Annotated in this window: 96 protein-coding genes, 6 pseudogenes and 2 riboswitches (1 of these 104 running past the window's edge); of the genes and pseudogenes, 50 read left to right on the forward strand and 52 right to left on the reverse strand. The window is 71.5% G+C overall.

Going from position 1 to position 113,528, the window contains the following annotated elements:
- From ABZ078_RS18920 to ABZ078_RS18935, 4 genes and pseudogenes are all read right to left on the reverse strand, one after another.
- A pseudogene (locus ABZ078_RS18920) lies at positions 1-393 on the reverse strand (hypothetical protein); the annotation flags it as partial.
- Positions 386-1,126: a hypothetical protein gene (locus ABZ078_RS18925; protein WP_356576633.1), complete on the reverse strand. Its 741-nt coding sequence runs from the start codon at positions 1,124-1,126 to the stop codon at positions 386-388. The pseudogene ABZ078_RS18920 and the gene ABZ078_RS18925, both read right to left, overlap by 8 nt.
- Positions 1,127-1,158: 32 nt before the next feature.
- The gene (locus ABZ078_RS18930; protein WP_086173538.1) at positions 1,159-1,683 is read right to left on the reverse strand and encodes a phage tail protein; all 525 of its coding nucleotides are present in this window, start codon (positions 1,681-1,683) and stop codon (positions 1,159-1,161) included.
- Between the two features lie 33 nt (positions 1,684-1,716).
- Positions 1,717-3,582 carry a phage tail sheath subtilisin-like domain-containing protein gene (locus ABZ078_RS18935; protein ID WP_356576635.1) on the reverse strand — a complete coding sequence of 622 codons (1,866 nt, stop codon included), beginning with the start codon at positions 3,580-3,582 and terminating at the stop codon, positions 1,717-1,719.
- Positions 3,583-4,171: 589 nt separating this feature from the next.
- Here ABZ078_RS18935 and ABZ078_RS18940 point away from each other — a divergent pair.
- From ABZ078_RS18940 to ABZ078_RS18955, 4 genes and pseudogenes are all read left to right on the forward strand, one after another.
- Positions 4,172-4,342: pseudogene (locus tag ABZ078_RS18940) on the forward strand (glucarate dehydratase); the annotation flags it as partial.
- A 142-nt stretch (positions 4,343-4,484) separates the two neighbouring features.
- Positions 4,485-5,549 (forward strand): NAD-dependent epimerase/dehydratase family protein, encoded by a 1,065-nt coding sequence (locus ABZ078_RS18945; RefSeq protein ID WP_356576637.1) that lies wholly within the window; start codon positions 4,485-4,487, stop codon positions 5,547-5,549.
- 142 nt (positions 5,550-5,691) lie between these two features.
- Positions 5,692-5,866, forward strand: a riboswitch (cyclic di-AMP (ydaO/yuaA leader).
- A 56-nt stretch (positions 5,867-5,922) separates the two neighbouring features.
- Complete coding sequence (locus tag ABZ078_RS18950; RefSeq protein WP_356576639.1) at positions 5,923-7,797, forward strand: NlpC/P60 family protein; 1,875 nt, start codon at positions 5,923-5,925, stop codon at positions 7,795-7,797.
- A 327-nt stretch (positions 7,798-8,124) separates the two neighbouring features.
- Positions 8,125-9,129 (forward strand): sugar ABC transporter substrate-binding protein, encoded by a 1,005-nt coding sequence (locus ABZ078_RS18955; RefSeq protein WP_356576640.1) that lies wholly within the window; start codon positions 8,125-8,127, stop codon positions 9,127-9,129.
- A 65-nt stretch (positions 9,130-9,194) separates the two neighbouring features.
- Here ABZ078_RS18955 and ABZ078_RS18960 read toward each other — a convergent pair whose 3' ends face one another.
- Positions 9,195-10,196 (reverse strand): LacI family DNA-binding transcriptional regulator, encoded by a 1,002-nt coding sequence (locus ABZ078_RS18960; RefSeq protein ID WP_356576825.1) that lies wholly within the window; start codon positions 10,194-10,196, stop codon positions 9,195-9,197.
- A 203-nt stretch (positions 10,197-10,399) separates the two neighbouring features.
- On the opposite strand from ABZ078_RS18960, the gene ABZ078_RS18965 reads away from it, so the two are divergent.
- The 4 genes from ABZ078_RS18965 to ABZ078_RS18980 are packed head-to-tail and all read left to right on the forward strand — an operon-like array spanning position 10,400 to position 14,703.
- Entirely contained in the window at positions 10,400-11,359 is a 960-nt protein-coding gene (locus ABZ078_RS18965; protein ID WP_356576642.1) for a TIM barrel protein, read from the forward strand.
- 11 nt (positions 11,360-11,370) lie between these two features.
- Positions 11,371-12,795, forward strand: a complete 1,425-nt coding sequence (locus ABZ078_RS18970) for a sugar porter family MFS transporter (protein ID WP_356576644.1) — start codon at positions 11,371-11,373, stop codon at positions 12,793-12,795.
- Between the two features lie 25 nt (positions 12,796-12,820).
- Positions 12,821-13,837, forward strand: coding sequence for a Gfo/Idh/MocA family oxidoreductase (locus ABZ078_RS18975; protein ID WP_356576645.1), 1,017 nt, complete (start codon positions 12,821-12,823; stop codon positions 13,835-13,837).
- Positions 13,834-14,703: a sugar phosphate isomerase/epimerase gene (locus ABZ078_RS18980; protein WP_356576647.1), complete on the forward strand. Its 870-nt coding sequence runs from the start codon at positions 13,834-13,836 to the stop codon at positions 14,701-14,703. Before ABZ078_RS18975 ends, ABZ078_RS18980 begins: the two co-directional genes overlap by 4 nt.
- A 6-nt stretch (positions 14,704-14,709) precedes the next feature.
- Here ABZ078_RS18980 and ABZ078_RS18985 read toward each other — a convergent pair whose 3' ends face one another.
- The 3 genes from ABZ078_RS18985 to tgmA all read right to left on the reverse strand — a co-directional run bounded on the left by ABZ078_RS18985 (position 14,710) and on the right by tgmA (position 17,217).
- Entirely contained in the window at positions 14,710-15,936 is a 1,227-nt protein-coding gene (locus ABZ078_RS18985) for a cytochrome P450 (RefSeq protein ID WP_356576649.1), read from the reverse strand.
- 119 nt (positions 15,937-16,055) lie between these two features.
- On the reverse strand, positions 16,056-17,012 hold the full coding sequence (gene tgmB / locus ABZ078_RS18990; protein WP_356576650.1) for an ATP-grasp ribosomal peptide maturase: 957 nt from the start codon (positions 17,010-17,012) through the stop codon (positions 16,056-16,058).
- Between the two features lie 13 nt (positions 17,013-17,025).
- Entirely contained in the window at positions 17,026-17,217 is a 192-nt protein-coding gene (gene tgmA / locus ABZ078_RS18995; RefSeq protein ID WP_356576652.1) for a putative ATP-grasp-modified RiPP, read from the reverse strand.
- A 219-nt stretch (positions 17,218-17,436) separates the two neighbouring features.
- Here tgmA and ABZ078_RS19000 point away from each other — a divergent pair, with 219 nt between their 5' ends.
- Entirely contained in the window at positions 17,437-19,431 is a 1,995-nt protein-coding gene (locus ABZ078_RS19000; RefSeq protein WP_356576654.1) for a GDSL-type esterase/lipase family protein, read from the forward strand.
- A 9-nt stretch (positions 19,432-19,440) separates the two neighbouring features.
- Here ABZ078_RS19000 and ABZ078_RS19005 read toward each other — a convergent pair whose 3' ends face one another.
- The 4 genes from ABZ078_RS19005 to ABZ078_RS19020 form a co-directional block, all read right to left on the reverse strand.
- The gene (locus ABZ078_RS19005; protein WP_356576827.1) at positions 19,441-20,919 is read right to left on the reverse strand and encodes an MFS transporter; all 1,479 of its coding nucleotides are present in this window, start codon (positions 20,917-20,919) and stop codon (positions 19,441-19,443) included.
- A 189-nt stretch (positions 20,920-21,108) separates the two neighbouring features.
- Positions 21,109-22,557 carry a cytochrome P450 gene (locus tag ABZ078_RS19010; RefSeq protein WP_356576656.1) on the reverse strand — a complete coding sequence of 483 codons (1,449 nt, stop codon included), beginning with the start codon at positions 22,555-22,557 and terminating at the stop codon, positions 21,109-21,111.
- Between the two features lie 112 nt (positions 22,558-22,669).
- Entirely contained in the window at positions 22,670-24,067 is a 1,398-nt protein-coding gene (locus ABZ078_RS19015) for an FAD-binding oxidoreductase (protein WP_356576658.1), read from the reverse strand.
- 207 nt (positions 24,068-24,274) lie between these two features.
- Positions 24,275-25,000, reverse strand: a complete 726-nt coding sequence (locus ABZ078_RS19020) for an ankyrin repeat domain-containing protein (protein ID WP_356576659.1) — start codon at positions 24,998-25,000, stop codon at positions 24,275-24,277.
- Positions 25,001-25,137: 137 nt separating this feature from the next.
- Positions 25,138-25,220: riboswitch (cobalamin riboswitch) on the forward strand.
- 177 nt (positions 25,221-25,397) lie between these two features.
- Between ABZ078_RS19020 and ABZ078_RS19025 the strand changes: the two genes are divergently transcribed.
- The 3 genes from ABZ078_RS19025 to ABZ078_RS19035 are packed head-to-tail and all read left to right on the forward strand — an operon-like array spanning position 25,398 to position 28,206.
- The gene (locus ABZ078_RS19025) at positions 25,398-26,426 is read left to right on the forward strand and encodes an iron ABC transporter permease (RefSeq protein WP_356576661.1); all 1,029 of its coding nucleotides are present in this window, start codon (positions 25,398-25,400) and stop codon (positions 26,424-26,426) included.
- A gap of 2 nt (positions 26,427-26,428) precedes the next feature.
- Positions 26,429-27,211, forward strand: coding sequence for an ABC transporter ATP-binding protein (locus ABZ078_RS19030; protein WP_356576663.1), 783 nt, complete (start codon positions 26,429-26,431; stop codon positions 27,209-27,211).
- Positions 27,196-28,206, forward strand: coding sequence for an ABC transporter substrate-binding protein (locus ABZ078_RS19035; protein WP_356576665.1), 1,011 nt, complete (start codon positions 27,196-27,198; stop codon positions 28,204-28,206). The genes ABZ078_RS19030 and ABZ078_RS19035 overlap by 16 nt, the downstream gene beginning before the upstream one ends.
- Positions 28,207-28,269: 63 nt before the next feature.
- On the opposite strand, the pseudogene ABZ078_RS19040 reads toward ABZ078_RS19035, so the two are convergent.
- The 4 genes and pseudogenes from ABZ078_RS19040 to ABZ078_RS19055 form a co-directional block, all read right to left on the reverse strand.
- A pseudogene (locus ABZ078_RS19040) lies at positions 28,270-28,493 on the reverse strand (hypothetical protein).
- Positions 28,494-28,612: 119 nt separating this feature from the next.
- Entirely contained in the window at positions 28,613-29,224 is a 612-nt protein-coding gene (locus ABZ078_RS19045) for a sigma-70 family RNA polymerase sigma factor (RefSeq protein WP_356576666.1), read from the reverse strand.
- A gap of 273 nt (positions 29,225-29,497) precedes the next feature.
- Positions 29,498-30,247 (reverse strand): hypothetical protein, encoded by a 750-nt coding sequence (locus ABZ078_RS19050; RefSeq protein ID WP_356576668.1) that lies wholly within the window; start codon positions 30,245-30,247, stop codon positions 29,498-29,500.
- A 149-nt stretch (positions 30,248-30,396) separates the two neighbouring features.
- Positions 30,397-30,999, reverse strand: coding sequence for a DUF998 domain-containing protein (locus ABZ078_RS19055; protein WP_356576670.1), 603 nt, complete (start codon positions 30,997-30,999; stop codon positions 30,397-30,399).
- A 244-nt stretch (positions 31,000-31,243) separates the two neighbouring features.
- Between ABZ078_RS19055 and ABZ078_RS19060 the strand changes: the two genes are divergently transcribed.
- Positions 31,244-31,702, forward strand: a complete 459-nt coding sequence (locus ABZ078_RS19060; RefSeq protein WP_356576672.1) for a hypothetical protein — start codon at positions 31,244-31,246, stop codon at positions 31,700-31,702.
- Here the strand turns inward: ABZ078_RS19060 and ABZ078_RS19065 are convergent.
- Positions 31,689-32,036: a hypothetical protein gene (locus ABZ078_RS19065; RefSeq protein ID WP_356576674.1), complete on the reverse strand. Its 348-nt coding sequence runs from the start codon at positions 32,034-32,036 to the stop codon at positions 31,689-31,691. The two genes, ABZ078_RS19060 and ABZ078_RS19065, sit on opposite strands and share 14 nt — an antisense overlap.
- Before the next feature lie 228 nt (positions 32,037-32,264).
- Between ABZ078_RS19065 and ABZ078_RS19070 the strand changes: the two genes are divergently transcribed.
- Both ABZ078_RS19070 and ABZ078_RS19075 read left to right on the forward strand, forming a co-directional pair.
- Positions 32,265-32,411: a hypothetical protein gene (locus tag ABZ078_RS19070; RefSeq protein WP_356576676.1), complete on the forward strand. Its 147-nt coding sequence runs from the start codon at positions 32,265-32,267 to the stop codon at positions 32,409-32,411.
- A 231-nt stretch (positions 32,412-32,642) separates the two neighbouring features.
- A complete protein-coding gene (locus ABZ078_RS19075) occupies positions 32,643-33,227 on the forward strand; it encodes a hypothetical protein (protein WP_356576678.1) in 585 nt (194 codons plus the stop codon).
- Between the two features lie 39 nt (positions 33,228-33,266).
- On the opposite strand, the gene ABZ078_RS19080 is transcribed toward ABZ078_RS19075, so the two are convergent.
- Complete coding sequence (locus ABZ078_RS19080) at positions 33,267-33,689, reverse strand: YjbQ family protein (protein ID WP_356576679.1); 423 nt, start codon at positions 33,687-33,689, stop codon at positions 33,267-33,269.
- A gap of 134 nt (positions 33,690-33,823) precedes the next feature.
- Here ABZ078_RS19080 and ABZ078_RS19085 point away from each other — a divergent pair, with 134 nt between their 5' ends.
- The 6 genes from ABZ078_RS19085 (at position 33,824) to ABZ078_RS19110 (ending at position 38,949) form a co-directional block, all read left to right on the forward strand.
- Positions 33,824-33,907: a putative leader peptide gene (locus tag ABZ078_RS19085; RefSeq protein ID WP_356576829.1), complete on the forward strand. Its 84-nt coding sequence runs from the start codon at positions 33,824-33,826 to the stop codon at positions 33,905-33,907.
- A gap of 113 nt (positions 33,908-34,020) precedes the next feature.
- Positions 34,021-34,902: an ABC transporter permease gene (locus ABZ078_RS19090; RefSeq protein WP_356576681.1), complete on the forward strand. Its 882-nt coding sequence runs from the start codon at positions 34,021-34,023 to the stop codon at positions 34,900-34,902.
- Entirely contained in the window at positions 34,875-35,630 is a 756-nt protein-coding gene (locus ABZ078_RS19095; RefSeq protein WP_356576682.1) for an ABC transporter ATP-binding protein, read from the forward strand. The genes ABZ078_RS19090 and ABZ078_RS19095 overlap by 28 nt, the downstream gene beginning before the upstream one ends.
- A 24-nt stretch (positions 35,631-35,654) precedes the next feature.
- Positions 35,655-36,680: an ABC transporter substrate-binding protein gene (locus ABZ078_RS19100; RefSeq protein WP_356576684.1), complete on the forward strand. Its 1,026-nt coding sequence runs from the start codon at positions 35,655-35,657 to the stop codon at positions 36,678-36,680.
- A gap of 1 nt (position 36,681) precedes the next feature.
- Entirely contained in the window at positions 36,682-37,827 is a 1,146-nt protein-coding gene (locus ABZ078_RS19105; RefSeq protein ID WP_356576686.1) for an LLM class flavin-dependent oxidoreductase, read from the forward strand.
- Positions 37,828-37,881: 54 nt separating this feature from the next.
- Entirely contained in the window at positions 37,882-38,949 is a 1,068-nt protein-coding gene (locus tag ABZ078_RS19110) for an NAD(P)-binding domain-containing protein (protein ID WP_356576688.1), read from the forward strand.
- A gap of 56 nt (positions 38,950-39,005) precedes the next feature.
- Here ABZ078_RS19110 and mltG read toward each other — a convergent pair whose 3' ends face one another.
- Entirely contained in the window at positions 39,006-39,854 is an 849-nt protein-coding gene (gene mltG, locus ABZ078_RS19115; RefSeq protein WP_356576689.1) for an endolytic transglycosylase MltG, read from the reverse strand.
- A gap of 43 nt (positions 39,855-39,897) precedes the next feature.
- A complete protein-coding gene (locus ABZ078_RS19120; protein ID WP_356576690.1) occupies positions 39,898-41,727 on the reverse strand; it encodes an ABC transporter ATP-binding protein in 1,830 nt (609 codons plus the stop codon).
- Positions 41,728-41,821: 94 nt separating this feature from the next.
- On the opposite strand from ABZ078_RS19120, the gene ABZ078_RS19125 reads away from it, so the two are divergent.
- Positions 41,822-42,271, forward strand: coding sequence for a MarR family transcriptional regulator (locus tag ABZ078_RS19125; protein WP_356576692.1), 450 nt, complete (start codon positions 41,822-41,824; stop codon positions 42,269-42,271).
- A gap of 79 nt (positions 42,272-42,350) precedes the next feature.
- Here the strand turns inward: ABZ078_RS19125 and ABZ078_RS19130 are convergent, their stop codons facing one another.
- From ABZ078_RS19130 to ABZ078_RS19140, 3 genes and pseudogenes are all read right to left on the reverse strand, one after another.
- The gene (locus ABZ078_RS19130) at positions 42,351-43,829 is read right to left on the reverse strand and encodes a cation:dicarboxylase symporter family transporter (RefSeq protein WP_356576694.1); all 1,479 of its coding nucleotides are present in this window, start codon (positions 43,827-43,829) and stop codon (positions 42,351-42,353) included.
- Between the two features lie 174 nt (positions 43,830-44,003).
- Positions 44,004-45,631, reverse strand: a pseudogene (locus tag ABZ078_RS19135) (peptide-N4-asparagine amidase).
- 60 nt (positions 45,632-45,691) lie between these two features.
- Positions 45,692-46,438 (reverse strand): L,D-transpeptidase family protein, encoded by a 747-nt coding sequence (locus tag ABZ078_RS19140; protein WP_356576696.1) that lies wholly within the window; start codon positions 46,436-46,438, stop codon positions 45,692-45,694.
- 198 nt (positions 46,439-46,636) lie between these two features.
- Between ABZ078_RS19140 and ABZ078_RS19145 the strand changes: the two genes are divergently transcribed.
- The 4 genes from ABZ078_RS19145 (at position 46,637) to ABZ078_RS19160 (ending at position 51,314) form a co-directional block, all read left to right on the forward strand.
- Positions 46,637-48,478 (forward strand): ABC transporter ATP-binding protein, encoded by a 1,842-nt coding sequence (locus tag ABZ078_RS19145; protein WP_356576698.1) that lies wholly within the window; start codon positions 46,637-46,639, stop codon positions 48,476-48,478.
- Complete coding sequence (locus ABZ078_RS19150; protein WP_356576700.1) at positions 48,475-50,268, forward strand: ABC transporter ATP-binding protein; 1,794 nt, start codon at positions 48,475-48,477, stop codon at positions 50,266-50,268. Before ABZ078_RS19145 ends, ABZ078_RS19150 begins: the two co-directional genes overlap by 4 nt.
- 225 nt (positions 50,269-50,493) lie before the next feature.
- Positions 50,494-50,964, forward strand: coding sequence for a DUF5709 domain-containing protein (locus ABZ078_RS19155; protein WP_356576702.1), 471 nt, complete (start codon positions 50,494-50,496; stop codon positions 50,962-50,964).
- An 89-nt stretch (positions 50,965-51,053) separates the two neighbouring features.
- A complete protein-coding gene (locus tag ABZ078_RS19160) occupies positions 51,054-51,314 on the forward strand; it encodes a type B 50S ribosomal protein L31 (RefSeq protein ID WP_356576704.1) in 261 nt (86 codons plus the stop codon).
- Between the two features lie 9 nt (positions 51,315-51,323).
- Here the strand turns inward: ABZ078_RS19160 and ABZ078_RS19165 are convergent, their stop codons facing one another.
- Positions 51,324-52,118: a metal-dependent hydrolase gene (locus tag ABZ078_RS19165; protein ID WP_356576706.1), complete on the reverse strand. Its 795-nt coding sequence runs from the start codon at positions 52,116-52,118 to the stop codon at positions 51,324-51,326.
- A gap of 145 nt (positions 52,119-52,263) precedes the next feature.
- Between ABZ078_RS19165 and ABZ078_RS19170 the strand changes: the two genes are divergently transcribed.
- The 6 genes from ABZ078_RS19170 (at position 52,264) to ABZ078_RS19195 (ending at position 63,957) form a co-directional block, all read left to right on the forward strand.
- Positions 52,264-54,777: a DUF3516 domain-containing protein gene (locus tag ABZ078_RS19170; protein ID WP_356576708.1), complete on the forward strand. Its 2,514-nt coding sequence runs from the start codon at positions 52,264-52,266 to the stop codon at positions 54,775-54,777.
- 19 nt (positions 54,778-54,796) lie between these two features.
- Complete coding sequence (locus ABZ078_RS19175; protein WP_356576710.1) at positions 54,797-55,669, forward strand: acyl-CoA thioesterase II; 873 nt, start codon at positions 54,797-54,799, stop codon at positions 55,667-55,669.
- 632 nt (positions 55,670-56,301) lie between these two features.
- Positions 56,302-58,656 carry a glycosyltransferase gene (locus ABZ078_RS19180; RefSeq protein WP_356576712.1) on the forward strand — a complete coding sequence of 785 codons (2,355 nt, stop codon included), beginning with the start codon at positions 56,302-56,304 and terminating at the stop codon, positions 58,654-58,656.
- Positions 58,653-59,894 carry an acyltransferase gene (locus ABZ078_RS19185; protein WP_356576714.1) on the forward strand — a complete coding sequence of 414 codons (1,242 nt, stop codon included), beginning with the start codon at positions 58,653-58,655 and terminating at the stop codon, positions 59,892-59,894. Before ABZ078_RS19180 ends, ABZ078_RS19185 begins: the two co-directional genes overlap by 4 nt.
- A 284-nt stretch (positions 59,895-60,178) precedes the next feature.
- Complete coding sequence (locus ABZ078_RS19190; protein ID WP_356576716.1) at positions 60,179-62,455, forward strand: DPP IV N-terminal domain-containing protein; 2,277 nt, start codon at positions 60,179-60,181, stop codon at positions 62,453-62,455.
- Between the two features lie 161 nt (positions 62,456-62,616).
- Positions 62,617-63,957: an erythromycin esterase family protein gene (locus ABZ078_RS19195; RefSeq protein ID WP_356576831.1), complete on the forward strand. Its 1,341-nt coding sequence runs from the start codon at positions 62,617-62,619 to the stop codon at positions 63,955-63,957.
- Positions 63,958-64,523: 566 nt separating this feature from the next.
- On the opposite strand, the gene grpE is transcribed toward ABZ078_RS19195, so the two are convergent.
- The 3 genes from grpE to ABZ078_RS19210 all read right to left on the reverse strand — a co-directional run bounded on the left by grpE (position 64,524) and on the right by ABZ078_RS19210 (position 67,631).
- A complete protein-coding gene (gene grpE, locus ABZ078_RS19200; RefSeq protein WP_356576718.1) occupies positions 64,524-65,108 on the reverse strand; it encodes a nucleotide exchange factor GrpE in 585 nt (194 codons plus the stop codon).
- Entirely contained in the window at positions 65,105-66,991 is a 1,887-nt protein-coding gene (gene dnaK / locus ABZ078_RS19205) for a molecular chaperone DnaK (protein WP_356576720.1), read from the reverse strand. The genes grpE and dnaK overlap by 4 nt, the downstream gene beginning before the upstream one ends.
- A 178-nt stretch (positions 66,992-67,169) precedes the next feature.
- Complete coding sequence (locus ABZ078_RS19210) at positions 67,170-67,631, reverse strand: J domain-containing protein (protein ID WP_356576722.1); 462 nt, start codon at positions 67,629-67,631, stop codon at positions 67,170-67,172.
- A 153-nt stretch (positions 67,632-67,784) separates the two neighbouring features.
- On the opposite strand from ABZ078_RS19210, the gene ABZ078_RS19215 reads away from it, so the two are divergent.
- Positions 67,785-68,237: an Hsp20/alpha crystallin family protein gene (locus tag ABZ078_RS19215; RefSeq protein ID WP_356576724.1), complete on the forward strand. Its 453-nt coding sequence runs from the start codon at positions 67,785-67,787 to the stop codon at positions 68,235-68,237.
- Between the two features lie 618 nt (positions 68,238-68,855).
- A complete protein-coding gene (locus ABZ078_RS19220; RefSeq protein ID WP_356576726.1) occupies positions 68,856-68,993 on the forward strand; it encodes a hypothetical protein in 138 nt (45 codons plus the stop codon).
- Positions 68,994-69,066: 73 nt separating this feature from the next.
- Here the strand turns inward: ABZ078_RS19220 and ABZ078_RS19225 are convergent.
- Both ABZ078_RS19225 and ABZ078_RS19230 read right to left on the reverse strand, forming a co-directional pair.
- Positions 69,067-69,929: pseudogene (locus ABZ078_RS19225) on the reverse strand (ABC transporter permease).
- A gap of 11 nt (positions 69,930-69,940) precedes the next feature.
- Positions 69,941-70,204, reverse strand: a pseudogene (locus ABZ078_RS19230) (ABC transporter ATP-binding protein); the annotation flags it as partial.
- 121 nt (positions 70,205-70,325) lie between these two features.
- Between ABZ078_RS19230 and ABZ078_RS19235 the strand changes: the two are divergent.
- Together ABZ078_RS19235 and ABZ078_RS19240 are read left to right on the forward strand one after the other, a co-directional pair.
- Positions 70,326-70,622 (forward strand): hypothetical protein, encoded by a 297-nt coding sequence (locus ABZ078_RS19235; RefSeq protein WP_356576728.1) that lies wholly within the window; start codon positions 70,326-70,328, stop codon positions 70,620-70,622.
- Positions 70,623-70,821: 199 nt separating this feature from the next.
- Positions 70,822-71,391: a YceI family protein gene (locus ABZ078_RS19240; protein ID WP_356576730.1), complete on the forward strand. Its 570-nt coding sequence runs from the start codon at positions 70,822-70,824 to the stop codon at positions 71,389-71,391.
- Positions 71,392-71,433: 42 nt separating this feature from the next.
- Here ABZ078_RS19240 and ABZ078_RS19245 read toward each other — a convergent pair whose 3' ends face one another.
- The 4 genes from ABZ078_RS19245 to ABZ078_RS19260 form a co-directional block, all read right to left on the reverse strand.
- Positions 71,434-72,615, reverse strand: coding sequence for a cation:proton antiporter (locus ABZ078_RS19245; RefSeq protein WP_356576732.1), 1,182 nt, complete (start codon positions 72,613-72,615; stop codon positions 71,434-71,436).
- A 2-nt stretch (positions 72,616-72,617) separates the two neighbouring features.
- Positions 72,618-73,097 (reverse strand): cation:proton antiporter regulatory subunit, encoded by a 480-nt coding sequence (locus tag ABZ078_RS19250; RefSeq protein WP_356576733.1) that lies wholly within the window; start codon positions 73,095-73,097, stop codon positions 72,618-72,620.
- 75 nt (positions 73,098-73,172) lie between these two features.
- Entirely contained in the window at positions 73,173-74,084 is a 912-nt protein-coding gene (locus tag ABZ078_RS19255) for a DUF6397 family protein (protein ID WP_356576735.1), read from the reverse strand.
- 127 nt (positions 74,085-74,211) lie between these two features.
- Positions 74,212-74,625 carry a roadblock/LC7 domain-containing protein gene (locus ABZ078_RS19260; protein ID WP_356576737.1) on the reverse strand — a complete coding sequence of 138 codons (414 nt, stop codon included), beginning with the start codon at positions 74,623-74,625 and terminating at the stop codon, positions 74,212-74,214.
- Between the two features lie 97 nt (positions 74,626-74,722).
- Between ABZ078_RS19260 and ABZ078_RS19265 the strand changes: the two genes are divergently transcribed.
- Positions 74,723-75,151 carry a PPOX class F420-dependent oxidoreductase gene (locus ABZ078_RS19265; protein ID WP_356576739.1) on the forward strand — a complete coding sequence of 143 codons (429 nt, stop codon included), beginning with the start codon at positions 74,723-74,725 and terminating at the stop codon, positions 75,149-75,151.
- 52 nt (positions 75,152-75,203) lie between these two features.
- Here ABZ078_RS19265 and ABZ078_RS19270 read toward each other — a convergent pair whose 3' ends face one another.
- The 5 genes from ABZ078_RS19270 to ABZ078_RS19290 form a co-directional block, all read right to left on the reverse strand.
- Positions 75,204-75,809: an ATP/GTP-binding protein gene (locus ABZ078_RS19270; RefSeq protein ID WP_356576741.1), complete on the reverse strand. Its 606-nt coding sequence runs from the start codon at positions 75,807-75,809 to the stop codon at positions 75,204-75,206.
- A 193-nt stretch (positions 75,810-76,002) separates the two neighbouring features.
- Positions 76,003-76,416, reverse strand: a complete 414-nt coding sequence (locus ABZ078_RS19275) for a DUF742 domain-containing protein (protein WP_356576743.1) — start codon at positions 76,414-76,416, stop codon at positions 76,003-76,005.
- Between the two features lie 22 nt (positions 76,417-76,438).
- A complete protein-coding gene (locus ABZ078_RS19280) occupies positions 76,439-76,876 on the reverse strand; it encodes a roadblock/LC7 domain-containing protein (protein WP_356576745.1) in 438 nt (145 codons plus the stop codon).
- Complete coding sequence (locus ABZ078_RS19285) at positions 76,873-79,395, reverse strand: nitrate- and nitrite sensing domain-containing protein (protein ID WP_356576747.1); 2,523 nt, start codon at positions 79,393-79,395, stop codon at positions 76,873-76,875. The genes ABZ078_RS19280 and ABZ078_RS19285 overlap by 4 nt, the downstream gene beginning before the upstream one ends.
- A 65-nt stretch (positions 79,396-79,460) precedes the next feature.
- Positions 79,461-80,234, reverse strand: a complete 774-nt coding sequence (locus ABZ078_RS19290; protein ID WP_356576749.1) for an MHYT domain-containing protein — start codon at positions 80,232-80,234, stop codon at positions 79,461-79,463.
- A 152-nt stretch (positions 80,235-80,386) separates the two neighbouring features.
- Between ABZ078_RS19290 and ABZ078_RS19295 the strand changes: the two genes are divergently transcribed.
- A complete protein-coding gene (locus tag ABZ078_RS19295; protein WP_356576751.1) occupies positions 80,387-80,986 on the forward strand; it encodes a class I SAM-dependent methyltransferase in 600 nt (199 codons plus the stop codon).
- Positions 80,987-80,990: 4 nt separating this feature from the next.
- Here ABZ078_RS19295 and ABZ078_RS19300 read toward each other — a convergent pair whose 3' ends face one another.
- Positions 80,991-81,746, reverse strand: a complete 756-nt coding sequence (locus ABZ078_RS19300; RefSeq protein WP_356576753.1) for an alpha/beta hydrolase — start codon at positions 81,744-81,746, stop codon at positions 80,991-80,993.
- Positions 81,747-81,861: 115 nt separating this feature from the next.
- Between ABZ078_RS19300 and ABZ078_RS19305 the strand changes: the two genes are divergently transcribed.
- Positions 81,862-82,386, forward strand: a complete 525-nt coding sequence (locus ABZ078_RS19305) for a PadR family transcriptional regulator (protein ID WP_356576755.1) — start codon at positions 81,862-81,864, stop codon at positions 82,384-82,386.
- Here ABZ078_RS19305 and ABZ078_RS19310 read toward each other — a convergent pair.
- A complete protein-coding gene (locus ABZ078_RS19310; RefSeq protein ID WP_356576757.1) occupies positions 82,372-83,268 on the reverse strand; it encodes an oxygenase MpaB family protein in 897 nt (298 codons plus the stop codon). The two genes, ABZ078_RS19305 and ABZ078_RS19310, sit on opposite strands and share 15 nt — an antisense overlap.
- A 111-nt stretch (positions 83,269-83,379) precedes the next feature.
- On the opposite strand from ABZ078_RS19310, the gene ABZ078_RS19315 reads away from it, so the two are divergent.
- The 3 genes from ABZ078_RS19315 (at position 83,380) to ABZ078_RS19325 (ending at position 86,463) form a co-directional block, all read left to right on the forward strand.
- Positions 83,380-83,676 (forward strand): hypothetical protein, encoded by a 297-nt coding sequence (locus ABZ078_RS19315; RefSeq protein WP_356576759.1) that lies wholly within the window; start codon positions 83,380-83,382, stop codon positions 83,674-83,676.
- A gap of 134 nt (positions 83,677-83,810) precedes the next feature.
- The gene (locus ABZ078_RS19320) at positions 83,811-84,689 is read left to right on the forward strand and encodes a hypothetical protein (RefSeq protein ID WP_356576761.1); all 879 of its coding nucleotides are present in this window, start codon (positions 83,811-83,813) and stop codon (positions 84,687-84,689) included.
- Between the two features lie 379 nt (positions 84,690-85,068).
- A complete protein-coding gene (locus ABZ078_RS19325) occupies positions 85,069-86,463 on the forward strand; it encodes a tannase/feruloyl esterase family alpha/beta hydrolase (RefSeq protein WP_356576763.1) in 1,395 nt (464 codons plus the stop codon).
- Positions 86,464-86,466: 3 nt separating this feature from the next.
- Here ABZ078_RS19325 and ABZ078_RS19330 read toward each other — a convergent pair whose 3' ends face one another.
- On the reverse strand, positions 86,467-86,649 hold the full coding sequence (locus ABZ078_RS19330) for a hypothetical protein (protein WP_356576764.1): 183 nt from the start codon (positions 86,647-86,649) through the stop codon (positions 86,467-86,469).
- 294 nt (positions 86,650-86,943) lie between these two features.
- Here ABZ078_RS19330 and ABZ078_RS19335 point away from each other — a divergent pair, with 294 nt between their 5' ends.
- Positions 86,944-89,796 carry a DEAD/DEAH box helicase gene (locus tag ABZ078_RS19335; RefSeq protein ID WP_356576766.1) on the forward strand — a complete coding sequence of 951 codons (2,853 nt, stop codon included), beginning with the start codon at positions 86,944-86,946 and terminating at the stop codon, positions 89,794-89,796.
- Positions 89,793-91,070 carry an SWF or SNF family helicase gene (locus tag ABZ078_RS19340; protein WP_356576768.1) on the forward strand — a complete coding sequence of 426 codons (1,278 nt, stop codon included), beginning with the start codon at positions 89,793-89,795 and terminating at the stop codon, positions 91,068-91,070. Before ABZ078_RS19335 ends, ABZ078_RS19340 begins: the two co-directional genes overlap by 4 nt.
- Positions 91,071-91,138: 68 nt before the next feature.
- Here the strand turns inward: ABZ078_RS19340 and ABZ078_RS19345 are convergent, their stop codons facing one another.
- Positions 91,139-91,633, reverse strand: coding sequence for a hypothetical protein (locus ABZ078_RS19345; RefSeq protein WP_356576770.1), 495 nt, complete (start codon positions 91,631-91,633; stop codon positions 91,139-91,141).
- A gap of 252 nt (positions 91,634-91,885) precedes the next feature.
- The gene (xylA, locus tag ABZ078_RS19350) at positions 91,886-93,052 is read right to left on the reverse strand and encodes a xylose isomerase (RefSeq protein ID WP_356576772.1); all 1,167 of its coding nucleotides are present in this window, start codon (positions 93,050-93,052) and stop codon (positions 91,886-91,888) included.
- Between the two features lie 191 nt (positions 93,053-93,243).
- Here xylA and xylB point away from each other — a divergent pair, with 191 nt between their 5' ends.
- The 6 genes from xylB to ABZ078_RS19380 all read left to right on the forward strand — a co-directional run bounded on the left by xylB (position 93,244) and on the right by ABZ078_RS19380 (position 100,937).
- Positions 93,244-94,689 (forward strand): xylulokinase, encoded by a 1,446-nt coding sequence (gene xylB, locus ABZ078_RS19355; RefSeq protein ID WP_356576774.1) that lies wholly within the window; start codon positions 93,244-93,246, stop codon positions 94,687-94,689.
- Between the two features lie 15 nt (positions 94,690-94,704).
- Positions 94,705-95,913 (forward strand): ROK family transcriptional regulator, encoded by a 1,209-nt coding sequence (locus ABZ078_RS19360; RefSeq protein WP_356576776.1) that lies wholly within the window; start codon positions 94,705-94,707, stop codon positions 95,911-95,913.
- A gap of 325 nt (positions 95,914-96,238) precedes the next feature.
- On the forward strand, positions 96,239-97,249 hold the full coding sequence (locus tag ABZ078_RS19365; RefSeq protein WP_356576778.1) for an acetamidase/formamidase family protein: 1,011 nt from the start codon (positions 96,239-96,241) through the stop codon (positions 97,247-97,249).
- A gap of 40 nt (positions 97,250-97,289) precedes the next feature.
- Positions 97,290-97,889: an N-acetylmuramoyl-L-alanine amidase gene (locus tag ABZ078_RS19370; RefSeq protein ID WP_356576780.1), complete on the forward strand. Its 600-nt coding sequence runs from the start codon at positions 97,290-97,292 to the stop codon at positions 97,887-97,889.
- Positions 97,890-98,009: 120 nt separating this feature from the next.
- Positions 98,010-99,293, forward strand: a complete 1,284-nt coding sequence (locus ABZ078_RS19375) for a GAF domain-containing protein (protein ID WP_356576782.1) — start codon at positions 98,010-98,012, stop codon at positions 99,291-99,293.
- A gap of 120 nt (positions 99,294-99,413) precedes the next feature.
- Complete coding sequence (locus ABZ078_RS19380; protein ID WP_356576784.1) at positions 99,414-100,937, forward strand: aldehyde dehydrogenase family protein; 1,524 nt, start codon at positions 99,414-99,416, stop codon at positions 100,935-100,937.
- Positions 100,938-101,174: 237 nt separating this feature from the next.
- Here ABZ078_RS19380 and ABZ078_RS19385 read toward each other — a convergent pair whose 3' ends face one another.
- The 9 genes in view from ABZ078_RS19385 to ABZ078_RS19425 are tightly spaced (at most 13 nt apart) and all read right to left on the reverse strand, a layout consistent with a single transcriptional unit that may run on beyond the window.
- A complete protein-coding gene (locus ABZ078_RS19385; protein WP_356576786.1) occupies positions 101,175-102,098 on the reverse strand; it encodes a sugar nucleotide-binding protein in 924 nt (307 codons plus the stop codon).
- Entirely contained in the window at positions 102,095-103,150 is a 1,056-nt protein-coding gene (locus tag ABZ078_RS19390) for an ROK family protein (RefSeq protein WP_356576787.1), read from the reverse strand. Before ABZ078_RS19390 ends, ABZ078_RS19385 begins: the two co-directional genes overlap by 4 nt.
- Entirely contained in the window at positions 103,131-103,505 is a 375-nt protein-coding gene (locus ABZ078_RS19395) for a cupin domain-containing protein (protein ID WP_356576789.1), read from the reverse strand. Before ABZ078_RS19395 ends, ABZ078_RS19390 begins: the two co-directional genes overlap by 20 nt.
- On the reverse strand, positions 103,502-104,668 hold the full coding sequence (locus ABZ078_RS19400; RefSeq protein WP_356576792.1) for a sedoheptulose 7-phosphate cyclase: 1,167 nt from the start codon (positions 104,666-104,668) through the stop codon (positions 103,502-103,504). The genes ABZ078_RS19395 and ABZ078_RS19400 overlap by 4 nt, the downstream gene beginning before the upstream one ends.
- The gene (malQ, locus tag ABZ078_RS19405; protein ID WP_356576794.1) at positions 104,640-106,745 is read right to left on the reverse strand and encodes a 4-alpha-glucanotransferase; all 2,106 of its coding nucleotides are present in this window, start codon (positions 106,743-106,745) and stop codon (positions 104,640-104,642) included. Before malQ ends, ABZ078_RS19400 begins: the two co-directional genes overlap by 29 nt.
- Positions 106,742-109,825 carry an HAD-IIB family hydrolase gene (locus tag ABZ078_RS19410; protein WP_356576796.1) on the reverse strand — a complete coding sequence of 1,028 codons (3,084 nt, stop codon included), beginning with the start codon at positions 109,823-109,825 and terminating at the stop codon, positions 106,742-106,744. Before ABZ078_RS19410 ends, malQ begins: the two co-directional genes overlap by 4 nt.
- Positions 109,826-109,838: 13 nt before the next feature.
- On the reverse strand, positions 109,839-110,759 hold the full coding sequence (locus tag ABZ078_RS19415; protein ID WP_356576798.1) for a PfkB family carbohydrate kinase: 921 nt from the start codon (positions 110,757-110,759) through the stop codon (positions 109,839-109,841).
- Entirely contained in the window at positions 110,756-111,889 is a 1,134-nt protein-coding gene (locus tag ABZ078_RS19420; protein ID WP_356576800.1) for a sugar phosphate nucleotidyltransferase, read from the reverse strand. The genes ABZ078_RS19415 and ABZ078_RS19420 overlap by 4 nt, the downstream gene beginning before the upstream one ends.
- Positions 111,882-113,528, reverse strand: the 3' portion of a protein-coding gene (locus tag ABZ078_RS19425) for a glycosyltransferase (protein ID WP_356576802.1). Its footprint extends 450 nt past the window's final position; the window shows 1,647 of its 2,097 coding nt (coding positions 451-2,097); its start codon lies off the right edge, out of view; its stop codon occupies positions 111,882-111,884. Before ABZ078_RS19425 ends, ABZ078_RS19420 begins: the two co-directional genes overlap by 8 nt.

Consider the following 113,528-nt stretch of genomic DNA (forward strand, 5'->3'; position numbering starts at 1 on the left):
CCGTCCGGATTCGTACGGCATCAAGCCTGAGGTGCTCGGGAGCACCGCGCGCTTCACATTGGACCGGCCCCGCAACATCGTCGTCCAGGTCGACGCCGGGGTGCGTTCGGTGCGTACGGCCATCCGCTCGCGTTCGGTGTGGCGGGGCGCGGGCGTGGCCGGGCGCGGTGCGGCGGCCTGCGGTACCGCGGATGGGGTGGTGGCGGGCCACAGCAGGTCGGTGCCGTCGTCCGGTTCCGCGGTCGTGGCCCGGACCGCCTCCACCCGTTCGAACGGCCCGGGCAGCCGGGGACGTACCCGCACCACACCCGGGCGCGGGCCGGCGGCCGGGGCGTGCCGGGCGATCAGCCGGTCGAGGAAGTCGGGAACCGGCGCCCCTTCGGCGTCAGACATCCGCACACAGCTCCAGGTAGTAACGGCGCCGCAGCGGGCTGAGCGCCAGGATCTCCGGCTCGCTCCAGCCGTACGAGGTGGCGAGCAGATGGACGTCGAGCAGCAGGTCCCGTGCCCAGGCGTCCAGTTCGGTCCACAGGTAGGAGGCGATGTCCAGCTCGGCGCGGGTCGCCTCGTCGCACTCGGGGCAGGCGATGTTGAGCGTCACGTCGGCCCCCGGATCGGCGGCCTCGACCGCCTCGGCGATCCGGCGCTGGACCGGGGCGGGCAGGTCACCGGCGGGCACCGCCGCCCCGTCGCGCACCGCCGAGACGAGGCACCGGGTGAGGAGGGCGGCGCGTGGGTCCGCCGACCGGGCCGCCGCCGTGAGGTCGGCGGCACCGGGGAGCCGGAACCGCACGTCCCAGCCGTCCCGTTCGACGCGCACCACACGGGAGTCACTCGGTGTCCCGGGCTTGCCCAGCGACCGCGCGAACTGCCCGGCGTCCAGCTCGAACTCCATGTCCGCCCCGCACGCCGCGCACTCCAGCCGCACCTGCATCCGTTCCCCGAACAGGGCGCGGCGCAGCGCGAACAGGTCGGCCTCGCGCTCGCCCACCGGCAGTACCGGCAGGCTCGCGGCGTCGACGTCCGGGCGGGCCGTGCGGTGCAGCAGCAGAGCCCGCCCCGTCGGTGCCTCGGCGAGGCCAGCCTCCCAGGTGGCCAGCAGGTCGGCCGCCCCGGTGATCGCCATGTTCTCCCCCCGCTTCCTCAACTGTCCTCAGGTCAGGCGGGGTTGAGGAACGACGGCTCCTGCGGCTCGGGCACCTCGTAGTCCCGCTCCCAGCCCTCGCACTCGAGCTTCAGCGACTGGATGGCGACCGCGTTGGCGTTGGCGTCGAGCTCGCCGAGGACCTGGTACTCGCTGGGCCAGGTCCGGTACAGCTTGTGCGAGACGGCGACCTGGCCGGCCTCGTTGAGGACCTGGATCACTATGTCCTTGCGGAAGTCGGCGAGGGACACCTCGGAGCCGAGGCCCGCGCCGACCTGCCAGACCTTGTTGGCCCAGCGGTCGAACTCGGGGTCGTGGGTGACGCCGCGCTCCAGGGTGATGCCCTCGAACTCGGAGCGGCCCGGCGACTTGCGGGGCGACGACGGATCGCCGCCGTGGCGGTGCTTGACGACCTCCGTCGTCCGCTTCAGCGGACTGATCTTGCTGATGCCGGCGACCGTGCGACCGTCCCACAGGACCAGGAACTTGAAGTTCTTGTAGGGGTCGAAGCGATGCGCGTTGACCGTGAACTCAGCCATCGGATTCCTTCAGTTCTCCACGATTCCCCGCGCCTAGAGCGCGAACTGCCCGGACGTCTGCTGGATTTTGACGATCACGAACTCGGCCGGACGGACCGGTGCGATGCCGACGAGGACGTTGACGATGCCGTTCTCGATGTCCTCGGCGGTCGTCGTGTCGCTGTCGCACTTGACGAAGTACGCCTCGCGCGGGGTGCCGCCCTTGAAGGCGCCCTGGCGGAAGAGGGTGTGCAGGTACGAGGAGGCGGCGAGCCGGATCTGCTGCCACAGGTTCTCGTCGTTGGGTTCGAAGACGACCCACTGCAGACCGCGCTGCAGGCTCTCCTCCACGTGCAGCGCGAGCCGCCGCACGGGCACGTACTTCCACTCGCTGTCGAGCGCGTCCGAGCCTTCCAGCGTGCGCGCGCCCCAGACGACGGGGCCGGTCAGCGGGAAGGTGCGCAGGCAGTTGACGCCGAGCGGGTTGAGCAGTCCGGTCTCGCGGTCGGTCAGGTTGACGGTGAGCGAGTGCACGCCCGCGAGCCGCGCCTCGGTGCCGGCTGGGGCCTTCCACACGCCGCGCTCGGAGTCGGTGCGGGCGATGACGCCGGCGACCGCGCCGGACGGCGGGAAGGAGCGCAGTCGGCCGGTGAGCGGGTCGGTGAGCTGGAGGTGCGGGAAGTACAGACCCGCGTGGTTGCCGCGTACGGCGTCGAAGGCGGCGAGCCCGGCGCGGGCGGTGTCGACGCTGACCCAGGTGCTCGGCGAGTCCACCAGCAGGAAGATCCGCCGCTCGGCGCACAGCCGCTGGGCGGCCGAGATGACGGTGAGCGCGTCCTCGGTCTTCTCGTACGCGGCGAGTTCGGGCAGTGCCAGCAGGTTGACGTCGGCGATGCCGCGCAGCGCCTGGATGCCGGACTTGTCGGCCTCGGAGCCGATGAGGTCGCGCGGGCCGGGTGCCGCGCCGTCCTCACCGCCCTCCAGCGGGAAGACCGGCGGGTTGACGGACGCCTCCAGGCCGAGGTCGTTGGCGCATTCGCCGAGGAAGCGGACGACGTCCTCGGGGTCGGTGGAGCCGGCGACGACCTGGATACGGCGGCCGAAGGCGGTGACCTCGGCGCCCGCGAAGGCGTGCTTGCCGGGCGCGTCGGGCAGGGCGCGCAGCTTGCGCTCCAGGAGCAGCGCCAACTCGGCCACGCTGCACGGGGCTTCGCCGTCGCAGTCGGGGTCGTAGAGGGTGAACTCGCGCTCCACCTCGCCGATCTTGACGGTCAGGTCGACGGCGAGGTTCGGCAGTTCGTCGCCGAAGGGCTTGGAGACGGTGCCGGAGGGGTCGGGGCGGCCCTCGCCGACGACCTCGACGCGGATCAGCCTGGAGCCCGTGTTGATCACGGTCTGCGCGAAGCGGCCGTGGGAGGGGTCCATGGACAGGCCGGTGAAGCTCTCGCGGGCGTCGCCCTTGGCGTCGTAGACGCGCAGGTTGAAGGTTTCGTCGGGGCACGGCGTGTCGTGGTCGACGGCGACCCGCAGGCCGTTGCCCCAGACGCCGGGCTCCTTGGCGTGCACTTCGAGGACCGGGCCCTCGCTGTGACCCTCGGTGGACTTGAGGGTGACGCAGGCGGCCTTGCCGCTGCCGGCCTTGGCGACGCGGACGATCACCGCGACGGTGCCGCCGTTGCCGAAGAACTGGTGGACCGCGTAGCCGACGGCGCTCTGCGCGCTCAGACCTCCGAAGCGGCGCTCGAACTCCGCGAAGCTGGTGACGCGAACCGGCTCGTTGAGCGGACCCCGCCGGGTGTGGCCCACAAAGGCGGTCACGGACGTGGTCAGGGTCGAGATGGTGCGGGTACTGCTGGGAAGTTCCTCTACGTAGACGCCGGGATACGTCGGCTTGGCGGCGCTGACCGCGCTCATCGGCATTCCCCCTCCTATCCCTGTCTCGGGTACCGGACAAAGGCACCAAGAGATGGCAGAGGAGGCATTCCCGACCGGAGCACGAAAACGCCACCCACACGAGCGACGCCGTCACGTGCACCGCACCAGTTCCCCCGTCATCACCCCGCGGGCGGTCGGCCGCGCGGGTCAAGCAACTCGCTTGTGACTCCTGATGCTCAAGTGCTCAACCCACCTTGCTGCGCGGGAAGTTGACGGAGCAAGGCGCCTTCTGGCCACCGCGGGAGGGGGTTTGGTGAAGAGGCCCTCGCGGCATCCGCACATCACGCCTGCGCGCCCCGGCCAGGTGGTTCACAGATCCCGCACAGAGGTGTCGCTCCGGGAGGCCGAGCGGGCCCCGACCCCGGCACGAGACCCCTCACCCGCGCCGTTCGACCGGTCGCACGACCGTGCGGTCTCCTTGAGTCGCACACAACACACAGTGGCTGGTTTTCCGGGGGTGACACGAACACACCTCCGGGAGCGCATGCCCCTGTGGAGCCGATGAAATCCCATCGCCATGTCTTGACATGCGACCGAGGCGATTCGCAGCTTGACTGGTCATTTGGCACTGCGCGACGGCGCGGTACAGGTCCCCACCGGCCCGGGACCCGTCGTGGAGCTCGACCACGACGCCCTGGACCGGCTGCACCGCCTGTACCTCGACTCGGGCCCGCGCTCCCGTGACGACACCGGCTCCATGCGGCGGATCGACCCGGAGTACGAGCTTCGGCTCCGCCACTGGTGACATGGCCGGCGCGAGGCGCGGCCCCGTGCGCGACGCCGGTCGCCTCGGCCGGCCGGCGTCGGCTCCACGAACCGCCGGACACATGGCACCGCGCCGCGAACGCCGCTAGCGTGATCGCCCGACTTCCGTGGGGACAAGGGGTGTGAGCGTGGGCGCACACGGGTCGACGGCCGTGCTGGTGACCGGTGGCAGCGGTTTCGTCGGCAGTCATCTGGTCAGGCGGCTCCTGGAGCGGGGGTACGAGGTCCACACCACCGTGCGCAGCAGCGCCGACGCGGCGAAGGCGCGCCCGTTGCGGGAGATGCAGGAGGCGTTTCCCGGCCGACTGTCCCTCTTCGAGGCGGACTTGCTGACCGAGGGCTCCTTCGACGCGGCGATGAGCGGCTGCCGGGTCGTGTTCCATGTGGCGTCACCGTTCCTCATGCCGGAGCGGATCAAGGACGGCCGGCGGGACATGGTGGACCCGGCCCTGCTCGGCACGCGCAACGTACTGGCGAGCATCGAGCGGTCGCCCACGGTCGAGAGGCTGGTGTTCACCTCCACCGTCGGCGCGATCTTCGGCGACTACGCCGATGTCCTGCACATGACCGACGCAGTGCTGTCGGAGCGGTACTTCAACACCACCAGCACGGTCGAGAACAACCCGTACCACTACGCGAAGACCGTCGCGGAACGCGCGGCCTGGCAGGCGGAGGCCGCCCAGGACCGCTGGCGCATGGTCTCCGTCAACCCCGGCCTGATCCTGGGCCCTTCACTCACCCCCACCTCCCGGTCCGGCAGCCTGTTCCTGCTGGAGGAGCTGTTCAAGGGCTACTTCTTCTACGGCGCACCGGACTTCAGTTTCACCACGGCGGACGTGCGCGAGGTGGCCGAAGCGCACGTGGCGGCGGCGGAGAACCCGGACGCGAAAGGGCGTTACATCGTCGCCGATCGCACCATGACGTCCTTCCACGAGATGTCCCGCATCATCCGGACCCGGTACCCCCGCGACCTCCGCCTCCCGCGCACCGCGCTCCCGCACTGGCCGGTAAGGATCCTGGGCCCCGCCTTCGGACTGACCCAGGACTACATCCGCAAGCACCTCGGCATCCGGTTCCGGGTGGACAACAGCCGCAGCGTGACCGAACTGGGCATCACCTACCGTCCGATCGAGCAGACCCTGCTGGACCACTACGAGGCGTGGCGGAATCAACGCGGTGCGAAGTGAATTCGGTGGTCTCCGCGCCGCGAGCGTCGAAGGTCACAGAAACGTATCGGACATTTCACACGTCAATCTTCACGCGGGGCACACAAGTTCGTTAGGTTACGGCTCAGGCCGCACGACGATCTCTGGCGAACCCCGTCGGGACGTGCGCCCTCCGCCGAGTCCGGTGCGCCCGCAGGGGTCACGGGAGCCGGGGACCCAACCGAACTTGGGGTGAATCGGCCCAACTGCCCTTCGGGGCAAGGGCCGTAGGGCACACCTTCCGGAAACGACCGCCCGAACCCGTCAGCTAACCCGGTAGGCGGAGCACGGAAGGAGTACGTCGCCCATGGCGCCGGAACGCACGGCGCGTCCGGGGGCTCTCAGCCTGCCCGGCATGCGCAATTCCGCACTCGCGTCGGCGGCCCTCACCTCTGTGGCCCTGCTCGCCCAGACGGCCAACGCCGCCCCCTCCCTCGGGGACGAGACACCGAGCCGCGAGGAGGTCAGCCGAAAGGTCAGCTCCCTCTACGACCAGGCCGAGTCCGACACGGGCACCTTCAACGCCACCCGCGCGGCGTCGGCGGGATCACGAGGGCGTGCCGACCGGCCGACCGACGCCGGACGCGGGCCGGACGCGCCTGCCGGGAACGACGACACCAGGCGCGGCGACACCAGGCGCGGCGACTCCGCGCTCGACAGGGTCGCCCGGCAGTGGTTCGACGCCGCCCGCTCGAAGCTGGGTCCGACGGTTCCGGCGACGCTGCCGAGCGACAAGCCGGAGCGGCCCGGCGGGACACGGTCCGCGCGCCCCGCCGAGCGTGCGGTGGCGGACCTCACCGACCTCGGGCGGGCCTCGTCCGGCCGCCCCGCCCTGGAGCCGCCCGCCGCGCCGGCAGCCGAGCTGACGTCCGCTCCGGCCACCGGATCGGCTGCCGTCGCGGAACTGACGGCCGGCCCCATCGCCGCCCTGCCGGCCCCTCCGGAGACATCGCACACTCCGGCTGACCAGGCCACGCAGACCGCCCTTGCCCTGCCCGCCCCGGCCGCGCCGCCCGCCGAACCGGCGGCCGAGATGACGGCCGAGTCGCGGCAGCGGTCCGCGCTGAAGGCGACCAAGGAGCAGAACCAGCGCAAGATCGACCGGGCCCGCGCACTGCTGTCGGCGTACATCGAGCAGCAGAACACACCACCAACGGCGATCGCGCCCCAGCCGGCGACGCCGCCGGCCACGGACACCTGGAGCACCCCACCGGCCTTGCCGGCCGACACCGGGACCACGACACAAACCCCGGCCACCGCCACCTGGAGCACCACACCGGCCCCGACCACCGACACCTGGGGCACCACACCGGCCTTACCCGCCGACACCTGGGGCACTACACCCACCCCGGCCACCGACACGTGGAACCCCACACCAGCCCGGCCCGTCGCCGACACCGGGACCACGACACAAACCCCGGCCACCGACACCTGGAGCACCACACCGGCCCTACCCGCCGACTCCTGGGGCACCACACCCACCCCGGCCACCGACACGTGGAGCACCACACCCACCCCGGGCACCGACACCCGGAGCACCACACCGGCCCTACCCGCCGACACCTGGAGCACCACGCCCACCCCAGCCGCAGACACCCGGAGCACCACACAAACCCCGGCCGCCCCCGCCCCCTGGCCCGCCACCCCAGCCCCACCCCAGTCCGCGACCGGCACACAGTGGCAGGTCCTCCAGGACCTGCGGTCGGCCGACGGCCTCGCCGCGGCCCCCGCCGACACGACGGCGTGGTCCAGCACGGCGAGCCTGCCCCTCGGAGCCCCCGCCCCCGCTCCCACCCCCACCCCCGCCCCCGCTGTCACCACTCCCAGCCCGCCCGCCCTGGCCCCGAGCAGCCCCGCCCCAGCGGCCGCACCCCAGGACACGCGAGCCGTGCGGGCCCTGGACTTCGCCCGCGCCCAGCTCGGCAAGCCCTGTGTCTGGGGCACGACCGGCCCGGACGCGTACGACGGCGCCGGCCTCACCCAGGCCGCTTGGAAGGCCGCCGGGATCACGCTCCCCCGCACCCCGCAGGAGCAGGCGACCGCCGGCCGCGGAATTGCCGTCACCTCCGCCGAACCCGGCGACCTGGTCCTCTTCCACGCCGGTCACGTCGGCATCTGCTCCGGAAACGGCATGATGATCCACGCCCCCGGCCCCGGAGCGGTCATACGCGAGGAGTCGATGCACTACGCAGGTGAGTCGGCGATCCACAGCGTGATACGACCCGCCTGATCCGGCCGCCCTCGGCCGCTCCTACTCCGTCCCCACCCCGCCCTCACAGGGCGGGGTGGTCCTGTTTCGCGCCCGGTGACTCCTCGCCCGCCCGCCCGGCGCTCCCCGAGCCGCACGGCCCAGCGGCGCCGCGCCGCGCGCACTCTCCCACCTTGGATTTGTCGATACGTCCTGACAAGCCCATTGACATCGCCTCCGGACCGCCGCATAGTACCTGCCACTAGAGCGCGCTAGTGAAGCGCTCCAGCCGTATCCAGCGGGCGGTAGACCCGTGACCTCCCCCCACCTGAGAACCCGCCCTGATCAGCACAGTGAGGTGCATGGGACATGCGCAGTCATCACAGAGCCGCCGCCGTGGCCGCCGCCGTCGTGGCGGGCGCCCTGCTCGCCACCGGATGCTCCAGCGGCTCCGGCGGCAAGAAGTCCGAGGAAGGCGCTGCCGAGGCCTCGGCGGGCAAGGCCACCACGCCCCGGATGACCGTGGCCATGATCACCCACGCCGCCCCCGGCGACACCTTCTGGGACCTGATCCGCAAGGGTGCCGAGGCCGCCGCCGCCAAGGACAACATCAAGCTCGTCTACTCCAGCGACCCCAGCGCCGGGACGCAGGCCAACCTCGTCCAGAACGCGATCGACCAGAAGGTCGACGGCATCGCCCTCACCGCCGCCAAGCCCAGCGCCATGAAGGCCGTCGTGGCCAAGGCGACGTCCGCCGGCATCCCCGTGGTCGGCTTCAACTCCGGCCTGGACAACTGGAAAGAGCTCGGCATGCTCGAGTACTTCGGGCAGGACGAGAACATCGCCGGTCAGGCCTTCGGTGAACGCCTCAACGAGAGCGGCGCCAAGCACGCCCTGTGCGTCATCCAGGAGCAGGGACAGGTCGCCCTGGAGTCCCGCTGCGCCGGCCTGAAGAAGGGCTTCAAGGGCAAGACCGACATCGTCTACGTCAACGGCACCGACATGCCGTCCGTGAAGTCGACGATCACGGCCAAGCTCCAGCAGGACTCCAGCATCGACCAGGTCGTCACCCTCGGCGCCCCCTTCGCCCTGACGGCCGTGCAGTCGGTGGCCGACGCCGGCGCCAAGGCCAAGGTCGCCACCTTCGACCTCAACAAGGAACTGGTCACCGCCGTCCAGGACGGCAAGGTCGAGTTCGCCGTCGACCAGCAGCCCTACCTCCAGGGCTACCTGGCCGTCGACTCGCTGTGGCTGTACAAGACCAACGGCAACTTCAGCGGCGGCGGCACCGCCCCGGTCCTCACCGGACCCGCCTTCATCACCAAGGAGAACGTCGACGCGGTCGCCGAGTTCGCCGCGAAGGGAACGCGGTAACCCCAAGGACAGGCGAGGCCGGCCGTGACCGCGACGGGGCACGGCCGGCCTCGCCACCGCGACTCTCAGGCCGGCTCCCGCGGGGCCGGCCCGCTCGTGCCCCGGACGACGAGCTTCGGGTCCAGTACCGCCTCGCGCGGCTCCAGTTGCCGGTCCTCCAGCCGCTCCACGGCGAACCGCACCGCGTTCTCGGCCATCAGCACGGAGTCCTGACGGACCGTCGTCAGACCGATCGGCATCAGGTGGGACAGGTGGCTGTCGTCGTAGCCGATGACGGACATGTCCCGCGGGACCTCGATCCGCGCACGCGTCAGGGTCATCAGCAGGCCCATCGCGCAACGGTCGTTGCCCGCGAGGACCGCGGTGGGCAGCGGCAGCCCCCGGTCGCGCTCCGCCACGAGCAGATGGCCCGTCTCGATGCCGGACTCCTCGGTGTGGGCGCCGGGGATCACTCGCGCCTCGGACTCCAGACCGTGCCTGCGCATGGCGGCCCGGTAGGCGCGGCGCCGCTCGGCGGAGCCGGGGCCGCGCCCGCCGTCGATGTGCACGATCCGGCGGTGGCCCAGTTCCACGAGGTGGTCCATGGCCTGCCGTACGCCCTTGCCCTCGGCGCTGTGCACGAAGTCCACGCGCGCGTGCGGCACACGGCGGCTGACCGAGACGGTGACGGTGCGGTGTCCGAGTTCGTCGAGGTAGGCGGGTTCGGCGTCGGGGCCGAGCAGGATGACCGCCTCGCAGCGGTGGCCGAGCAGCGCCTCTATCGCCTTCTCCTCGCTGCGGCCGTGGGCGGCGGCGGAGAGCAGGACGTCGTAGCCGAGCCGCTCGGCCTCGGGGTAGATGGCGGCGATCAGGTCCGTGTGGAAGGTCTGGTGGACGGTGAACATCACGCCGAGCGTGCGGCTGCGGCCGCGTGCGAGCAGCCGGGCCGCGCTGTCGGGCCGGTAGCCGATCTCGTCGGCGACCCGCAGGATCCGCTCGCGGGTCTCCTGGCCCGCTCCTGGCTGGTTGCGGAAGACGATCGAGACGAGCGCCCGGGAGACGCCCGCCTTCGCGGCGACATCCGCCATCGTGGGCCGCTGCCTGCTCGGTTCGTCCACCTGTGCACCCACCCTTCGACGCCGCTCACCTTGACGGCGCCTCGAAATCTCCCGGCAACAAGCTATTGACATGACATTTGGACCAGGGTCATCGTACTCGGACTAGAGCGCTCTAGTAGAGCGCGGAAGAACATTCGTCCACTGACTTCCGTCCCCTCCCCGAAGGACACGTCATGGCAACGGCGCCAACCTCGCTCCGCACCACCGCGGGCAACCTGTGCCTGGGCTCGGCCCCCGACTCCTGGGGCGTCTGGTTCCCCGAGGACGAGCACCAGGTCCCGCACACCCGCTTCCTCGACGAACTCGCCGCGGCGGGATACGAGTGGCTGGAGCTGGGCCCGTACGGCTACCTCCCCACCGACCCGGCCGTCCTCGCCGAGGAGCTCGCCGTACGCGGCCTCAAGGTCTCCGGCGGCACCGCCTTCGGCGCGCTGCACCGTCCCGATGCCTGGGACGAGATGCTCGCCCACGTCCGGCAGGTCGCCACGCTGACCGCCGCGGCGGGCGCCCACCACCTCGTCCTCATCCCGCCCATGTACCGGGACGAGAAGACCGGCGCGTTCACCGAGGCGCCCGAGCTGACCGCCGAGCAGTGGGCGGGCTTCGGCAAGGCCGCCGACCGGCTGGGCAAGCTGCTGCTCGACGAGTACGACGTACGCCTGGTCATCCACCCGCACGCCGACAGCCACATCCAGACCCAGCCGGAGATCGAGCGGCTGCTCAACGAGTCCGACGCGCGCTACACCAACCTCTGCCTGGACACCGGGCACGTCGCCTACGGCGGCGGCGACAACCTCGACCTGATCCGCCGCTTCGGCGAGCGCGTCGGTTACGTCCACATCAAGCAGATGGACCCCGAGATCCTCGCCCAGGTCCACACCGAGAACCTCTCCTTCGGCGAGGCCGTCAAGCGCGGCGTGTGCGTCTCGCCGCCCGCCGGTGTGCCCAAGCCCGCCGACGTGGTCGCCGAACTCGCGAAGCTCGACGCCGAGTTGTTCGTCATCGTCGAGCAGGACCTGTACCCGTGCGCCCCCGAGGTGCCGCTCCCGATCGCCGTCAGCACCCGTGAGCACCTGGCCGGCTGCGGCCTGACGGGCACCCGGCGCCCGAAGCTCACGGTTCTCGACCGATAAGGAGGCGGCCCATGGACGTCAGGGACAACACGGCGCAGCCCCCCGCCACCGTCACGGACGACGCCCCGCCGGCGGTGACCCGCAGGCTGCGGCTGATCACGGTCATCGCCACCTTCGGCGGACTGCTGTTCGGCTACGACACCGGCGTGATCAACGGCGCCCTGCCCTACATGACGGAGGACCTGGGGCTCACCCCGGTCACCGAGGGCATGGTCACCAGTTCGCTCCTGCTCGGTGCCGCGCTGGGCGCGGTGGCCGGCGGCCGGATGTCGGACGCGCGCGGACGGCGCCGTACGATCCTCATCCTCGCGGTGCTGTTCTTCGTCGGCGCGCTCGGCTGCACGCTCGCGCCGACCACCGCCGTCATGGTGGTGGCGCGGTTCGTGCTCGGCCTCGCGGTGGGCGGCGCCTCGGTGACGGTGCCGGTCTACCTCGCGGAGGTCTCGCCCGCCGAGCGGCGCGGCGCACTGGTCACCCGTAACGAACTCATGATCGTCAGCGGTCAGTTGCTGGCGTTCACCTCCAACGCGATCATCGCCCGGGTGGGCGGGGAGTCCGGCGGGGTGTGGCGCTGGATGCTGGTGATCGCCACCCTCCCGGCCGTGGTGCTGTGGTTCGGCATGCTGGTCATGCCGGAGAGTCCGCGCTGGCTCGCCTCCAAGACGCGTTTCAGCGAGGCCCTGGAGGTGCTCCGGCAGGTGCGCTCGCGGCAGCGCGCCGAGGCCGAGCTCGCGGAGGTCTCCGCGCTCGCCGTCAAGGAGGACCAGGAGCGGCTCGGCGGCTGGCAGGACATGAAGGCCACGCCCTGGCTGCGCAAGCTCATGTTCGTCGGCTTCGGCATCGCCATCGTGCAGCAGATCACCGGCGTCAACACGATCATGTACTACGGCACCGAGATCCTCACGGACGCCGGCTTCGCCTCCGACAGCGCGCTCACGGCCAACATCGCCAACGGTGTCATCTCCGTGCTGGCCACCTTCGTCGGCATCTGGCTGCTCGGCCGTGTCGCCCGCCGACCCATGCTGATGGTCGGTCAGATGGGCACGACCGCGGCCCTGCTGCTGATCGGCGTCTTCTCGCTGGCGCTGCCGGCCGGTGACGGCCGTGCCTACGCCGTGCTCGCCATGACCGTCACCTTCCTCGCCTTCCAGCAGGGCGCGATCTCGCCGGTGACCTGGCTGATGCTGTCGGAGATCTTCCCGACGCGGATGCGCGGTTTCGGCATGGGCGTCGCGGCCGTGGTGCTGTGGCTGACCAACTTCGTGATCGGGCTGGTCTTCCCGTCGCTGGTCTCCGGCATCGGGATCTCCAACACGTTCTTCCTGTTCGTGGTGGCGGGCATCTTCTCGCTCACCTTCGTCAAGCTCTACGTCCCCGAGACGAAGGGCCGCTCGCTCGAAACCCTCGAAGCCGAACTCCGGGCTCGCTTCTCCTGACCCACCGTCCGAAGGAAAAGGAACAATGACCGTACGTGTAGGCGTCATCGGCGCCGGCTGGATCGGCAAGGAACACATCCGGCGCCTCACCGAGACCGTCACGGGTGCCCGTGTGACCGCGGTGACCGACATCGACGCCGCCCGCGCCGAGGAGGCCGCGGCACCGGTCGGCGCGCGTGTGCTGCCCGACGGCGCGGCCGTGGTCGCGGCGGACGACGTCGACGCCGTCCTCGTGACGTCCTGGGGCCCCACCCACGCCGAACACGTGCTGAACGCGATAGCCGCGGGTAAGCCGGTGTTCTGCGAGAAGCCCCTGGCCACCACCGCCGAGGACTGCCTGAAGATCGTCGAGGCCGAGACGGCGCACGGCCGCCGCCTGGTCCAGGTCGGCTTCATGCGCCGCTACGACGCCGGATACCGGCAGATGAAGCAGGTCATCGACTCCGGCCGGATCGGCGAGCCGCTGATCGTGCACTGCGCCCACCGCAACCCCACCGTCCCGGAGTCGTACGTCTCCGGCATGGCCGCCCTGGACACGGCCGTGCACGAGGTGGACGTGCTGCGCTGGCTGCTCGACGACGAGATCGTCTCCACCCAGGTGGTCACCCCGCGCGCCACGAGCAAGCGGTTCGCGCACCTGAAGGACCCCCAGATCATGCTGTTCGAGACCGCCAAGGGGGTCCGGATCGACCTGGAGGTCTTCGTCAACTGCCAGTACGGCTACGACATCCAGTGCGAGGCGGTCGGCGAGGAGGGCCTCGTCCGGCTGCCCGACCCCGCCGCGGTCGGCGTCCGCACCGCCGGACAGCACAGCACGGAGGTCCTCACGGACTGGGTGGGCCGCTTCCGGGACGCCTTCGACACCGAGTTCCGCGAGTGGATCGCGGGCCTCGCCGCCGGCAGCGAGCCGACCGGGCCCTCGGCCTGGGACGGCTACGCCGCCACCGTCATCACCGCAGCGACCGTCGAGGCCCTGGAGTCGGGCCGCGTCGTCGCCACCGACCTCAAGCCCCGCCCCGCCTTCTACGGAGGTGCCGCGTGAAGATCGCGCTCGACCCCTACATGCTCCGCTCGCTGCCCATCGACGAGATGGTGCGCACGGTCGCCGAACTCGGCTACGAGTACATCGAGTTGTCGCCCCGCGACGACTTCATGCCGTTCTTCCTGCACCCGCGTGCCGACGACGAGCGGATCGCGGAGCTGAAGAACGCCCTGCGCACGCACGGCGTCCAGCTCTCCTCGGTGCTGCCGCTGTACAAGTGGTCCTCCCCCGACGAGACCGAGCGGCAGGCCGCCGTCCGCTACTGGAAGCGGATGATCGAGATCACCGTCGACCTCGAATGCACGCTGATGAACTCGGAGTTCAACGGCCGCCCCGAGCGCGCCGCCGAGAGCGAGGCGGCGTTCTGGCGCTCGATGGAGGAACTGCTTCCGGTGTTCGAGCGCGAAGGCATCGCTCTGAACCTGGAGGCGCACCCGGACGACTTCTGCGAGGAGAACACCCCCGCGGTCGACCTGGTCCGTGCGATCAACAAGCCCTGGGTGAACTACCTCTACTGCGCTCCGCACACCTTCCACCTGTCCGGCCCCGCGCAGGTCGGCGCGGACATCGCGGCGATGATGCGCTACGCCGGTGACAAGCTCCAGCACGTGCACATCGCGGACTCCTTCAACCACAAGGGTTCGTCCGGCCTGCGCTACATCCTCAACCCGCCCGGCACCCCGGCCCGGATCCACCAGCACCTGGACATCGGGCAGGGCGAGGTCGACTGGGACGTGTTCTTCGGCACCCTGCGCGAGCTGAACTTCGACGGCGTCGCCACGTCCTGTGTCTTCGCCTGGGAGGAGCGGGCCAAGGAGTCCTCCGCGTTCATGCTCGACCGCATCCGCAAGGAACTGGCGGCGTAAGGGGGTTCACGCGGCCTTCAGGGCGAGCGGCAGCGCGCCGAGACCGCTGAGGAAGTTGGAGTAGACGGGCTTCGCGGGGCCCGTCTGCTCCATGTCCGCCACGAGGTCGCGCAGTCCGGCCAGCACGGCACGGATCTCCGCCCGGGCCAGGTAGGCACCGAGGCAGAAGTGCGGGCCGTAGGCGAAGGTGACGTGCTTGTTGGGGGTGCGATCCAGGCGCAGCGCGCCGGGCGCGTCGAAGATCCGCTCGTCGCGGTTGGCGGAGGCGTTCCAGACGGTGACGATCTCGCCCGCCGCGATCGGCCGGCCGTCGATCTCGGTGTCCGTCGTCGCGGTGCGTCCGGCGTGCAGGGCGGGGGTCGTCCAGCGCAGGATCTCCTCGACCGCGGTGTCGATGCCGGCGTCGCCCCGCTTGAGGGCCCGCCACTGGTCGGGGTGTTCCAGGAGGGCGAGGGCGGCGCCGACCATGGACAGGCGGGCGGTCTCGTCGCCGCCGAGGATCAGGCTGTAGCAGTTGAGCATGATCTCGTCGTCGTCCAGCGGCAGCCCGTTCACCTCGCTGCCCGCGAGCAGTGCGATGACGTCCGCGTGGGGGCTGTCGCGCCGGTCGCGGGCGAGGCCCGCGAAGTAGAGCAGGATCTCGTTCTTGGCGACCCACGCGTCCAGCGGCGTGCTGTCCGCGTCGTGCGAGCCCAGCGCCGAGGACGTCAGGCTCAGCACGTGGGCCCGGTCGCCGTCGGGTACGCCGAGCAGGTCGCAGACGGCGCCGAGGGGTATGGGGGCCGCCACGTCGGCGGCGAAGTCGCAGGTGCCCTTGTCCAGGGCGTCCCGCAGCAGCCGGGTGACCGTGCGGCGCACACTGTCCACGACCGGCTCCAGGGCCCTCGGCGAGAACGCGGACATCAGCAGGCGGCGCAGCCCCGCGTGCTTGTCCCCGTCGGTGATGGGCAGCATCCGGCCGGCCGCGGAGTCGCCGCCCGCGAGCAGGGTCTCCAGGATGTTGCCGCCCTCGGAGGTGAAGCGCGCGCTGTCGCGGTAGACGGAGGTGACGTCGGCGTGCCGGGTCACCACCCAGAACCCGGGGGCCGTGTCGGTGGCGGGGTTCCAGTGGACCGGCTGACGCTCCCTCAGGTGGCGCCACACTGCGGACAGATCGCTCTCGGCGTGCAGCCGTGGATCGGCCAGGTTCAGCGTGTCGAGTTCGTCCGGCGCGATCGTCCGCCGCGTGGTCATCACGTCTTCCTCCCGTATGCGCTGGTCCCGGCACGCCGCGCCCTCATGAGGCTCGTCGAACACGTGTCGGTCCAGTGCTCCTCAACGTAGTCCAGGCGACACCGCCGACGTGACACCATTCAGCGGCGGCTGTCGGCGCCGCGACGGTCCGGCCTGCGCTGTGCGAGCCACAGGGCGACCGCCTGCGAGATCGGCTGTCCGGTCTCCAGTTCGACGAAGCCGAACTGGCCGCCCTGGTTGCACTCCAGGAACCACCAGATGCCGTCCTCGTCCTCGGCGAAGTCGAACGCGGCGTACGCCAGTCCGGCGAGGGTGACGTACTCGTGCACCGACTTGGCGATGCGCTCGGGCGCCGGGACCGGCTCCCAGGCGTGCCCCGTGTCGCCGTAGCGTCCGTCGACCTGGCCGGGTTCGGCGGTCTTGCGCGCGGCGAACAGGCGTGTGCCGACGCAGGTCAGCCGGATGTCGGCCCGCTTGGGCACGTACCGCTGGAGCAGCGCCGGGCCGGCCGCGACGGCGGTGAAGTCCGCGTCGGGGCCGATGAGGGTGGTGGGCAGCGTCAGCGCGGGCTCGTCCGGCGGCGGTCCCGAGGCGGACTTCACCACCACCTCCCCGTACTCCTCGGCGAACTCCCGTGCCAGCCGGGGCGCCGTGGTGAAGACCGTCGGCGGTACGGCGAAGCCGCTGAGGTGGGCGACCCTCAGCTGCCAGGGCTTGAGTCGGGCCTGGTCGGCGTGGCGCGGATGGTTCATCCACCGTGCGGCGGCGGAGTGGAGCATCCCGTACAGCGCCTGCCGGGTCTCGGCGGTCAGCCACGGTGAGGGGTGGGCGGCGTGCGCGGCCGGTTCGCCGGGCCTGCGCACCCAGACGGAGCGCAGCCCTCCCATGCTGAGCACATGGCCGTTGACCGACAGGTGGCCGTCGAAGTCCCCGCGGGCGTAGTCGGCGGACAGCACGGCCTTGCCCGGCAGGTCGGCGGGGTCCAGCCGCATCACGGGCGTCCCCGCCCCGTGCAGTGCGGCCACCACCAGGTCGGCGGTCACGTCCTCCTCGGACGTCAGGATCAGTACGGTCATTCGCGGCCGTTCGTCAGTCGTCGAAGTGGGTCGCGGATCCCGCGGTGGACGTCGTCGTACCGACCGCGAGCAGGAGGTCCGGGTCACTGATCGCCGGGCGGCCGTCGGGCAGCACGTTCAGTTGGCGGGCCGGGTCGAAGTGATAGGGCGTCACCGCGTTGCAAAGCCCTTTGGGAAAGGCGTAGGTGAGGGTGAACGGTCGCAAGGTGAACCTCCGATGCAGGGTGTGTGAATTACCGTCACTTACGCACTGCTTGTGTAAGGAATTCATCACTTTCCGCCACATCGACGTGAAGGCCGTCACACCGTTCACCGGATTCCCTGAGTCCGCACGGGAGTCCTTGACGCTGAACCGTTTCATTGCTTCTCTCGAAACGCAGTTCTACATGGGAGCGCTCCCAACCCCCACGTGAAAGGGATCCCCGTGCAGACACCCCCACACCTCGGACGCACCCTCTCGACCCTCCTCACCGCAGCACTCGTCGCCTGTCTCCTCTCGCTGTCCTGGGCGGGCGGCTCTCCAGCCCGGGCGGCGGCGGGCGACGGCTCGGTGTCCGACCCCAACATCGTCTACGTGGGTCGCTGGGACACCGGTTCGGGCACCTCCGCCGTGCCCCACTGGTCCGGCGCGTATCTGCGGACGGCCTTCACCGGCACCACGGTGAAGGTCAGGGCCCGGGACGCGGTCAACTTCTACGCGAGCATCGACGGCGGACCCGACGTCTTCCACGCGGGCGTGCGCGGGACGGTGAACCTCACTCCCCGGCCCCTCTCCCCCGGCACCCACACCCTGCGGATCTCCTACCGGTCGGGCGACACCGTGTTCCAGGGCCTGGTGCTGGACTCCGGGGCGCGCACGGTCAGTCCGACCATGCCGTCCGGGCTGGTCGAGTTCGTCGGCGACTCCATAACCGCCGGCGCCCTCACCGAGCGGCAGGCGCTCGACTCGTACGCCTGGAAGACCGGCGAGCGGCTGGGCATGCGGCACACCCGGATCGCCCGCGCCGGCTACTGCCTGGTCGCGCAGTCCGGTTGTACGGGACTGAGCATCCAGTACTTCAGGACCGGCAGCACCGGCGACCAGAACTGGGACTTCTCCCGCTACCGGACGAGCGCGGTCGTCATCAACCTCGGCACCAACGACATCGGACACGGGGTGTCCGGCTCCGCCTTCCAGGCGGCGTACACCAGGTTCCTGAGCGACCTGCGGGCCAAGCACCCCGAAGCCCATCTCTTCGCCGTCCAGACACTCAAGAAGCGCTACGTCACCGAGACCAGGGCAGCCGTCAGCGCCCGCAACGGCTCCGGCGACAGCCGGGTGCACTACGTAGACACCACGGGCTGGCTCACCGACGGCACCGACTACGAGGACGGCAACGGCCATCCCGACGAGGCCGGTCACACCAAGTTCGCGGACCGCCTGGCGCCCGTCATCGCAGCCCGGCTGGGCGGCGCCGCCGACGTGTCCACCAGGGCAGCCGCTCCCGGTCAGCCCGGCGACCCCCACATCAAGTTCGTCGGCCGCTGGGACACCCGCAGCTCCAGCACCCTCTACACACCGTACTGGGCCGGCGCGTACTACCGGGCCGGCTTCACCGGCCGCACGGTCAAGCTCAAGCAGCGCAACACCATCGACTTCTGGGCGCGCATCGACAACGGGCCGGTGAAGTTCTACGACGACGTCAAGGGCACCGTGAACCTGACGCCGTCGCCCTTGCCCCCCGGCAACCACACCCTCCAGGTCAACTACCAGGTGGTCGCCGGCTCGTACCGCGGCGACGCCGTCTTCCAGGGGCTGGTCCTCGACAGCGGAGCGACCACCTTCGCGCCGCCTGCCCCGGCCAAGCTGATCGAGTTCGTCGGCGACTCGATCACGGTGGGCACCACCACCTCGCAGAACGCCCGTACCGCGTACGGCTGGCTGATCGGCGAACGGCTCGGTGCCGAGCACACGCAGATCGCCCAGGGAGGTGCCTGTCTGGTCGCCACGGCCGACGGATGCGTGGGCCTGGAACAGCAGTTCAGCAGGCTCAGCCCCAACGCCGCCACGCCCGACTGGGACTTCTCCCGGTACCAGGCGGACGCCGTCGTGATCAACCTGGGCACCAACGACGTGGGCCACGGAGTCAGCTCCACGCAGTTCCAGTCGGCGTACTCCAGCCTGCTGCGCAAGGTCCGCGCCGCCTACCCGCGGGCCTGGATCTTCGCGTTGGAGACCTTCCGCGGCCGCTACGTCCCGCAGACCGAGGCAGCCGTCAAGGCGGCCGTCGCCGGCGGTGACGCCCGGGTCTCCTTCGTCGACACCACGGGCTGGCTGGGCTCCGGCGACCTGACGGACTCCGTCCACCCCAACGACCAGGGCCACCGCGCCATCGCCGATCGGCTGGCGCCCGTCATCGCGGCCAGAATCGGCGGCTGACCGCGCCGGTCAGGCCGTCGGCATCCCTCCGCCCCGGAGGCGTTCCAGGTCGGAGGGGCGGACCTGGATGACCAGGAGGGCGATCACCGCGGCGATCGCGGTGAAGATCGCGGCCACGATGAAGGCGGCGGAGACTCCCGCGGTGAGGATCTCGTCGGCATAGGGCGGCGGGAGCTGGTCGGTGCGTTCGAAGCGCAGCCGCTCCGCGGGGGTCGCGCGGGCCAGGAAGGCGGGGATCTGCTTGTCGGCCTCGTTGTTGCTGGCCGTGCCGAACATGGTGACCAGGATGGACAGCCCGAGGGAACCGCCGACCTGCTGGGTGGCGTTGAGAAGCCCGGAGGCGGCGCCCGTCTCGTGGACGGCCACGTTGGACAGCGCCATCAGGGTCAGGGACACGAACTCCATGCCCATGCCGAGGCTGAAGACGAGCATCGGCCCGAGGATGCTGCCCGCGTAGGTGGAGTGGACGTCGGTCAGGGTCAGCCAGGCGAGGCCCGTGGCGGCCAGGATCGCGCCCGTGACCATGAACGGTTTGGGCCCGTACTTCGGCAGGAGTTGGGACGCCAGCCCCGCGCCGACCGCGATGACGGCGCTCACCGGGAGGAAGGCCAGCCCGGCCTGGAGCGGGCTGAAGTCGAGCACGTTCTGCACGAAAAGCGTGAGGAAGAAGAACATGCCGAAGATCGCGGCGGCGAGGCTCAGCATCATGCCGTACGTGCCCGCGCGGTTGCGGTCCGCGAACATGTGCAGGGGCGTGATCGGCTGGCGGGAGCGCTGCTCGACCAGGATGAACAACAGCAGGAAGACGACGGCCGCACCGAACGCGACCAGCGTGAGCGCGTCCCGCCAGCCGTCCTGCGCGGCCCGGATGAACCCGTACACCAGCAACACCATGCCGATGGTGGAGGTCAGCGCGCCCGCCACGTCGAAGTGGCCGGGTCGGCGCTCGGACTCCCGGATCCAGCGCGGGGTGGCGAGCACGATGAGCAGCCCGATGGGCACGTTGACGAACAGCACCCAACGCCAGTTGAGCCATTCGACCAGCATGCCGCCCGCCAGCAGTCCGATCGCGCCGCCGCCCGCCGACACCGCGGCGAAGACGCCGAACGCCCGGTTGCGTGCGGGCCCTTCACGGAACGTCGTACTGATCAGGGCGAGGGAGGTCGGGGAGGCGATGGCTCCGCCGACGCCCTGCAGGGCGCGGGCGGCGAGGAGTTGCCAGGAGTTCTGCGAGAGTCCGCCGAGCAACGAGGCGAGGACGAACAGCAGCACACCGAAGACGAAGACGCGGCGTCTGCCGAGGATGTCGCCCATCCTGCCGCCGAGGAGCAGCAGTCCGCCGAAGGTGAGCGTGTAGGCGTTGACCACCCAGGACAGGCTCTCCGTGGAGAAGTCGAGCGAGCGCTGGATGTGCGGCAGGGCGATGTTCACGATGGTGATGTCGAGCACCACCATCAGCTGGCAGGACGCGATGACGAACAGCGCCATACCACTGCCACGGCCATCGCTCCGGTCCGTCTCCTGCGGGGTGGTGGCCTGTGCTTCGGGTGTCGGCTCGGGATTGCTCATGGCATCGCGCCATCGGCGGGGGGTCGGGCTGGTCCCGCCACCATTCGACCGTACGCCGCCGCCGTACGGCCCTCCAGTCGATCACGGAGGCGGCCGCGGCGCTCCTGGTCAGCGGCGGATCAGGCCCGTGAGGTAGCGCCACAGGGAGGAGCGCTGCCAGGCGGACCGGTCCGGCAGCACCGGTCCGGTCCCCTCCGGTGCGTCCGTGTCCGGTGCCGTCCGCGGTGCGGCCGCGCGCGTCGCCGACGCCGGCTCGGGGGCCGGGGTGCGCCCGGGCCGGGAGGCGAGTTCGTACCGTACGGGCAGGGAGCGCAGGCCCCGCATGAACGGCGAGGAGCGCCACGGCAGTTGGTCGGCCGGGAGGGCGAGCTCCAGGTGGGAGAAGCGCTCGAAGAGGCGGCCCACGCCGACCGCCGCGACCGTCGAGGCGAGCTCGCGCGCCGGGCACTGACGACGGCCCGCGCCCCAGGACAGATGCGCCCGGGTGCTGATCGTGCTGCTCGTCGCCACGTGCTCCGCGAAGAGCGGGTCGGCGTGCGCGGCGGCCGAGGAGACCCACACCGGGTCGCCCGCCCGGATCGTGTAGTTGCCGAGCGGGGTGTCCTCGGCGGCGAACCGCGGCACGAAGTTCACCAGCGGCGGCTTGCGCATGACCACCCGGTTCATGGTCTCCCGGATCATCCCCGCGGACAGGCTGGCGCGCACGCCGCCGTCACCGTCACCGGAGATGACCTCCACCACGGTGTTGGACATGAGGATGCCGACGTGGTCGGAGGTCATGCCGAGCAGCATGAACAGCTCACGGGCCAACTCGTCGAGCGAGAGACCGGGATGCGCGGCCAGCAGGTGGGAGGGGAAGTCGTCGCCCGGCTCCTTGAGCTTCATCTCCGCCAGTGCCACCAGTGTCGCCAGCAGCCGCTCCAGGGCGGGCTCCGCGTCCGGACCCGCGTCCAGCACCCGCCACATGTCCATCAGCGCGTCGTCGCCCTGGGAACCGGGGAAGCCGAGCAGATGACTGGCCACCATCAGCGGCAGCGGTCGGGAGAACTGCGCGGACAGGTCGGCCACGCCGGTGCCGCCGCCCTGCCCCACCAGGGTGATCAGTTCGTCGGCGTAGGCGGTGACGGCCGCCTTGAGCCGCTTGGCCTGGGGGTGACCGGGGTCCTGGAAGGGCTTGAGCGCGGCGTCCCACGCCGTGCGCAGTTGCCCGTAGCCGGGGCCGCCCTGGATCAGCACATGGTTGACCTCCAGCGACGGCCCGAGCGGCCAGTCTGCGGGCACTTCGCCCGCCGAGCGGGCCCGCCAGTTCTCCAGCCCCTTCGGCCAGCCGTCGTCGTCCTGGAGCACCTGGAGCGACTCGCGGTAGCCGAGGACCAGCCAGGCGGGCACACCGAGCAGGTCGACCGGTGCGACGGGGCCGTGCTGCTGCCTGAGCCGCTCGTACACGAGTGAGGGGCGCGTCTCGTAGTCGCGGGTCAGCAGTGGCTGGGGAGCCAGGTCCTCCAACCGGGTGCCGTCGACGCCCACGGATCCGCTGCCGCCCACCTGGGACTCCATCTGCTCGCCACCCTTCGACACTCCGCGCACCGGCGCACTACCAGTCAGTAGCGGACAACGCCCGCGACCCTACCCCAGGCGGTTCGCGGATGGACGACGGGGGCGGCGATGGTCAGCCGGTCGCCGGCGGGATGTTCTGGTTGGCGTGGAAGAAGTTGTCCGGGTCATAGGTGTGCTTTGTCGCCGCCAGCCGGTCGTAGTGGCCGCGGTAGGTGGCACGGACGCGGTCCGTGCTCTCCGCCTCTCCGAGGAAGTTGACGTAGGAGCCGCCCATGGAGTGCGGGTGCAGTTCGCTCCAGTACTCGACGGACCACTGCCGGATCAGGTCGGCGTTGGCCGGATCCGGGTCGACTCCGGCGATCACTGCGGACCAGACGGCGTCCCGGTACGCCCAGGCCGTGTCGTCGGCGCCGACCTGGTGGGCGGCGCCGTCCACGGGGTACAGGTGCATCAGCGACAGCGCGGTGGGGATGTTCTCGCCGTACTTGTGGTGCACGTCGATCGCGGCGTCGGAGATCGTGTCGAAGAAGTCGCCGCGCCAGTACCACTGGTAGCCCTTGGGGATCAGCGTGTCGAACATGCCCTGGAGGCCGGGGTAGGGCATGGGCGTGGTGAAGTGGAAGGCGGACGGCGCGGGTTCGTTCACCGCGGCCAGCGTCCGCTCCAGGCGGTCGCCCTCCAGGTCGCCGGTGTAGCACCAGACGACGCCGCACATCTTCTGCCCGTGGATCGGCTCGGGGAACGGCGGTCCGGGCGGGATGACGAGCACGGCGAAGAAGCCGTAGAGGTCCTGCGGTGCGGCGGGCAGGAACTCCCGGTACCAGCGCAGCACTTGCGGTGTGCGGTCGACCGGCCACACCGTCACCGCGACACCGACGGTGTCCACCGGGTGCAGCCGGAAGGTGAACGACGTGACGACGCCGAAGTTCCCGCCGCCGCCCCGCAGCGCCCAGAAGAGGTCCGGGTGCTCGTCCTCGGACGCGGTGACGAACGTTCCGTCGGCGAGGACGACGTCGGCGGACTGCAGGCTGTCGATGGTCAGGCCGTACTTGCGGGTGAGGTAGCCGTGGCCGCCGCCGAGGGTGAGGCCGCCGACGCCCGTCATCGAGATGATGCCGGCCGGCACGCCCAGGCCGAACGTGTGGGCCGCGTGGTCCAGGTCGCCGAGCTGGGCGCCGCCGGCGACCTGTGCGGTCATCGCGCCGGGGTCGACGCGCACGCCGCGCATGGTCGACAGGTCGAGGACGAGGCCGTCGTCGACCAGGCACAGTCCGGGTCCGCTGTGGCCGCCCCCGCGCACCGCGAGCTCCACTCCGGTGTCCCGGGCGAAGGAGAGCACGGCCCGCACGTCCGCCACGTCCGCGCACTGCGCGATGGCCGCCGGGCGTCGGTCGATCATGGCGTTGTAGATGCTGCGGGCCTCGTCGTAGCCCGGGTCCCGCGGCGTGATGACAGGCCCCCTCAGCGCCTCGCGCAGACCTTCAATTGCCGTTCCGTCGATGCCGCCCATGGTCGGCCCCTTTGTGTGAAGACGGTGAACCGCGGACGGATCGCGGCGCATGACGTCCGGGCGGGCTGCGGGGGCGTGGTGCGCGGTTCCGTTCGCACCTCGTGTCGATGTCAGCAGGGCGCGTCGGCCCCACCGCGTCCCAGTCTTCCCCCCTGGGTCCGTGGGCGCACGTCGGCCGAGGGCGTGGCCCGCCTCGTCCGTCGGGCCTCAGGCCAACTCCTCGGCGGACTTCGCCCCCTGATCACGCAGCCACGCGACCAGCGCGGGGTGGCCCGAGCGGTGCGCGGCGTCGAGCGCGGTCAACCCGTCGTGACCGATCCAGTTGATGTCACCACCGCGTCGCAGCAGGTAGTCGGCCATCTCCTGCTGTCCGCCGTGGCAGGCGCACCACAGGGCGGCGGTGACGGTCCGCGCGGTGGGCGGGTCGGGCTCGGACGTGAAGCAGGCGGCGACCCGGTCGGCCTCGCCGAGGGCCGCGGCCTGCCACAGCGTGGTGCGGGCACCGCGCTCGACCAGTCGCCGCGCGCTGTTCCACTGCCCGAAGGCCACCGCGTCCGCCAGCGGCGTGCCGTCCGCGATGACCGCGCCGTCGGCCTCGATGTCCGCGCCCAGGTCGAGCAGGGCGTCCAGGACGGGCACGTCGTCGCAGCTGGCCGCCCAGTGCAGCGGGGTCTCACGGTGGGCGCCGGTGAACCGCGCGTCCACGTCCGCGCCGGCGGCGACCAGTGCGGCCACCGTCCGAGGCCCGTTGGGCGGGTGGCCGGGCCAGTCGGTGGCGACGTGCAGCAGTGTGCGCGTGGTCTTCATGTTGCCCAGCCGTGCCGTGGCCAGCGCCGGGTGCGCGGTGAGCAGGTCCCGCAACGCGTCCACGTCGCCGGTCCGGATCGCCTCGACGGCGGCTCGGGCCAGTGGAGCGGTCGTGTCGATCAGCATCGGGCCACCTCCGGTTCTCCCTTCCTGGACGACCTCCTGGATAACACGGCCCACTGACAACGCCTTTTCGCACAGCGCGACCGCCCTCGCCCCCGGTCCCCGAAGCCCCGTCTGCTACGCTCCCGGGGCCTCCCGCGGGGGAAGTCCGGTGAGAGTCCGGCGCTGACCCGCAACGGTGTGCGCGGGGACCTGGTGGTCCGTCGCGCGAGCCCGATCGCCCGTGGTGGCCGCGACCCGTTGACTGCTCGCCGTGGACTGCGAGAGGGGGCCACGCGACCGGCGCGGTCGTGCGGGCGTCTCCCCGCTTGACGCCCACAGGCGGCCCCAGGCGAAGGACCGCCCGCTCGTGCACCGAAGTCCGACACGCGCACCGACGTCGAGTCCCGGTGCGTCACGCGTGCCCGTCGTGCCGCTCGTCCTCGGGCTGGGGCTGCTCCTGCTCGTCTCCCTCGTGTGCGGTGTCGGGCTCGGGGCCGCCGGGATCGGATGGCCGGACGTCTTCCGGCTGCTCGGGGCGGGGCTGACCGGCGGGACCCTCGACGCCCGGGACGCCGCCGCGTACGCGATCGTCTGGGAGATCCGGCTGCCGCGCGTCGTGCTCGGCGCCGTCGTCGGGGCCGGGCTCGCCGCCGTCGGGGTCGCCGTGCAGGCGATGGTGCGCAACGCGCTCGCCGATCCGTTCGTGCTGGGCATCTCCTCGGGCGCCGCGGTGGGCGCCAACGCCGTGATCCTGCTGGGAGCGTTGGCGGGACTGGGGGTCTGGGCGCTGTCCCTGTCGGCCTTCGGGTCGGCGCTCGCGGCGACGGCGCTGGTGTACGCCGTGGCCCGCTCGCCGCACGGCCTCACCCCGCTGCGGCTGATCCTGACCGGGACGGCGCTGGCGTACGGCTTCCAGGCCGTCACCACCGTCATGGTGTTCGGAGCGGCCCGGGGCGAGGCCGCCCGGTCGGCGATGATGTGGCTGCTGGGCAGTCTGGGCGGCGCGACCTGGGCCCAGGTGCCGCTCGTCGCGGTGACCGTGGGGGCCGGGTGGGCGTGGCTGCGGGGGCGGGCCGAGGCGCTCAACGCCCTCGCGATGGGCGACGAGACGTCCGCCGCGCTCGGTGTCCGACCGGCGCGGCTGCGCAGGGAGTTGTTCCTGGTGACCGCCGCCGTGACCGGGACGGTGGTCGCGGTCAGCGGGGCCATCGGGTTCGTCGGGCTGATGGTGCCGCATGTCGTACGGATGCTGGTCGGCGCCGACCACCGGCGGGTGCTGGCCGTGGCTCCGCTCGCCGGGGCGGTGTTGCTGGTGTGGGCGGACCTGCTCTCCCGGCTCCTGCTCGCCCCCGCCGAACTGCCCGTCGGGGTGATCACGGCCGTCGTCGGGGTGCCCGTGTTCCTGCTGCTGATGCGGCGCGGCGGCTACGCGTTCGGAGGTCGGTGAGCGTGCGGCTCGACATCGAGGGTGTCACGGTCGAGGCCGCCGGGGCACGACTGGTCGACGACATTCGACTCGCTGTGGACAGCGGGACGTTCGTGGGGCTGATCGGCCCGAACGGCAGCGGCAAGTCCACGCTGCTGCGCTGCGTGTACCGGGCGCTGCGTCCGTCCGGGGGCGTGGTGCGGCTCGACGGGGACGACGTGCACGCCATGGCGCCGCGGGCCGCCGCCCGGGCGCTGGCCGCGCTGCCACAGGAGTCGTCGGCCGAGTTCGATTTCACGGTGGCCGAGGTGGTGGCCATGGGACGGCTGCCGCACCGGGACCGTACGGCCGCCTCCGACCGGGAGATCTGCGCCGCGGCCATGGACCGCACCGGCGTCGCCCATCTCGCCGACCGCGGGTTCCTGGCCCTGTCCGGCGGCGAGAAGCAGCGCGTGCTCATCGCCCGCGCGCTAGCCCAGCAGCCGAGGGTGCTCGTCCTGGACGAGCCCACCAACCACCTCGACATCGCCCACCAGTTGGACGTGCTGTCGCTGGTGCGGACCAGCGGCCTGACCGTGCTGGCCGCCCTGCACGACCTCAACCTGGCCGCCGCGCACTGCGACGTCCTGTACGTCGTCGAGGGCGGCCTGGTCGTCGCCTCCGGCGCCCCGCACGACGTCCTTCGACCCGCCCTGCTCGCCGACGTGTTCGGGGTCCGTGCCCATCCAGTACGGCACCCGGAGACCGGCGTGGTCCAGCTCCTGTTCGACCTCCTGCCCCAAGGACCCACATGCGCAAGCTCCTAGCCTCGGCCCTCTGCCTCGCCGCGACCGTCACCGCGACCGGCTGCGGCGCCACCGTCGAGCCGTCGGCCAAGGCCGACGACAAGAAGTCCGCGGTCACCCTCACCAACTGCGGCCGCCAGGTCACGTACGACAAGGTCCCCGAGCGCGTGGTCACCAACGACATCGGTATCACCGAGCTGATGTTCGCGCTCGGTCTGGAGGACCGCATGGCCGGGTTCGCCATGCCCGACGACAAGGGCGATCTGAGCGGTGTGCCGTGGAAGGACGGCTATGACAAGGTGAAGTGGCTGTCGAAGGACCAGCTCACCAAGGAGGACGTCCTCGACGCCCGCGCCGACCTGGTCTTCGCCGGCTGGAACTACGGCTTCCGCGAGGAGGGCGGCTTCACCCCCGAGGCTTTGAGGAAGCTCGGCATCCCGTCGTATGTCCTCACCGAGTCCTGCCGCAACGGCCGTACGGACGCCTCCCGCGGCATTATGCCGCCCCTGGACGCCCTGTACGCCGATCTCACCAACCTCGGGAAGCTGTTCGGCGTGGAGAAGCGGGCCGCCACGCTGATCGCCGACTTCAAGAAGCAGATCGCCGACGTGCGCGCGATGGCCCCCACCGGCGCCGACCGGCCGAAGGTCTTCCTGTACGACAGCGGACAGGACCAGCCGTTCACCTCCGGCCGTTACGCCGCCCCCGAGCAGATCATCAGCGAGGCCGGCGGCGTCAACGTCATGCACGACGTGCCCGACTCCTGGACCACCACGGGCTGGGAGAGCGTCGTGCGGCGGGACCCGGACGTCATCGTGATCTGCGACTACGGCGATGTGAGCGCCGAGCAGAAGAGGCGGTTCCTGCTCTCCTACGCGCCGCTGCGGAACGTCTCCGCCGTCAAACACAAGCGGATCTTCGTCCTGGACTACGCCGACCTGGTCGAGAGCCCCCGCAACCCGTCGGCCGTCGCCCGGCTGGGCACCTACCTGCGGACGGTGGCCGAGGAACGGTGACCTGCGGCGTGCGACCGCCCGAGCGATCAGCACGCCCCAGGCGCGGCCGCGCAGGGCCGGAACTCAGGAGGTGACGATGCCGTCCAGCTTGCCGGACTTGGCGTCCGCGACCAGCGACGAGAACTGGTCGGCGCTCATCTGCACGCGCTGCCCGAAGTCGTCCGTGAGGACCACCCGGCGCTCGGCCGGAGCGGCGGGGTGACGAACAGTTGCGGACAGCCGCAGTCGCAGTTGCCGCAGAAGGTCGCCACCGGGTCCAGGCCCGCGATTCCCGCGATGTCGTTCATGGTTCACACCTTTCGTGATCGTGGGGGGGGGCGGATCCCGCCACCCGATCCAGTAGTCGGGGCGAACGCGGCGTCAGTTCCCGGCGGGACCCGCAGGGAGACTGACACCGCGTTCCTCGTCAGGCGGCCACGGCGTCGGCCGGAACCACAGCCTCGGCGTCGGCCAGCAGTTCGGTGAGGGTCGCCCGGGCGCGGGCCACACGCGAGCGGACCGTCCCGACGGGGCAGTCGCTCATCTCGGCCGCCTCCGCGTACGGCAGGCCCACCAGCTGGGTCAGGACGAACGCCTCGCGGCGCTCGGCCGGCAGCGTGTCCAGCAGGTCGAGCAGGGCGATGCCGTCGTCGAAGCCGGGCAGGCCGGTCGGCTGGGCACGTTCCACCAGCAGCGTCCAGTCGTCGGTGTCGCACAGCCGTGGCCGGGCGGCGGCGTACCGGTGGCTGTCGATCACCGCACGGCGCGCGATGGACAGCAGCCACGCGCGTGCCGAGCAGCGGCCCTCGAACCGGTGCAGGCTGCCGAGCGCCCGCAGGAACGTGTCCTGCGCCAGGTCGTCGGCGGCCTGCGGATCGGCGGAGAGATACGCCACGTACCGCACGACGTCACGGTGCAGGGAGCGCACGAAACGGTCGGCGGCGTCCGGGTCGCCGCCGCGGGCGGCCAGCGCCCACGCGGTCGTCGACTCGTCGCAGGAGGCCGATGGGGAGGTCTTGTCCGCCTTCGCTTGTCTCACGCGTGCCACGCGTGAGGAGGGCAGGGCAGGAGTGATCACCTGAGTCCTTCTCGGGTAGACCGGGCTCCGGCACGGCGGGCCACGACAGCGGGCGCGACGGGCACGACGGCGTCGCCGCCGGGGCACCAGGGCACGCGAGACGTGCGGCACGCCGTACGGAGGAGTCCGGGGTCGCGGGATACGGCCGTACGGCAGGTACGGCCGTGGCCCGAGGCACGGTCGGCGTCGACGCGTCGACGTCCGTGTCCGTACGGCCTCGGGGAACCGGCTGTCTCAGACGACAGCGGTTCCCGCAGGAGGCCCCCGAGAGGTGATCGTGTGGACGAGCGGTAGCAGCCGCGGCGCCCGGTCGGAACGACCGCGACGGGGCCGCAGGCGCGGGCGGTGCGGCGGTACGGGCAGGGCGAGCGCCAGCCGCAGCGGGGCGGCCAGCCATCCGGCGACGGTCCGCAGGATGCGGAACGCGGCACGTTCACCGTGGCCCAACCACAGGCCGCACAGCAGCGCGGCGAGAGTGTGGGCGGCGAGCATGCCGAGCGATGACGTGCCGGTCATGTCGTGGCCCACGCCCATGTGGCCCACGCCCATGTGGCCCGCACCCATGTGCCCTGCGTCCATGTGGCCCATGCTCATGTGGCTCAGGCCCATGTGCCCCATGTCCATGGAGCTCATGGAACCCATGTCCGCGGAGCCCATGTGCTCGGAACCCATGGAGTGCGGGGAGGCCGTATGTGTGGACAGGCCCACCATGTCCCGCCCGGAGACGGTGGAGGACTGCGCGAACTCGAAGGCCGCGTGCAGCCCGCCCTGGGCGACGACCACGACGGACACGACCAGGGGGAGGCCGCGCTCACGGCCCGCCAGGCACCAGCCCGCGCCCCCCGTCAGGAGGGCACCGGCCACCAACGTCCACCACGGGACGCTCGCGCCCGACATCAGTACGTGACCGAGGGCGGCGAGCAGCACACAGACGGCCGCGAACACCGCGGCCCGTATCGTGCGCACACCCCACCCAGCAGTCATGACGGCCCTCATCCTCGCATCCTGGGCCCACTCGTCACGGATGGGTACGCACCACACCCCCGCCCCTCACTCAAGCCCAGAAGAGTGATACAGGACACACCGACACAAGGGAACCTGACGCGCGCGCCGGCCGACTGCCAGCGGCACGGTTACGTCGGCCGCCCCGACTCCTGTCGAGGCGGGCGGAGGCAGGAGGCGACGACCACGAAGGGCCACAGGGACTGGATGGCTGTCACCAGGCGTTCGGCGGCGCCGACGGCACCGCCCTGATGCATCTCGAGCATGAACCAGGCCGCGCCGGACACCATCAGGCCGGTCGCCGCGAAGGAGGGTGCGGGCCGCAGGCCCCAGGGTGCGGCACCACTGCGATCAGCGGCCAGAACCGGCCACACCGCGAGGAGGGCGAAGCCGACCGCGGCGACCGAACCATGACGCAGGGATCCCCCGCTGCTGGGAGGCGGGATCAGAGCGACCGCGCAGGCGGCCACCCCGCCGGCACCCAGCGCCACACGCCCGGGGAGCGCGGCCGGGCGCAGCCCCCAGGCGGTGACCACATGACAGACGCCCAGGGCGGCCAGCGCCCCGGTCATCACCCAGGACCCCGCGGCGCCGTAGGCCGCCAGGACGCTGATCGTCTGTGTGGCGGGGTCGTAGGCGGGCCCTTCGAGCAGCGCCGCGATCGTCCAGCCCGCGATCAGCGCGACAGGCGCGCATCCCGACGAAAGCAGGGCCCAGCTGGGCACGAGTCTCATCAAGCCACCGTAGATCGCCTGAATCTGTCAGCCCGTCAGGTACACGCAGGCGACTGGTGTCCCAGCCGCCTCTCCCCGAACAGCGACGACGAACTGTCGTGCGCGCCTCGAACACGCCGAACGGAATCGCCAGCCTGCGCCAGGCCGCGCCACCCCTTCCGGCGCATAGAAATATCCACCAGCATGAAGGGCTCCGACCTGGTCGGCAGGCCGAGAGTGCTGGGGGTGGAACATGCAACGCACCATGGGGAAGCAGGCCGTCGAATGGCTCGCCGCGGCTGCCACGGATCCTCGGACGTGCAAGGAGCAGTGGGATCAGGGGGCGGACGCGGTGCTGCTGGAGGCCGGGCGGCTGTGGGACGTGCTCAGTGTTCCCGAGCAACTCGGCCTGAGCGCCCTGGACCTCCTCAGACGTGCGCAGGTCCGGGCGTCCGGCCCGGTCCTGGTGAACTGCGGGGCGCGCAGAGTCGGCTTCTTCCTCCCGCCCGACCCGGCCACCGAGTGGGTCGGGCCCGGCGTACGGCATGTCGGCCGGGGCTCCTGGGTCGCCGCGCCGCCGCCCCACCGGTCCACGGGCTGGCGCCTGGAGTGGCTGCTGCCACCCGACGGCACCGGCGCCCTGTACAACCCCGACGTCGTGGAACTGGCGCTGCGCGAGGCCGGCGGCGCTCCCGCCGCACCGGTGCGCGTCAGTCGGCCGTAGGCGGCGAGGAGGCCCTGACGCGTCCGCTGCTGCTGCTCCACTCCCACAGGCCCGCCGGTCCGGGAAGGCCGCGGGGGACGACCACGGCCGGCACACGCTCGGTCGCCCCGGGGTGCCGCTCGTCCGCCGGTTCGGCGTCGAAGGCCCGGGCCAGTCCACTCCACAGGCCCACCGCCCAGGAAGTGACGGCCTGGCCGTCGGTGGTGGTCACGGAATCCCGCCATCCGTCCCGGCGCCCGGGCACGGCACGGCCCTTGGCGTGCCATTCCGCGACCAGCGCCGCATAGATCGACGGCCGGCCCCGAACGCCGGTGGCCGGTACGACGTACGACATGGGTGCGGCATCGCCTCCGAGCACACGCCGCGCCGTCTCACTACTGTCCATGCCCGGGCAACGCCGAGGCGCGCGCCGGTGGTACGCCGACCGACCCTGCCACCACCCGGTCGGGTGAGACCGTCCCCCGGATGGAGCAGGGGTGGGCTCGGCCCGCACCGTCCGCCCACGAACGAGACAGGAGCCGTTTCCATCGACGGACGAGAGCACGTTCTCGCCATTTCCCGCATGCGCGACGACAGCGACGACACCGACGACTGTCCGTGGTGCGCCGCACTGCGTGAGGCGAGCCTGCCGCCGGCACAGCCGTCGCCGTCGCGACGACGCTATGACCCGTATGTCTCAGGAGCCCTGTACGACGTCGACGACTGGTGAGGCGCATAGGCACGTCGTCCTCGGCGTGCCGGGTGTCAGCTGTGAGCCAGGGCGGCTCGGGGGCGCACGCCGTGCATATATCTGCCGGTTTGGCGCGCGGGCGCTCGCCCCATACGGGGAATTGAGCTCCGGGCGGATGGCCGCGGCACGTGGCACCCGGTGCACTGAGGACGCCAACGAACCGTGAACCGGCCCGCACCTCGTCCGGCGGCGCACACAAGGAGGCTCCTCATGGCACTCACGGAGTGGACGAAGTCAGTGGAGTGGCTGGCCGCCGCGTCGGAGGACCCGGGCGCCTGCAAGCACGAGTGGCAGAACGGCAGCAGCGGAGTCACGCTCCTGGCGGCCGGGCGGTTCTGGGACGTGCTGATCGTGCCGGAACAGCTCGGGCTGCGCGTCGCCGACCTGCTGGAGGAGGTGCCGGTGCTCGACCCGGGGCCCTGCCTGCTGGACACCCGGCGTCGCCATGTGGGCTTCCTGCTGCCTCCCGAGCCGCAGACCGTGTGGATCGGCACGGGCGTGCGCCTGCTCGGTGCGGGGACGTGGATCACCGCTCCCGCCCCGCACTGCCGCTGGGGCGCGCTGCGCTGGCTGGTCCCACCGGACGGCACGGGCACCCTGACCATGCCCGACGTCCTGGAAGTGGCCCTGCAGCGCTGTGCGGGCGAGCTGTCCCGCCTCCAGGGCCGACCCGCACCCGCCGCGCACAGCCCGGCGACGCCGGACGGCGGGCGGGGCGGCGGGCGGGCCGACCTGCGGGCCGACAGCCCGCGGGTGGTGCGCCAGCGTGTGGCGCGGGGATGCGTGGGACCCTGACCGGCCCGGGCTCCCGACGCTCAGCCGGACTCCCGGCGCTCAGCCCAGGAAGCTCAACCGCACCTGCCGGTTCGGGTTGTCGCGGTTCGTGTCCACGAGGCACACCGACTGCCAGGTCCCCAGCTCCAGTTGCCCGCCCAGCACCGGAAGCGTCGCATGAGGCGGGACGAACGCCGGGAGGACGTGGTCGCGGCCGTGGCCGGGGCTGCCATGGCGGTGCTGCCAGCGGTCGTCGGCGGGGAGAAGGGTGTGGAGGGCGGCCAGGAGGTCGTCGTCGCTGCCGGCGCCCGTTTCGATGATCGCGATGCCGGCCGTCGCGTGCGGCACGAAGACGTTCAGGAGGCCGTCGCGGTCCGCGGCGACGTCCCGCAGGAAGGCCTCGCAGTCGCGGGTGAGGTCCACGACCCGCTCCGAGGAGCCGGAGGCGACGTTCAGAACTCGGGTGGTGAAGGCGTCTGACATGTCCTCCATCCTCACCCATGCCCCGGAGTTCACACGTCAGGAGACGGCCGGGGACAAGCCGAGCCGTGACACGCGAGGTCCATTCCGCGAGACGCCGTTGACCATGGAAGCGCCATGTGGCTATTTTCGGCGGCATGTTGCGTCCAGCCCTGCTCACCACGCGCGGTCACATCGACCTGCTGCGGGTGGCCTCCGCCGCGTGTCGCCGCGGCTGCTGACGCCCACCTCCGATCTTCACCCCACGCTTCTCGCGCGCACCCGCCCGGTCCTGACCTGACCCGGCGGCGCTGACACGCGTCTCCATCGAACGCTCGTCGCCCCTGGAGCAGTCATGAGCATCAGCCATGCCCCACCCAGCTCTCCCGAGAGGGATATTCCCCTTAAATCCAGCTTTCCGGCATCGTCCTCCGTCGATGTCGTCCCCCTCCTCCCCGCCTCCTCCCGCCGCACCCGCGTCCCGCGCTGGCTGCGCCGCACCACCGGACCCGTCCTGCTCCTCGTCCTGTGGCAACTGCTCAGCAGCACAGGCGTGTTGACCGCCGATGTCCTCGCCTCACCCGGCCGCATCGCCCAGGTCGCCGGCGATCTGATCGCCGACGGCTCGCTGCCCTCGGCGATGGGCGCCTCCCTCCAGCGCGTCGCCGCCGGGCTGGCGCTCGGCGCCGTCGTCGGGACGGGGCTCGCCCTCCTCTCGGGCCTGTTCCGGATCGGTGAGGACCTCGTGGACGCGCCCGTGCAGATGTTGCGGACCGTGCCGTTCGTCGGGCTCATCCCGCTGTTCATCATCTGGTTCGGGATCGGCGAGGCACCCAAGGTCGCCATCATCACGCTCGGCGTGACCTTTCCGCTGTACCTCAATGTCTACGCCGGTATCCGCGGGGTGGACGCCCAACTGATCGAAGCCGGTGAGTCCCTCGGGCTGTCCAGGTGGGGGCTCGTGCGGCACGTCGTGCTGCCCGGCGCGCTGCCGGGCGCCCTGACCGGCCTGCGCTACTCGCTCGGCATCGCCTGGCTCGCCCTCGTCTTCGCCGAGCAGGTCAACGCCGACTCCGGCATCGGGTTCCTCATGGTGCAGGCGCGGGACTTCCTGCGGACCGACGTGATCGTGGTCTGCCTGATCGTCTACGCCTTCCTCGGCCTCCTCGCCGACTTCGTCGTCCGCTCCCTCGAAAGGCTGCTGCTGCAATGGCGACCGACGTTCACCGGCCGGTGAGTGCCAAGGCTACCCAGGCCACACAGGCCGTGCACGTCGAGGGGCTGACCCGCTCCTTCGACGGACGTGCCGTCATCGACCGGCTCCAACTCGACGTACGGCCCGGCGAGTTCGTCGCCCTCCTCGGGCGCAGCGGCTGCGGCAAGTCCACCCTGCTGCGCATCCTGGCCGGCCTCGATCGCGACATCGAGGGCACCGTCCTGGTACCGCGTCGCAAGGCCGTCGCCTTCCAGGCGCCGAGGCTGATGCCGTGGAAGAAGGTATGGCGCAACGTGCTGCTGGGCCTGCCGGGCAAGCCCGATCGTGCCGTGGCCGAGCAGGCGCTCAAGGAGGTCGGCCTGGATCACCGTACGAACGCCTGGCCCAAGACGCTCTCCGGCGGCGAGGCGCAACGCGCGTCCCTGGCACGGGCGTTGGTGCGCGAGCCCGATCTGCTGCTGCTCGACGAGCCGTTCGGCGCGCTCGACGCGCTCACCCGGATCAGGGCCCAGCGCCTGGTCGGCGAGGTGTGGCAGCGGCGCGGCTGCGCGGTCCTGCTCGTCACGCACGACGTCGAGGAGGCCGTCCTGCTCGCCGACCGCGTCCTCGTGATGGACGACGGAGTCATCGCACACGAGCAGCGCATCGACCTCGACCGCCCCCGCGACATCACCGACCCCCGGTTCGCCGAACTGCGCGCCGGTCTCCTGGAGCGCCTCGGCGTCGACACCGCCGCCGAAGCCGCCTGATCACCCACCCGGAACGGAATCACCATGCGACGACGACTCGTCCCCGCCGCGCTCCTCCTGCCCTTCGCGCTCCTGGTCACCGCCTGCGGCGGGAACTCGGCGGCCGAGACCTCCACGGACACCGACGGCCAGGGCTCCCTGACCCTCGACGTCGGTGACCAGAAGGGCGGTTCGGAGGCCGTCCTGCGCGCCGCCGGAGAGCTGAAGAACCTCGACTACAAGATCAAGTGGTCCACCTTCTCCTCCGGTCCCCCACTCCTGGAGGCCGTCAACGCCGGGGCCGTCGACATCGGCGGCGTCGGCAACACCCCGCCGGTCTTCGCGGCGGGCGCCGGCTCGAAGATCACGGTGGTGGCCGCCTGGCACGGCACGTCCAAGGGCGACACCATCCTCGTACCGAACGACTCGAAGCTGACCGGGACCGCGCAGCTCAAGGGCAGGTCGGTCGCCGTGGCCCAGGGCTCCTCCGCCCACTACCAGTTGGTCGCCTCCCTCAAGAAGGCCGGGCTGAGCCTGGCCGACGTCAAGGTCAGGTACCTCCAGCCGGCCGACGCGCTGGCCGCGTTCACCTCCGGCAGGGTCGACGCGTGGGCGGTGTGGGACCCGTACACCTCGCAGGTCCTCAAGGCGCGGCAGGGCCGCGTGCTGACCACCGGCGACGGCATCACCAACGGGCTGACCTTCCAGGTGGCGGCGCCGAGCGCACTGAAGGACCGGAAGAAGGCCGCCGCGATCAAGGACTACCTGGAGCGGCTGCGGCGGGCCTACGCGTGGGTGTACTCCCACGAGGAGGAGTGGGCGAGGGTCTGGGCGAAGGACACCGGGCTGCCCGAGGACGTGGCGCTGGCCGCGGTCAGGCGGACGTACACCACCCGGATCGCGGTGGCCGTCGACAAGCCGCTCATCGCCTCCGAACAGCGGATCGTCGACACCTTCGCCGAACTGAAGCTCATCCCGGGCAAGGTCGACTTCGCCGACTTCACCGACACCCGGTTCAACGGCGGCCTCCCGCCGTCCACCACCACGCCTCGTCCCTCGGAAGGTTCGTGACATGACGGTCCGTCTCCATTGGTTCCTGCCGACGGGCGGCGACGGCCGCACCCTCGTCGACCGGCACGCTTACGCGCCCAACCGGACCGGGACGGTGAGCGGCGTACGCTCCCCGGACATCGACTATCTCGCGCAGATCGCCAAGGCCGCCGAGCGGTTGGGCTTCGAGGCGGTCCTCACCCCGACCGGCACCTGGTGCGAGGACGCCTGGCTGACCACGGTGGCCCTGGCCCAGCACACCGAACGCCTGAAGTTCCTGGTCGCGTTCCGGCCGGGCCTCATCTCGCCGACGCTCGCCGCGCAGATGGCGGCGACCTACCAACGCGTCACGCGCGGGCGGCTGCTGCTCAACGTCGTCACCGGCGGCGACTCGGACGAGCAGCGCCGCTTCGGCGACCGTCTCGACCACGATCAGCGGTACGCCCGGACGGACGAGTTCCTGTCCGTCGTACGCGGGGTGTGGCGCGGTGAGCCGTACGACTTCCACGGCGACCACTACCAGGTCGACGGCGGGCTGACCGCGCTGCCACCGGACCCGGTGCCGCAGCTGTTCTTCGGCGGCTCCTCCCCGGCGGCCGGACCGGTCGCGGCGCGGCATGCCGACGTCTACCTGACCTGGGGAGAACCGCCGGCCCAGGTCAAGGAGAAGATCGACTGGATCCGCGCGCTGGCCGAGCGGGAGGGCCGTACGGTCCGCTTCGGGATCCGGCTGCACACCATCTCCCGCGACTCGTCGGCCGAGGCCTGGTCGACCGCCCACCGGCTGCTCGACGACCTCGACCCGGACACGGTCGCGGCGGCGCAGGCGGCGCTCGGGCGCAGCGAGTCGGTGGGGCAGCGGCGCATGCTCGCCCTGCACGGCGGCTCTCGTGCCGATCTGGAGATCCACCCCAACCTCTGGGCGGGCGTCGGGCTCGTCCGGGGTGGGGCGGGGACCGCGCTGGTCGGCAGCCATGCCGAGGTGGCCGAACGGATCGAGGAGTACCACGCGCTGGGTGTCGAGCACTTCGTGCTGTCCGGGTATCCGCATCTGGAGGAGGCGTACTGGTTCGGGGAGGGGGTGATTCCCGAGTTGGCGACGCGCGGTCTGCTCGGCGGTACGGCGGCGGAGGCCGACGTTCCGTCGCTGGTCGCGGGTGGGCGCTGATCTCCGGCGGGGCCTCGGGGGAAGATCCGCGCCCCCGAGGCTGTTCGTAGACATGTGAACAACATCGACGTAGTCGTCATAGGCGCCGGCCAGGCCGGACTGGCCGGCGCCTATCACCTGCGGCGCACCGGTTTCGAGCCGGACCGCGACTTCGTGGTGCTCGACCACTCCCCCGCCCCGGGCGGCGCCTGGCAGTTCCGGTGGCCGTCGCTGACGTACGGCAAGGTGCACGGGATGCACGCGCTGCCCGGCATGGAGCTGACCGGCGCCGCTCCCGGGCGGCCGTCGTCCGAGGTCGTCGCCGAGTACTTCGACCGCTACGAGCGGACCTTCGACCTGCGGGTGCGGCGGCCGGTGGACGTGCGAGCCGTACGGGAGGGGCCGGACGGGCGGCTGCTCGTGGAGAGTTCGGCCGGGACCTGGTCGACGCGGGCGCTGATCAACGCGACCGGCACCTGGGACCGGCCGTTCTGGCCGCGCTATCGCGGCCAGGAGACGTTCGGGGGGCGGCAGTTGCACACCGCCCAGTACTCCGGGCCCGAGGAGTTCGCCGGGCAGCGGGTGGTCGTGGTGGGCGGCGGCGCCTCCGGCACGCAGCATCTGCTGGAGATCGCCCCGTACGCGGCCGCCACGACGTGGGTCACACGGCGTCCGCCCGTCTTCCGCGAAGGGCCCTTCGACGAGGGCGCCGGCCGGGCGGCGGTCGCGCTGGTCGAGGAGCGGGTCCGGCAGGGACTGCCCCCGAAGAGCGTGGTGTCCGTCACGGGGCTGCCCCTGAACGACGCCGTCCGCCAGGGGCTGGCGGACGGGGTTCTGGACCGGCAGCCCATGTTCGACCGGATCACGCCGACCGGGGTGGCGTGGCAGGACGGCCGGCACGTGGCGGCCGACGTCATCCTGTGGGCGACCGGATTCCGGGCCGCCATCGGCCATCTGGCACCGCTGCGGCTGCGGGAGCCGGGCGGCGGAATCCGGGTCGAGGGCACGCGCGCGGTCGCCGATCCCCGTGTCCACCTGGTCGGCTACGGCCCGTCCGCCAGCACGATCGGCGCCAACCGGGCCGGCCGCGCCGCCGTACGGGACATCAGGCGGCTGCTGACGCAGGCGCCGGTCGCCGCATGACGCTCCGCTGAGCAGCGAGTGGTGTCGCGGCCCTCCGGGTGAGGAGTTGCCCGCAGTCACCTCGCGGGCTGTGGGCTCGCCTTCAGGTTGGCGTTGAACTCGGCGACGTTGCGCTGGTGTTCGGCGTAGTCGGCCGTGAAGCGGGTGTCGCCCGGCTTGACGGTGACGAAGTACAGCCAGTCGCCCGGGGCCGGGCTGATCGCGGCGCGCATCGCGTCCTCCCCCGGGTTGGCGATCGGCGTGGGCGGCAGGCCCATGCGCTGGTACGAGTTGTAGGGGCTCTCGATGCGGGTGTCGGCCTCGGTCGTCCTGATCGTGGAGCGGCCCAGCGCGTAGTTGACGGTGGAGTCCATCTGGAGCGGCATGCCGCGTTCGAGCCGGTTGAAGATGACCCGCGCCACCTTGCTCATGTCGGCCTTGTTGTCGGCCTCGGCCTGGACGATGCTCGCGATGGTGACCGCCTGGTACACGTTCATGGCGTTGCGCTGCGCGCCGGCGGCCATCGGGGCGCCGTTGAACTTCTTGTTCGCGGTGTCGACCATGGCCGACAGCAGGGAGTCCGGCGTCGCCTTCCTGCCGTCCTGCTCCAGCGGATACGTCGCCGGGAACAGGTAGCCCTCGGGGTTGCCCTCGGCGTCGTCCGGCAGCTTGAGGTCGAGCTTGTCGAGGGACTTCTTCGTGCTGCCGGGCGGCAGGGTGAGGGCCTTGTCGACGGCGTCGTACACCTGGCTCGCGCGCCAGCCCTCCGGGATCACCAGCGAGGTGGGCTTCGCCTCGTCCTCGCCCGTGCTCAGCAGCGGCACCGCCACGGCGGTGCCGGCCACGACGGCGCCGGCGGCGATGAGAGCGATACGGCCCCGGCGCGTCAGTCGAATCCTTCTCCGTGACGGAGTGTTGAAGTGCATGCCGGAACGGTAACCCGCACATGGTTACAAACCCGACATAACGTCACCCCGTCGGCTCCAGTTGGGCGTCCCGCCGAACCAGCCCGGCGTACCGCCCGTCCCGCTCCAGCAACTCCTCGTGCGTGCCTCGTTCGGCCACCCGCCCCGCGTCGAGGACCACGATCTGGTCGGCGCCCCGAACGGTGGACAGGCGGTGCGCGATGGTGACGGTGGTGCGGTTGGCGGACAGGGCGTCGATGGCCTGCTGGACGGCGTGTTCGGTGCGGGTGTCCAGGGCGCTGGTCGCCTCGTCGAGGATGAGGACCGGCGGATCGCGCAGGATGGTGCGGGCGATGGCCAGGCGCTGTTTCTCACCGCCGGAGAAGCGGTGGCCGCGCTCGCCGACGATCGTGTCGTAGCCGTCGGGCAGGGCGGCGATGTGGTCGTGGATCTGGGCCGCCTCGGCCGCCGCGCGCAACTCCTCGTCGGTGGCGTCCGGCTTGGCGAAGCGCAGGTTGTCGGCGACCGAGGCGTGGAAGAGGTACGTCTCCTGCGAGACGACTCCGACCGCGCGGGCGAGGGTGTCGAAGTCGAGGTCGCGCACGTCGACGCCGTCGAGGGTGACGCGGCCGCCCGTCACGTCGTAGAGCCGTGGCACGAGATGGCCGAGCGTGGACTTTCCGGCGCCGGTCGGGCCGACGACCGCGAGGCTGCCGCCCGCCGGGACGGTGAGGTCGATGCCGTCCAGGATGGCGCCGCGTTTCCCGTCGCCGCCGCCGTCGCCGTCGTCGCCGTCGTAGCGGAACTCGACGTTCTCGAAGCGGAGCTCGCCCTTGACGGCGTCGAGGTGGACGGGGTTCTCCCGCTCGGTGATGTCGATGGGCAGGTCGAGGTACTCGAAGATGCGCTGGAAGAGGGCGAGCGAGGCCTGGATCTGGACGCCGGTCGACAGCAGGCTGACGGCCGGGCGGAACAGGCCCTGCTGGAGCGAGACGAAGGCCACGATCGTGCCGATCGAGACCTGCGGGCCGCCGAGTTGGAGGGCCATGCCCGCGGTCCAGTAGATGAAGGCCGGCATGGCCGCCATGACGATGGTGATGACGGCCATACGCCAGCGGCCGGCCATGTTGGACCGCACTTCGAGGTCGACCAGCCGCTCGGACTCGTCGGCGAAGGTCTGGGTCAGCGAGCCGGAGCGGCCCATCGTGCGGCCGAGCAGGATGCCGCTGACCGAGAGCGACTCGGTGACGGTGGCGGCCATCGCGGCCATCTGCTTCTGGCGCTCGGTGGTGATCTTCTTGCGTTCGTTCCCGACGCGCCGGCTGATCCAGACGAAGACCGGCAGCAGGAGCAGCGAGACGACGGTCAGGCGCCAGTCGAGGGCGATCATCGCGACGATCGTGGCGACCACGCTGGTCAGGTTGGAGACCAGGGAGGTCGCGGTGGAGGTGACGGTGGCCTGCATGCCGCCGATGTCGTTGGCGATGCGGGACTGGACCTCGCCGGTGCGGGTGCGGGTGAAGAAGGCGAGCGACATGCGCTGCAGGCGGCCGTAGACGGCGGTGCGCAGATCGTGCATGACGCGCTGGCCGACCGTCGTGGAGATCAGGGTCTGCAGCACGCCGAAGACGCCGGCGAGGACGGCGCTGAGGATCATGCCGAGCGCGAGCAGGCTGAGCAGGACGGTGCGGCCCTCGGGGATGGCGACGTCGAGGATCGCCTTGAGGAGGAAGGGCGTGGCGACGCCGACCAGCGACGAGGCGCCGACGAGCAGGCCGACGACGGCGAGGCGGCCGCGGTACGGACGGAACAGTCGCAGGATGCGGCGCACCTGCCGGGGCTGTTCCCGCTGCGCGGCGGATGGTTTCCAGGTGGGTGCGTTGTCGGGGTGCATGGGCTCCTACGGGAGGTGTGGTGACGCGGACTCACGGAGCTTAGCTCATTGTTACCTATGCTCACAATGAACGGTGTCCTGATATTGTTCCCGCATGACCAGCCCCGATCCCGACGGCCCGCTCGCCGAGCAGTTGCTGCGTTTCACCCGCCGGGTGCACCGCATCCAGAAACGGCACTTGCAGCAGTGCGGTCTGGGCGTCACCCCGGCCCAGTCCCGACTGCTGCGCACGCTCGCGCACTACGGCTCGCCGCCTCGGATGGCCGATCTCGCCGAGCGCCTGGAGGTGGTCCCGCGCGCCGTGACGACGCTGGTCGACGGGCTGGAGGCGAGCGGAAAGGTACGGCGGGCGCCGGATCCGACGAACCGGCGGGTGATCCGCATCGAGCTCACCGACGACGGCCGCAAGGCCCTGCGGGAGCTGCACGGCGCCCGTCGCTCGGCGGCGGAGGAGATCCTGGCGCCGCTCACGGACGAGCAGCGCGCGGTGCTGGGCGAGTTGCTGGACACGCTGATCGACGGGGGCGCCGAGCGGAGCTGTTGAGCGGCGGGCACCTGACGGGCCGCGGCCACCACTCCGGCGGTACGGAGTGGTGGCCGCGGTTTTTCGGCTGTGGTGACCGTCAACCGGCCTCGGTGGCCGTTTCCTTGGTCGTCCGGGCCGGCACGGCGGCGGATTCCTCCGGAGCCGGCGTCTCGGGCGTCCCGGATGTCCCGGATGTCCCGGGCTTCTCGAGCATGCCTGGCTTCTCGAGCATGCCTGGCTTCGCGAGCTCCGGCGTCACCGTCTCCTCGCCGTCCACCGTGACCACGATCTCGCCGTCCAGGACCTTCTTCGCCCGTTCCCTGTCCAGCGCGCCCTCCCAACGGCAGACCGCGAAGACGGCGACGCAGTTGCCGAGCAGGTTGGTGACGACGCGCATCGAGTCCATGATGCGGTCCACGCCCAGGAGCAGGGCGACGGCTCCGGCCGGGATGGCGCCCAGCGAGGACGCGGTCGCGGACAGGGCGAGGAACGCCGAGCCGGGGATGCCCGCCATGCCCTTGCTGGTCAGCATCAGCACCAGGATCACGGTGACCTGCTGGCCGAAGCTGAGGTCCACGCCGACGGCCTGGGCGATGAACAGCGTGCCGATGGACAGGTAGAGCGAGGCGCCGTCGAGGTTGAAGGAGTAGCCCGTCGGCAGCACCAGACCCACGGCGTCGTCACGGGCACCGGCCTTGCGCAGCTTCTGCATCACCCGCGGCAGGACCGACTCGGTGGACGCGGTGCCGAGCGCGAGCAGCATCTCCTCACGGATGTAACGCAGGAACTTCCAGAGGCTGAGCCCGGTGACCACCTTCAGGGCGACCGCGAGGAGCACGATGAACAGCGCCGCGGCCAGGTAGCACAGGACGATCAGCTTGCCGTACGTCTCGATCACGCCGAGCCCGTAGTTGCCGATCAGGACGGCCATCGCGCCGAAGACCGCGATCGGGGCCAGCCGCATCACGAAGCCGACGATCGCGAAGATGACCTCCTGGGCCTGCTCGATGGCGGGCAGCACCTGCGGCACCTTGGTGTGGCCGAGGTGCAGCAGCGCGGCACCCACCAGACAGGCCAGGACGAGGACCTGGAGCAGGGAGTTCTCGGCGAACGCGCCGATGAACGAGGTGGGCAGCGCGTTCAGCGCGAACTCGGTCGTCGAGGGCAGGTGCCCGCCGCCCGTCTTGGCGTCGACCGCCGAGGCGTCCAGCGTGGCCGGGTCGACGTTCATGCCCGACCCGGGCTGGACCACGTTGGCGGCGAGGAGTCCGATGACGAGCGCGAGCGTGCTCGCGACCTCGAACCAGATCAGGGCCTTCAGCCCGATCCGGCCGAACGCCTTCAGGTCACCGGCCTTGGCGATGCCGACGACGACCACGCAGAACACCAGCGGCGAGATGATCGTCTTGATGAGCCGGATGAAACCGTCGCCGAGCGGCTGGAGATCCGCGGCGAAGCCGGGCCACAGCTTCCCGACGACGATTCCGAGCACGAGCGCGCAGCCGACCTGCGCGAAGAGAGAGGTACGCAGCATGCGTGCGACGCGTCGTGGCAGAGACGGTACGGACGGCGGCACGGGCACTCCTTGGGGACGATGGCGCACAGAAGCCCCAGGGGACGATGGGACTTCTGCCATACGGAAAGCGGATTCCGTGCCGATCACTTTGCGGGTGATGTTGCTCCCGCACAAGACCCCCGTGTTGCATCCGTGTAAATCACGCCCCGCGTGACGCATCGCACACAACGCGTCTCAGCAGCCGTCGCGTTCCTCCGTGAGCACCCCCTGGACGCTGGTGAGGGAGCGGTCGTAGCAGCCGCCCGAGCCGTGCAGCCGGTAGCGCTCGCTCGTCGTGCCGACCGCGTGCCGCTGGTCGCGCGGCACGTTCAACGTCCAGGAGGCGTCGCCCTCGACCGTGTCGTCGAGCCGCGACCACGCGGTCCGTCGGCCGCCTTGGACCGTGACGACCGTGGCACGGTCACCGAGGGCGAGCACGGTCCGCAGCCGGTCGGCCGCGCCGATCGTGACGGAACCGTCCATGGTGTACGTCCGCTGTGTGCGCGTGGTGCGGGCCGGCCCGCGTCCGTCGACGTGAGGGACTCGTCGTCCCTCCAGGTGGCGTCGAGGGCGTCGAGGTTCTCGCCGTCGGTCCAGCGATGCACGGAGGTGTTGGTCAGCGCACGCCGGACGGTCGTCATCACCCGGCCGTGCGAGGTGTCGACATAGCCCGCCACCGTCAGCCGGTGCCCACCCTCGGTGTCCACGCGGTGCTGCGAACCGGGCGTGTACGTCGAGGAGTTGGCGAGGCCGTCGGCCCGGTGCGCGGTGAGCTTCCCGGTGACCCGTTCACTCTTCGCGTCCTGCCAGACCAGGACGTTCACGGGAGCGCTCCAGCCGCTCTGCCCCTCGGGGACACCGGCGACGGAGACCTCGACGCGGTGCGGGCGGCCGTCGTTGAGGAGGCCGGCGAACGGCGTCAGGTCGTATTCGATCGGCTTGACGTCGAAGGCGCGCGGTCCGGGGATGACGTACCAGAGGAAGGGGTTGGACCAGCCGCCGGTCCACACGTGCGGGAACGGCGCGGCGATTCCGGCGAGCCGGCCGTCGACCTTGATCTGCACCTCGCGGTAGGGGCCGCCCGCGGCCTTGCAGGAGTAGGGCGCCGGGTCGGGCACCGACAGGTACCAGAACTCCTCGCAGCCGCCGCCGGAGCCGGTGGCGTACACCTCGGCGACGATGCGCTCGCTGTTGCGCGGGGTGGTGAGGGTCGTGCCGTCCTGGAGGGTCAGGACGCGGTCGGGGGTCGTGGTGGGGTTCGTGGCGGGATTCGTGGCGGGATTCGTGGCGGGGCGGCCGGCGTAGAACGTCAGTGTGACCTTGACGTCGATGATGCCGGTGTACGTGTCGTCGACGACGTTCCCGATGAGCATCTCGACGTCCTGGTCGCGGCGGAAGGTGTCGCTGTAGCGGGTGACGTCCTTCTCCACCGACCACTCGATGCCGTCCGGTGACGGCTGCGGAGTCGACGTACGGAGGATCTCGACACCGCCGACGCTCAGATGTCCGAGCCGGTCGAACTGGCGTCCCTCGACCTTGCCGTCCATCCGCAGCACGACCTTGCTCCAGCGGTCACCGCAGCCTTCGGGCGGTGCGTACCTGCCCTTGTAGGGGGTGAAGTCGCGGAACCGCGCCTCGGCGACGGTGACTCGGCAGGACTTGCCGGAGGGCTTGGGGACGGGCGGGGCGGCGGTGATGGGGTCGTGCCAGTCGGTGCCGAACTCGGCGGGGACCGCGGCGGCTTGGGCGGGGCCGGCCCCGAGGAGGGTGCTCGCCAGGAGCGTCGCTCCCGCGAACATGGACATGACTATCCGTCTCTTCATGGCCCGTGTTCTACGGCGAGTCGGGCGCCCACCGCAATGAGGTCTCCGTCGCGAGTTGCGCTAGGTCGCCAGGCCGGCCCGGTCTCCCATCACCACCACGGGGTGCCGGTCCGGATCGAGCGTGCGCAGCAGGTACTCCATCGCGGATTCGGACAGACTGACGCAGGCCGACGTACCGCTCCCGTGGTCCATGTGCAGCCAGATCCCACCGCCCTTGGCCTCGCCCTCGGGGCGGGTGGGGTCGTTCGGAGGCGTGCCTTTGACGCGGTTGTAGTCGATGGCGATGACGTGGTCGAAGTCGTGCCAGTACGACTTCGCCCACCAGCGCGGCGCCGCGAAGCCCGCGGACCTCGTGTACGGCAGTTCGGTCCCGGGGTCCTTCCGTACGCCGCCCGCGTCGCTCAGCGTGAACACGCCGACGGGGCTGCGGTTGTCGCCCTCGCGGTGGTCGGTCGTCCAGCCCTTCTTGCCGTTGTGCGCGGGCCAACTGCGGACGCGGTCCCAGGTGGAGCCGCGCTTGGAGTAGAGCACGACCGTGGAGTTCGGGGAGTCCTTTCCCTTGCCGTAGACCGCCACGACCTGGCGGGAGTCGGCGGGGACCCGTCGCTGCCAGCGGTCGGCGACGCCGGGGATGCGCGTCGGGTCCCGCGTCGGATCCGTGGTGGCGACGGGACGTGTGCGGGCGCCCTTTCCGACGTCCGCGCCGCCGTGCTCCGCGCCGCCGCACGCGGTCAGGGTGGTCAGGGCCGCGAGCAGGGATCCGAGGGCCGCCGCGGCCGTGGCACGCCGTAGTGCGTCGTTCCGCATCGCTCCATGGTGGCACCGCGGCCGGGGCGGAAGCCGGATCCGTGCGGCGGCGCGGAAAACCGTTTGCGTCCGACCACGCTGCGACGCGAACCTGTCACGGTTTGCTGCCGCCGCGCGCCGTCCGTTCCGCGCATCGGCATCCGACCGACTCCCCATTTCCCTCCCCTCACCCCGACTGACACGAGCCACTGGGACGTCATGCAGATCCGAGACCTTCCGTATCCCGACCCCGGCGTGCCGGACGCCCGTTCGGGTCCCCGATTCCTGTGGTGGATCTTCCGGAACCAGCTGGGCGGACAGGTGAAGTCCCTGGCCTGGGGGATGCTGCACTTCCTGTCCGTCTCCGCACTGCCGTTCTGCGTAGGAGTCGCCGTCCAGGCCGTCGTCGACCGCTCCGGTGAGCGACTCGCCCTCGCGGGCGGCCTGTTGGCGCTGTGCTGTGCCGGAAACGCGCTCGGCGACACCTTCCTGCACCGCACCGCCGTCACCAACTGGATCACGGCCGCCGCCCGCGTCCAGCAGGTGCTGGCCCGCAAGGCCGCGCAGCTCGGCTCGGCGCTGACCCGGCGCGTCGCGGCCGGTGAGGTCGTGGCCGTCTCCACGGGTGACGTGGAGAAGATCGGCTGGTTCGTCGAGGCATGGTCTCGGTTCACGGCGGCGGCGCTCACCCTCGTGCTGGTCACCGTCGGCCTGGTCGTCTACCAGCCGGCGCTCGGCGTGGTCGTCGCCGTGGGACTGCCCGTGCTGGCGATCGCCGTGCTGCCGCTGCTGCCCCGGGCCACCAAGCGGGCCGACTTCCAGCGCGAGAAGGCCGGCCGCGCCACCGAACTGGCCTCCGACACGGTCGCCGGACTGCGTGTGCTGCGGGGTATCGGCGGCGAGGAACTCTTCCTCGACCGCTACCGCAGCGCCTCCCAGGAGGTGCGCCACGCGGCCGTGCGCAGCGCCCGGATGTGGTCCCTGATCTCCGCGATCCAGGTACTGATGCCGGGTCTGCTGCTCATCGCGGTGGTCTGGTACGGCGTCCACCTGGCCCGCCAGGGCCGGGTCTCCGTCGGCGAACTCGTCACCGTCTACAGCTCGGTCATGATCCTCACCTATCCGCTCAGGCACTTCGAAGAGATCGCGATGGCCTACTCCTTCTCGCGGCCCTCGGCCAGGCGGGCCGCACGCGTGCTGTCTCTGGAACGGCCCACCGACACCGACGGATCACGCGACGGATCCGACCTGCCCTCCGGTGACCTGTACGACCCGGCCACCGGTCTACTCGCCCCCGCCGGCCTGCTCACCGCCGTGGTGTGCGGCGACCCCGACGCGGCCGGGCGGCTGGCCGAACGGCTCGGCGGACACGGCTCGCAGGAGGGCACGTCGGTGCTGCTGGGCGGCGTCCCGCTCGACGAGTTGCCGCTCGACCGCGCGCGTACGGCCGTCCTCGTGCAGGACAAGGACCCGGTACTGCTCTCCGGCACGCTGCGCGAACTGCTCGACGTGCCCCGGTCGGGCACCGTCGGTGCCGAGGAGGCGCTGGCGGCCGCGCAGTGCGAGGACGTCCTGGCCGCGCTGGCCCAGGGATCACTCGACGCCGAGGACCCGATGGACGCGCGCATCACCGAGCGCGGCCGGTCCCTGTCCGGCGGCCAGCGCCAGCGCCTCGCGCTCGCCCGGTCGCTGATCACGGACCCGGAGGTGCTCGTCCTGGACGAGCCGACCTCGGCCGTCGACTCGCACACGGAGGCGCGGATCGCGCGGGGCGTGCAGAACCTGCGAGCGGGGCGCACGACCGTGGTGTTCACCTCCTCGCCGCTGCTCCTGGACCGTGCCGACCGGGTCGTGCTCGTCCACGAGGGCGAGGTGGCGGCGGTCGGCGTACACCGCGAGCTGGTGCACGGCGAACCGCGGTACCGGGCCGTGGTAACACGCGAGACCGAGGAAGAGACCGCCCTGAACGACGCGTCGGGCACGGCGGGAGCAGGTCCGCGACGGGGGGCCGCCCTCGACGACGTACTGAAGGAACTGGAAGAAATCGAGGAGTCGGCATGATCGGCGTGGCGCCACCGGCGTACGACCCGGCGGCCCCGACGACGGCGAACACCCTGCCGGTCGGCGCCCCCACCACCGTACGCGCCTATGTGGTCGAGTTGTTCCGTCGGCACCGTCGTGCGTTCCTGCTCCTCATCACGGTCAACACGGTCGCCGTGGTGGCCTCGATGGCGGGGCCCTGGCTGCTGGGCGACCTGGTGGAGCGGGTGTCGGACGGCCCCGGCGTCGGCGCGCGGGACCTCCATATGGAGCTCACCCTCGGGCTGTTCGCGGCCGCGCTGGTCGTCCAGGCCCTGTTCGTACGGCAGGTGCGGCTGCGCGGCGCGATGCTCGGCGAGCGGATGCTGGCCGATCTGCGCGAGGACTTCCTCGTCCGGTCCGTCGGGCTGCCGCCCGGCGTCCTGGAGCGGGCCGGGACGGGCGACCTGCTGTCCCGGATCACGACGGACATCGACCGCCTGGCCAACGCGATGCGCGAGGCGGTGCCCCAGCTGGCGATCGGCGTGGTGTGGGTGGTCCTGCTGCTCGGCGGGCTCGTCGTCACCGCGCCGCCGCTCGCCGCCGCCGTGCTGCTCGCCGTGCCCCTGCTGGTGATCGGCTGCCGCTGGTACTTCAAGCGGGCCCCGTCCGCCTACCGCTCGGAGGCCGCCGGGTACGCCGCCGTGGCCGCCGCGCTCGCCGAGACCGTGGACGCCGGGCGCACCGTCGAGGCGCACCGCCTCGGTCAGCGCCGGGTCGAGCTGTCGGATCGGCGGATCAAGGAGTGGACGGCCTGGGAGCGCTACACGCTGTGGCTGCGGTCGGTGTTCTTCCCGTTCATCAACGTCACCCATGTGATGATCCTCGCCTCGGTCCTGATGGTCGGCGGCGTGTTCGTCCTGCAGGGCTGGATGGGGGTCGGTCAGCTCACCACGGGTGCGCTGATCGCGCAGATGCTGGTGGACCCCGTCGGGCTCATCCTGCGCTGGTACGACGAGCTGCAGGTGGCGCAGGTGTCGCTGGCCCGGCTGGTCGGGGTGCGGGACGTCGAGCCGGAGGCCGGGGACGCCCGGCTGTCGCCCGAGGGCCGCGACGTGCACGCCGACCGCGTGCACTTCGGCTACCTGGAGGGCGTGGACGTGCTGCGCAAGGTGTCGCTGGAGGTCGCTCCCGGGACCCGGCTGGCGCTCGTCGGCCCTTCGGGGGCGGGCAAGTCCACGCTGGGCCGGCTGCTCGCCGGTATCTACGCGCCCCGCCAGGGCCGGATCACCCTCGGCGGTGCGGAGCTGTCCCGGATGACCGCCGAGCGGGTCCGCTCGCATGTGGCCCTGGTCAACCAGGAGCACCACGTGTTCGTCGGCTCCCTGCGCGACAACCTGCTGCTGGCCCGCACCGACGCGACCGACGCCGAGCTGTGGGCGGCGCTGGGCGCGGTCGACGCGGACGTGTGGGCTCGTGCGCTCGACGACGGCCTGGACACCGAGGTCGGCTCGGGCGGGTTCGCGCTCACTCCGGCCCAGGCCCAGCAGATCGCGCTGGCCCGCCTGGTGCTGGCCGACCCGCACACACTGGTCCTGGACGAGGCGACCTCGCTGCTCGACCCACGCGCGGCCCGCCACCTGGAGCGATCCCTGGCCCGCGTCCTCGACGGCCGCACCGTGGTCGCCATCGCCCACCGCCTCCACACGGCCCACGACGCCGACGTCATCGCCGTCGTCGAGAACGGCCGCATCAGCGAGCTGGGCAGCCACGACGACCTGGTCAGGGCCGACGGGGCGTATGCGGCGCTGTGGCGGTCGTGGCACGGGTGAGTGACCGGCGGTGCGGGCCGGTGCGTCGCAGGCCCGTGTCGCGCCGGGAGCGACCCGTGCCGTTGCGCCGGGGCGAAGAGGGGTGGAAGGCTGGATAGCGGCACCGGTTCGGGGAGCACCCGGGAAGCGCGCGATGGGCGCCGGGTGCGACCTGTGCCCCCGCATCGCGGCGGCCGCCGCCGGCCGCGGTGAGACCGGGCCCGGCCCCAGCACCTGGAGGTACCCGTGAACAGCGCCGACGGATGGGGGGACGACGTCTACCAGCCCGACGCATCCGATCAACGTGAGGACACGGGGCTGCTCGACGCGGAGGACACCCTGGTGTACGACGGCGTCGACGACCCCCTGGACCGGGGCTGGTCCCCTCCGGAGCGCCCGTGGGCCGTGGAGCACACCGGTGTCACGGCCGCCGAGCGCCGGCAGGGCGAGACCCTCGACCAACGGCTCGCCGAGGAACTGCCCGATCTCGTCCCCCCTGACGGCGACGGCCTCGGTGACGCCGAGGGCACCGACGGGGAACTCCTCGACAACGAGGTCGGCGCCATGCGCTCCGGCCGCCTGGTGGCGCCCGACGAAGGGGCGCACGAGGACGAGGAAGCCGCGCTCGTGGCGACGGACGTGGGTATCGACGGCGCGGCGGCGTCCGCCGAGGAGGCGGCCGTGCACATCGTCGACGAGGACGCGCTGTACGGCTGACCGCACCGACCCATGCGGCGCGGTCCGCGTGCGGCCCTCGGATCCGAGCCTTCGGCCCGTGCCGACGCGCCGCCACACGGGGAGTTCGCATGCAGCAGGACAAGCACCCCGACTACCACCCGGTGGTCTTCCGCGACCGTGCCGCCGGCTACGCCTTCCTCACCCGGTCCACGGCCGCCGGCGACCAGAGAATCGAGTGGGACGACGGCGAGACGTACCCCGTCGTGGACGTCGAGATCTCCTCGGAGAGCCACCCCTTCTACACCGGCAAGGCGCGAACGGTGGACTCCGAGGGCCGTGTCGCGGCCTTCGAGCGGCGCTACGGCGGCGGGGCGGGACAGGGCGGCTGATCCGCCCGCTCAGATCACGTTGAGCGCCGCCGCGCAGCCCACCCCACCCAGCACCATGAACACCGGCATCAGCACCTTGAGCTCGACCCAGCTGCCCGCCCGGAACCGCATGGCCTTGGGCGGCCCCACCGGATACCAGCGCTTGCGGCCGACCGGGATCGGCCACAGGATCGGGCAGCCGGACACCGTCAGCGCGTCCCCGATGTCGTGCACCAGCGCGCCCAGCACGATCGGCAGCCCCAGCCACAGGTACTCCTGACCCGGCGCTGTGAACAGCCAGTCCGAGCCGTTGCCCGGCTTGTCCAGGACGCCCGCGAGGATCCAGGAACTGGTCGCGGCCAGCAGCCACACCAGGACGTCGGCGCTGGCACCACGCGTCGCGCGCCACAGCAGGCCCTCGATGGCCAGCACGAGGTGCGCGAAGAGGATCGCCAGCACCGCCCAGCGGCCGCCGGTGATCGCCAGGGCGGAGGCGCCCCCACCGATCATGACCGCCCACAGCCAGGTGTGCGTGAGCGTGCGGTGCCCGCCGGAGCGACGCGGGTCGCCCTGCTTCTTCGTCGCCTTGTAGACGGCGTACGACAGCTTGTCGACGATCTCGCACAGCCAGCGCGACAGCGGACCGAACGCCCGCGAGATGGTGGCCGCCTTGTGATCGAGGTCCGGAGCGAGGGCCGCGCCGGCGCAGATCAGCGCACCGGACAGCAGGACCGGCCAGGGCATTGCGTGACCGGCCGCGGCGGCGGCCGCTCCGACGCCGAGCCAGGCGGCGGCGCCCGACAGTGAGTGTGCTGGTCCCATCATGGCCGTTGTCCGCCCCATTCCTCGTGTGCCGCTGTCCAGTTGACCGGGTTCGTCGGCCTGTCGCCGACGGCACAGCGTAACGTTCGCGATCTTCGCGCCCGCATCCGATTCCCCTATGGGGGATGCGGGCAGGCAAGATGGGTGGGTGACCCTCATCGATCATCTGCCGCCGACCGCCGACCCCGACGCCCTCTACGAAGCCTTCGAGTCGTGGGCCGAGGAGCGGGGCCTGACTCTCTACCCCCACCAGGAGGAGGCGCTGATCGAGGTGGTCTCCGGCGCGAACGTGATCGTGTCGACGCCCACCGGCTCCGGCAAGAGCATGATCGCCGCGGGCGCCCACTTCGCCGCGCTGGCCCGGGACGAGGTCACCTTCTACACCGCTCCGATCAAGGCGCTCGTGTCGGAGAAGTTCTTCGAGCTGTGCAAGCTGTTCGGCACGGAGAACGTCGGCATGCTGACCGGAGACGCGTCCGTGAACGCCGACGCCCCCGTCATCTGCTGCACCGCCGAGGTCCTCGCGTCGATCGCGCTGCGCGACGGCAAGGGCGCGGACGTCGGCCAGGTCGTGATGGACGAGTTCCACTTCTACGCGGAGGGGGACCGCGGCTGGGCCTGGCAGATCCCCATCCTGGAGCTGCCGCAGGCGCAGTTCGTCCTGATGTCGGCGACCCTGGGCGATGTCTCGATGTTCGAGAAGGACCTCACCCGGCGCACCGGCCGCCCCACGTCGGTGGTCCGCTCGGCGACGCGTCCCGTGCCGCTCTCCTACGACTACCGGCTCACCCCGCTCACCGAGACGCTGACCGAGCTGCTGGAGACCAAGCAGGCACCGGTCTACATCGTGCACTTCACGCAGGCGCAGGCCGTGGAGCGGGCGCAGGCGCTGATGAGCATCAACATGTGCTCACGCGCGGAGAAGGACCAGATCGCCGAACTGATCGGCAACTTCCGCTTCACCACCAAGTTCGGCCGCAACCTCTCCCGTTACGTGCGGCACGGCATCGGCGTCCATCACGCCGGCATGCTGCCGAAGTACCGGCGCCTGGTGGAGAAGCTGGCCCAGGCCGGTCTGCTGAAGGTCATCTGCGGCACGGACACGCTCGGCGTGGGCGTCAACGTCCCCATCCGCACGGTGCTGTTCACGGCGCTGACCAAGTACGACGGCAACCGCGTCCGTACGTTGCGCGCCCGGGAGTTCCACCAGATCGCCGGCCGCGCCGGGCGGGCCGGCTTCGACACGGCGGGCTTCGTCGTGGCGCAGGCACCCGAGCACGTCATCGAGAACGAGAAGGCGCTCGCGAAGGCGGGCGACGACCCGAAGAAGCGCCGCAAGGTCGTCCGCAAGAAGGCTCCCGAGGGTTTCGTCGGCTGGACGGAGAACACCTTCGACAAGCTCATCGCCTCCGAGCCGGAGCCGCTGACCTCCCGTTTCCGGGTGACGCACACCATGCTGCTGTCGGTGATCGCCCGTCCCGGCAACGCCTTCGAGGCGATGCGGCACCTGCTGGAGGACAACCACGAGGCGCGGGGGCAGCAGCTGCGGCACATCCGGCGCGCGATCGCGATCTACCGCTCGCTGCTGGACGGCGGCATCGTCGAGAAGCTCGACGAGCCGGACGCCAACGGCCGCATCGTCCGCCTCACCGTCGACCTCCAGCAGGACTTCGCGCTCAACCAGCCGCTGTCCACTTTCGCCCTGGCCGCGTTCGAGCTGCTGGACCCGGAGTCGCCGTCCTACGCCCTGGACATGGTCTCCGTCGTCGAGTCGACCCTGGACGACCCTCGGCAGATCCTCGTCGCCCAGCTGAACAAGGCCAAGGGCGAGGCGGTGGCCGCCATGAAGGCGGACGGCGTCGAGTACGAGGAGCGCATGGAGCGCCTCCAGGACATCAGCTACCCCAAGCCTTTGGAGGAGCTTCTCTTCCACGCGTACAACACGTACCGCAAGAGCCACCCCTGGGTCGGCGACCATCCGCTGTCGCCGAAGTCCGTCGTCCGGGACATGTACGAACGGGCGCTGTCCTTCACGGAGTTGGTGTCCTTCTACGAGCTGGCCCGCACCGAGGGCATCGTGCTGCGCTACCTGGCAAGCGCGTACAAGGCCCTCGACCACAACATCCCGGACGACCTCAAGTCAGAGGATCTCCAGGACCTGATCGAGTGGCTCGGTGAGACGGTGCGCCAGGTCGACTCCAGTCTGCTCGACGAGTGGGAGCAGCTCGCCAACCCGGAGGAGATGACCGCCGAGGAGGCGCAGGAGAAGGCCGACGAGGTCAAGCCGGTCACCACCAACGCGCGAGCCTTCCGTGTCCTCGTCCGCAACGCCATGTTCCGCCGCGTCGAGCTCGCCGCTCTCGACCAGGTCGAGGAGCTCGGCGAGATGGACGCCGAGGCCGGCTGGGACGCCGAGGCGTGGGGCGAGGCGATGGACAAGTACTGGGACGAGTACGAGGACCTGGGCACCGGCCCGGACGCCCGCGGCCCCAAGCTGCTGGTGATCGAGGAGGAGCCGGCGAACCGTCTGTGGCGCGTCCGCCAGATCTTCGACGACCCGAACGGCGACCACGACTGGGGCATCAGCGCGGAGATCGACCTGGCCGCCTCCGACGCGGAGGGCCGCGCGGTGGTCCGGGTCACCGACGTAGGCCAGCTGTGAACACAGGAGAATCCCGCCCATGACGACGAACCCGGCCGAGAGGCTCGTCGACCTGCTCGACCTGGAGCAGATCGAGGTCAACATCTTCCGTGGCCGCAGCCCGCAGGAGTCCCTCCAGCGGGTCTTCGGCGGCCAGGTGGCCGGTCAGGCGCTGGTCGCCGCCGGGCGCACCACGGACGGCGAGCGCCCCGTGCACTCGCTGCACGCGTACTTCCTGCGCCCGGGGCGGCCGGGCGTGCCGATCGTGTACCAGGTCGAACGGGTGCGGGACGGCAGGTCGTTCACGACGCGCCGGGTCACCGCCGTGCAGCAGGGTCGCACGATCTTCAATCTCACCGCCTCCTTCCACAAGCCCGAGGAGGGGAGCTTCGAGCACCAGCTGCCGCCGGCCCGTGAGGTCCCGGACCCGGAGTCGTTGTCGACGGTCACCGACGAGATCCGGGAGCATCTGGGCGCGCTGCCGGAGCAGTTGGAGCGGATGGCCCGGCGTCAGCCCTTCGACATCCGGTATGTGGACCGGCTGCGCTGGACCGAGGACGAGGTCAGGGACGCCGAGCCGCGCAGCGCGGTGTGGATGCGGGCGGTCGGGCCGCTGGGCGACGATCCGCTGGTGCACACCTGCGCGCTGACCTACGCCAGCGACATGACCCTGCTGGACGCCGTGCGCATCCCCGTCGAGCCCCTGTGGGGCCCTCGGGGCTTCGACATGGCGTCGCTGGACCACGCCATGTGGTTCCACCGGCCGTTCCGCGCGGACGACTGGCTGCTGTACGACCAGGAGTCCCCGATCGCGGTGGGCGGGCGCGGCCTGGCCCGAGGCCGGATCTACGACCGCGAGGGGCGACTGGTCGTGTCGGTGGTGCAGGAGGGACTCTTCCGCAAGCTGGGCTGACCTGTCAGCCCGGCGAAGTGGTGGAGGATGCGGCGGGACACGGGCCGAGCGGTGCCGCGCACGCCGGGCGCCAGTGGTCGGCCGTAGCCGCCTGGTAGGCGGTGCCGTGGCTATGCGTCCAGGTCGTCGTGGCCGCGGATGCGGGCACGCCGGCGAGCATCGTCACCCCAAGGGCTACCGCTACCGCAGACCCGTACCGGTACCTCACTCGGATACGCATGGTGTCCTCTCCCTGTTCGACATGGGTGGTTCGACATGGGTGGTTCGACATCGGTGGTACGTGCGCTCGCCCATGCAAGCGCCATGGCCAGCGTGGAGGGACTCTTCCCCGCGAGGTACCCGCAACCTTTGAGGTGCGGGCCGGACGTATGTCGTGCTAGGCAGCCGTTCGCGAGCCCGTGACGGGTGTCCGGCTCGCGCGGCGAGTCTCGCGTTCAGGGCGCCGCACCCGCACACCCGGTCACTCGATCTCCTTGGCACGGGCACGTAGATGCAATGAGAGTGTCACCCCGGTGAAGACGTGCCGTCACAGTTCCCTGTGAGGCTACTGTGCTCAACTCCCGCGTTCTACGCGGGGAGAAGTCGACAACCAGGTCCTCCCCCCACATCCGAACAGGATCGGACCCACATAGATGCACACTGAACTGAGGCGCCCACCCGCGCCCCGGACCGCTTCCGCCTGCCCTCCGACCGAGGGGCAGGGCGCTCCGGGCCAACCGCCAGAAGGCCACGTCCTCGCGGTCGGCACCCCCGGCCCCCGACGCGAAAGGCTCACCCGCACCCTCGAGGCCACGGGCTACGCCGTCACCCACGCCGCCCCGGGCGAAGTCGGCCGCAGCGTCGAGCAGACCCCACCCGACGCGATCGTCGCCCTCGACGGCCCCGGCGTCGAACAGTCCGTAGCGGTGGTACGGGAGATACGCACCGCGCCCCAAGGCCAGGTCCTGCCCCTCGTCATGGTCACCGCTGACCGTGAACCCACCGGCGTGGCGCGGCTGTTGCGCAGCGGCGCCGACGACTGCCTGCCCGAGGCCGCCGACCCCGTCGAACTGTCGGCCCGGATCGCCGCCAAGCTGCACCGCGTCCCCGTCCCCGTCGAGCGGCTCGCCCTCGACCCGCGCACCGGCCTGTACTCCGCGCCCCACTTCCGCGCCGAACTCGACCGTGAACTGCGCCGGCCCGGAAGCCGTCCCGGACGCCGCGACGGCGTCCTCGCGGTGGTCGGCGTCGCCGAGGCGGATGTACTGGAGGAACGGTTCGGCGCGCGGGTGCGCCGTGAGGTCGCCGAACGCCTCGCCGGGGTCGCGGAGCGGCTCGGCAACGGCAGCGACCGGCTCGGCTGGGACGAGGAAGGGCGGCTGCTCGTCCTCATGCCCGGTGTGGACGAGGAGACGGCCCGGCGCGCGCTGGCCGAGTTCGCCACCACCGTGGCCGGCACCCGGTTCGTGGTCGCCGACGAGAACGTACGGCTGACCCCGGCCGTCGGCTGGCTCCCGCTCGCGGACGCCGACGGCCACGCGGTGGGGAGAGCGGGGGACGCCGTCGCCGAGGCACTGCGCCACCGTGACCTGCGCCCCGTCCGCTACGAGCCGTGGATGCGGGGCACCTCCTCCCGCCGCCGCGCCCGGAAGGTCGTACGCCCGTTCCTGCTCGCCCTCTCGCCGCTGCTCGCGCTGCTGATCGGCGTGGGCGTGCCGTTCGCGCTGTACGAGCAGGCGTACGCGGTGCTGGGCTGGGACGTCGCCTCGGCGGTCTACTGGGTCGTGGTGGCCGGACTGGTCCTGTCCGCCGCGCTGATCCTCCTGGAATGCCTCTTCTCGCTGGACGCGCCCACCCGGCCCGCGACGCCCGCGCAGCCGTACCCGCCGGCGAGCGCGGTCATCGCCGCCTATCTGCCGAACGAGGCCGCGACGATCGTCGACACGGTGGAGTCCTTCCTCCGCCTCGACTATCCCGGCGACCTGGAGATCGTCCTCGCGTACAACACCCCCCACCCCCTCCCCGTCGAGGACACGCTGCGTCAAATCGCCCGCCGCGACCGGCGGTTCGTGCTGCTCCCGGTGCCCGGCAGCACCTCGAAGGCGCAGAACATCAACGCCGCCGTCACGCGCGTGCGCGGCGAGTTCGTCGGGATCTTCGACGCCGACCACCACCCCGCGACGGACGCCTTCCGTCACGCCTGGGACTGGCTGTCCCACGGCTACGACGTGGTCCAGGGCCACTGTGTGATCCGCAACGGCGACAGTTCCTGGGTGGCCCGGCAGGTGGCCGCCGAGTTCGAGGCGATCTACGCCGTCAGCCACCCCGGCCGGACCCGTCTCTACGGCTTCGGCATCTTCGGCGGCTCCAACGGCTTCTGGCGGACCGACCTGCTGGCCCGCATCCGGATGCACGGCTCGATGCTGACCGAGGACATCGACTCGACGCTACGCGCGTTGGCGGAGGGCGCGCGCATCGCCACCGACCGGACGCTGATCTCCCGGGAGTTGGCGCCGACCCGCCTCAGGCCCCTGTGGAACCAGCGGTCCCGCTGGGCGCAGGGCTGGCTCCAGGTGTCGCTGCGGCACCTGCGGCGGGCACTGCGGTCGTCGTCCTTCACACACCGTCAGAAGGCGGGGCTCGCGGTGCTGTTGGGCTGGCGCGAGGTGCAGCCGTGGCTGTCGCTGCAGATTCTGCCGATCCTGCTCCACTCGACGGTCCGCGCGGGCGGCGCGGACCGCATCGACTGGGCCACCCCGGCATGCCTGCTCGCCCTCGCCTTCACCCTCTCGGCCGGACTCGTGCAGACGGCGTTCGCGGGCCGGCTCGCGCTGCCCGAACTGCGTCGCAGGCGCGGCTGGTTCTGGCGGTACGCACTGGTGTCGACGGTCTTCTACACCCACTTCAAGAACATGGTTGCCCGGGAGTCGCACCTGAAGGAACTGCTGGGGGACCGCCGCTGGCGGGTCACGCCCCGCACGGCGGCGAAGGCGGTGGGGCAGGAGTGAGCAGCACACGCAGGGTCGAACTCCAGGGCTACCGGGGTCTGGCCGCCCTGAGCACGGTCGTCTTCCACGTCTGGCAGCAGTACTACGTGTACGACGCCGAAGGCGCCCATCCGCCGATCGACAATCCCCACCTCGGAGCACTGATCTCCCTGGAGGTCATCGACCTGTTCTTCGTCATGTCGGCGTACCTGCTGACGCTCTCCTACGCCCGGGCCGCGATCGACGGCGAGGACCGGACCCGCCCGGGCCGGGACTTCCTCTTCCGGCGCGCGACGCGCATCCTTCCGCTCTACGTCCTCGCGGTCCTCCTGGTCTGGTCACTGCGCAACCCGGCACTCCCCGGCGACTGGCGCGACCTGCTGGAACATCTCACGTTCACGCACGTCTTCGACCAGCAGCGCATCTTCTACACCCTGGGCCCGACCTGGTCGCTCTCCTTGGAGTTCGCCTTCTACCTCACCCTGGTCGTCGTCGGCCCCCTGGCGATCCGCGCCTGCCGCCGCCTGCGCACCCGCCGCGCCCGTGCGGCCCTGTGTGCGACGGGCTGTGCGGCGCTCTACCTGGCCCCGCTCACCTGGATCGCCGTCGCCCACCACGCCCTCGGTATCCCGCACACCAACTGGCCCGTGTACTTCGGCCCCCAGGCCCGCCTCGGCGGTTTCGCGGCCGGGATGGGTCTGGCGGTGCTGCTGGTCGCGCTGGGCGAGCGGGGACGGATCGGCGCGCGCCGGGCGACGGTGTCGGCGGTGACCGCGGCAGCCGGCCTGTACGCCCTGTCGTACCACTCCGAACCGGAGAACATCTGGCACACCTACTACCACCCCCTGGCCTCGCTCCTCTGGTTCGTCCTGCTCTACTGCACGCTCCACGTCCGCACGGCGGCCCGCCCCCGCTGGCACGCCCTGTTGTGCTCACGGTGGCTCACCGGCGTCGGCCTCGTCAGCTACAGCCTCTACATCTGGCACGAGCCGCTGATGCTGGCCCTGTACGACTCCGGCGTCCTGCCTTCCTCCCAGGCGGCCTTCCCGGCGGCGGCGCTGATGGTGGTCGCGGCCGGGGTGCTGGTCGCGACCGTGAGCTACTGGGCGGTGGAGTATCCGGGCAGTCTGCTGGCGGGGCTGCGGGACGGGAAGGGGCGTCCGCGCGAGTTCTATCCGGTGCCGAAGCCGAAGCCTGAGGCGGGGGCGGGGGCGGGGGCGGGGGCGGGGAAGAAACCGGAGCCCGCCGTCGTCAGCTGACCCGGTCTCCTGGCGACACGCAGTTCGCGCGAGGTCGTGCCGACGACTTCCACGAACTGCGTGTCGCGCGTCTTCGGCGCCGCGATGCCGCGCGTAGCGTTCAATCTCCACCCCATTGCAACGAAAGGTGCTGCGCGATGTTGCATTGAATTCATGACCGATGCAACGATTTTATCGGTCTGACCTGTAGTGATGCCTATCACTTGCAACGAGCTAGTTGTTGAATTCATGAACGCAACGTAGCTTTTCCTCCGTCAGAAACGACGAGCCGAGGAGACGACACCATGAGCACCACTCAGGACTACCAGGCCGCGGAGCAGCTCCTCCGTCGGCCCGCCCGCCCTGGCGAGCTCGTCATCGGCGACAAGGTCAGGCCGCAGTGGATCGACGGAGGCGCCCGCTTCTGGTACGCCGTGAGCAAGGGCGTGGGTAGGCGGTTCGTGCTCGTCGACCCGGCGGCGGGCACCCGCGAACCGGCCTTCGACCACGTCCTGCTCGCCGCCGCGCTGGCCGCCGCCTCCGGGCAACAGGTCGACCCCGAGGCACTGCCGTTCACGGCCATCGAACTGGCAGGCAGCGCCGTCGAGTTCGACGCGTTCGGCGAGCATTGGCGCTGCCGCCTGGACGGCTACACCTGCGAGCGGGCCGAGTTCACGCCGCCGGGCAACCCGCTGGAGGTGCCGTCACCCGACAAGAAGGTCGCGGTGTCCCTGCGGGGGCACGACTTGTGGGCGCGCTCGCTGTCCGACGGCCGCGAGTGGCCGCTGACCACCGACGGCGAGCCCGACCACCAGTACGGCACCAGCCCGGAGTGCCTCGGCAACGGCACCCTGCTGCGCAAGTTCGGCCTGCCGCACCTGCCGCCCGCGGTGGCCTGGTCGCCCGACTCGACGAAGGTGCTGACGCATCTCACCGATGAGCGCGGCGTCCGGCAGACCCACCTGGTGGAGGCCAGACCGGCCGACGGCGGTCCGCCCCTGCCGCGTACCCAGCGCTACGCCTACGCCGGGGACGAGAAGGTGCCGCAGGCCGAGCTGGTCGTGCTGGACGTCGCCGAGGGCACGGTGGTCCGCGCGCAGGCCGAGCCGCTGCTCACGCCGATGGTGTCGCCGGTCATGAGCAAGTGGGCCTGGTGGGCGCCGGACGGCTCGGCGGTGTACTACCTCAGCCAGCCCCGCGACCGGCGCACGCTCACCCTGCACCGGCTGGACCCGGTCTCCGGCGACGTCACCACCGTGCTCAGCGAGACCGGGCCCACCCGTGTGGAGCCCAACCAGTGGATGTACGAGCCGCCGATCGTGCGGGTGCTGGCCGGCGAGGTGCTGTGGTACTCGCAGCGGGACGGCTGGGGCCACCTGTACCGGTACGACCTGCGCACCGGCGAATCGCTCGGGCAGGTCACCTCCGGGCAGTGGGCGGTGCGGCAGATCCTGCACGTCGACGAGGCCGAGCGGGTGGTGTACTTCACCGCCTCCGGGTTGGTCGACGAGGATCCGTACCGGCGCACGGTGTGCCGGGTCGGTCTGGACGGCTCCGGCTTCACCGAGGTCACCGACGACGAGCTGGACCACATCGTCACCACGCCGGACACCATGGCGTACTTCATCGACTCCGCGTCCACGGTCGACACCCCGCCGGTGACGACGGTTCGCGACTGGTCCGGGCGGGTGCTGGTCGAGCTGGAGCGCGCCGACATCAGCAAGCTCAGCGCCACCGGCTGGACGCCGCCGGAACGGTTCCGCGTGAAGGCGGCCGACGGGGTGACGGACATCTACGGGGTGCTGTACCGGCCGAAGGGGTTCGATCCGGGGCAGCGCTACGCGGTGGTCGACAGCGTCTACCCGGGCCCGCAGGTGACCCGGGTCGCCCCCTGCTTCGACCCCGGCGGGACGGGCCTCGACGCGGAACCCCTCGCGGCACTGGGCTTCGTGGTGGTCGCGCTGGACGGGCGGGGCACACCGGGGCGGAGCAAGGCATTCCACGACGCCTCCTACGGTCACTTGGCCGACGCGGGCTGCCTGGCCGACCATGTCGCGGCCCTGCGGCAGCTGGCGCAGACCCGGCCGTGGATGGACCTGGACCGGGTGGGCGCGTTCGGCCACTCCGGAGGGGGGTTCGCCACCGTGCGGGCGATGCTGGACTTCCCCGAGGTGTACAAGGCCGGCGTCGCCCTCTCCGGCTCGCACGACGCCCGCTGCTTCAGCCTCGACTTCGTGGAGGCCTACGACGGCGCGGACAACCCCGACGCCTGGGCCCGCGCCTCCAACGTGGACCTCGCGGACCGATTGGCAGGCAAGCTGCTGCTCATCCACGGCGAAATGGACGACCGGGTCCACCCGGACCACACGCTGCGGCTGGCCGACCGGCTCATCGCCGCCGACAAGGACTTCGAGCTGCTCATCGTGCCCGGGGCCGAGCACGTGCTCATCGATTGCCTGGCCTACGTCCGCAAGCGCTGCTGGGACTTCCTGGTGCGCGAGCTGATGGGCACGCAGCCGCCGGCCTACCGCCCCGCCCCCGTCCCCATCGATCCTGAGTTGCTCGGCGAACTGTTCGCCTGAGCGCGACACGGCCCGAGGAGGCGGTCCGATGAGTCCCCTCAGCGCCCGCTTCCGTAGTCACGCAGGAACGCCAGGTGGTTCGACAGTGGGGTCGGGCCACGGTCCTTGCACAACGTGCGTGGACGTCCCTGTCTCAGAGCCCGGAGGAATCGAGAGTGACGATGACCCCTTGGACGACGCCGGTCCGGCTGAGTGACGAGGCGGTGATTCCGCTGTCCACGCTGGATCCGGCCGCGCCCCAGGACGACCTGGAATGGCTGGACGAGGCGATCGGCGACGCTCGAGTGGTGGCGATCGGCGAGAGCGCGCACTACAACCGCGAGTTCTACCGGCTCCGCCACCGCCTGCTGCGCTACCTGGTCGAACGGCACGGGTTCAGCGCCTACGCGATGGAATCGGGATTCGCCGAAGGGTGGCTGACCGACAACTGGGTGCGCGCCGGCGACGAGGCCGCCGACCAGCCGAACGAACCCGGCCGCGTCATGGCGGACGGCATGACGTCGCTGATGGGGCTGTGGACGCAGATGCGCGCCCACCTGACGTGGATGCGCCGGCACAATCTCACAAGCTCATCAACCGTCGGCTTTTACGGCATCGACCTGCCGGGCTCGGGAGTGTCTGCGCTGCCCGGTCTCGATGCCGTGATCGCCTACCTCGCCGAGGCCGACCCCGGCTATGACGTGGCCCCGACCATTCGGGAGACGGCCTTGGCCTGCGCGGCATCGTCAGTGTTCTCCGCCCATGCGGCCCACGAGACTTACGGGAAGCTCGCACCTGAGAGCAAGGACGCGCTGACCGCGAGCCTTGCCGATCTCACGGCCCGCATGAAGGCCCGGCGCGTCGACTACCTTCGACGCACGGGTGTCGACGCCTACGAGCGTGCCCTCCATTCGCTGGGCCTCACGGTCAACCTCGATGCGACTCTCCGGGAACAGTCACGTGGCACCTCGCACGGGATGCAGTTCGACATCCGCGATGCCGCGATGGCGGACACGGTGGAATGGATCCTGCGCCGGGAGGACCGGATCGTCGTCGCCGCCCACAACGCCCACGTTCAGCGCTGCCCCGTCGTCCTTCCCGGCGTGCCGTTGTCGACGACGATGGGCATGCAACTCGCCGCTCGGCGGGGCGCGGACTATCTGGTGATCGGCACGACCTCGGCGACCGGTCACACCTTCAACACCAGCGCCGACCTCCTGACCGGCAAGATCTTCCGGGAACTCGACGCTCCCCGGCCCGGGAGCCTCGACGCGCTGATGGCCGCCAGCCACGACGGATCCTTCGCGACCGACTTGCGGCGCCTGTCTCCGGCCGACGCCAGGACCGTTCGGACCGTTACCCAGCAGCGCGTCGGCGCCGACTATGCCGACGCCCGCCCCCTGGACGCCTTCGACATCATCGTCCACCTTCCCAGCGTCTCCCCGGCCGAACCCGACGAAGCGGCCCTCGCCCACGCCCCGCGCGATGTACGGGAGTTGTTCTCCCGCTGGATCCGGGAGTGAAAAGCAGCCGGGTACGCAGGGAGCGGCTCGCCGGGGGCAGAGGCAACCGGTTGAGCCGGGAGTAGATCTTCCAGTCCTCATAGAGGCTGGGTGCGAAAACGGCAGCGAGCAGTACGAGAGGGATCACGACAGCGGATATCAACACAGCTCATCCTCCCCGGGTGCTTTCCCGGTTGCTGGGTTCCGAACGTGTCAGCCTCGCTGCGCCGCGGGCGCGGGCCGGGCCCCTTCGGGCAGCGCGTTGCATTCACAGGATGCGCGGAGACTCGTGGAACGGGCCGGTCCGGGCCACCAGGCCCAGAGGCTGCTGCCGATCCCGGCCAGCAGCGGCAGGAGCAGCCACATAAGAGCGTCCATCTACGACTCCTCCCCTGAATGAATCATCCGTCGCTGTCACCTCCACCTCATATACACCGAGGCAGGGAATATGACAAACCAGCTCGAAAATTCTTGATAGCAGGAGACTCAAGCGCCGGAAGGCAGGGTTGCAAGTTGCAGAGAGAGCAACTGCTCCTTGTGTGGGGGGCCGTGGCCGGCACCGATGCCGACGGCCCCTGAAGTCCTTCCTACCGCCGGGCCGGCGGTGCGGCGACTTCCGCCTGAGCGGGCCGCAGCATCCGGTCGCCGACCCGGTAGCCGGGGCGCAGGATGGCCGTGCAGGTGGGCTGTTCCACGAGGTCGGAGCGGATGCAGGAGACGGCCTCGTGCACGGCGGGGTCGAAGGCGTCGCCCACCGCGCCGAAAGACCGCAGCCCCAGGGCGGCGAGTTCGGTTTCCAGCACCTCGGTGACGCGCTGGAAGCCGCCGGTGACCTCTCCTTGCCTGCGGGCCTGGTCGATGGCGTCCAGGACGGGGAGGAAGCCGGTGAGCACGTTGGCCACCGCTATCACGCCGACGTCCCGGCGATCACGACGGACCCGCTTGCGATAGTGGTCGTACTCGGACTTCACTCGCACCAGGTCCGCCGTGCGCTCCCGCAGTTGCGCCCGCAGCGCGTCGGTCTCACCGGCGGCCGCGTCCCCCTGCCGGGCAGGCTTGACCTCGCCCCGGCGGCGAGGCTCCAGGCTGGTCCCCGGACCCCGCCGCGTGTTGTCCCGGACGATCGACAGCGGGCGCTCGCCAGGGCGGTCGGTGTCGCTCGGGCGGATCATCCGGCGCCCCCCTGCCGCTTGTCCTCGTCGTCGACGATCTCGGCGTCGACGACATCCTCGTCCGGTCCGGTGGTACCCGCGCCGCCACCACCCGCGCCACCGCTCGCGCCGCCGGCGGCCTGCCGGCCCTGCGCCTGCGCGTACATGGCGGCGCCCACCTTCTGTGCCGCGGCGGTGACCTTGTCGGCGGCCTGCCTCAAGGTGGCGGTGTCTGCCGACTCGGCCTTGAGCGCCTCCTTGAGTTCCGTCAGGGCGCTGTCGACCTCACTCCTGACATCGGCGGGGATCTTGTCGGCGTTGTCGGTGAGCAGTCGTTCGGTCTGGTAGGCGACCTGCTCTGCGTGGTTGCGGGTCTCGGCGGCCTCGCGGCGGCGCCGGTCCTCCTCGGCGTGCTGCTCGGCCTCGCGCATCATGCGGTCGATGTCGTCCTTCGGCAGCGAGGAGCCGCCGGTGACCGTCATGCGCTGCTCCCTGCCCGTGCCGAGATCCTTGGCGGAGACGTGCATGATGCCGTTGGCGTCGATGTCGAAGGTGACCTCGATCTGCGGCACTCCGCGCGGGGCCGGCGGCAGACCGGTCAGCTCGAACATGCCCAGCTTCTTGTTGTACGCCGCGATCTCGCGCTCGCCCTGGAAGACCTGGATCTGCACGGACGGCTGGTTGTCCTCGGCCGTCGTGAAGATCTCGGAGCGCTTCGTCGGGATGGTGGTGTTGCGCTCGATCAGCTTGGTCATGATGCCGCCCTTGGTCTCGATGCCGAGGGACAGCGGGGTCACGTCGAGGAGCAGGACGTCCTTGACCTCACCCTTGAGGACACCGGCCTGCAGGGCTGCGCCCACGGCGACGACCTCGTCGGGGTTGACGCCCTTGTGCGGGTCCTTGCCGGTCAGCTGCCGCACCAGATCGGTCACCGCCGGCATCCTCGTCGAGCCGCCGACCAGGATGACGTGGTCGATGTCGGACACCTTGATCCGGGCGTCCTTGACCGCGCTGTGGAACGGACCCTTGCACCGTTCCAGCAGATCCGCGGTCAGTTGCTGGAACTGAGCCCGGGTGAGCTTCTCGTCCAGGTGCAGCGGGCCCTCGGCGGAGGCGGTGATGTAGGGCAGGTTGATCGTCGTCTCGGAGGACGACGACAGCTCGATCTTCGCCCGCTCGGCGGCCTCGCGCAGCCGCTGTACGGCCATCTTGTCCTTGGACAGGTCGACGCCGTAGCTGTTCTTGAACTGCTTGACCAGGTGGTCGACGATGCGCTGGTCCCAGTCGTCGCCGCCCAGGTGCGTGTCGCCGTTGGTGGCCTTGACCTCGACCACGCCCTCGCCGATCTCCAGCAGCGACACGTCGAACGTGCCGCCACCGAGGTCGAACACCAGCACCGTCTGATCGCTCTCCTTGTCCAGGCCGTAGGCCAGGGCGGCGGACGTCGGCTCGTTGATGATCCGCAGCACCTTCAGCCCGGCGATCTCCCCGGCCTCCTTGGTCGCGGTGCGCTGGGAGTCGTTGAAGTACGCCGGAACCGTGATGACCGCATCGGTGACGTCCTCACCGAGGTACGCCTCCGCGTCCCGCTTGAGCTTCTGCAACACCCGCGCGGAGATCTCCTGCGCCGTGTACCGCTTGCCGTCGATGCTTCCCGAGTCGGGGAATCGCCACTGTGCCTCACCCATGTGACGCTTGACGGAACGCACGGTGCGCTCCACGTTCGTGACGGCCTGGCGCTTGGCCACCTCCCCGACCAGCACCTCGCCGTTCTTGGCGAAGGCGACCACCGACGGAGTGGTCCGGGCGCCTTCCGTGTTGGTGATGACCGTGGGCTCCCCGCCCTCCAGCACGCAGACCACCGAGTTCGTCGTGCCCAGGTCGATTCCCACTGCGCGTGCCATGGTCCTCGCCTCCATACGAGTCCATCTCAGTTCCAGACCCGGAGCGGATGCACCTCGCTAGGAATCTAGATAAAGTCCACATTCTGGATTGTCAATGGGTCCCTGTTTCCGCCTTCTTGGGCGCTTTCGTGACGGGGTCCCCCTGCCGTGGATGCACTGCGAGCAGCACGGCCGTCTGTCACAGCCACGGATCCGTCTGCCGCAGCCACTGCCGCAGGACCCTCGCGATGAAACCGCGGTCATCCCACCCCAGTGGCTCTGCGAAGCGGGAGCCGACGCGCAAGGACACGGAAAAGACCAGCCCCTCCGGGGCGTCCGGCAAGCTGGACGTCTCACGCATCCCCCGGCTCGGGGAGGTCCGCGTCACACGCACGGGTACCGGCCGGCCGGCGGCGGACGTACTCGCCGTCGGGCTGCCGCGCCCGGCGTCGTACGCCGCGCGCCGTTCCGGATCGCGCAGCGTGTCGTAGGCGGCGAGGACGTCAGCGAGATCCTCCGCCGCTGCCGGACCCCCCGGCCGGGCGTCAGGATGCAGCGAGCGCACCAGCCTGCGATAGGCGGAGGTGACCTGCTGGGCGGAGGCGGAACGTGGCACGCCGAGGACTGCGTAGTGGTCGCGCCGCGGTCGCTGCCCGGGCATCAACCTCACCTCCCTTGGCCGCTTGACCTGCGCAAACTCCATGAACCTCCTACCTGGAACGCATACAACTTTGCTCACCCGTTGTCAATATTTCCGGTTTGCGGTATATGGGCGATGAGAGCGGTTCGTGGAAGCGGTCGTCGAAGACGGCCCATGTCACTGTCCGAGAGGAGTGTGACGGCGATGCTGCTGCGCACCGATCCCTTCCGTGAACTGGACCGCCTGGCCGAGCAACTGCTGGGTTCCGTGGCCCGGCCGGTGACCATGCCGATGGACGCCTACGAGCGCGAGGGTGCGGTCTGGGTCCACCTGGACCTTCCTGGTATCGCCCCGGACAGCATCGATCTGAGCGTCGAGCAGAACGTGCTGACCGTGCGCGCCGAGCGCCCCGCACCGGAAGTGCCCGAGTCGGAGATGGTCACGGCGGAGCGGCCGCACGGGGTGTTCCGGCGGCAGTTGTTCCTCGGCGAGACCCTGGACGTGGAGCACATCGAGGCCGGTTACGACGCGGGTGTGCTGACGGTCAGGATCCCGGTGGCTGAGCAGCCGACGTCCCGCAAGATCGAGGTCAGTCGCGCCGAGGAAAAGAAGGAAATCGCCGGCTGACGGCACAGGCGTACTGGCCCGTGACCCACCGAAAGCGGCTGGGCCACGGGCTTTCACCGACGCGCCCGGGCAATGCGGGCGAACCCCAGCCCTGTAGCCCGAAGCAGTCGCACGCCCGGGCTCCGCACTCTGCACCTGCCCTGCCCGGTCCTGGCCAGTCCGGTCCAGTCCTGGCCAGTCCGGTTCGGTTCGGTTCGCAGAAACCTGCTGGCGGCCCCCGCACTCCCCCGCCAGGTCGGACACCACCCCGTCAGCTGTCTCCGCCCGCGACCGGAAGGACAGCCGCAATGCAACGAAAGCCGACGGCCATCCGAAGGGAGGCAAGACGATGATCACCGAACTGGCTGTCGAGCGCGTGGAATTCACCTGCGGCCACTGCTGGCAGTGCTGCATGCCGCGCCACCGCTCGAAGCGAACACCCACGAGCAGCCCCAGCAGGACACCCTGACCACCTCGCCCGCTGATCAGTGAGGGCGGCTGAACACCCTCCTGTGATGCGCCGCAACTCCGATCGACAGGATGTGACGTGGCTCCTACGCGAGGTTTGTCCCACCTGCCGAGAATGGGGGCTTTCAGGCTGCCGCCGGATCGGCAGGCTTATGGGAAGGAAGTCCGCCCATGTCCGAGCACGTGCACGTCCGCGTCAACGAGGGGCTGGGAGTCACCGAGAACGGTGAGCTCGTGGAGCAGTCCTCCTGCCGCTGCGGGGCCACCTGGACCAGGACCTACCAGGTCCCGGAAGACAGTTCCGAGTAGACCAAGGCACCTGGGCCGTCGGCGCGTCGTCCTCTCGAACCGCTACCAGCGCCTGGCCCCGCCCCCGGCATCGTCATCGACCCACCTGCGCGGACAGCGCGCCGCTCTGTTCCGCCTTGCGGTGACGCGCGGTCAGCCGGGAGCCGGACTCGCGGCGGGCGGCGCGACGCAGCAGGGGCACCGCGAGGAGGAACCCGAGGACCGCCCAGCCGGTCAGGACCAGGGCCACCATGGGCAGCTCCCAGGAGCCCGCCACCTCGGCGGTCGCGCCGAGTCCGGGAGCAGCGCCGAACGCAGTCCCTGCGCCATCCACTTGAGCGGGAAGACCGCGGCCACCTGCTGGACCGGCACGGGCAGCGAGGTGATCGGGAACACCGTCCCCGAGGTGATCAGCAGCCCCATGGTCGGCAGCATGATCAGCGCCAGTGCCTCGCGGGGGTTGGGCAGTACGGCGCCTATGGCCGCGCCGAGCGGTACGACGGCGAGCAGCCCGAGCGTGGTCACCCACAGAAGGGTCAGCCAGTCGCCCGGCCCGTGCGGCAGTGGCCCGTCCACCAGCAGCGCCGCGGCTACCAGGAGCAGCGCCAGGGTGCCGACCGCCACGACGACCACCAGCACACACTTGGCGACGAGGTAGGCCGGTATCCCGCCGGGTGTGGCGCGCAGCCGCAGCAGGGCGCCCTCCTCCCGCTCGGTCACGAGCATCTGCGGGAGGTTGATCAGCCCGATCTGGAACAGCAGGTAGGCGGCGAAGCCCGCCAGCACCAGATGGGCCATCGGGGTCCGGGTGCCGGGCACGTCGTCGCTGACGTAGGCGGCGACGAGCAGCGCGACGACCACGTTGGTCAGATGGCCGGACATCTCCTTGCCGTTGCGCAGGAGGTGCCGCAGCTCGATGCCGCCGCGCTGGAGCCCGGCACGCCGACTGTTCGTCATGTGTGTCCCCCTCATGCGACCCGTGTCTCCTCGTCCCCGGCCCGGTCCGTGCCGTGGGCCTCCCGGTGCACCATGTGCAGGTAGGTGTCCTCCAGCGTCGGGCGGCGGACCTCCAGGTCGGCGATCGGGCCGTCCGCGTGCCGGTGGAGGTCCCAGACCAGCCGTGAGGGGTCCTCGGTGCGTTCGCGGCGGGACGTCCCGTCGTCGGCCGTCCAGCGGACCTCGGCCTGGGCGGCGGCCCGCCGGGCCAGTTCCGCGGGCGTGCCACAGGCTCGCCCGTGACCGTGGCCGCGGTGATCGGCAGGTCTCCTTCGCCCCGCAGGCGGAAGCGGCGCATGGAACCTACGGTGGTCTGAAAGAAGTCGGCCAGTCGAACCGCATGGGAGGAGGGCCGAGGTGGAGGAGCACTTCGTATGGGTGACGACGCGCCGCATTCGGCCGGGCGCCTTGGAGGAATTCGGCGCGGCATGGCGTCCGGACCCCTACCCGCGAGGCATGCGCCGGGCCTTCGCGTACTGGTCCGAGGACGGACAGGAGATCACCGGGGTGTCCTTCTGGGACTCGAAAGAGGCATGCGACTCCTGGCGGAACTCCGAGCCGGAGAAGCAGCGGCGCGCGAACATGGCCGCGTACGTCGTGGAGGAGCGGGAGGGCTTCTACCGCGGCCGTGAACTGGCGGTTCCCGATAGGTAGCTGGTGGCCGAGTGGGGGGGCGGCCCCGGCCCCCGTGCGGCCCCGGCGTTCGACGGGCGGGCTCTTGCTCACACGGCCGCAGAGCCAGCCGCTGCCTCGGGCGCGAAGACGTCTGGGCACTCTGGCTCCCGAGGACGGGAGACACGCCGAACGGGTCCTCTCGACGCCCCGGCCGCCTCCGCCCCGTACTCTCGGCGCCGTGACGCTCACAGACGGAACTTACCGGCTCGGACCGTCAACGGGCCGCCTCTTGATCAGGACCGGCCGCGCGGGGCTGGGCCGCAGGGCGGGGCACGATCTCACGATCGAGGCCACCCGATGGTCCGGGGAAGCAGTCGTGGCCGTCGGCGACCCGGACAGGTCGTCGGTGCGGGTGACCGTCGAGACCGGTTCGCTGGAGGTGCGGGAGGGAACGGGCGGACTGAAGCCGCTCACCGACGCCGACCGTGCGGAGATCAAGCGGACGCTGGGAGACAAGGCCCTGCTGCACACCACAGAGCACCCCACGATCACGTTCCGGTCCACCGGCATCGTGGGAACTCCCGAGTCCTTCGAGATCACCGGGGACCTCACCATCAAAGGCCGGACGCACCCTGTGACGGTGCACGGGAAGGCGAAGGACAGGCTGCTGCGCGGGTGGGCGACCGTCACGCAGTCCACCTGGGGAATCAAGCCCTACACCGCGTTCCTGGGCGCCTTGCGGCTTGCCGACGAGGTCCGGGTGGAATTCGAGGTGGCCAGGCTCGAACGAGCAGACCGCCCCGAGTAGCCGCCGCGGGCTGGGCCGGAGCAGCCGGCCCGGCCCCACCGTCTACGGGTGCGGTGACCTCGCCGGCTCTCCCCTGGCCCGGCCCTGTCCGCGGGGCGAGGCGCCCGCCAGATGGGTGAGAAGCGGACCCACGACGGCGAGGACGAAGACATAGGCGGTGACCAGCGGAGCAAGACCGTCATGCGTCGCGCCGACCAGCCCGATGATGACGAGGGAGAACTCACCACGGACGATGAGCGCCGCGCCGGCCCGAAGCTGGCCACGGCGTCCGACGTGATCCCGTGAGGCCGCGTACCGGCCGGTGACCATTTTCGTCACGGCTGTGACAGCGGCGAGCCCACACGCAGCAGGGAGCAGCGGCACAAGGTCCTCCGGATCGACCGACAGTCCGATCCCCAGGAAGAAGATGGCGGCGAACAGGTCCCGCAGCGGGCTGAGCACAGCCCTGGCCCGATCGGCTGTCTCACCGGTCAGACAAAGGCCCACGAGGAAGGCCCCGACGGCCGCGGACGCGTGGACGACCTCAGCCAGCGCCGCGACGATCAGGGTCAAGCCGAGCACCCTGAGCAGAAGTTGTTCGGCATCGGGGTGCGACAGCAGCCGGCCCAGGTGGTGGCCCCAGCGATAGGAGGCGGTGAAGGCGGCGAGGACCGCGCCGACCGCCGCCACCATGCCGAGTACCGACTGCCACCACGGGCCGCCGGCGGCGAGGACAGCCAGCAGGGGCAGGTACGCGGCCATGGCGATGTCCTCCATGACCAGCACGGAGAGAATGGCCGGGGTCTCGCGGTTGCCCAGCCGCCGCAGGTCGGCCAGCAGCCGGGCGATCATGCCCGAGGAGGAGACGTACGTGGCGCCCGCCAGGGCCAGGATGCCCAGGCCGTCGAAACCGAGGAGCCACCCGGCCACCGCGCCCGGGGCCGCGTTCAGCGCCAGATCGACCACGGCCGAGGGCACATGGCGACGCAGGCTGACGGTGAACTCGGTGAGCGAGAACTGCAGGCCGAGAGTGAGCAGGAGCAGCACCACCCCGATGGCGGCACCGGTCTCCACGAACTCACCGGCGGCCGGGACCGGAGCGATGCCTCCCTCGCCCACCGCCAGGCCCGCCAGCAGGTAGAGCGGGATCGGCGAGAGTGACAGGCGCCGCGCCACGGCGCCGAGCACGCTGAGGGCGGTGAGGAGGAGTCCGAGCTCCAGCAGCAGCGCCGCGGGGGTGTCCACCTTCAGCCCTGGATGATCTCGTCCACGCCCGCGATCCCCTCGCGGGTACCGATCACCACGAGGACATCACCGGCCCGCAGCACCTCATCGGGCGTGGGTGACGCGATGACATCCTCACCACGGACCACCGCCACGATCGACGCTCCCGTTCTCGTCCGTGCCCTGGTGCGCCCCAGCATCTGACCGGCATAAGGGCTGGCGGACCGGACCTCGATCTGCCCCGCCAGCAGCCCTGGTACCTCCTTGGTGAGGTCGGCGAAGCGTTCGGCGATCCGCGGCGCCCCCAGGATCTCGGCGACCGCGTCCGCCTCCTCGCTGTTGAGCCGCATCACGGGACGGCCCTCGTCGGGATCACCACCCGAGTAGACGACCAGTTCGAATTCACCGGTCCGTTCCGCGACGATGCCGATCCGCTCGCCCTCATGGTTGGTGAACTCGTAGCGAAGCCCGACCCCAGGCAGGAGTACCTCGGTGACGTCCATGCGTTCATCATCACCGGGACCGGCTTCCCGAACTGGAACGCAGGCCGTGCGTGTCCGTTGTCCAGGAGGGACTGTTCAGGGCGTCGTGCCCCGGGGGCTTCTGCGCCGAAGCCATCCCAGCAGGCCCCGCGACGGTTCCGGCTCCTTGGGCCGGAGCGAACCGAGTCGTGCCGGATGTCCCGGGACCGTGGCCCGGTTCGCTGTGGGACGCGGCGCGGGCCGCCACTCGCGCGCTTCCTCCAGGACTGCCGTCAGGTCGGCCCGCAGCAGACTGATCTCGTCCGGGTCGTCCGCCGTCATGATCGTCTCGGCGATGTGCGTGGCCGGCGAACCCGGCGCCCCGGTCGCCGGCGGCCCCGGGCGGAAGCGGTTCAGATGGGAGCGCTCATAGGGGTCGGGGACGATTTCCGCGATCTGGACGGGATCCAGGAAGGCGGCCAGCGCTCCGGCGCCCTCCCATGGGCCGTCGGCCTGACGCAGCAGGAATCCCCGATGACGTCCGCGCCAGTTGCGCGGCCGCAGATCCACGCCCGCGTCCAGCATGCCGCGCAGCCCTTCGGGCATCCGACGGGCGTTCAGCAGGGCGGCGTTCCGCTCGTCGGCGGCGAACTGCTTCAGCTCCTCGGCCAGGTACAGCCAGACCACGGCCCGATAGCGGTTCAGATACCACTTCACCGGCACCACCAGGCCCAGTCGGGCGAGACGCGTGAACCTGCCCGGGGGCACCTCCATGAGGTGCGCGCCTTCCGACGTGCCCGCCACCTGCACGCGCTCCCGCAACGAGTCGGGGAACCCGGCCCCCGAACTCACCCGTTCGATCTCGGAGCGGGGGACGCGCCGCCCCCCGCCTCCCTCGTCGGGCACGGTCCGGATGAGTCCGAGATGGACGGCGAGGTCCAACTCGCCTCGTTTCAGTCCCAGTTCGCGCGCGGCCCGACCCGGTGCGCAGGAAGGCTGGTGAGGTTTGGTGATGGTGTCGCCCGACATGGTCGTTCTCCCCCGTGGAGTCAGTGGCTCACACTGAGTGCGCTCGCCGTGACAAAAACCGTAGCCGGTCGGGCGGATCGCGCGACGAGCCTGTGGATAACTCCACGAGGGGCGACGAAACAGCAGATCAGAGGTCTGTGAGGGGTGCCCGTTCGGGCTGTCGGGCGTCCACGTCGAGGTGCTCACCGACTCGGTTGACGAGCAGGGTCATCTCGTAGCCGATCTGACCGATGTCGGCTTCCGCGCCGCTGAGCACGCACAGGCAGCTTCCGGTGCCGGCCGCGGTGACGAACAGCACCGCGTCGTCGAACTCGACCATCGTCTGGCGCACTCTGCCCGCGCCGAAGTGCCGTCCCGACCCCTTGGCCAGGCTGTGCAGTCCCGACGAGACCGCCGCGAGGTGCTCGGCGTCCTCGCGTCGCAGTCCCGTGCTCGCGCCCGTGACCAGACCGTCGTTGGACAGCACCAACGCGTGCCGCACATGATCGACGCGCTCCGTCAGGTCGTCCAGCAACCAGCCAAGTCCCTGGTTCTGCGCCATGGTCCGTTCTCCCCGTGTGGATGTCTCCCCCTGCACCGGAGGATCTCCTCGCCACCCTCCCCGACGATCCGGCCCGCGGGCAAGGAGGATGGGGGGCATGGCGAAGAAGATGACCGATGAGGAATGGCGGGCGTTCGTCTCGCACGGTACGCGCACCGGAAAGCTGTCGACCGTACGGGCCGACGGCAGTCCGCATGTCACGCCCATATGGTTCGTGCTCGACGGGGACGAGGTGGTGTTCAACACCGGCAAGTCGAGTGTGAAGGGGCGCAATCTGGCCCGTGACGGCCGGGTGGCGCTGTGCGTGGACGACGACCGGCCGCCGTACGCCTTCGTGGTCCTGCGGGGCCACGCCCGTCTCTCGGAGGATCTCGAGGAGTTGAGGCACTGGGCAGGTCGTATCGGGGCGCGGTACATGGGTGAGGAGCGCGCTGAGGAGTTCGGCGCCCGCAATGGCGTTCCGGGTGAACTCCTCGTCCGCGTCACGATCGAGAAGGTGCTGGCGGAGAAGGGCGTCTCGGACTGATGGTGGTCCTGGCGCCGGTCGGCACCGGAGGCCGACGGCGGATGAGGACCAGTCAGCCTACGGAGTCGAGCAGCCAGGCGGTGTGCATCCGCCCGGCGTACTCGACGAGTCGGATCAGCACCTCCTTTCCCGAGTCGCGGTCCCGCGCGTCGCAGAGCACCACGGGCGTACCGCGGTCCAGGTCGAGGGCGCGTGAGACGTCCTCGGCGCCGTAGGTCCTGGCGCCCGCGAAGCAGTTGACGGCCACGACGAACGGGATGTGCCGGTGCTCGAAGTAGTCCACGGCGGGAAAGCAGTCCTCCAGGCGCCGGGTGTCCGCGAGGACCACCGCGCCCAGGGCTCCCTGCGACAGCTCGTCCCAGAGGAACCAGAAGCGGTCCTGGCCCGGGGTGCCGAAGAGGTAGAGGGACAGGCCGGAGCGGATGGTGATGCGTCCGAAGTCCATGGCGACGGTCGTGGTGGCCTTCTGGTCGACGCCGTCGGTGTCGTCCACCAACTGCCCTGCTTCGCTGAGCAGTTCCTCGGTGCGCAGCGGCTTGATCTCACTGACCGCGCCCACCAGGGTGGTCTTGCCCACGCCGAATCCACCGGCGACAAGGATCTTCAACGCCAGGGCGGCCGTCTCGCCACCGGATGCGTCGGAGTGCTCGGAGACCATCGATCACTTCTCTCTGGAGTACCGGCATCGGTCGACGTCACGTCACTGTGCGAAGTCAGCATCATGACAACCAGGGCCGTCCTTCGTGGGGCCGGACCGCTTTTTGTCCGAGGCGACCGGCTCGTTCCTGTTCGGTGTCCGTCCGGATGCACGATCGGGTGTCGTGCGGGACCGGCTGGTTCTGAAACGGCGTCTACAGCGCCCGCAGTCCCGCGATCACCTCGCGCAGGATCCGTTCGTCCGGAAGCTGTGCGGGCGGTACCGGACGGCTGACCGTGACGCGGCCCAGTTCCAGGAGGTCGCCGAGGAGCACCCGCACGACCCCCACGGGCAGATCGGCGCCCGCGGCGAGTTCCGCGACCGACTGCGTCTCCGTCCGGCACAGCTCGATGAGGGCCCGGTGTTCCGGACCGAGCGCGGTGTCGTCGGCGGCACCGGGCGCGGCGGCGTCCAGGGTGACGAGGGCGATCAGGTCGAAACGCACCCCGGTGGGGCCGGGTCTGGTGCGTCCGCCCGTCATGGCGTACGGGCGGACCAGCGGCCCGGCCTCGTTGTCGTACCACTGGCTGCCCTGCTCGCGCGGCGCGTCCGTCGTGTCCTCGGTCATGTGCGCGGACCGCCCTTCCGGCTCATCCGGCGGCGGGCGGCCGCGCGGCGGCACGCGGCGGCGTGTAGAGGTGCTCACCGACCCGTTTGACCAGCCGTGCCATCTCGTAGGCCACGAGTCCGATGTCGGCGGTCACGGCGGTGAGGACGGCGAGGCAGGAGCCGTCGCCCGCGGCCGCGACGAACAGGAAGGCGTCGTCCATCTCCACCATGGTCTGGCGCACTCCGCCGGCGCCGAAGTGGCGGCCCGCGCCCTTGGCCAGGCTGTGGAAGCCGGAGGCCACCGCTGCGAGGTGGTCGGCGTCCGCACGGCGGATGTCGGAGGACGCTCCCACGGCGAGTCCGTCGTTGGACAGCACCACGGCGTGCCGCACCTCGCTCACCCGCAGCACCAAGTCGTCGAGCAGCCAGTCGAGTTCGCCGGACCGCTGAGCGGCCCTCATGCTCGGGTCCTGGGTCATGCGAGGTCTCCTTCGCTGCTGTCGCTGCGCGTTGTGGAATCGGATGTGGGACCGCGGCCCGGTTGCCTACCGCCGCCGCGCGTCCAGCCGTCCCGGTACGCCGCCATGCGGTCCCGGACGAGTTCGGGGGTGCGCCGGTCGTCGTGGTGGGAGGCGGTCGTCGCCGGTGGTTGCTGGGGGCGTCCCTCGCGCAGTTGGGGGGCGAGGGACGCCTGCCGTACCCGGCGCGGAAGGTCGTCGGAGGCTTCGGGGTCGTCCGGGGGGCGATGCAGTCGCAAGGTGGTGACTCCCGGGGGCGGGGTGTCGGTCGTGGTCCTGGCCGCGGCCGGTGCGGGAGCCACCAGAGCGGGCCGGTCGGCGACCGGGTGGACGGGCTCCTGGTGCCGGTGGGCGGCGGGTACGCGCGCGTAGGCAGGTGCGGCGGACTGTTCGGGGACCGCCTCGCCGCTGGGGGAACGTTCCGCCGTGGTGTTGTGCAGCAGCGCGGTGGGCAACAGGACGACCGCCGTGGTCCCGCCGTAGGGAGAGGTGCGCAGGTGCACCTTGATGCCGTGCCGGGACGCGAGCCTGCTGACCACGAAGAGGCCGAGTCGGTCGCTGTCGAACAGGTCGAGTGCCTCGGACTGTTCGATGCGGCGGTTGGCCTCGGCGAGGGTCTCCTTGCCCATGCCCAGGCCGCGGTCCTCGACCTCGACGGCGTAGCCGTTGCCGACGGGCTCGCCGGTGATGCGCACGCGCGTGTGCGGCGGCGAGAACTGGGCGGCGTTCTCGACGAGTTCGGCGAGGAGGTGGGTGAGGTCGGCGACGGCCGCGCCGATGACGGCCGCCTCGGGGAGCTGCCGTACCTCCACGCGCGCGTAGTCCTCGACTTCGGAGACGGCCGCGCGGACCACGTTGGTCAGGGAGACCGGCATGCGCCAGGCGCGGCCCGGCGCCGCTCCCGAGAGGATGATGAGGCTCTCGGCGTGGCGTCGCATGCGGGTGGTGAGGTGGTCGAGCCGGAAGAGGTCGCTCAGTTCGTTCGGGTCGTCGGAGCGGCGCTCCATGCTGTCCAGCAGGCTCAGTTGGCGGTGCACGAGGACCTGGCTGCGGCGGGCGAGGTTGACGAAGACCCCGGAGATGCCGCTGGCGAGCTCGGCGCGTTCCACGGCGGCGCGCAGTGCGGCACGATGGACGGTGCCCAGGGCCTCGCCGACCTGACCGGTCTCGTCCTCGGCGGGTGGTCCGGGCGGCGCCTCGGCCCGGATGTCGATCTCCTCGCCGGCACGCAGCTTCCGCATGGCCTCGGGAAGCTTGCGCCGGGCGATCTCCAGGGCGCTGTTGCGCAGGCTGACCAACTCGACGACGAGGCCGCGGCCGATGCGTACGGAGATCACGAGAGAGGCGGCCACGGCGGCGAGGCCGAAGAGGACCGCCGCACCGGCCGGGGTGAGCAGACCGCGCGTGAAGGGGTCGGCACGGTCCGCGACACCGCGCCCGGCGTCCTGCTCGATCGTCCGCATACCGCTCTGCACGCGCGCGTGTGCCGTGCTCCAGGTGGTTTCCGACGCGACGTCGATCGCCCGTGCGCCCGGCGCGGTGGCGAGGACCTTGTCCTCGACGGCGGCCAGGGTCGCGTAGGCGCCGCCGTCGGCGAGGCGCCGCCAGGCCGTGCGTTCGGGACCCCGCAGGTCCGCGACGGCGGAGTCGGTGAGGCTACGGCGGGTGCCGACGGCGCCGGTGAACAGCCGCAGCCGCTCTCCGCCGAGGCGCCCGGCGAGGCGCGCGCTGTCCAGGAGCACGTTCTCCTGCGCCAAGGCCTCCCCCGCGCGGGCGAATTCGAGCAGCACGCGCGCGTCGGAGCCGAGTTCCGCGTCCTGGATACCGCTGAGGGCGCCGCCCACCGAGAACGCGGTCGCGATGATCCTCGTGTACCGGCCGTACGCCTCGTCCCAGCCAGAGCGGCGGTCGAGCACGGCACCGCGTACGGTGCTCAGCCGCTCGGCTCCGGTGACGAAGGCATCCAGTCGCCGGGCCACTCCGGCGGGAAGTTCCTCGCCGTCGGCGACCGTGTTGCCGTCGCCGAGACGCAACCGCGTCACCGCCTTGTCCGTGTCCTTCGCGAGCTTCTCGTAGTCGTCGCTCCGCACGGCGGACGGGTGGGACGCGTAGCGGACCGCGGCCTCGCGTTCGGCCTGGAGGGCGGCGACGGCGGCCCCGACGGGCGTCCTGATCCCGGAGTCGACGCGCTGCAACTGGCGCAGCCTGGAGACGTCCTGGGCGGTGCTGACGGTGGCGTGGGCCCACAGGGCCAGCAGCGACACGACCGGCACCATCAGCAGACAGACGATCTTGGCGCGGACGGTGCGCGGCCGCATACGCCATCGTTCCGCGCGTGTGGCCTGGTCGTCCGGTGCCACGCCCGTGGGCTCCTCCGGGCCTTCGTCGGCCGGTGGTCCGGCGTGGGCACGGCGGCCGCGCACGAGGGGTGGGGGCGGCGTCTCGGCGCCGGCTGCGGTGGTCCTACGGGGGGTACGCATGGCCTCCTCGCTCGGAAGTGGTTCGGGGCGTGACTTACCGGCCGCTCCCCGGTCGGGGGCCGCCGTCAGCCGGCGGTGCCCTCGACCGGCCGCTGGGCCGACGCGGACGCCTCGCGCTCCCCTGTGGTGGGCGACAGTGCGACGAAGGCCGAGGTCAGGAAGAGGTAGGACCCGAGGCCGACGGCGAGGGGGAAGATGAACTGCATCGCCGTGGCCCCGGGCAGCACCTCGCCGGAGGGTGTGACGTGCACGCCGACCGCGAACATCCCGGTGTAGTGCATGCTGCTGACCGCCGCGCCCATGATCAGGGAGGCGAGGGTGACGGCGACGGGCGACTTGATGTTGAGCGCCGCCCACAGGGCCGCCGTCGCCGCGACGACGGCGATCAGGACGGAGAGTGCGACGAGGGCGGGATCGTAGGTGACGTCGCCGTGCAGTCGGACGGCGGCCATGCCCAGGTAGTGCATGCTCGCGACGCCGAGCCCGGTGGTGAGGCCGCCGAGGCAGAGCGCGCGGGTCCGGTCACGGCCGTAGCCGACGGCGAAGACGCCGGCGCAGACGACGGCCATGGCGACGAGCAGGCTCACGAGGGTGAGCGGTACGTCGTAGCGGATGTCGGTGCCGCTGACGCTGAAGCCCAGCATGGCCACGAAGTGCATGGTCCAGATGCCGGTGCCGATCGCCGAGGCCGCGGTGATGAGCCAATTGCGGCGCGACCGGCCGGTGGCGCCGAGCGCGCGGACGGTGCAGCGCAGTCCCAGCGCGGCGCCTATGCACGCCATCACGTACGACAGCACGGGGGTCAGCCACCCCAGGGCGGCGTGGTCCAGGTGTCCCATGGCTCCGGGACGCTAGCCGGGGCACGGGCGCACAACGGGGGCGCATTTCGAAAGCTGCTGGAATATGACGTAGAGCTGCACCGGAACGATCGCGTCACGCTCGAACATGTGCACAGCGGCGTCATCCGTGCCGGTGAGGGATCATGCGGAACATGAGCGACGACCACACACACGTGCAGGAGTTCTTCACCGCCCGCGCCGCCGACTGGGACAGCCGGTTCCCCGACGACGGGCCCGCCTATGCGGCGGCGGCCGCCGAACTCGGGCTGCGCGAGGGGGATCGCGTGCTCGACGCGGGCTGTGGCACGGGACGCGCCCTGCCGCCGCTGCGTGCCGCTGTGGGGCCCTCGGGAGTGGTCCTGGGGGCCGATCTGACCCCGGCCATGCTGGAGGCCGCCGTACGGGCCGGACGCGACGCGGACGGGCAGTTGCTGCTCGCCGACGTGGCCGCGCTGCCGTTGCGGTCGGAGTCGCTCGACGCCGTGTTCGCGGCCGGCCTCATCGCGCACCTGCCGCACCCGGCCGAGAACTTGCGGGAGTTGGCGCGCGTGGTGCGCCCCGGCGGCATGCTCGCGTTGTTCCACCCGATCGGCAGGGCGGCGCTCGCCGCACGGCAGGGCCGCCGGATCACGCCGGACGACCTGCGGGCCGAACCGAATCTCCGGCCACTGCTGGCCGGTTCCGGGTGGCGTATGACGTCGTACGTCGACGAGGACGACCGGTTCCTGGCACTGGCCGTACGGGATTCCTGACGCCTCAGCCCTGCCCGGCGACGGCCGCCACGAAGGCATCGGGTTTGTCGAACATGACGTTGTGGCCGGCACCGGGCACGGTCACCACACGCACGCCGGCGGTCTCCAGAGCTCGGCTGCCCGGGAGTTCACCACTGAGCTCGCCCTGAAGGTACACGCGGTCGATCGACAGATCTTCGAGGAGGTCGCGCATGATCGGCTCGGAACCGCGCCGCAGCCATGTGGCGCTGCGGTGCAGAGCGCGCGGGTCGGCCAGCCGCATGGTCGCTGCCCACAGGGGCCCCACCCTCTCCAGCACGCGCGCGTGCCCGCCGCCGACGAACTCCTCCTCCGCGTAGGCCGTGATCCCTGTGCTACCCGCGGCGGGCACGGGCAGGGCGTCGAGGTTGGCCTCCGTGAGGACCAGGCGGGAGACGAGGTCGGGCCGACGGTGGGCGAGCACGATGGCGACGGAGCCTCCCATACTGTGGGCGATCAGCTCCGCGCCGGTCACCCCCGCCTCGTCCAGGGCCGCCGCGAGGGCATCGGCGTGGTCCTCCAGCCGGTAGCCGAAGTCCTGGGGCCGGTCACTGATGCCGTGCCCCGGCAGGTCGACGAACAGGCTGCGTCGGCCCGCGAGTTCGGGCCGGGCCGCGATGTGGGCGTGGTACACGGAGGAGATCGCTCCCAGCCCGTGCACATAGACCCGGGCGGGTTCCTGCCCGGGCGTCTCCGTCCAGCGGATGCAGTTGCCCTTGCCGTCGAACTCGGCCTGCCTCATCTCGCCCTCCTCCGTGTCCGCGTGGTGACGACGACGATATACCTCGTAGTCGATGTATAGTAATATCGATGTACGCCCTCATGGATGTACAGCAGATCTGAGCAAGAATGTGGGCATGCTGGAGCTCGCCATCCTCGGATTCCTCTACGACAACCCGCTCCACGGCTACGAGCTGCGCAAACGCATCGCGGCGCTGACGGGGCACGTGAAGCCGGTCGCCGAGAGCACGCTGTACCCCGCGATCAAGCGGCTGGAGAAGGCGGGCCTGCTGGCGCGCACCACGGAGCCCGGATCAGTCGCCGCCCCGCGTCACGTCCTGACGCTCACCGAAGCGGGCCGCGGGGAACTGCGCCGCCGGCTCGCCGAGCCCGACCCGCGGGACATCAGCGACGAGAACAGGTGGTTCACGGTGCTCGCCTTCCTGCGGCACCTGGAGGACGCGGCGGCCCAGTCCGCCGTACTGGGACGTCGGCTGGCCTTCCTCGAGGAGCCCGCGAGCTTCTTCTACGACGGTGACCGGCCGCTGCCCGCCGAGGAACTGGACGACCCCTTCCGGCGCGGCATCCTGATCATCGCGCGGGCCACGTCGCGGGCCGAACTCACCTGGCTGCGCGAGACGATCGCCTCACTCGACGGCTGACGGGTCGATGTGCCGCACGGGGCAGCCCCGGACGCCCGGGACCGGGCGGGTGCCGAGTTCTTCCAGCCGGTAGCCGTTCGGATAGCCCTTGATCTCCCGGTTCTGGCGTGCGTAGTGCGGTGCCCGACGCGGCGGCAGCAGACGCACGACACGGCCACGCGCGCGTACCGCACGCCGCACGAGGGCGCGGGTGGCGGCGCTCGGCGCCGGGTAGCGGAACGCCCTCAGGAGCGGTTCGTCGAGCAGGGCGAGGGTCGAGGTGCGCAGGAGGGGCGCGAGAGCTCGCGGATACCAGGAGGCCATCAGGTCGATGGTCGCGTCGGAGACCCGCCGTGCGCCCTCGTCCCAGCCGAAGTGGGCCTCCTCGTAGGCGTCGAGACAGGCCGCGAACTCCTCGTAGGACTCCGGGATGTCCTTGATGCCCATGTGCCGGCCCAGCGTGCGGTAGTGAACGGCGGAGGCGACGATCTCGTGGCGCGAGAGCCTGCGCCAGCCGTAGGCGTCGATCCACCGCTTGGGCATCACGACGAACGTGCACAGCACGTACCGCATGTCGTCGTTGCTGATGTCGTAGCTGCGGTGCATCTGGTTGATACGGCGGATCGCCGTGCGACCCCGCTCACTGTCGAAGCCGTGCTCGACGACGGCGTCGAGGAGCAGCGAGGTGTCGTCGTAGCGTTTCTGTGACCGATCCGTCAGCTCGGCCGTCTCGGCGAGCAGCCGGCCGATGGCGGGCACGGCGTACGTGCGATAGAGCGCCAGCTCCAGCGCCCGGGTGAAGTCCCAGGGAAATTCGTACGCGGCGGTGAGCCGGTAGATCTCCGAAGCCTCGTGGAACGGGTCCATCCGCCGGATCTGTTCGAGCCGCTCGAAGCGCTTCACCGCGCCCTCCCCCTTCTGCCGCCGAAGCCTCAACTCTACGTTGATTGATGGAAGATGGATGATCAGCCAGGATGACCAGTCAGGTCATCCGTGAGGGGGAAGGTGATCAGTATGTGGGGCAGGCTGCGCGAAACCGGTGCGAGATTTCTGCGGTCCATGCGCGCGGAGTCCGACACCGGCAAGGACCGGCGCACGCACAATCTGTTCGAGGCCGCCGCCGTGTATGTGTCGGCACGCGCGGAGGACGACCAGGAGCGGCTCGACGAGGCCGCCGGCTGGGTGTCTCCGGAGGCGCTGTCGTTCGGGGTGAGCGAGCTGGCGTGCCGGGCCGTCGTCGCGCTCGCCCGGGAGCGCGACGAGTCGCCGCAGACCGTGGCCCGCTCGCTCCTCGGGCTTCCGGCGGCCTGACACCGCGGACAATCGCGGTCGATTCGCCCTGTCGGTCGGAGAACTGCAGCTCCGGGTGTCTGTGGGAGTCGTGACAAGCGGCTTCCGGTCGCACTAGGGTGCGCGCCGACGGACGAACCGATGGGGAGGCTGGGATGGCAGGGACGGACGAGGGGGCCGTCGCCGCCGCGGACGATGCGCTCTACGTGCTCACGGCGGTGCTGCTGACGCCGGCGAAGTTCCCGAGCGTGCTGGGCGACGACTACCCGGAGGCCTGCGCGGCGCTCGGCCTCGCGCCGCTCGCCGACGGCTACGGCCTGGTGCTCGGCCAGGACGGCGACGGCGCCCGGTGGACGGTCGTCATCGACGACGTCTCCCTGGTCGCCGTCGCCATCGCGTCCTGGGACTGCGGCATGGAGTACGACCTGTCGCCCGACGAGCGCACCGTCGTGGCCGCTCTGCCCGGATGGCCCCTCGCGGTCGCCGTCGCCGCCCCCAACGTGCCCCCGCCGCACGATCCGGATCCCGAGATCTCCGACGGTCCACCACTGGCGCCGCCGGACACGAGCGTGTGGGGCCCGGCTCAGCGGCGCCTGGGCGCGGACGAGATCGCGTTGCAGTGGGCGACCTGGCGGGAGCAGCTCGACGACGCCGACTTCGCGACGCCGGGCGGTGTGTCGGACACCGCCGCCGCTGACACGGACGACAGCGGAGGCGAGCGCGAAGGCGAGGACGAAGACGCCGAGAAGGGCCGCGGCCCGGGAGGCCACAGCGGCATCCGGCGCGTCCTCGCAGAGGCACGCGCGTACGTGGAAACCCCGCCACCCCTCGGCCGCGTCCGGTCGTCGTTCGCTCCCGGTGACGCGCGCACCCTGCGCGCGGACGGCCCCGGCTGGTCGCTCGTCGCCAGGACCGACGACATCGCGTTCGTGCTCCTCGACGACGAACCCGGCGAGGTGCTCCCGGTGGGCCGCGGGCCCGAGCTGCCCGGGCTGCTGGCAGCGCTCGACAAGATGGCCGTACGCCCCAGCTGAGCCGCTCGCCGGGCGACCCGGCAGCAAGCCCGCAGACGGCGTGCGGCAGCCGGCAGCCGGCACTGGTGCGGTCGCCGGTACGGGTCGCGCGCCCCGGTGCAGGTGGAAGGGCCGGGGCACTCCGGAGGCTCGTGGTGAGCGTCAGCAGACCGCGGGACCGCCGATAGGGCGTTCCGCGGCGTCACACCTTCCGTCGTCCCGGTAGTCCTCCTGTGCGGCGCCCCTGTCTCGGGACCCCATTCGGCGACGGCGTTCCATGTGGTCCCAACCCATGGCAGGTGCCGGGCCAGGGTCGCACCATGAGGCAGCCTTCGCGGCTCCGTTCTCTCCGCGGTCCTCTCTCCGCGGTCCTCCGTCTCCCGCCTTCCAGGAGGCCGTCGTGCGCCTGTACCGATGTGTTCCCTTCGTCGCCGCCACGCTGCTGGCCGGTGCCCTCGGTTGGCCGACTCCCGCCACGGCAACGGCAGTCGGGGAGCGTCACTGCCCCGGCCAGGAACACGTACACGTGCCGGGCGCGGCCTTCCAGCAGAGCGCCTGCCTCCCGGATCTGACCACCTCCGGACTCGCCGGCACGCCGCACACCGACATGGCCGACCAGGCCGGGCTGACGGCGCGGGGTACCCGGACTCCGGCCGGGGTCCCCGGAATTCAGATCGACGGGTACTTCCCGGACTCCTCCCGCTTCAACACCACACACGGCTGGCGGCACGACGCACAGTTCGTCATCCGGCTGCCGGACCGCTGGAACGGCGGACTGGTCGTCACCGGAGCCCCCGGCACCCGCAGGCAGTACGCGACGGACACGGCGATCTCCGATCAGGTGCTCGCGCTGGGCTACGCCTACGCGGCGACCGACAAGGGGAACAACGGCGCCGACTTCTACCGCGACGGCAAGCGGCCCGGAGACGCGGTCGCCGAGTGGAACACACGGACCACTCAGCTCACGCGGGCCGCCCGCAAGGCGGTGGCCCAGCGCTACGGGGACGTGCCCCGCCGTACCTACATGACCGGCATCTCCAACGGCGGCTATCTCACCCGCTGGCAACTGGAGAACCGCCCCGAGCTGTACGACGGCGGCGTGGACTGGGAGGGCGCCCTGTGGACCGCGGACGGTCCCAACCTGCTCACCTCCTTGCCCACGGCAGTGGCGCGCACGCTCGGCTCCGCGCGGGACGAGGACCTGTACTCGGTCGGCTTCGCGCGCGGCTCCGAGTTCCTGTGGCCGTACCACGAGCAGACCTACTGGGGAGTCACGCAGAAGATCTATCGCGCCGAGTTCGACCCGGCGTACGACCCCGGCTGCCCCGGCCGGTCCGCCGGGACCACGCCGGAACAGATCCTGGCGCCGTGCGCGTCCGATGCGACGTACGACTACGCGTCGCGCCCGGCACCGGTCCGCCGCGCGGTGGCCCGCGTCGCGCTGACGGGGCGCATCGGCCGACCACTGATCACGCTGCACGGCGATCTGGACGCGCTGCTGCCGAAGGCGGCCGACTCGGACGTGTACGCGCGCATGATCGACGCGAGCGGGCGGGGACCACTGCACCGCTATTTCACGATCACGGGCGGTACGCACGTCGACGGGCTGTACGACACCCATCCGGACCGGCTTCGTCCGATCCTGCCCTGCTACCGGTCGGCGTTCGACGCACTGGTGGCGTGGGTGGAGCAAGGCACTCGACCGCCCGCGGACCGTACCGTCGGCAGGCCCGCGAACGGCGATGTGCTCCACTCCTGCGCGCTGTCCACACCGGCCGCACCCGCCGCCAGGTGAGGGTCAGCGACCGATCTCCTTGCGCGTCGCGCGGCGCAGCCTGCGCCGCTGAGACGGGTCGAGCATGAGGTACGCGGCGGCCGGGACTCCCAGGATTATCAGGAGCGCCGCCCACCAGGGCAGCCAGATCAGCAGGATGAGACCGGCCGCCACACCCCCCGCTGCGATCTTCGCGTTCTTCGACATGTGCGTCGCCTCCTTCGCGGTCATTGCCGCTCTCTGTCCTGGAAACGGGTCCGCGCTTCCAGCGGTTCCGAACCCCGACCCTGAGACGACCCTGAGGTGCGGCCCCTAGTGGTCACGGATCTCGGCTGGCAGCCGCCGCGCAGGTCGACGCACCGGGCTCCGCACAGGAGGACATACCCACCCCGACCGATGAGTGACCCAGGTCACGGTCCAGTCATGCCGGATGTGTCGCCGAAGTGCTGTACCCTCGGCCACTCGACCCGAGTAGTCAAATTTGAGGAGAGCTGCAGAGCTGTGCCGAGGCTTCCCGAGGCAACACCGTCCGAGATCTCCGAACTGGCGTCGTGCTGTGCCGTGTTCACCCCCGCTGATCCTGCCCGCACCGGCCGGGTCGCCTTCTGGCGGGCCGACGGCGGCGCCGTTCCGCTCGTCGCGTCCGGGTCCGTCGAGGACGTGACCGTCGCCCTGCCCGGCGAGGACGGTGTCACGCTGGTGAGCGTGCCGGCCGTGGTGCTGCCGGTGCGTGCCGCCCTGCCTGTGCTGACACGCGCGCGTGCCCGCACGCAGGGGCACCGAGCGGCCGTGTTCTGGGGCGCCGCCTCCGTGCTGGCCCTGCAACTCGTGGCATGTGGCGCGCTCCTGCCGGGCCTCTCGGCCGGCGACCACGATGCCTGGCGCGTCGGCCCTCTGCGACCGGAGGACGTCGACCGCATCCGGGATCTCGCCGCCGCGATGCCCCCCGAAGCGCACGCCGTGCCGCTGGGGGACGCCGAGTCACCGAGGCTGCCGGACCCGGAGCGACTGCTGCGGGCCTTCCTGGACGCGGTGGCCGACACGCTGCCCCGCTCCCCCGCGGCGGCGCTCGTGACGGGCGGGCCCGCCTATGCGGCGTCCGGGCCACAGCACCTACCCGAACTGCACGCATGGGCCGCCGATGTCGCCGCGGGCCACGACGCGGGCGTAAGGCTCTCCCTGCGGCTCGAGGTCCCCGGTCTGGCCCTCGCTACGCAGGACGACGCGGCGCTGCGGTTCCGGGCGGTGCTGCAGGTGCACAGCGTGAGCGATCCGACGCTGGTCGCGGACGCCGGTGACGTGTGGGCGGGGTCCGGTGCCTTCGGCCCCCGCGCGCGGATGGACACCCTGCTGGCGCTTCGCCGGGCTGCGCGCGCGTGGAACCCTCTCACGCCGTTGCTGTCGGCGACCGTGCCGGACACCGTGGACCTCGCCGACGAGGAGGTGTCCGACCTCCTCGGGGAGGGCGCCAGGGCCCTCGCCGGCGCCGGCGTCGATGTGCACTGGCCCAAGGAACTCACCCGCGAGCTGACCGCCCGCGTCGTGATCGGCCCACCGGACGAGGAGTCCGCTCCCGGCAGACTCTCCTCGGACACGCCGTCGTTCCTGTCCGCCGACGCGCTGCTGGCCTTCAGCTGGTCGTTCGCGCTGGGCGACCAGCGGCTCACGCGCGAGGAGCTGGACCGTCTCGCCGAGTCGAACCGCCCCGTGGTGCGGCTGCGTGACCAGTGGGTCCTCGTCGATCCGCAGGAGGTGCGCCGCGCCCGCGCGCAACAGGACCGCAAGGTGACGCCCGTCGACGCGCTCGGCGCCGCCCTGACGGGCTCCACCGAGGTGGACGGTCGCCAGGTCGAGGTCCGGCCCACCGGGTGGCTGGCGGCGCTGCGTGAGCGGCTCTCGGATCCCGAGGGGCAGGAACCCGTCGGTCAGCCCGCGGCCCTCGCGGCCACGCTGCGGGACTACCAGCGCCGGGGTCTGAGTTGGCTGGCGCGGATGACGTCCCTGGGACTGGGCTGCTGTCTGGCCGACCACATGGGTCTCGGTAAGACGATCACCCTGATCGCGCTGCATCTGCACCGCCAGTCCGACGCGGCGTCCGCCGGTCCTACGCTGGTGGTGTGTCCGACGTCCCTGATGGGCAACTGGCAGCGCGAGATCGAGAAGTTCGCACCCGGCACGCGCGTGCGGCGTTTCCACGGTGCGCGGCGCGACCTGGACGGCGTGGCGGACGGGGAGTTCGTGCTCACCACGTACGGCACGATGCGCCTGGACGCCCGCAGGCTCGCCGAGGTGCCGTGGGGCATGGTCGTGGCGGACGAGGCCCAGCACGTGAAGAACCCGTACTCGGCGACCGCGCGGGAGCTGCGCACCATCGGCGCACGCGCGCGCGTGGCGCTCACGGGCACCCCGGTCGAGAACAACCTGTCGGAGCTGTGGGCGATCCTCGACTGGACGACCCCCGGCCTGCTGGGCCGGCTCGGCACCTTCCGCACCCGCTACGCGCAGGCCGTGGAAGGTGGCCAGGATCCGGCCGCCGCCGAGCGCCTCGCCCGGCTGGTACGCCCGTTCCTGCTGCGCCGACGCAAATCGGACCCGGGGATCGCGCCGGAGCTGCCGCCGAAGACGGAAACCGATCGCGCCGTGTCCCTGACCACGGAACAGGCGGGGCTGTACGAGGCCGTGGTCCGCGAGACGCTCGCGGAGATCGCGGGCGCCGACAGCATGGCGCGACGCGGCCTGATCGTGAAGCTCCTGACGGGACTGAAGCAGATCTGCAACCACCCGGCGCAGTTCCTCAAGGAGGAGCGGCCGAGGATCGCCGGACGCTCGGGGAAGCTGGAGCTGTTGGACGAGTTGCTCGACACCATCCTCTCCGAGGGGGCGGGCGTGCTGGTCTTCACCCAGTACGTGCGCATGGGGCGTCTCATCGAGCAGCATCTGTCGGCGCGCGGAGTGCCCTCGCGGTTCCTGCACGGTGGAACGCCCGTGGCCGAGCGCGAGGCCCTGGTGCGGCGCTTCCAGGACGGTGAAGTGCCCGTGTTCCTGTTGTCGTTGAAGGCCGCGGGCACCGGCCTGAACCTCACCCGCGCCGAACACGTCGTCCACTACGACCGGTGGTGGAACCCCGCCGTCGAGGCACAGGCCACCGACCGTGCCTACCGCATCGGCCAGACCCGGCCCGTGCAGGTGCACCGGCTGATCGCCGAGGGAACCATCGAGGACCGTATCGCCGACATGCTGAACCGTAAGCGGGAGCTTGCCGACGCGGTGCTCGGCGCCGGGGAGGCGGCGCTGACGGAGCTGACGGACGCGGAGCTGGCCGATCTGGTGGAACTGCGAGGGGGCGCCCGATGATTCGACACGACGGTGACTTGGAGCGCACGTTCGCGGCGCTGCCGCCCGCGCACGGGCGGGGGTTCGCCCGGACGTGGTGGGGCCAGGTCTGGCTGAAGGCGCTGGAGGAGACGGCTCTGGACTCGGAGCAGCTCAAGGCCGGCCGCAGGCTCGCGCGCGCGGGAGCGGTCGGTGCGGTGTCGGTGCGCCCGGGGCGCATCACGGCCGTCGTGCAGGGCCGGGACCGTACGGCACACCGGGCCGACGTGCTGCTGGAGGAGCTGTCCGCGCGGCAGTGGGACCGCTTCCTTGACATGACCGTGGAGCGGGCCGGGCACGTCGCGGCGCTGCTGGACCGCGAGATGCCGCCGCACCTGGTGGAGGACGCTGCCACCATGGGCATCGAACTGCTGCCGGGCCTGGGCGATCTGGAACCGGAGTGCGGATGCGGCGCCTGGGACCACTGCGGGCACACAGCCGCTCTCTGCTACCAGCTGGCACGGCTCCTGGACCAGGATCCCTTCGTCCTGCTGCTGATGCGCGGACGCGGCGAACGCGACCTCCTGGACGACCTCCAGGCCCGTAGCGCCGCGTCGGCCGGCACGCCGGCCGCACCGTCCGAGCCGGAGGGCGTGGATGCCGCGGAGGCGTACGCGACGGGCGGCATCCTGCCGCCGCTGCCCGCCCTGCCCGAACTGCCCGCCGAGCCGGGAGTGCCGCCGTCCCTGGACACCGAGACACCCCCAGGGCCCGGCGTCGACGCTGCCGCACTGGAGTTCCTGGCCGCCGGAACCGCCGTTGAGGCACATCGTCTACTCGCCGCAGTGTTGCGCTCCGGCACCGGGCAGGAGGCTGCTGACGAGGAGCTGACGTTCGCCCAGGACGCCGTCCGCCTCGCCGCCGGCTCCCCCCGCGCGGAGGTGGCCGAGCGGCTGGCCGACGGGTCCGGGCGCGGACGGGAGGGGCTGGCGACGGCCGTGCGCGCCTGGCACCTCGGGGGCGTCGCCGCGCTGTCCGTGCTCGACGAGGTGTGGACCGCAGAGGGCGAAACGCTCGCACGCGCGCGTGCCGCCCTGGAGTCGGCCTGGGACGAGGACGAACGGCCGTCGCTGCGGGCCAAGGGCAACCGATGGACGGTCGTCGGTGCGCCGAGCCAACTGCGCCTGGGACGGGACGGACGCTGGTGGCCGTATCGCAAGGAACGCGGCCGCTGGGTGCCCGCGGGGAGCCCTGCGCAGGATCCGGCGACGGCGCTGGCGTCGGCGGGGCTCGCGACCGGGCAGGGACAGCCGTAGGACCTGCCTGGCGGCCCGGCGGGCGAGAGCCGGCCCCGACCGGTGGCCCTCGCGCCGGCCGGGCCCGGCTACGGCAGTTCGCCCTCCAGGGAGGGGATCAGCGATTCGAGACCGCTCGGAAAGCCACTGGGCAGCTCGGTGGGGAACCCCGACGGCAGTGAGGTCGGCAGGTCGCTCGGCAGGCTGCTGGGGAGCTTGGTCGGGATGCTGATGGACGGCCTGGGTGAGCCGCTCGTGCTGGTCTCGGCGGGTGGAGTCCCACCGGGCGAGTCGTCGCTTCCCGAGGCCATCAGGACCACGGCCACGACGGCTCCGACGGCCACGACGGCCGCGATCACGGCGAGCAGGATGAACAGCGGATTGCGCCGCCGCCCCGGCCCACCGCCTTCGTCGGGCGGCTCCGGCGGCCAACCACCGTACGAGGGCGGGCCGCTGTGCCCCGGAGGGGACCCGTAGCTCCCCTGTCCGCCGCCGAAGCCATCGGGGGGCGGTCCGTAGCCGCCCGGAGGCGGCGTGTCACCCGGCGGTCCTGGCGGCTGAGGCGGTACGGGCGGCATGGCCATGCCCTCAAGAGTCGCCTCGCACCGCCCAGGACGCGACCCCTTCGCGGGACTTGATACAGGCCCATGCCCGGGAGCGCATGGTTCCGGAACATTTCGCGCGGAGACGGTCACCGAACCGCATCGCGTGCGACCGGCCGACCGGCCGGACCTGTACCGCGTGCGACCGGTCCGACCTCTACCGCGTGCGACCGGCCCTTCGACGGTCGGCTCACACGCGGCAGGTCAGCGACAGCGGCGCACGCGCGCGTGGCCTCAGCCGCGGGCGCCCAGCAGGTGGTCCATCGCCAGCTGGTCGAGGCGTTCGAAGGCCATTCCGCGCGCGGCGGCCGCCTCGACATCGAAGTCCTCGAACGCCGTGCGGTCCGCCAGCAGCGCCTTCAGGCCGTCCGCCGCCGTCGGCTGCGCCAGCTCCTCCAGGCGGGAGGCGCGCAGGGCCTCCTGGACCTCCGGGTCGGCGCGGAAGGCGGCCGAACGCTCCTTCAGGATGAGGTAGTTGCGCATGCAGCCCGCCGCCGACGCCCACACGCCGTCGAGGTCCTCGGTCCGCGGCGGCTTGAAGTCGAAGTGGCGGGGCCCGGTGTAGCCGGCGCTCTCCAGGAGATCGACCAGCCAGAAGGCGGCGCGCAGGTCGCCGGCGCCGAAGCGCAGGTCCTGGTCGTACTTGATGCCGGACTGGCCGTTGAGGTCGATGTGAAAGAGCTTGCCCGCCCACAGCGCCTGCGCGATGCCGTGCGGGAAGTTGAGCCCGGCCATCTGCTCGTGGCCGACCTCGGGGTTGACGCCGTACAGTTCGGGGCGCTCCAGGCGCTCGATGAACGCCAGCGCGTGGCCGACGGTGGGCAGCAGGATGTCGCCGCGCGGCTCGTTCGGCTTGGGCTCGATCGCGAACTTCAGGTCGTAGCCCTGGGAGGTGACGTACTCGCCGAGGAGGTCGAAGGCCTCCTTCATGCGGTCCAGAGCCACGCGCACGTCCTTGGCAGCGCCGGACTCGGCACCTTCGCGGCCACCCCAGGCGACATATGTCCCGGCACCCAGCTCGACCGCCAGGTCGATGTTGCGGATCGTCTTGCGCAGCGCGTAACGGCGCACGTCGCGGTCGTTGGCGGTGAACGCGCCGTCCTTGAAGACGGGATGGGTGAAGAGGTTGGTCGTGGCCATCGGCACCTTCATGCCGGTCGCGTCGAGTGCCTCACGGAAACGCTTGATGTGCGCCTCGCGCTCGCTGTCCGAGGACCCGAAGGGGATCAGGTCGTCATCGTGGAAGGTGACGCCGTGGGCGCCGAGCTCGGCCAGGCGCCGCACCGTCTCGACCGGGTCGAGGGCACGGCGGGTGGCGTCGCCGAAGGGATCCCGTCCCTGCCAGCCGACGGTCCACAGTCCGAAGGTGAACTTGTCCTCGGGGGTGGGCTGGTAGCTCATGCCGCGGCTCCTCGCTTGCTGACGACTGCCGCCACGACTATTTCGTCATGGCGGTTTACAAATTAGTATGCCGACGCGTCCCTGGGAAGGGACAAGATGTCCCCGAAGGGGTGAGGTCCGGGTCGTGACACTCCGGGCACCCTCGAAACAGCAGGTCAGATCCCGCCAAGCCGCGGAAAAGGGAGAGCCCGATGTCAGCAGCCGAGGGTCCGCTCGTCGTCGGCGTGGACACGTCCACCCAGTCCACCAAGGCACTGGTCGTCGACGCGTCGACCGGCCGGGTCGTCGCGAGCGGCCAGGCACCGCACACGGTGTCCTCCGGGGCCGGCCGCGAGAGCGACCCGCGCCAGTGGTGGGAAGCTCTGTGCGAGGCGCTGCGCCAGTGCGGCGACGCCGCGCACGAGGCCGCCGCGGTGTCGATCGGCGGTCAGCAGCACGGCTTGGTCACGCTGGACGACCGGGGCGAGCCGGTGCGTCCGGCCCTGCTGTGGAACGACGTGCGCTCGGCGCCGCAGTGCCGCCGACTGACCGAGGAGCTGGGCGGCGCGAAGTTCTGGGCCGAGCGCACCGGCTCCGTCCCGGCCGTCTCCTTCACGGTCACCAAGTGGGCCTGGCTGGCCGAGAACGAACCGGAGGCCGTCCGCGCCACCAAGGCGGTACGTCTCCCCCACGACTACCTCACCGAACGCCTCACGGGGCAGGGCACCACCGACCGCGGCGACGCCTCCGGTACGGGCTGGTGGGCGTCGGCGACGGAGTCGTACGACGCGGAGATCCTCACGCACGTGGGGCTCGACCCGGCGCTGCTGCCCCGTGTGGTCCGGCCCGGCGAGGTCGCGGGCACCGTGCGGGACAGCCACGACCTGCCGTTCTCCAAGGGCACCCTGGTCGCGCCCGGAACCGGCGACAACGCGGCCGCCGCGCTGGGCCTCGGACTGCGGCCGGGAACGCCCGTGCTCTCCCTCGGCACATCGGGCACGGTGTACGCCGTGTCGAAGCGGCGCCCCGCCGACCCGACCGGCACGGTGGCGGGCTTCGCCGACGCGCACGGCGACTGGCTGCCGCTGGCCTGCACGCTGAACTGCACACTCGCCGTGGACCGCCTCGCTGCCCTGCTGGGCCTCGACCGCGAGGCCGTGGAACCCACCACGGGCCTCACGCTCCTGCCCTACCTGGACGGCGAACGCACCCCGAACCTGCCGAACGCCTCCGGCCTCCTGCACGGCCTGCGCCACGACACGACCGCCGGCCAGCTTCTGCAGGCCGCCTACGACGGCGCCGTCCACGCCCTGCTCGGCGCCCTGGACCTGGTCCTGGACGAGGACGCGGACCGCTCGGCCCCACTGCTGCTGATCGGCGGCGGCGCCCGCGGCTCGGCCTGGCAGCAGACCGTACGTCGGCTGTCGGGGCGGCCGGTGCAGGTCCCCGAGGCCAAGGAACTGGTCGCGCTGGGCGCGGCGGCCCAGGCGGCCGGCCTGCTGACCGGCGAGGACCCGGCCGCGGTCGCCCGGCGCTGGAACACCACGCGAGGGCCGGTGCTGGACGCCGTCGAGCGGGACGACGAGACGCTGGCCAGGATCAGCGGGGTACTCTCCGACGCGGCCCCGCTGCTGGAGCGGAGCCCCGAGGCGCACTGAGGACTGACGTCAGGCATGACCGCACCGCTGCACGAGGCTCACGCGGCCGGCGCCGGGCCGGCGCTGTCCGACACCCAGCAGGGCATGCGCCGCCGCAACCTGGCCCGGGTGATGCACACCGTCAGCGCCGAGGGGCCGCTCTCGCGTGCCGCCGTCGCCTCCCGCATCGGGCTGACCCGTGCCGCGGTGTCCACGCTCGTCGACGAGCTGATCCGCTCGGGACTGCTGGAGGAGCTCGGTCCGGAGCGGCCCGGCCGGGTGGGCCGTCCCGGGTCGGCGCTGGCCGTGAGCGGGCATGGTCCGGCCGGGATCGGCGCGGAGGTGGGTGTCGACCATCTCGCCGTCTGCGCGGTCGATCTGCGTGGCGAGGTGCGGTCCAAGGCGGTGCGGTACGGCGCCAACCGGGGCCGCGCCCCAAAACCCGTGGTCGAGGAACTCACCGAGTTGGTGCGCCGGGTCGTCGCAGAGGTCGAGCGCGAGGGGTTGTGGCCCGCCGGCCTGGCCGTCGCCGTGCCGGGTCTGGTGGCGCGAGACGCCCGTACCGTCGTACGCGCCCCCAACCTCGACTGGCGCGACACGGACCTCGGCGCTCTGCTGCCCCTGGACTTCCCGCTGACCGTGGGCAACGAGGCCAACTTCGGTGCGCTCGCCGAGCTCTGGCTGGGCGAGCGCACCGCGCGTGACTTCCTGCACGTGTCGGCGGAGATCGGCATCGGTGCCGCGGTCGTGGTGGACGGAGGGCTGCTGCGCGGGACGCGCGGTTTCGCCGGCGAGCTGGGCCACGTGCCCGTCCAGCCGGACGGTCCGGAGTGCCCGTGCGGGGGGCGAGGGTGTCTGGAGCAGTACGCGGGCGAGGAGGCGGTGCTGCGGGCGGCCGGACTGGAACCGGGCGAGGACCGCGTCGGGCTGCTCGCCCGGCGGGCCACCGAGGGCGACGAGGACGTACGGCGGGCACTGCGCGAGGCGGGAACGGCGCTCGGTGTCGCGCTGACCGGCGCGGTCAATCTGGTGGACCCCGCGAGTGTGGTGCTGGGCGGGGCGCTGGCGGGGCTGGCGCCCTGGCTGCTGCCGTCGCTGGAGGCCGAGCTGGACCGGCGCACCGCGGGACCCGCCTGTCCGGTGTCCGTGTCACGGCTCGGGCCCGAGGGGCCGTTGCTGGGGGCCGCGCACTCGGTGGTGCGGGCGGTCCTCGACGATCCGGCGGCGGTGGCGGAACGGACCTGACAACGCCGGGACGCGCCTGCTGTCTGCGGGCGGACGAGCCTGATTCAAGGCGGAATTCGCCTGATCCCAGGTGGAGTTCACTCGTGTGAGTGAGCACGTTGTCCACAATCACGTCGCTGTCCACGGAAACCGGGACCACTCTTCTGCCCGACCCGCTCTCGCCGTACCGTGATCCACGCGGGGCGCAGCCGTCGTGTCACGGCGGCGATGGCGCTTCGGCGTGAACGAGGGGGATTCAAGGGGGGATGCACATGTCGCGTCGCCGAGCCGGCGGCTCTCGAGGAACCCTTCCCATCTGTCTTTCGCAGAACGGAGCCGTGCAGCGATGAGCGACCCCAGGATCCTGACCGTGCGACCCGAACCGGGCGAGTTCGCCTGGACGTTCGGCGGTGCACCGCCCGTGGCGCACATCGCCCCCGGCACGGTCCTCGACCTCTACACGGAGGACTGCTTCGCCGGACGGGTGCGGTCGGACAAGGACCTGGTGTCCGAGGTGTGCGAGTTCCCGTTCCTCAACCCGCAGACGGGTCCCTTCCACATCGAGGGCGCCGAGCCGGGTGACACGGTCGCCGTGCACTTCGTGTCGATCGAACCGGCCCGGGACTGGGCCGCGTCGACCACGGTCCCGTTGTTCGGCGCCCTCACCTCGACGCACACCACGGCCTCGCTGCAACCGCCCCTCCCGGAGACCGTCTGGATCTGGCAGCTCGACCGCGCTCGGCGTACTGCGTTGTTCCGGGCGCGTGACAGTGACTTCGAGGTCGAGCTGCCCATGGACCCGATGCACGGCACGGTCGGGGTGGCACCGGCCGATCTGGAAGTGCGCTCGGCGCTGGTGCCCGACGCACACGGCGGGAACATGGACACCCCCGAGATGCGGGCGGGCGTCACCTGCTACCTCGGGGTGAACGTCGAGGGCGCGCTGCTCAGCCTCGGTGACGGCCATGCCCGGCAGGGCGAGGGGGAGACCTGTGGGGTCGCGGTCGAATGCGCGATGAACACGGTGGTGATCGTCGAGCTGCTCAAGGGCCTCGCCACTCCCTGGCCGCGCATCGAGTCGGACACGCACATCGTCTCGACGGGTTCGGCCCGCCCACTGGAGGACGCCTTCCGGATATCCCAGCTCGACCTGGTGCGGTGGCTGGTGCGCGACTACGGGTTCAGCGAGCTGGACGCGTACCAGTTCGCGACCCAGGCCGTCGAGTCGCCGCTGGCCAACGTGTGCGACACCAACTACACGTGCGTGGCCAAGATCCGCAAGGAGTGGCTGCCCGCACGCGAGACCCACCGAGGGGTGCATGCGCGGCTGCGTGAGACGGCAGCGACTCTGCGCTGAGCACCCCCGCCGACCTCAACCCTGAAAGGCCGAGCCTCCTTTGGAACGCGCACGATCACGCCCCAGCAGGCGGCGGATCCTCCAAAGCACCGCACTCGCCGCCGTCCCCTATGCCCTGCTCCCCGGACGGCGGGCCGGCGCGCATGTCCCGGCACCCGACTACCCGCTGGCCGAGTGGCGGCCGGCGAGCACCGCCAACTACACGCCGGCGAACCGCCCCGCGACCCATCCCGTCGATCGGGTGATCATCCATGTGACACAGACCCTCTACACCCGGACCATGTTCGTGTTCGAGAACCCCAAGAAGAAGGTGTCCGCCCACTACGTCGTCCGGTCGGCCGACGGACACACGTCCCAGTGCGTTCGCGAGCCGGACATCGCCTGGCATGCCGGGGACTGGGAGTACAACACGCGCAGCATCGGCATCGAGCACGAGGGCTGGGTGGACCAGCCCGGCTACTTCACCGACGTCATGTACGAGACGTCGGCTCGGCTGACAGCGGCGATCTGCACCAAGTACGGCATCCCGAAGGACCGTGAGCACATCATCGGGCACCACGAGGTGCCGGGCACGGACCACACCGATCCCGGCCCGCACTGGGACTGGACGCGCTACATACGGCTGGTCACCAACGTCTGAGGGCTCGCACGGCTGCGCCGGTGTGGTCGTCGTTCGGGTGACAGCCGTCGAAGAGGTTGTCCGTGCGCGTACGCGGAGTGACGATGAACGCCAGCCGCATCGCCTTCCGGGGAGGCCGAGTTGACGGATCCGTGGGTGGCCCTGGAACCGGGGGCCGACCCTGCCGAGCGTGTTCGGGTGCTGCGTCGCGCGCACGAGACGTTCACCGAGGTGGGAACCGTGCCGAAGCCGGTGCGTGCCGTGGTGGCGGACTCGTGGCGGCGTTCGGCGCGGGCCGGTGTCGGTCCGGACGGGACCGCGAGCGTGGAGCTGGCGGACGGAGATCTCGGCGCCTATCGCGCGGAGCACCCGCTGGCGCGAGTGATGCCGCTGTTCAGGGAGTTGCTGGGTACGTTCGCCGCCGACGGCGAGCATCTGCTCGCGGTGTGCGACGCACACGGCAGGCTGCTGTGGGTGGAAGGGCATCCCACGACCCGGCGGCGGGCGGGACGGATGAACTTCGTGCCGGGTGCGCGGTGGGCGGAGACCGCGGTCGGGACGAACGCGCCGGGCACAGCGGTCGCCGTGGACCGGCCGGTGCAGGTGTTCGCCGCCGAGCACTTCATACGTCAGGTGCAGCCCTGGACCTGCGCGGCGGCGCCGGTGCACGATCCGCGCACCGGGCGGGTGCTCGGGGCGGTGGACATCACCGGCGGGGACGGGCTCGCGCATCCGCACAGCCTGGGGTTCGTGCAGGCGGTGGCGCGTGCCGCGGAGTCGCACCTGGCGCTGCTCGCACCGCGGGTGCCCGCCTCGGACACGCCCGAGCTGATGGCTCTGGGACGCGACGAGGCACAGCTGCGCATGGGCGGCCGCCGGGTCAGGCTCAGCCGCCGGCACAGCGAGATCCTGGTGCTGCTGGCCCGTCACCCGGAGGGGCTGATCGGGGACGAGCTGCTGTGCGCGCTGTACGAGGACGAGTCGGTGCCACCGGTGACGCTGCGCGCCGAACTCGCCCGCCTGCGCCGGACGCTGGGCCCCGGATTGCTCGCCTCGCGGCCCTACCGGCTCACGGTGCCGGTCGAGTCGGACGTGGCGGTCGTCGAACGTCGCCTGGAGACCGGTGCGGTCACGGCCGCGGCCGCGGCGTACACCGGCCCGCTGCTGCCCGGCTCCCGGGCACCGGCGGTGGTGCGGCTCAGGCGTCTCCTCGCCGACGGCCTCCGTACGGCTCTGATCGCCCGCCGCGACCCCGACCTGCTGGCCGACTGGGCGCACGCGCCGTGGGGCGAGGACGACTTCGACGTATGGCAGGCACTCGCCGCGTCGCGTCCGACGGCGGCGGTTCGGTCGCGGCTGGCCGCGCTGGAGTCCGAACTCACGGCGTCGCCGGTCAGGGAGCGCCGGCGCCGCCCGGCGCGCTGACCGAACCGCCCACCCTCGTGGAAACCCGGCCCGCGCAACGTACTTGCAACCTCGCCGTTCCTAGCCTCGGCGCCGAGAGCTGCCCGACGGCGGGCAGCGCTTCTTCGGGAGGCAAGCAGGATGACCCGTTACGCGGCGCCCGGCACCGGGAGCGCGATCGTCTCCTACCAAGCGCGCTATGACCACTTCATCGGCGGTGAGTACGTGCCGCCCATCCGGGGGCAGTACTTCGAGAATCCGTCACCCGTGAACGGGCAGCCGTTCACCGAGATCGCGCGGGGCACGGCGGAGGACGTGGAGCGGGCGCTCGACGCGGCGCACGCGGCCGCCCCGGGCTGGGCCCGGACGTCGGTGACCGAGCGCTCCGACATGCTGCTCAAGATCGCCGACCGCATGGAGGCGAACCTGGAGCGGCTGGCGGTCGCCGAGAGCTGGGAGAACGGCAAGCCGATCCGCGAGACGCTGGCCGCCGACATTCCGCTGGCCATCGACCACTTCCGTTACTTCGCGGGCGCGATCAGGGCGCAGGAGGGCTCGCTCGGCGAGCTCGACGACGACACGGTGGCGTACCACTTCCACGAGCCGCTCGGTGTGGTCGCGCAGATCATCCCGTGGAACTTCCCGATCCTCATGGCGACATGGAAGCTGGCCCCGGCGCTGGCCGCCGGCAACGCGGTCGTGCTCAAGCCGGCCGAGCAGACCCCGGCGTCCATCCACTACTGGCTCAGCCTGGTCGCCGACCTGATGCCGCCCGGCGTGATCAACATCGTCAACGGCTTCGGAGTGGAGGCGGGCAAGCCGCTGGCGTCCAGCCCGAGGGTGGCCAAAGTGGCGTTCACCGGTGAGACCACGACCGGCCGACTGATCATGCAGTACGCCTCGGAGAACATCACCCCGGTCACGCTCGAACTCGGCGGGAAGTCCCCGAACATCTTCTTCGACGACGTCTGGTCGGCGGACGACGACTTCCGTGACAAGGCGCTCGAGGGCTTCACGATGTTCGCGCTCAACCAGGGCGAGGTGTGCACGTGCCCGTCCCGGGCGCTGGTGCAGCGCGGTCACTACGCCGAGTTCATGGAGGCGGCGATCGCTCGCACCGAGCGGATCAGGACCGGCCACCCGCTCGACACGGACACGATGATCGGCGCGCAGGCGTCCAATGACCAGCTGGAGAAGATCCTCTCCTACCTGGACATCGGCCGTCAGGAAGGCGCCCGGGTTCTGACCGGTGGCGAACGTGTCGAGCACGACGGCGAGTTGAAGGGCGGCTACTACGTCCAGCCGACGATCTTCGAGGGCGACAACCGCATGCGCATCTTCCAGGAGGAGATCTTCGGCCCGGTCGTCTCCGTGACGTCCTTCGACGACTTCGACGACGCCATCAAGATCGCCAACGACACGCTGTACGGGCTCGGCGCGGGGGTGTGGACACGGGACGTCAACACCGCGTACCGCGCGGGCCGCGCCATCCAGGCGGGCCGCGTTTGGACGAACTGCTACCACGCCTACCCGGCGCACGCGGCGTTCGGCGGCTACAAGGGCTCGGGCATCGGCCGTGAGACGCACAAGATGATGCTGGAGCATTACCAGCAGACCAAGAACCTGCTGGTGTCGTACTCGCCGAAGAAGCTGGGCTTCTTCTAAAGGCATGAGACAGAGGCGCCCGACCTGGCTTTCACCAGTCGGGCGCCGATTCGGCTCGAACGGTGGGTGCCTTCACGGCGCCGGCGGAATCAGCCCGGGGCACGCTGCCGCGGCCACGGTCGGGGACGGGCAGCCCCATGGCCGTACTCGACCGTCGCGATTCGGGCCCCGGGCGGGGTGTGCGGGCCTTGTTCGTGCGCCGGACATGCGATCGCGCGGGGCGACCGGCGTGGCCGCTCAGCCTGCGGCCGCGAACGCCGTGGCCAGGCTTCGGGCGGCCTCGTGCACCCCCCGTACGGCGATCGCCTCCGTGGACGGCAGTCGGCCGAGCAGGGAGCTGGTCAGGCAGGTGTTCGCCGGGCGGGAGGCGTACCGGGTGCCGGCCCGGGGTGTCGGAACGACCAGCTGCGGCGGCGCGCCCAGCGCCTCGGCGACGACCGAGGCCCACGCGGCTCGGCTCACCCGGTCCGGGCCGCCCAGGTGCAGGACCCGTGGGACGGGTCCCTCGGCGCCCAGGATCCCCGCCGTCACCTCCGCGACGTCGTCCACGAGTACCGGCGTCGTCCACTGGTCGTACGGCGCCGTGACGGGCTGACCGCGCAGCAGCCGGTGGGCGCACGCGGCGAAGAAGTTGAGCCATTTGCCGGCGTCCGCCGGTTCGTGGCCGTAGACGAGGCTGACCCGCAGCACCACCGGGTCCGTGGCCGTGTCGAGCAGGCTCTCCTCCGCGCGCAGTTTCGCGCGGCCGTAGGCGTTGGCGGGTGCGACCGGGGTGTGCTCGGCGTTGGCCGGGCGGGATCCGTCGAAGACGTTGTCGGTGGAGATCATCAGCACGCGCGCGTCCCCCGCCGCGGAGGCGAGGTTGGCCGCCGCCGCGGTGTGCGCCGCGGCGGCCCGGTCCGGGTGATCCTCGCACCAGGTGACGTCGGACGGGCCGTGCACCAGGACGACACGTCGCGGCCTGAGCCGGGCCACGAGCCGTTCGCACGCCACGGCGTCGGTGGCGTCCAGGGCCTGCCATCGGACGCCGGCGGTGTCCGGTGGATGCCCGGGACGGCGCCGTGAGGTGACAGTGACGGTCTCGCCTCCCGCGGCCAGCCGTCGTGCGATGCCCGTGCCGACGAAGCCGCTGCCGACGACGAGGGTTCCCCCGGCGCTCATCGCGCGCCTGCCGGGGCGGGCAGCGCCATGCGGTGGGCCAGCAGCCTGCCGACGCCGATCAGGCCGTGGTCGTCGTCCGGACTGCCCAGCGACACCAGGGCGTCGACCGCGTCCGCGTCGAGCCCGAAGCAGCCCAGGCGTACCAGTTCGGCCACCAGTAGCTCCCGGTAGCGCTCGCCGACCGCCAGGGCGAAACCTCCTATCACGATGTACCGGCACACCCCGATCGACGTGAAGACCGCACCCACCGCCTGGGCGAGGTGGGTGAGGGTGCCTCGCAGCACCTCCGTGGTGAACGCGTCGCCCTCCCGGACCGCGGCGGCGATCGCCGGGTTGTCGACGGCGTCGGCGCGGCCGTCGCACAGCGCGGCGAGCCGGGAGCGGGCGAAGCCGACCGGATCGGCGTCCGCCGCGCGACGAGCCGCGGCCAGCGCGCCCCGCCCGGAGGCGATGGCGCCGAGATGGCCGCGCCCGCCGCAGTCGCACAGGGGCGCCGTCGGGGAGGGGTCGCACACCCAGTGGCCGAGTTCGCCACCGTGTCCGTCCGCGTCCAGCAGCACTTCGCCGGCCCGGAAGACCTTGTTGCCGATGCCGGAACTGACCGTCAGCAGACAGAAGGGTTCGGTCTCGGTCGCCGCGTAGCGCCACGCGGCGGCGGTCAGGTCGTTGGCGACCACGACCGGCGCACCGACCCGCTCCGTCAGGAGGCGCCCGAGCGGCAGCGGGTCGCCGCGCCGCCCCCACACCGTGGGAGCGGCCAGGACGAGGCCGCCGGCCGAGATCGGTCCGGCGAAGGCCACTCCGACGGCGCGGGGCGCGGCGGCGCCGGCGTGCTGGTCTATCTCGTGGACGATCTGGTCCACGACACGCTCCTGGAGCCCGGCCACGGAGTCCCGCGGATGGCGGACCATGCCCTCGACCGGCACCCGGCGCACCCGGGAGACGGTCGCCGTCGCCGGGTCGTAGCTCCCGGTGCGCAGCGTCGTACCTCCCACGTCGAGCACCGTGAACGCGCCGTCGGGGCCTTCGAATTCAGACTGCGGGATGATCATGGAGCTCCTCCTCGAAGACAAGAAGCCACAGTTCGGCGGCCGAGTCGTTCACGAGGCCGTGCTCTCCGTACGGGCGGTTGACGACGACGTCGCCGGCGCCCACGCGGAACTGAGCTCCGTCCCGGTACATCAGGCCGCTGCCGCTGAGCACGATGTACGTCTCGCGGTCCCGGCCGTGCCGGTGACGTCCTATGGAGGTGCCGGGGGGCAGCACGGCGATGTCGATGAACTCCGCTCCCGGGGCACCCTCGGCACGGGAGAACAGGCGGTGGGCGAGGATCGTGCCGAGTCCGCCGTGGTCGTGCTCCTTGCCCGTGAGGAGCTGGTCGAGGTTCCGTACGTCGTCGGTGCTCACCGCGCGCCTCCCGCCTGCGCCAGGGCGTCCAGCGCGGCCCGCAGCACATCCGCCGGAACGTCCTCCAGCTGCTCCACGAAGTCCGCCTTGCCGATCCCTGTCGGCACCACCAGGTGCAGCTTGCGTCCCCGGCGCTGCCAGGACGCCCTCAGCGCCTGCGTCATCAGCTCGGGTGTGCAGGTGTCCGGGTCGAACACGGGCAGGCCGATACGGCGCAGCAGGTTCACCACCCGCTCGCAGCTCTCCTCGTCGACGAGGCCCAGCAGCCGGGCCAGGTGCGCGGACAGGGCCATGTCGACGGCGACCGCCTCGCCGTGCTCCAGGCGGTGGCCGCCCGCTGTCTCGATCACCGGGCTGAAGGTGTGCCCGAAGTCGACGAGGCGGGCCAGGTCGTGCTCCCTGAGGTTGGGGCACAGCTCCTCCATCATCAGCCGCATGGAGGTGCGCACGATGTACGTCTCCAACGCGCCGTCGGAGGACCGCTGGAAGGCGTCCGGGTGTTCCTCCAGCGCCCGGAACAGGTCGGAGTCGAGGATCACGGCCATCTTCACGATCTCCGCCAGGCCGCAGCGGATCTCCCGCGCCGGCAGGGTGGCGAGCAGGGCCGGGTCGTTGAGCGAGGCGTGCGCGGGGTGGTAGGCGCCGAACATGTTCTTGGTGTTCAGGGCGTTGACGCCGGTCTTCACGCCGACGCCGACGTCCACCTGCCCCACCAGGGTGGTGTTGACCTTGATGTAGCGGATGCCGCGGGAGTACATCGAGGCCGCGAAGCCCACGACGTCGGCGACGATGCCGCCACCCACGGCGAGCATCACCCCGTGCCGGTCCAGCCCGGTCGCCTTGGCGACGGCGCACACCCGCTCCACCGACGCCAGGGTCTTGCTCCGTTCGCCGCTGTCGATGGTGTGCACACTCCAACTGCCCGGTTCCAGGCGGGCGTTGAGGTAGCCGCGCAACTGGTCGCCGTAGAGCCGGTCCACGGTGGGGCCGACGAAGGCGACCACACGGCGTCCCTCCACATAGTCGGCGAGCAGCGGGTTGTGCGGGTCGAACACTCCGTCGGTGACGTCCACGCGGTACTGCGTGCCGTCCGGTGCCAGCAGGTCGAAGCCTCCGGAGTCCTCGTGGACTCCCTCAACTCGCGCAAGGGCCTGGCCTGACATCTCTCTCCTCGGTCTTCGTTGCGTTCGGTGCGCCGGCGGTGAACACGTGGGTGACGGCCTGTACGTCGGGATGGCCGGGAAGGTCTTCCAGCGGCACCGGCCGGCCGTGCCGGTCCGCCACCGGCAGTCGCCAGTTGGGGTGCACGTCCGCGGTGCCGGGAAGGTTCTGGGGTCGGCGGTCGCCGGTGGCGTCGGGCAGCCACACCCCGAGCAGCGTCGACGGCGTACGGGTCAGGAAGCGGTGCAGGGCGACGATCTCGCCGTCGGCGTCGGGCAGCAGCCCCAGTCGGCGCAGCTCCGCCAGCCATCCGTCCCGTTCGGCCGCCGCTTCCGCCTTCTCCTTGGGCTCGGGGCGGGTCAGCAGGCCCAGCCGGGCGCGCAGGTCGACGTGCTCGCCGCTCAGCCAGGCCGCGGTGGTCGGCAGGTCGTGGGTGGTCAGCGTGGCCAGACAGTTCGTGCGCCACTGCTCCGGCGGCAGCGGGCCCTGCCGTCCCTCGGAACCGCCCAGGTACTCGAACCGCTGCACCGAGGTGCCGAGCACGCCGCGCGCGGCCAACTGCTCGCGGACCCCGCGCTCCACCGTGCCGAGGTCCTCGCCGATCACCGCCACCCCGGCCCGGTGCGCCTCCAGCAGCAGCACGCCGAGCATGGCCTCGGCGTCGTAGCGGACGTACGTGCCCTCGGACGGCGGGCGGCCCTCGGGCACCCACCACAGCCGGAACAGGCCCATGACGTGGTCCACCCGCAGGGCACCGGCGTGCCGCATACCGGCCCGCAGCAGCCCGGCCAGCGGCCGGTACCCGTCGGCGGCCAGCGCGTCGGGCCGCCACGGCGGCTGGCCCCAGTCCTGGCCGAGCGGATTGAAGTCGTCCGGAGGGGCACCGACGCTCATCCGGTCGGCCAGGCAGTGCTGGAGCGCCCAGGCGTCGGCGCCCTCGGGGGCGACGCCCACCGCGAGGTCGTGCACCAGGCCGATGTCCATGCCCGCGTCCTTCGCCGCCCGTTGCGCCGCGGCGAGTTGCTCGTCGGTGATCCACGCCAGCCACTGGTGGAAGGCCACTTCCTCGGCCAGTTCCGCCCGTGCCGCGGCCACCCGCGGCGAGCGCGGGTCACGCAGCCCGTCGGGCCAGGACCGCCAGGCGCCACCGTGTACGTCGGCCAGCGCGCACCAGGTCGCGAAGTCCGTCAGGTCCTCGCCCTCCCGAGCGACGAAGGCCGCCAGCGCCGCGCGGCGGCCCGGCGTCAACGGCACCTCGTACACGCGCCGCAGCGCCTGATGCTTGAGGGCGCGCACGCTCTCCCGGTCGATCAGCGTCTCGCCGCGCAGCACGCGCCCGTTGAGCACCCGGGCCCGGGCGGCACAGGCGTCCACCGCCCAGCGGGCCTCCCCGGCGAGATACCGGTATTCCGGCACGTCCTCCACGCGCACGTGCATCGGGTCCGCGAACCGCCGCGAACTCGGCCGGTACGGCGACGGATCGGGCAGCGGTCCCGGCTCCACCGCGTGCAGGGGCCCCAACTGCACGAAGTCGGCGTCCAGTTCACGGCCGGACCAGGCGGCCAGTTCGGCGAGGTCGGCCAGGTCTCCCATGCCCCAGGACCGGCGGGAGAGCACCGAGTACAGCTGGATCAGGAAGCCCCAGCCGCGCCGCTCGGGCACGGGAACGCGATCGGGCACCGACAGCAGCGGTGCGCAGGCCCGCCGTCGGCCTTCGCTCACGTGCAGGACGTGCGCGCCGGGTGGCAGCGGTGCGGTGAGTGAGGCTTCGCCGCCGTCCTCCAGGGCGATGCGGGCCTCGGCGCCGGGTGGCAGCCGCAGCGACGGGAGCGTTCCCGCGCGGACGACGGCACAGGTCGGCAGCAGCCGGTGCGTGTCCGCCGCGCGCATGGCGGCGAGAGCGCGCCGGGCGGCGTCCGGAGTGCTCGCGTCCACGCCGCACGCGGCCAGGACGCTGACCAGCGTGTCCGCGGCGACGGTGATCCGGTGGCCCCGGTCGGTGGTGTACTCGGTGCTCACGCCGTGTGCGCGGGCCAGTTGCCGCAGGGAGGCGTCGGGTGCGGAGGTGCGCGGGTTCATGGGCCTTCCTCCACCGGGGTGAAGAGGCGTTCGAGGACGGAGGCCACCCCGTCCTCGTCGTTGCCGGGGGCCACTTCGTCGGCCATCGCCCGCAGTTCGTGATGGGCGTTGGCCACGGCCACGCCGTGCGCGGCCCAGGCCAGCAGCGGGATGTCGTTGGGCATGTCGCCGAAGGCCACGGTGTCGGCGCCGGTGAATCCCAGCAGTTCGGCGGCGTGCGCGACGCCGGTGCCCTTGTCGGTGCCCGGGGGCAGGACTTCCACCATGCCCTTGACGGAGTGCACCACGGTCACCTCACCGCCCGTCAGCTCGCGGGTGACGGCCGCCAGCCGGTCCTCGTCGACGTCCGGGTGGTGCAGGATCAGCTTGTCGATGGGCGAGGTCCACAGCAGGTCCCGGTCGGTGGTCAGGTCCCAGCCGTGCCGGACCCGCTCCCCGAAGCCCGGGGTGACCTTGAACCGGCTCTCCGGCGGTGAGGTGACGATGCCCAGTTCGAGCCGGCCGAGTTCCGCCTCGACCCGGTCGACGACGCTGCGGGCGAGGTCGCGGTCCAGGGCCAGCGAGGACAACAGACGGTCGGCGCCCGCGTCGTACAGCTGCGCGCCCTGGCCGCACACCGCGAGCCCCCGGTAGCCGAGGTTCTCCAGGAGGTGCTTGCAGGCCACCGCCGGCCGGCCGGTGACCACCAGGTGGTGGGCGCCGGACGCGGCGACCAGGCCAAGGGCTCGGCGGGTGCGCGCGGACACCGTCATGTCGCTGCGCAGCAACGTGCCGTCCAGGTCGGTCGCCACGACTCGGAACGCGGGCGTACGGACCGGCACCGCGTCCCATACGACCCGGCCGGAGCGCAGCGTGACCATGGCCAGGGCGTGGCCCGCGACGGGGTGCCCGCCCAGGGTTCCCGTGAACACGCCGTCTCCGTCGGCGTCGGCGGTGAGCGGCCGTAGGGCGGCGCCGGTGGCGGGGGGTGCTGGTTCGTCGGAGGCGAGGATCTCGGCGTGGGACTCCAGCGCGGTGACCGGCGCGACTTCGTCGGTCGTGGTCCCGGGTGCGTCGACCACGACCTCTACCCGGGCCGCTTCGGGGTGGGCGTAGCGCACCCGCCAGGTGCCGTCCGGATCGGCGGCGAGACGGAACCGCCCCTCCAGCCGGGCGCTCAGGTCCAACCGGCCTGACCGCCGGGCCAGTTCGGCGCAGCGGGCGAAGTCCGCCCTGTGGTGGGCCGCGTCGAACAGCCGCTCCCAGGTGTCGGCGTCCAGGTCGCCGACGTCGCGTCCGAGAGCGCGGGCGAGGGCGTCGGCGTCACCGCGTTCCGTCGCCGCGCGGATGATCAGGTCCCGGTGTTCGGTGTGGGCGGCGGGAGGCAGCACGTCCAGCCAGCCCCGCTCGACCAGTTGGCCGACCAGTTCGCCGTCCAGTTCGCCGCCCAGGTCGCCGCCCGGGGGCCGCGGGCGCCCGCCGCGCAGCAGTCGCTCGTAGGCCGCCAGGCGCAGTTCGGCGCTGCGTGCCCAGGTGAACGAGCGGCCCAGGCGGCGGGAGTTGCCCGACAGCCGGGCGTAGGTGGCCGGTGCCGTGCGGAAGACCGTCACGGCCTCGCGTATTCGCGCCGCGAGGGCACGGGCGAGGTCGTGGTCGTCGTCGCGGAAGGAGCCGGGCACCGAGAAGCCGGTCGCGTCCGGGTCGTCGAGGGGCCGCTGGTGCCCGAAGTGGGAGGTCACCCGCTGAGCCGTGGCGACCGGCACCGCGCCGCAGGCCATGGCCTCGGCCTGGGCGATGAGGAAGCCGTCCAGCTCGTACTTGGAGGGGAAGAGGCAGAAGTCGGCGCTCGCGGCCTGCCTGAACAGCGTCTCCTCGTCGGCGAGCCGCCACTCCAGGCGCACCTGGCCCGGATGCCGGTCGGCGAGCCGCTGGAACGCGGCGTTCGCGACGACCGCCGGGCCGTCACCGCCGCCCCCGGTCGCGCAGCGGATCACGAACCCGACCTCCGGGTCCTCGGCCACCACCTCCTCGACGGCTCGCATCAGCTCCAGCTGGCCCTTGTGGTGCACCGCGTAGCGGGCGGCGTGGTAGAAGACCGGCCCGGACACCTTCAGCCCCAGCTCACGGCGGACCGCGGTCCGGTCGACGGCCTCGGGATCACGGGCCAGCCAGCTGTCGGCGATGCCGCATCCGCCGGCCAGCAGCCGGTCCGCGCGCTCGCGCAGCCGGTGTGCCACGGGAAGCGAGGCGAACAAGGCCTCGACCGGTGTGTCCGCCCAGGTGACGTAGTGCTCGCGCTGTCCCGGGGAGACGAAGTCGATCAGATCCGCGTCGGCGGCGATCAGCGGGAACACGCCGACGTGGTCCGGGCCGTGCTCGACATGCATCCGGGTACCGGCCAGTGCCCGGGCCATGGTCGCCGCCGGGGAGTCCTCGGCGGGCGGCGGCCCGTCGAGCCCGTCGAGGTCCGCGCCGTGCACGCCGAACAGTTCCAGGAGCCGTTGCACCTGCGGCCGGTACACCTTCTGGGTGACGGGGGCGTTCGCGGCGACCGTGCTCACCGTCCGGTACCGGTCGTCGTCGGCGAGGACGGCGGGCAGCAGATAGTGGTAGGCGGGCTCGAAGCCGTGCACGACCGCCGGGCCGTCGCCCAGGTACCGCCGCAGGAACCGCAGGCCGTCCACCTGGAACACCAGCGGCTTGAAGAACGCCAGGTCCCGGCCCTCGGTGGCCGGGGGCGGGTAGAGCCGGTCCGGCAGCAGGTCGAGGTGGGAGTCGGACAGCAGGTACACGTCCACGCCGTCCAGCCGCAGCAGATGTGCGCGCGTGTCGAGGGCGAGCGGGATCTCGGCGGGCTGGTCCGGCCACACCTTGGGGTCCGGCACCAGCGGCACGGTGTGCGCGTCGCGGTAGTCGAGTTCGCGTACGTCGTAGCGCTGCCGCAGCGCCCCCAGATGGCCGTGCGCGGGCGTGACCAGGGAGACGCGGTGGCCGCGTGCGGCGTACTCGCGGGAGAGGTTCCACACGAGCGGGGACAGGCCGCCGCGCATCAGCCGGCCGTCGGAGCCCCCGCATTCGAAGGAGAAGGTGATGATGTGCACGTGGTGCGCTCCCTCACTCCGCCGTGCTCGCGCGGGCGCAGGCCGCGCGCAGGCCGGGCAGGTCGATGAACTCGGTGTGGGTGCCGGCGCTGGCACAGGCGAACGCTCCCGACACCGACCCGGCCAGGACGCACTCGTCGATCGGCCGTCCCTCCAGGTGGGCGTGGAGGAAGGCGGTGACGAAGGCGTCGCCGGCGCCGTTGCTGTCGACCACCGGCCGCTCGGGCCGCGCTGCCGGGAAGTGCCGCACCTTCGACTCGCCGCGCACCAGCAGGTGGCAGCCGTCGGCCCCGTCGGTGGCGACGACGAACCGGGCCCTGCCCTCGTCGAGGATGCCGTGCAGGACCTCGTCGAGGCGGTCGTGGACGGCCGCGGCGCTCATGAAGACGTAGTCGGAGGCGAGGGCGTAGGTGCGGTGGTGCGGGTTGACGCCGTCCCAGTCGTGCAGGTCGGTGGAGCTGGTCAGGCCGAGCCGGTGGATGTCCTCGTACAGGTCGCGGTTGTGACCGATGATGGAGAGGTGGACGTGGCGCGCCCGCTCCAGGTGCGGCAGGTAGAAGGAGCGGGGCAGGCGGAGGTCCGCCGGGTGCCGGGAGTCGTAGAAGGAGAAGCGGCGGCCCTGTGCGTCGACCAGGTTGACGCCGCGTGGTGTGCCGTGCGGGGACACGACGTGGCTGAAGTCGAGCCCGCGCTCGGCGTACGCGGCGAGCACCGCGTGGCCCTGCGGGTCGTCGCCGAGGAAGTCGATGAACTTCGTGGTCAGGCCCAGGGCGTGGCAGCCGAGCGCCACTCCGTTGCCGGTGTGGGCCACGTAGTCGTACACCGGGGGCACGTGCAGCGAGTCGCCGGGCGGGATGCGCAGCGCGTCGACGCGCACGACGGTGTCCACTCCGGCTCCGCCGACCACCAGGACGTCGTAGGGGGGCATGCTCATGTGCGGGTTCCTTCCATGACGGCGGCGGTGTCCTCGACCCGCTGCACGTGTCCGTTCTCCAGGACCACCGCCGAGTCGATGTCCTGACCGGGGCGGATCACGGCGCCGGGCAGCACCACGCTGCGCCGGACCCGTGCGCCCGCCCCGACGCGTACGCCGGGGAACAGCACGCTGTGTTCCACGCGGCCTTCGTTGACGAGGTCCGCCGGGACCAACGACGCGACCACGCCGGAGGCGTCGGCCACCCAGCCGCGGTCCACCTCGGGCCGGATGGTCCGGGGCATCCGCTCGACCGGGAGTGCGGCGCTGGGTCCGGCGGCGGCGAGCATCAGATGGGCCCGGTGGTAGCGCTCGACGGTTCCGATGTCCTCCCAGTGGCCGGCCACCTCGTGGCCGCGGATGTGCTCGCCGGCCGCGAGCATCGCCGGGATGACGTCCCGGCTGATGTCGTGCTGCCAGTCGGTGCCGTCCAGTTTCTCCAGGTAGCGGTGGAGCACGTCGGCGTCGAAGACGCAGAACGCGGCGAACACCAGGTCGCTGGTGGGTTCGGCGGGCTTCTCCACGAACTCCGTGAGTCGGCCCGCGTCGTCGAAGCGGACCATGCCGAACAGGTGCACCCAGCGGCGTTCGATGCGCTGGTAGGCGACGGTCAGGGCGGCCCCGGAGGACCGGTGCTCCGCGATCAGCGGCCCGTAGGCGTACCGGTACACGTGGTCGGCGTGCAGGACGAGCACCTGCTCGCGGCCCCCGCCGAAGACGTGGGCGGCCTTGCGGATCAGGGCGTCGGCGGTGCCCCGCTCGGCGGGCCAGGCGCGTTCGGGCAGCTCGTCGGGGAGCGCCCCGGCCGCGGCCCGGTAGGCGTCGTCGTACGGCCCGAAGTGCACCCGGAATCCGGCCTGCTGGTTCCACACCTGGTGCAGGTCGTCCATCAGCCGGCGCTCCTCGTACTGGGAGAGCAGCAGCACCTCCCCCAGTCCCGAGGCGCGCGCGTTGAGGAGGCTGAAGTCGATCAGCCGGCAGGCACCGCCGTACGGGACGAGCGGCTTCAGGCGCCCGGCGCCCAGGGGACCCATGCGTCGTCCCTCGCCGCCCGCGAGCAGGACGGCACGCACCCCTGACCGCTCAGCCATGACGGACCTCGTCCCAGGTGACCCGGCCGGAGGTCAGGGTCAGCAGCAGCCTGGCTCCCGGGGCCGGTGGCGGTCCCTCGAACTCGCCGGGTGCGGTGCGCCGCAGCGCGCGGACTTCGGGCAGTGCTCGGGTCGCCGTGCCGCGCGGGGCGGGGGTCACCGTCTCCACCCGCTCGGCGTGCGGCAGGCGGTAGACGAGCGTGCCGTCGAGGGCGGCCGAGCACCGCTCGCGCAGGCTCCGCGTCTCATCGTCCGTCACGGCGCCGGGGTAGCGGTCCACGATCTGCTCGCAGGTGGCGAAGTCGGCCCGCTCCCATGCGGTGCGGAAGAAGCGTCGGGCTGCCGCGTCGTCGAGCGGTGTCCGGCGTTCGTACGCCGCCAGGTCGCCGTGGAGCAACGCCGCCTCCTCGGTGATCTCCTCGTCCTTCAGCAGGTCGAACCAGCCGTGCCGCAGGGCCCGTTCGGCGGGCAGCACGGCCGGTTCGCCCCGCCACAGACGGCCGAACGCGGCCAGGTGCAGGTCCGCGCAGTGCTCCCAGGTGAACTGCCGGGCGACCGCCGCCGCACGGGCCGACAGCTCCCGGTGGCGGGCCGGGTCCTCGGACCACAGGGTCACCGCCTCGCGGATGCGCGCGACGAGGGCGTCGGTGAGCAGGGGATCGTCCTCGGCGAAGGAGCGGTTGACGGCGAAGCCGGTGGCCTCCGGCTCCGGCCGGGCGTGCAGGAAGTGCGCCATGCCTTCCTGGGCCGTGGCGATGGGCACCGCGCCGCAGACCATCGCCTCGCCCTGGGCGATGAGGAAGGTGTCCATCTCGAACTTGGACGGGAAGAGGCAGAAGTCGGCGGCCGCCGCGTACTCGAACACCCGGCGCTCGTCCACCCGCTCCGACTCCAGGTGGAGGCGTCCGCGATGGCGTTCGGCGACCTCGCGGAAGTACGGGTCGCCGAGCGGGGCGCCGGAGATGCAGCGCACCACGAAGTTGGCGGCGAGCCCGTCGCCGAGCACCCGGTCCAGGGCGCGCATCAGCTCCAGTTGGCCCTTGTGGTTGAGGGCGTAGCGCGCGTTGTGGAAGAAGGTCGGCAGCGCGGGGTCCAGTCCCAGGTCCGCCAACACCCTTGCCCGGTCCACCTCTTGCGGATCCCAGGCGAGCCACTGGTCGGAGATCGCGCAGCCTCCGACGAACATCTTGTGCGCGTTCTCCCGGACGGTGCGGGCGAGGGGCAGGTGCGCGAAGAGGGCTGCGAAGGGGGTGTCCCGGAAGGAGGCGTAGAAGTCGAGCTGGCCGGGCGAGAGGAAGTCGATCAGGTCGGCGTTCTCCAGGACCAGCTGGTAGGGGGCGACGTGGTCGGGCGGGTACTCGTAGTGCAGATGGGTCAGTTGCTGGTACTGGCGGACCGCTTCGAGTTCCGGAGGACCGGCCTCGGGCTCCTCGGGCGGAAGGTGGTGTTCGGCGCCCAGGAGGGCGAGGAGTGCGCGGACCTCGGGCGCGTAGACCTTCTTCGCGATCGGCATGTTGCTCTGCACCGTGCTGACGACGAGTTTCAGCCGATCGTCGCGCAGCGCGGCCGGCAGCAGGTAGTGGTAGTAGGGCTCGTGGGCGTGGACCAGCGCCTTCTCCTCGCCGAACCAGTGGCGCAG

The organism is Streptomyces sp. NPDC006385 (genome assembly GCF_040612485.1).
Taxonomy (GTDB): domain Bacteria; phylum Actinomycetota; class Actinomycetes; order Streptomycetales; family Streptomycetaceae; genus Streptomyces.

Excerpts from the sequence above, each read along its gene's own strand:
- ABZ078_RS18925 (WP_356576633.1), bottom strand. The coding sequence starts at position 1,126 with ATGGCGATCACCGGGGCGGCCGACCTGCTGGCCACCTGGGAGGCTGGC.
- ABZ078_RS18930 (WP_086173538.1), bottom strand. The coding sequence starts at position 1,683 with ATGGCTGAGTTCACGGTCAACGCGCATCGCTTCGACCCCTACAAGAAC.
- ABZ078_RS18935 (WP_356576635.1), bottom strand. The coding sequence starts at position 3,582 with ATGCCGATGAGCGCGGTCAGCGCCGCCAAGCCGACGTATCCCGGCGTC.
- ABZ078_RS18950 (WP_356576639.1), top strand. The coding sequence starts at position 5,923 with ATGCGCAATTCCGCACTCGCGTCGGCGGCCCTCACCTCTGTGGCCCTG.
- ABZ078_RS18955 (WP_356576640.1), top strand. The coding sequence starts at position 8,125 with ATGCGCAGTCATCACAGAGCCGCCGCCGTGGCCGCCGCCGTCGTGGCG.
- ABZ078_RS18960 (WP_356576825.1), bottom strand. The coding sequence starts at position 10,196 with ATGGCGGATGTCGCCGCGAAGGCGGGCGTCTCCCGGGCGCTCGTCTCG.
- ABZ078_RS18965 (WP_356576642.1), top strand. The coding sequence starts at position 10,400 with ATGGCAACGGCGCCAACCTCGCTCCGCACCACCGCGGGCAACCTGTGC.
- ABZ078_RS18970 (WP_356576644.1), top strand. The coding sequence starts at position 11,371 with ATGGACGTCAGGGACAACACGGCGCAGCCCCCCGCCACCGTCACGGAC.
- ABZ078_RS18975 (WP_356576645.1), top strand. The coding sequence starts at position 12,821 with ATGACCGTACGTGTAGGCGTCATCGGCGCCGGCTGGATCGGCAAGGAA.
- ABZ078_RS18985 (WP_356576649.1), bottom strand. The coding sequence starts at position 15,936 with ATGACCACGCGGCGGACGATCGCGCCGGACGAACTCGACACGCTGAAC.
- tgmB (WP_356576650.1), bottom strand. The coding sequence starts at position 17,012 with ATGACCGTACTGATCCTGACGTCCGAGGAGGACGTGACCGCCGACCTG.
- ABZ078_RS19005 (WP_356576827.1), bottom strand. The coding sequence starts at position 20,919 with ATGGCGCTGTTCGTCATCGCGTCCTGCCAGCTGATGGTGGTGCTCGAC.
- ABZ078_RS19010 (WP_356576656.1), bottom strand. The coding sequence starts at position 22,557 with ATGGAGTCCCAGGTGGGCGGCAGCGGATCCGTGGGCGTCGACGGCACC.
- ABZ078_RS19015 (WP_356576658.1), bottom strand. The coding sequence starts at position 24,067 with ATGGGCGGCATCGACGGAACGGCAATTGAAGGTCTGCGCGAGGCGCTG.
- ABZ078_RS19020 (WP_356576659.1), bottom strand. The coding sequence starts at position 25,000 with ATGCTGATCGACACGACCGCTCCACTGGCCCGAGCCGCCGTCGAGGCG.
- ABZ078_RS19035 (WP_356576665.1), top strand. The coding sequence starts at position 27,196 with ATGCGCAAGCTCCTAGCCTCGGCCCTCTGCCTCGCCGCGACCGTCACC.
- ABZ078_RS19050 (WP_356576668.1), bottom strand. The coding sequence starts at position 30,247 with ATGACTGCTGGGTGGGGTGTGCGCACGATACGGGCCGCGGTGTTCGCG.
- ABZ078_RS19055 (WP_356576670.1), bottom strand. The coding sequence starts at position 30,999 with ATGAGACTCGTGCCCAGCTGGGCCCTGCTTTCGTCGGGATGCGCGCCT.
- ABZ078_RS19060 (WP_356576672.1), top strand. The coding sequence starts at position 31,244 with ATGGGGAAGCAGGCCGTCGAATGGCTCGCCGCGGCTGCCACGGATCCT.
- ABZ078_RS19065 (WP_356576674.1), bottom strand. The coding sequence starts at position 32,036 with ATGTCGTACGTCGTACCGGCCACCGGCGTTCGGGGCCGGCCGTCGATC.
- ABZ078_RS19070 (WP_356576676.1), top strand. The coding sequence starts at position 32,265 with ATGCGCGACGACAGCGACGACACCGACGACTGTCCGTGGTGCGCCGCA.
- ABZ078_RS19075 (WP_356576678.1), top strand. The coding sequence starts at position 32,643 with ATGGCACTCACGGAGTGGACGAAGTCAGTGGAGTGGCTGGCCGCCGCG.
- ABZ078_RS19080 (WP_356576679.1), bottom strand. The coding sequence starts at position 33,689 with ATGTCAGACGCCTTCACCACCCGAGTTCTGAACGTCGCCTCCGGCTCC.
- ABZ078_RS19085 (WP_356576829.1), top strand. The coding sequence starts at position 33,824 with ATGTTGCGTCCAGCCCTGCTCACCACGCGCGGTCACATCGACCTGCTG.
- ABZ078_RS19090 (WP_356576681.1), top strand. The coding sequence starts at position 34,021 with ATGAGCATCAGCCATGCCCCACCCAGCTCTCCCGAGAGGGATATTCCC.
- ABZ078_RS19095 (WP_356576682.1), top strand. The coding sequence starts at position 34,875 with ATGGCGACCGACGTTCACCGGCCGGTGAGTGCCAAGGCTACCCAGGCC.
- ABZ078_RS19100 (WP_356576684.1), top strand. The coding sequence starts at position 35,655 with ATGCGACGACGACTCGTCCCCGCCGCGCTCCTCCTGCCCTTCGCGCTC.
- ABZ078_RS19105 (WP_356576686.1), top strand. The coding sequence starts at position 36,682 with ATGACGGTCCGTCTCCATTGGTTCCTGCCGACGGGCGGCGACGGCCGC.
- mltG (WP_356576689.1), bottom strand. The coding sequence starts at position 39,854 with ATGCACTTCAACACTCCGTCACGGAGAAGGATTCGACTGACGCGCCGG.
- ABZ078_RS19120 (WP_356576690.1), bottom strand. The coding sequence starts at position 41,727 with ATGCACCCCGACAACGCACCCACCTGGAAACCATCCGCCGCGCAGCGG.
- ABZ078_RS19125 (WP_356576692.1), top strand. The coding sequence starts at position 41,822 with ATGACCAGCCCCGATCCCGACGGCCCGCTCGCCGAGCAGTTGCTGCGT.
- ABZ078_RS19140 (WP_356576696.1), bottom strand. The coding sequence starts at position 46,438 with ATGCGGAACGACGCACTACGGCGTGCCACGGCCGCGGCGGCCCTCGGA.
- ABZ078_RS19145 (WP_356576698.1), top strand. The coding sequence starts at position 46,637 with ATGCAGATCCGAGACCTTCCGTATCCCGACCCCGGCGTGCCGGACGCC.
- ABZ078_RS19150 (WP_356576700.1), top strand. The coding sequence starts at position 48,475 with ATGATCGGCGTGGCGCCACCGGCGTACGACCCGGCGGCCCCGACGACG.
- ABZ078_RS19160 (WP_356576704.1), top strand. The coding sequence starts at position 51,054 with ATGCAGCAGGACAAGCACCCCGACTACCACCCGGTGGTCTTCCGCGAC.
- ABZ078_RS19165 (WP_356576706.1), bottom strand. The coding sequence starts at position 52,118 with ATGATGGGACCAGCACACTCACTGTCGGGCGCCGCCGCCTGGCTCGGC.
- ABZ078_RS19175 (WP_356576710.1), top strand. The coding sequence starts at position 54,797 with ATGACGACGAACCCGGCCGAGAGGCTCGTCGACCTGCTCGACCTGGAG.
- ABZ078_RS19180 (WP_356576712.1), top strand. The coding sequence starts at position 56,302 with ATGCACACTGAACTGAGGCGCCCACCCGCGCCCCGGACCGCTTCCGCC.
- ABZ078_RS19190 (WP_356576716.1), top strand. The coding sequence starts at position 60,179 with ATGAGCACCACTCAGGACTACCAGGCCGCGGAGCAGCTCCTCCGTCGG.
- ABZ078_RS19195 (WP_356576831.1), top strand. The coding sequence starts at position 62,617 with ATGACCCCTTGGACGACGCCGGTCCGGCTGAGTGACGAGGCGGTGATT.
- grpE (WP_356576718.1), bottom strand. The coding sequence starts at position 65,108 with ATGATCCGCCCGAGCGACACCGACCGCCCTGGCGAGCGCCCGCTGTCG.
- dnaK (WP_356576720.1), bottom strand. The coding sequence starts at position 66,991 with ATGGCACGCGCAGTGGGAATCGACCTGGGCACGACGAACTCGGTGGTC.
- ABZ078_RS19210 (WP_356576722.1), bottom strand. The coding sequence starts at position 67,631 with ATGCCCGGGCAGCGACCGCGGCGCGACCACTACGCAGTCCTCGGCGTG.
- ABZ078_RS19215 (WP_356576724.1), top strand. The coding sequence starts at position 67,785 with ATGTCACTGTCCGAGAGGAGTGTGACGGCGATGCTGCTGCGCACCGAT.
- ABZ078_RS19220 (WP_356576726.1), top strand. The coding sequence starts at position 68,856 with ATGTCCGAGCACGTGCACGTCCGCGTCAACGAGGGGCTGGGAGTCACC.
- ABZ078_RS19250 (WP_356576733.1), bottom strand. The coding sequence starts at position 73,097 with ATGGACGTCACCGAGGTACTCCTGCCTGGGGTCGGGCTTCGCTACGAG.
- ABZ078_RS19255 (WP_356576735.1), bottom strand. The coding sequence starts at position 74,084 with ATGTCGGGCGACACCATCACCAAACCTCACCAGCCTTCCTGCGCACCG.
- ABZ078_RS19260 (WP_356576737.1), bottom strand. The coding sequence starts at position 74,625 with ATGGCGCAGAACCAGGGACTTGGCTGGTTGCTGGACGACCTGACGGAG.
- ABZ078_RS19265 (WP_356576739.1), top strand. The coding sequence starts at position 74,723 with ATGGCGAAGAAGATGACCGATGAGGAATGGCGGGCGTTCGTCTCGCAC.
- ABZ078_RS19270 (WP_356576741.1), bottom strand. The coding sequence starts at position 75,809 with ATGGTCTCCGAGCACTCCGACGCATCCGGTGGCGAGACGGCCGCCCTG.
- ABZ078_RS19275 (WP_356576743.1), bottom strand. The coding sequence starts at position 76,416 with ATGACCGAGGACACGACGGACGCGCCGCGCGAGCAGGGCAGCCAGTGG.
- ABZ078_RS19280 (WP_356576745.1), bottom strand. The coding sequence starts at position 76,876 with ATGACCCAGGACCCGAGCATGAGGGCCGCTCAGCGGTCCGGCGAACTC.
- ABZ078_RS19285 (WP_356576747.1), bottom strand. The coding sequence starts at position 79,395 with ATGCGTACCCCCCGTAGGACCACCGCAGCCGGCGCCGAGACGCCGCCC.
- ABZ078_RS19290 (WP_356576749.1), bottom strand. The coding sequence starts at position 80,234 with ATGGGACACCTGGACCACGCCGCCCTGGGGTGGCTGACCCCCGTGCTG.
- ABZ078_RS19295 (WP_356576751.1), top strand. The coding sequence starts at position 80,387 with ATGAGCGACGACCACACACACGTGCAGGAGTTCTTCACCGCCCGCGCC.
- ABZ078_RS19300 (WP_356576753.1), bottom strand. The coding sequence starts at position 81,746 with ATGAGGCAGGCCGAGTTCGACGGCAAGGGCAACTGCATCCGCTGGACG.
- ABZ078_RS19305 (WP_356576755.1), top strand. The coding sequence starts at position 81,862 with ATGCTGGAGCTCGCCATCCTCGGATTCCTCTACGACAACCCGCTCCAC.
- ABZ078_RS19315 (WP_356576759.1), top strand. The coding sequence starts at position 83,380 with ATGTGGGGCAGGCTGCGCGAAACCGGTGCGAGATTTCTGCGGTCCATG.
- ABZ078_RS19320 (WP_356576761.1), top strand. The coding sequence starts at position 83,811 with ATGGCAGGGACGGACGAGGGGGCCGTCGCCGCCGCGGACGATGCGCTC.
- ABZ078_RS19330 (WP_356576764.1), bottom strand. The coding sequence starts at position 86,649 with ATGTCGAAGAACGCGAAGATCGCAGCGGGGGGTGTGGCGGCCGGTCTC.
- ABZ078_RS19340 (WP_356576768.1), top strand. The coding sequence starts at position 89,793 with ATGATTCGACACGACGGTGACTTGGAGCGCACGTTCGCGGCGCTGCCG.
- ABZ078_RS19345 (WP_356576770.1), bottom strand. The coding sequence starts at position 91,633 with ATGGCCATGCCGCCCGTACCGCCTCAGCCGCCAGGACCGCCGGGTGAC.
- xylA (WP_356576772.1), bottom strand. The coding sequence starts at position 93,052 with ATGAGCTACCAGCCCACCCCCGAGGACAAGTTCACCTTCGGACTGTGG.
- xylB (WP_356576774.1), top strand. The coding sequence starts at position 93,244 with ATGTCAGCAGCCGAGGGTCCGCTCGTCGTCGGCGTGGACACGTCCACC.
- ABZ078_RS19360 (WP_356576776.1), top strand. The coding sequence starts at position 94,705 with ATGACCGCACCGCTGCACGAGGCTCACGCGGCCGGCGCCGGGCCGGCG.
- ABZ078_RS19365 (WP_356576778.1), top strand. The coding sequence starts at position 96,239 with ATGAGCGACCCCAGGATCCTGACCGTGCGACCCGAACCGGGCGAGTTC.
- ABZ078_RS19380 (WP_356576784.1), top strand. The coding sequence starts at position 99,414 with ATGACCCGTTACGCGGCGCCCGGCACCGGGAGCGCGATCGTCTCCTAC.
- ABZ078_RS19385 (WP_356576786.1), bottom strand. The coding sequence starts at position 102,098 with ATGAGCGCCGGGGGAACCCTCGTCGTCGGCAGCGGCTTCGTCGGCACG.
- ABZ078_RS19390 (WP_356576787.1), bottom strand. The coding sequence starts at position 103,150 with ATGATCATCCCGCAGTCTGAATTCGAAGGCCCCGACGGCGCGTTCACG.
- ABZ078_RS19400 (WP_356576792.1), bottom strand. The coding sequence starts at position 104,668 with ATGTCAGGCCAGGCCCTTGCGCGAGTTGAGGGAGTCCACGAGGACTCC.
- malQ (WP_356576794.1), bottom strand. The coding sequence starts at position 106,745 with ATGAACCCGCGCACCTCCGCACCCGACGCCTCCCTGCGGCAACTGGCC.
- ABZ078_RS19415 (WP_356576798.1), bottom strand. The coding sequence starts at position 110,759 with ATGAGCATGCCCCCCTACGACGTCCTGGTGGTCGGCGGAGCCGGAGTG.
- ABZ078_RS19420 (WP_356576800.1), bottom strand. The coding sequence starts at position 111,889 with ATGGCTGAGCGGTCAGGGGTGCGTGCCGTCCTGCTCGCGGGCGGCGAG.